The 115,343-nt window shown below is 48.1% G+C and carries 104 protein-coding genes and 1 pseudogene (2 of these 105 running past the window's edge); 91 read left to right on the top strand and 14 right to left on the bottom strand.

The features are described 5' to 3' along the window. Positions 1-785, bottom strand: the start of a protein-coding gene (locus AC1DLI_RS12125) for an alpha-amylase family protein (protein ID WP_477602836.1). It extends 1,297 nt beyond the left edge of the window; only the first 785 of its 2,082 coding nucleotides appear in the window; it begins with the start codon at positions 783-785; the stop codon falls past the left edge of the window. 293 nt (positions 786-1,078) lie between these two features. Between AC1DLI_RS12125 and AC1DLI_RS12120 the strand changes: the two are divergent. Together AC1DLI_RS12120 and AC1DLI_RS12115 are read left to right on the top strand one after the other, a co-directional pair. Next, positions 1,079-1,198, top strand: a pseudogene (locus AC1DLI_RS12120) (VOC family protein); the annotation flags it as partial. Between the two features lie 270 nt (positions 1,199-1,468). Beyond that, positions 1,469-1,774 (top strand): hypothetical protein, encoded by a 306-nt coding sequence (locus AC1DLI_RS12115; protein ID WP_477602834.1) that lies wholly within the window; start codon positions 1,469-1,471, stop codon positions 1,772-1,774. A gap of 326 nt (positions 1,775-2,100) precedes the next feature. Here the strand turns inward: AC1DLI_RS12115 and AC1DLI_RS12110 are convergent, their stop codons facing one another. After that, entirely contained in the window at positions 2,101-2,418 is a 318-nt protein-coding gene (locus tag AC1DLI_RS12110; protein ID WP_477602832.1) for a hypothetical protein, read from the bottom strand. A gap of 406 nt (positions 2,419-2,824) precedes the next feature. Between AC1DLI_RS12110 and AC1DLI_RS12105 the strand changes: the two genes are divergently transcribed. The 30 genes from AC1DLI_RS12105 to AC1DLI_RS11960 all read left to right on the top strand — a co-directional run bounded on the left by AC1DLI_RS12105 (position 2,825) and on the right by AC1DLI_RS11960 (position 42,569). Further along, a complete protein-coding gene (locus tag AC1DLI_RS12105) occupies positions 2,825-3,268 on the top strand; it encodes a prepilin peptidase (RefSeq protein ID WP_477602830.1) in 444 nt (147 codons plus the stop codon). An 88-nt stretch (positions 3,269-3,356) separates the two neighbouring features. Continuing rightward, a complete protein-coding gene (cpaB, locus tag AC1DLI_RS12100; protein ID WP_477602828.1) occupies positions 3,357-4,139 on the top strand; it encodes a Flp pilus assembly protein CpaB in 783 nt (260 codons plus the stop codon). A 4-nt stretch (positions 4,140-4,143) separates the two neighbouring features. After that, positions 4,144-5,355 carry a CpaE/TadZ family protein gene (locus tag AC1DLI_RS12095; RefSeq protein WP_477602826.1) on the top strand — a complete coding sequence of 404 codons (1,212 nt, stop codon included), beginning with the start codon at positions 4,144-4,146 and terminating at the stop codon, positions 5,353-5,355. Continuing rightward, positions 5,321-6,664: a CpaF family protein gene (locus tag AC1DLI_RS12090; RefSeq protein ID WP_477602824.1), complete on the top strand. Its 1,344-nt coding sequence runs from the start codon at positions 5,321-5,323 to the stop codon at positions 6,662-6,664. Before AC1DLI_RS12095 ends, AC1DLI_RS12090 begins: the two co-directional genes overlap by 35 nt. Beyond that, positions 6,657-7,598, top strand: a complete 942-nt coding sequence (locus tag AC1DLI_RS12085) for a type II secretion system F family protein (protein WP_477602822.1) — start codon at positions 6,657-6,659, stop codon at positions 7,596-7,598. Before AC1DLI_RS12090 ends, AC1DLI_RS12085 begins: the two co-directional genes overlap by 8 nt. Before the next feature lie 4 nt (positions 7,599-7,602). Continuing rightward, positions 7,603-8,535, top strand: coding sequence for a type II secretion system F family protein (locus AC1DLI_RS12080; RefSeq protein ID WP_308998721.1), 933 nt, complete (start codon positions 7,603-7,605; stop codon positions 8,533-8,535). 23 nt (positions 8,536-8,558) lie between these two features. Next, positions 8,559-8,780 carry a Flp family type IVb pilin gene (locus tag AC1DLI_RS12075; protein ID WP_477602819.1) on the top strand — a complete coding sequence of 74 codons (222 nt, stop codon included), beginning with the start codon at positions 8,559-8,561 and terminating at the stop codon, positions 8,778-8,780. Further along, positions 8,719-9,207 (top strand): TadE/TadG family type IV pilus assembly protein, encoded by a 489-nt coding sequence (locus AC1DLI_RS12070; protein ID WP_477602817.1) that lies wholly within the window; start codon positions 8,719-8,721, stop codon positions 9,205-9,207. The genes AC1DLI_RS12075 and AC1DLI_RS12070 overlap by 62 nt, the downstream gene beginning before the upstream one ends. Before the next feature lie 18 nt (positions 9,208-9,225). Continuing rightward, a complete protein-coding gene (locus AC1DLI_RS12065) occupies positions 9,226-10,962 on the top strand; it encodes a hypothetical protein (protein WP_477602815.1) in 1,737 nt (578 codons plus the stop codon). Positions 10,963-10,967: 5 nt separating this feature from the next. Beyond that, positions 10,968-11,261, top strand: coding sequence for a hypothetical protein (locus AC1DLI_RS12060; protein WP_477602813.1), 294 nt, complete (start codon positions 10,968-10,970; stop codon positions 11,259-11,261). 31 nt (positions 11,262-11,292) lie between these two features. Continuing rightward, complete coding sequence (locus AC1DLI_RS12055; protein WP_477602811.1) at positions 11,293-12,096, top strand: S-layer homology domain-containing protein; 804 nt, start codon at positions 11,293-11,295, stop codon at positions 12,094-12,096. Between the two features lie 17 nt (positions 12,097-12,113). Next, positions 12,114-12,905: a pilus assembly protein TadG-related protein gene (locus AC1DLI_RS12050; RefSeq protein WP_477602809.1), complete on the top strand. Its 792-nt coding sequence runs from the start codon at positions 12,114-12,116 to the stop codon at positions 12,903-12,905. Between the two features lie 249 nt (positions 12,906-13,154). Next, positions 13,155-14,210 (top strand): Delta(5) desaturase DesA, encoded by a 1,056-nt coding sequence (gene desA / locus AC1DLI_RS12045; protein WP_477602807.1) that lies wholly within the window; start codon positions 13,155-13,157, stop codon positions 14,208-14,210. A 164-nt stretch (positions 14,211-14,374) separates the two neighbouring features. Next, complete coding sequence (locus AC1DLI_RS12040; RefSeq protein WP_477602806.1) at positions 14,375-15,493, top strand: sensor histidine kinase; 1,119 nt, start codon at positions 14,375-14,377, stop codon at positions 15,491-15,493. Positions 15,494-15,521: 28 nt separating this feature from the next. Then, positions 15,522-16,121 (top strand): response regulator, encoded by a 600-nt coding sequence (locus AC1DLI_RS12035; protein ID WP_477602804.1) that lies wholly within the window; start codon positions 15,522-15,524, stop codon positions 16,119-16,121. 170 nt (positions 16,122-16,291) lie between these two features. Next, complete coding sequence (locus AC1DLI_RS12030; protein ID WP_477602802.1) at positions 16,292-17,734, top strand: nicotinate phosphoribosyltransferase; 1,443 nt, start codon at positions 16,292-16,294, stop codon at positions 17,732-17,734. A 233-nt stretch (positions 17,735-17,967) separates the two neighbouring features. After that, on the top strand, positions 17,968-18,993 hold the full coding sequence (locus AC1DLI_RS12025; RefSeq protein WP_477602800.1) for an S-layer homology domain-containing protein: 1,026 nt from the start codon (positions 17,968-17,970) through the stop codon (positions 18,991-18,993). Positions 18,994-19,386: 393 nt separating this feature from the next. Next, a complete protein-coding gene (locus tag AC1DLI_RS12020) occupies positions 19,387-20,352 on the top strand; it encodes a sialidase family protein (RefSeq protein ID WP_477602798.1) in 966 nt (321 codons plus the stop codon). Continuing rightward, positions 20,352-22,106, top strand: a complete 1,755-nt coding sequence (locus AC1DLI_RS12015) for a glycoside hydrolase family 35 protein (protein ID WP_477602796.1) — start codon at positions 20,352-20,354, stop codon at positions 22,104-22,106. The genes AC1DLI_RS12020 and AC1DLI_RS12015 overlap by 1 nt, the downstream gene beginning before the upstream one ends. 28 nt (positions 22,107-22,134) lie before the next feature. Next, complete coding sequence (locus AC1DLI_RS12010; RefSeq protein WP_477602794.1) at positions 22,135-25,275, top strand: beta-galactosidase; 3,141 nt, start codon at positions 22,135-22,137, stop codon at positions 25,273-25,275. Between the two features lie 36 nt (positions 25,276-25,311). Then, complete coding sequence (locus AC1DLI_RS12005; protein ID WP_477602792.1) at positions 25,312-26,556, top strand: alpha-L-fucosidase; 1,245 nt, start codon at positions 25,312-25,314, stop codon at positions 26,554-26,556. A 29-nt stretch (positions 26,557-26,585) separates the two neighbouring features. After that, on the top strand, positions 26,586-27,884 hold the full coding sequence (locus tag AC1DLI_RS12000; protein WP_477602918.1) for a glycoside hydrolase family 125 protein: 1,299 nt from the start codon (positions 26,586-26,588) through the stop codon (positions 27,882-27,884). Positions 27,885-27,921: 37 nt separating this feature from the next. Further along, entirely contained in the window at positions 27,922-28,932 is a 1,011-nt protein-coding gene (locus tag AC1DLI_RS11995) for an asparaginase (RefSeq protein WP_477602790.1), read from the top strand. 356 nt (positions 28,933-29,288) lie between these two features. After that, the gene (locus tag AC1DLI_RS11990; protein ID WP_477602788.1) at positions 29,289-30,713 is read left to right on the top strand and encodes an alpha-L-fucosidase; all 1,425 of its coding nucleotides are present in this window, start codon (positions 29,289-29,291) and stop codon (positions 30,711-30,713) included. 159 nt (positions 30,714-30,872) lie between these two features. Beyond that, positions 30,873-33,086 (top strand): helix-turn-helix domain-containing protein, encoded by a 2,214-nt coding sequence (locus AC1DLI_RS11985; RefSeq protein WP_477602916.1) that lies wholly within the window; start codon positions 30,873-30,875, stop codon positions 33,084-33,086. A 305-nt stretch (positions 33,087-33,391) separates the two neighbouring features. After that, the gene (locus AC1DLI_RS11980) at positions 33,392-34,360 is read left to right on the top strand and encodes an ABC transporter permease (RefSeq protein WP_477602786.1); all 969 of its coding nucleotides are present in this window, start codon (positions 33,392-33,394) and stop codon (positions 34,358-34,360) included. 12 nt (positions 34,361-34,372) lie between these two features. Further along, positions 34,373-35,272 carry a carbohydrate ABC transporter permease gene (locus tag AC1DLI_RS11975; protein ID WP_477602784.1) on the top strand — a complete coding sequence of 300 codons (900 nt, stop codon included), beginning with the start codon at positions 34,373-34,375 and terminating at the stop codon, positions 35,270-35,272. A 109-nt stretch (positions 35,273-35,381) separates the two neighbouring features. After that, a complete protein-coding gene (locus AC1DLI_RS11970) occupies positions 35,382-37,034 on the top strand; it encodes a type 2 periplasmic-binding domain-containing protein (RefSeq protein WP_477602782.1) in 1,653 nt (550 codons plus the stop codon). A gap of 82 nt (positions 37,035-37,116) precedes the next feature. Next, positions 37,117-39,435 (top strand): glycoside hydrolase family 3 N-terminal domain-containing protein, encoded by a 2,319-nt coding sequence (locus AC1DLI_RS11965; protein ID WP_477602780.1) that lies wholly within the window; start codon positions 37,117-37,119, stop codon positions 39,433-39,435. After that, positions 39,423-42,569 (top strand): alpha-mannosidase, encoded by a 3,147-nt coding sequence (locus AC1DLI_RS11960; protein WP_477602778.1) that lies wholly within the window; start codon positions 39,423-39,425, stop codon positions 42,567-42,569. Before AC1DLI_RS11965 ends, AC1DLI_RS11960 begins: the two co-directional genes overlap by 13 nt. Positions 42,570-42,706: 137 nt before the next feature. On the opposite strand, the gene AC1DLI_RS11955 is transcribed toward AC1DLI_RS11960, so the two are convergent. Both AC1DLI_RS11955 and AC1DLI_RS11950 read right to left on the bottom strand, forming a co-directional pair. After that, positions 42,707-43,585 carry a tetratricopeptide repeat protein gene (locus AC1DLI_RS11955; protein WP_477602776.1) on the bottom strand — a complete coding sequence of 293 codons (879 nt, stop codon included), beginning with the start codon at positions 43,583-43,585 and terminating at the stop codon, positions 42,707-42,709. 27 nt (positions 43,586-43,612) lie between these two features. Beyond that, positions 43,613-44,578, bottom strand: coding sequence for an ATP-binding protein (locus AC1DLI_RS11950; RefSeq protein WP_477602774.1), 966 nt, complete (start codon positions 44,576-44,578; stop codon positions 43,613-43,615). Between the two features lie 752 nt (positions 44,579-45,330). On the opposite strand from AC1DLI_RS11950, the gene mutT reads away from it, so the two are divergent. From mutT to AC1DLI_RS11915, 7 genes are all read left to right on the top strand, one after another. Then, the gene (mutT, locus tag AC1DLI_RS11945) at positions 45,331-45,714 is read left to right on the top strand and encodes an 8-oxo-dGTP diphosphatase MutT (protein ID WP_477602772.1); all 384 of its coding nucleotides are present in this window, start codon (positions 45,331-45,333) and stop codon (positions 45,712-45,714) included. Between the two features lie 28 nt (positions 45,715-45,742). Further along, positions 45,743-46,654, top strand: a complete 912-nt coding sequence (locus AC1DLI_RS11940; RefSeq protein WP_477602770.1) for a Gfo/Idh/MocA family protein — start codon at positions 45,743-45,745, stop codon at positions 46,652-46,654. A gap of 14 nt (positions 46,655-46,668) precedes the next feature. Beyond that, positions 46,669-47,463: an alpha/beta hydrolase gene (locus AC1DLI_RS11935; protein WP_477602768.1), complete on the top strand. Its 795-nt coding sequence runs from the start codon at positions 46,669-46,671 to the stop codon at positions 47,461-47,463. Positions 47,464-47,776: 313 nt separating this feature from the next. Next, a complete protein-coding gene (locus AC1DLI_RS11930) occupies positions 47,777-48,145 on the top strand; it encodes a GntR family transcriptional regulator (RefSeq protein ID WP_477602766.1) in 369 nt (122 codons plus the stop codon). Further along, complete coding sequence (locus tag AC1DLI_RS11925) at positions 48,142-49,023, top strand: ATP-binding cassette domain-containing protein (RefSeq protein ID WP_477602764.1); 882 nt, start codon at positions 48,142-48,144, stop codon at positions 49,021-49,023. Before AC1DLI_RS11930 ends, AC1DLI_RS11925 begins: the two co-directional genes overlap by 4 nt. Then, positions 49,020-49,766 (top strand): hypothetical protein, encoded by a 747-nt coding sequence (locus AC1DLI_RS11920; RefSeq protein ID WP_477602762.1) that lies wholly within the window; start codon positions 49,020-49,022, stop codon positions 49,764-49,766. The genes AC1DLI_RS11925 and AC1DLI_RS11920 overlap by 4 nt, the downstream gene beginning before the upstream one ends. A 185-nt stretch (positions 49,767-49,951) precedes the next feature. Then, complete coding sequence (locus tag AC1DLI_RS11915) at positions 49,952-51,847, top strand: ATP-binding protein (RefSeq protein ID WP_477602760.1); 1,896 nt, start codon at positions 49,952-49,954, stop codon at positions 51,845-51,847. Positions 51,848-51,945: 98 nt separating this feature from the next. On the opposite strand, the gene AC1DLI_RS11910 is transcribed toward AC1DLI_RS11915, so the two are convergent. After that, positions 51,946-52,188 (bottom strand): NHLP leader peptide family RiPP precursor, encoded by a 243-nt coding sequence (locus tag AC1DLI_RS11910; protein ID WP_477602758.1) that lies wholly within the window; start codon positions 52,186-52,188, stop codon positions 51,946-51,948. Between the two features lie 339 nt (positions 52,189-52,527). On the opposite strand from AC1DLI_RS11910, the gene AC1DLI_RS11905 reads away from it, so the two are divergent. Continuing rightward, positions 52,528-54,429 carry an ATP-binding protein gene (locus AC1DLI_RS11905; RefSeq protein ID WP_477602756.1) on the top strand — a complete coding sequence of 634 codons (1,902 nt, stop codon included), beginning with the start codon at positions 52,528-52,530 and terminating at the stop codon, positions 54,427-54,429. A 52-nt stretch (positions 54,430-54,481) separates the two neighbouring features. Here AC1DLI_RS11905 and AC1DLI_RS11900 read toward each other — a convergent pair whose 3' ends face one another. Further along, positions 54,482-54,724 carry an NHLP leader peptide family RiPP precursor gene (locus AC1DLI_RS11900; RefSeq protein WP_477602754.1) on the bottom strand — a complete coding sequence of 81 codons (243 nt, stop codon included), beginning with the start codon at positions 54,722-54,724 and terminating at the stop codon, positions 54,482-54,484. A gap of 114 nt (positions 54,725-54,838) precedes the next feature. Continuing rightward, positions 54,839-55,774 (bottom strand): hypothetical protein, encoded by a 936-nt coding sequence (locus AC1DLI_RS11895; RefSeq protein WP_477602752.1) that lies wholly within the window; start codon positions 55,772-55,774, stop codon positions 54,839-54,841. Positions 55,775-56,146: 372 nt separating this feature from the next. On the opposite strand from AC1DLI_RS11895, the gene AC1DLI_RS11890 reads away from it, so the two are divergent. The 13 genes from AC1DLI_RS11890 to trhA all read left to right on the top strand — a co-directional run bounded on the left by AC1DLI_RS11890 (position 56,147) and on the right by trhA (position 69,756). Next, on the top strand, positions 56,147-56,716 hold the full coding sequence (locus AC1DLI_RS11890; protein WP_477602750.1) for a hypothetical protein: 570 nt from the start codon (positions 56,147-56,149) through the stop codon (positions 56,714-56,716). A gap of 81 nt (positions 56,717-56,797) precedes the next feature. Next, positions 56,798-57,880, top strand: coding sequence for a Gfo/Idh/MocA family oxidoreductase (locus AC1DLI_RS11885; RefSeq protein WP_477602748.1), 1,083 nt, complete (start codon positions 56,798-56,800; stop codon positions 57,878-57,880). 101 nt (positions 57,881-57,981) lie between these two features. Beyond that, positions 57,982-58,995 carry a substrate-binding domain-containing protein gene (locus AC1DLI_RS11880; RefSeq protein WP_477602746.1) on the top strand — a complete coding sequence of 338 codons (1,014 nt, stop codon included), beginning with the start codon at positions 57,982-57,984 and terminating at the stop codon, positions 58,993-58,995. Positions 58,996-59,013: 18 nt separating this feature from the next. Continuing rightward, positions 59,014-60,891, top strand: coding sequence for a cache domain-containing sensor histidine kinase (locus AC1DLI_RS11875; protein ID WP_477602744.1), 1,878 nt, complete (start codon positions 59,014-59,016; stop codon positions 60,889-60,891). A 15-nt stretch (positions 60,892-60,906) separates the two neighbouring features. Then, positions 60,907-62,133, top strand: a complete 1,227-nt coding sequence (locus AC1DLI_RS11870) for a response regulator transcription factor (RefSeq protein ID WP_477602742.1) — start codon at positions 60,907-60,909, stop codon at positions 62,131-62,133. Positions 62,134-62,416: 283 nt separating this feature from the next. Further along, a complete protein-coding gene (gene chvE / locus AC1DLI_RS11865) occupies positions 62,417-63,493 on the top strand; it encodes a multiple monosaccharide ABC transporter substrate-binding protein (protein ID WP_477602740.1) in 1,077 nt (358 codons plus the stop codon). Positions 63,494-63,594: 101 nt separating this feature from the next. Continuing rightward, on the top strand, positions 63,595-65,127 hold the full coding sequence (mmsA, locus tag AC1DLI_RS11860) for a multiple monosaccharide ABC transporter ATP-binding protein (protein WP_477602738.1): 1,533 nt from the start codon (positions 63,595-63,597) through the stop codon (positions 65,125-65,127). Between the two features lie 5 nt (positions 65,128-65,132). Further along, a complete protein-coding gene (mmsB, locus tag AC1DLI_RS11855; RefSeq protein ID WP_477602736.1) occupies positions 65,133-66,296 on the top strand; it encodes a multiple monosaccharide ABC transporter permease in 1,164 nt (387 codons plus the stop codon). 192 nt (positions 66,297-66,488) lie between these two features. Further along, positions 66,489-66,818: a LapA family protein gene (locus AC1DLI_RS11850; protein WP_477602734.1), complete on the top strand. Its 330-nt coding sequence runs from the start codon at positions 66,489-66,491 to the stop codon at positions 66,816-66,818. 169 nt (positions 66,819-66,987) lie between these two features. Further along, on the top strand, positions 66,988-67,905 hold the full coding sequence (locus tag AC1DLI_RS11845) for a TRM11 family SAM-dependent methyltransferase (protein WP_477602732.1): 918 nt from the start codon (positions 66,988-66,990) through the stop codon (positions 67,903-67,905). Between the two features lie 31 nt (positions 67,906-67,936). Further along, positions 67,937-68,140: a hypothetical protein gene (locus AC1DLI_RS11840; protein WP_183562303.1), complete on the top strand. Its 204-nt coding sequence runs from the start codon at positions 67,937-67,939 to the stop codon at positions 68,138-68,140. 200 nt (positions 68,141-68,340) lie between these two features. Beyond that, positions 68,341-69,036 (top strand): lipase family protein, encoded by a 696-nt coding sequence (locus tag AC1DLI_RS11835; RefSeq protein WP_477602729.1) that lies wholly within the window; start codon positions 68,341-68,343, stop codon positions 69,034-69,036. A gap of 72 nt (positions 69,037-69,108) precedes the next feature. After that, positions 69,109-69,756: a PAQR family membrane homeostasis protein TrhA gene (gene trhA, locus AC1DLI_RS11830; protein ID WP_477602727.1), complete on the top strand. Its 648-nt coding sequence runs from the start codon at positions 69,109-69,111 to the stop codon at positions 69,754-69,756. A gap of 128 nt (positions 69,757-69,884) precedes the next feature. Here the strand turns inward: trhA and AC1DLI_RS11825 are convergent, their stop codons facing one another. Beyond that, positions 69,885-70,709, bottom strand: coding sequence for a lipase family protein (locus AC1DLI_RS11825; protein WP_477602725.1), 825 nt, complete (start codon positions 70,707-70,709; stop codon positions 69,885-69,887). A 160-nt stretch (positions 70,710-70,869) separates the two neighbouring features. Here AC1DLI_RS11825 and AC1DLI_RS11820 point away from each other — a divergent pair, with 160 nt between their 5' ends. Beyond that, a complete protein-coding gene (locus AC1DLI_RS11820) occupies positions 70,870-71,838 on the top strand; it encodes a Gfo/Idh/MocA family protein (RefSeq protein WP_477602723.1) in 969 nt (322 codons plus the stop codon). 106 nt (positions 71,839-71,944) lie between these two features. Here the strand turns inward: AC1DLI_RS11820 and AC1DLI_RS11815 are convergent, their stop codons facing one another. Next, on the bottom strand, positions 71,945-73,138 hold the full coding sequence (locus AC1DLI_RS11815) for a magnesium transporter CorA family protein (protein ID WP_477602721.1): 1,194 nt from the start codon (positions 73,136-73,138) through the stop codon (positions 71,945-71,947). Positions 73,139-73,359: 221 nt separating this feature from the next. Here AC1DLI_RS11815 and AC1DLI_RS11810 point away from each other — a divergent pair, with 221 nt between their 5' ends. Further along, positions 73,360-73,914, top strand: a complete 555-nt coding sequence (locus AC1DLI_RS11810; RefSeq protein ID WP_477602719.1) for a general stress protein — start codon at positions 73,360-73,362, stop codon at positions 73,912-73,914. 116 nt (positions 73,915-74,030) lie between these two features. Here the strand turns inward: AC1DLI_RS11810 and AC1DLI_RS11805 are convergent, their stop codons facing one another. Then, on the bottom strand, positions 74,031-75,260 hold the full coding sequence (locus AC1DLI_RS11805) for an NAD(P)/FAD-dependent oxidoreductase (protein ID WP_477602718.1): 1,230 nt from the start codon (positions 75,258-75,260) through the stop codon (positions 74,031-74,033). Between the two features lie 91 nt (positions 75,261-75,351). After that, positions 75,352-76,221, bottom strand: a complete 870-nt coding sequence (locus tag AC1DLI_RS11800) for an AraC family transcriptional regulator (RefSeq protein ID WP_477602717.1) — start codon at positions 76,219-76,221, stop codon at positions 75,352-75,354. A 203-nt stretch (positions 76,222-76,424) separates the two neighbouring features. Here AC1DLI_RS11800 and AC1DLI_RS11795 point away from each other — a divergent pair, with 203 nt between their 5' ends. The 4 genes from AC1DLI_RS11795 (at position 76,425) to AC1DLI_RS11780 (ending at position 80,917) form a co-directional block, all read left to right on the top strand. After that, positions 76,425-77,597, top strand: a complete 1,173-nt coding sequence (locus tag AC1DLI_RS11795) for a galactokinase (protein ID WP_477602715.1) — start codon at positions 76,425-76,427, stop codon at positions 77,595-77,597. A 44-nt stretch (positions 77,598-77,641) separates the two neighbouring features. Then, positions 77,642-78,628, top strand: a complete 987-nt coding sequence (gene galE, locus AC1DLI_RS11790; protein WP_477602713.1) for a UDP-glucose 4-epimerase GalE — start codon at positions 77,642-77,644, stop codon at positions 78,626-78,628. A gap of 33 nt (positions 78,629-78,661) precedes the next feature. After that, positions 78,662-80,251, top strand: a complete 1,590-nt coding sequence (locus AC1DLI_RS11785; RefSeq protein WP_477602711.1) for a UDP-glucose--hexose-1-phosphate uridylyltransferase — start codon at positions 78,662-78,664, stop codon at positions 80,249-80,251. A 213-nt stretch (positions 80,252-80,464) separates the two neighbouring features. Continuing rightward, the gene (locus AC1DLI_RS11780) at positions 80,465-80,917 is read left to right on the top strand and encodes a hypothetical protein (RefSeq protein WP_477602709.1); all 453 of its coding nucleotides are present in this window, start codon (positions 80,465-80,467) and stop codon (positions 80,915-80,917) included. 115 nt (positions 80,918-81,032) lie between these two features. Here AC1DLI_RS11780 and AC1DLI_RS11775 read toward each other — a convergent pair whose 3' ends face one another. Next, positions 81,033-81,260, bottom strand: a complete 228-nt coding sequence (locus tag AC1DLI_RS11775) for a DUF1128 domain-containing protein (RefSeq protein WP_477602707.1) — start codon at positions 81,258-81,260, stop codon at positions 81,033-81,035. A 212-nt stretch (positions 81,261-81,472) separates the two neighbouring features. On the opposite strand from AC1DLI_RS11775, the gene yyaC reads away from it, so the two are divergent. The 21 genes from yyaC (at position 81,473) to AC1DLI_RS11670 (ending at position 102,787) form a co-directional block, all read left to right on the top strand. Then, positions 81,473-81,994 (top strand): spore protease YyaC, encoded by a 522-nt coding sequence (gene yyaC / locus AC1DLI_RS11770; protein ID WP_477602914.1) that lies wholly within the window; start codon positions 81,473-81,475, stop codon positions 81,992-81,994. Positions 81,995-82,009: 15 nt separating this feature from the next. After that, entirely contained in the window at positions 82,010-82,870 is an 861-nt protein-coding gene (locus tag AC1DLI_RS11765) for an alpha/beta fold hydrolase (protein WP_477602705.1), read from the top strand. Between the two features lie 23 nt (positions 82,871-82,893). Further along, complete coding sequence (locus AC1DLI_RS11760; RefSeq protein WP_477602703.1) at positions 82,894-83,538, top strand: DUF6483 family protein; 645 nt, start codon at positions 82,894-82,896, stop codon at positions 83,536-83,538. A gap of 76 nt (positions 83,539-83,614) precedes the next feature. Further along, entirely contained in the window at positions 83,615-84,802 is a 1,188-nt protein-coding gene (locus AC1DLI_RS11755) for a class I SAM-dependent methyltransferase (RefSeq protein ID WP_477602701.1), read from the top strand. 114 nt (positions 84,803-84,916) lie between these two features. Continuing rightward, positions 84,917-86,602 carry a histidine kinase N-terminal 7TM domain-containing diguanylate cyclase gene (locus AC1DLI_RS11750; protein WP_477602699.1) on the top strand — a complete coding sequence of 562 codons (1,686 nt, stop codon included), beginning with the start codon at positions 84,917-84,919 and terminating at the stop codon, positions 86,600-86,602. 221 nt (positions 86,603-86,823) lie between these two features. Next, positions 86,824-87,906, top strand: coding sequence for an HD-GYP domain-containing protein (locus AC1DLI_RS11745; protein WP_477602697.1), 1,083 nt, complete (start codon positions 86,824-86,826; stop codon positions 87,904-87,906). Positions 87,907-88,006: 100 nt separating this feature from the next. After that, entirely contained in the window at positions 88,007-88,360 is a 354-nt protein-coding gene (locus tag AC1DLI_RS11740) for a hypothetical protein (protein ID WP_308999581.1), read from the top strand. 151 nt (positions 88,361-88,511) lie between these two features. Continuing rightward, positions 88,512-89,381 carry a YitT family protein gene (locus tag AC1DLI_RS11735; RefSeq protein ID WP_477602695.1) on the top strand — a complete coding sequence of 290 codons (870 nt, stop codon included), beginning with the start codon at positions 88,512-88,514 and terminating at the stop codon, positions 89,379-89,381. Between the two features lie 72 nt (positions 89,382-89,453). Continuing rightward, positions 89,454-90,545 carry a thiamine-phosphate kinase gene (gene thiL / locus AC1DLI_RS11730; RefSeq protein ID WP_477602693.1) on the top strand — a complete coding sequence of 364 codons (1,092 nt, stop codon included), beginning with the start codon at positions 89,454-89,456 and terminating at the stop codon, positions 90,543-90,545. Between the two features lie 18 nt (positions 90,546-90,563). Next, a complete protein-coding gene (tsaE, locus tag AC1DLI_RS11725; protein ID WP_477602691.1) occupies positions 90,564-91,052 on the top strand; it encodes a tRNA (adenosine(37)-N6)-threonylcarbamoyltransferase complex ATPase subunit type 1 TsaE in 489 nt (162 codons plus the stop codon). Further along, the gene (gene tsaB / locus AC1DLI_RS11720; protein ID WP_477602689.1) at positions 91,049-91,861 is read left to right on the top strand and encodes a tRNA (adenosine(37)-N6)-threonylcarbamoyltransferase complex dimerization subunit type 1 TsaB; all 813 of its coding nucleotides are present in this window, start codon (positions 91,049-91,051) and stop codon (positions 91,859-91,861) included. The genes tsaE and tsaB overlap by 4 nt, the downstream gene beginning before the upstream one ends. Continuing rightward, complete coding sequence (gene rimI, locus AC1DLI_RS11715; RefSeq protein WP_477602687.1) at positions 91,858-92,346, top strand: ribosomal protein S18-alanine N-acetyltransferase; 489 nt, start codon at positions 91,858-91,860, stop codon at positions 92,344-92,346. Before tsaB ends, rimI begins: the two co-directional genes overlap by 4 nt. Next, positions 92,343-93,413, top strand: coding sequence for a tRNA (adenosine(37)-N6)-threonylcarbamoyltransferase complex transferase subunit TsaD (gene tsaD, locus AC1DLI_RS11710; protein WP_477602685.1), 1,071 nt, complete (start codon positions 92,343-92,345; stop codon positions 93,411-93,413). The genes rimI and tsaD overlap by 4 nt, the downstream gene beginning before the upstream one ends. A 969-nt stretch (positions 93,414-94,382) precedes the next feature. Continuing rightward, positions 94,383-95,936, top strand: coding sequence for a 2-isopropylmalate synthase (locus tag AC1DLI_RS11705; protein ID WP_477602912.1), 1,554 nt, complete (start codon positions 94,383-94,385; stop codon positions 95,934-95,936). A gap of 114 nt (positions 95,937-96,050) precedes the next feature. Then, the gene (locus AC1DLI_RS11700) at positions 96,051-96,863 is read left to right on the top strand and encodes a class I SAM-dependent methyltransferase (RefSeq protein WP_477602683.1); all 813 of its coding nucleotides are present in this window, start codon (positions 96,051-96,053) and stop codon (positions 96,861-96,863) included. 538 nt (positions 96,864-97,401) lie between these two features. Further along, positions 97,402-98,145, top strand: a complete 744-nt coding sequence (locus tag AC1DLI_RS11695; protein ID WP_477602681.1) for an ABC transporter ATP-binding protein — start codon at positions 97,402-97,404, stop codon at positions 98,143-98,145. 66 nt (positions 98,146-98,211) lie between these two features. After that, positions 98,212-98,439 carry a hypothetical protein gene (locus AC1DLI_RS11690; protein ID WP_477602679.1) on the top strand — a complete coding sequence of 76 codons (228 nt, stop codon included), beginning with the start codon at positions 98,212-98,214 and terminating at the stop codon, positions 98,437-98,439. 48 nt (positions 98,440-98,487) lie between these two features. Next, complete coding sequence (locus tag AC1DLI_RS11685; RefSeq protein WP_477602677.1) at positions 98,488-99,417, top strand: polyprenyl synthetase family protein; 930 nt, start codon at positions 98,488-98,490, stop codon at positions 99,415-99,417. Between the two features lie 141 nt (positions 99,418-99,558). Then, a complete protein-coding gene (locus AC1DLI_RS11680; RefSeq protein ID WP_308999593.1) occupies positions 99,559-99,729 on the top strand; it encodes a competence pheromone ComX in 171 nt (56 codons plus the stop codon). Between the two features lie 33 nt (positions 99,730-99,762). After that, positions 99,763-102,159 carry an ATP-binding protein gene (locus tag AC1DLI_RS11675; RefSeq protein ID WP_477602675.1) on the top strand — a complete coding sequence of 799 codons (2,397 nt, stop codon included), beginning with the start codon at positions 99,763-99,765 and terminating at the stop codon, positions 102,157-102,159. Further along, the gene (locus AC1DLI_RS11670) at positions 102,137-102,787 is read left to right on the top strand and encodes a response regulator (protein WP_308999595.1); all 651 of its coding nucleotides are present in this window, start codon (positions 102,137-102,139) and stop codon (positions 102,785-102,787) included. The genes AC1DLI_RS11675 and AC1DLI_RS11670 overlap by 23 nt, the downstream gene beginning before the upstream one ends. Before the next feature lie 105 nt (positions 102,788-102,892). Here the strand turns inward: AC1DLI_RS11670 and AC1DLI_RS11665 are convergent, their stop codons facing one another. Together AC1DLI_RS11665 and AC1DLI_RS11660 are read right to left on the bottom strand one after the other, a co-directional pair. Then, positions 102,893-103,828: a phosphotransferase family protein gene (locus tag AC1DLI_RS11665; protein WP_477602672.1), complete on the bottom strand. Its 936-nt coding sequence runs from the start codon at positions 103,826-103,828 to the stop codon at positions 102,893-102,895. Positions 103,829-103,863: 35 nt separating this feature from the next. Then, complete coding sequence (locus tag AC1DLI_RS11660) at positions 103,864-105,798, bottom strand: ABC-F family ATP-binding cassette domain-containing protein (RefSeq protein ID WP_477602670.1); 1,935 nt, start codon at positions 105,796-105,798, stop codon at positions 103,864-103,866. A gap of 152 nt (positions 105,799-105,950) precedes the next feature. Here AC1DLI_RS11660 and AC1DLI_RS11655 point away from each other — a divergent pair, with 152 nt between their 5' ends. From AC1DLI_RS11655 to AC1DLI_RS11605, 11 genes are all read left to right on the top strand, one after another. Next, positions 105,951-106,556, top strand: coding sequence for a 5-formyltetrahydrofolate cyclo-ligase (locus AC1DLI_RS11655; protein WP_477602668.1), 606 nt, complete (start codon positions 105,951-105,953; stop codon positions 106,554-106,556). A gap of 76 nt (positions 106,557-106,632) precedes the next feature. After that, complete coding sequence (gene moaC, locus AC1DLI_RS11650; protein ID WP_477602666.1) at positions 106,633-107,112, top strand: cyclic pyranopterin monophosphate synthase MoaC; 480 nt, start codon at positions 106,633-106,635, stop codon at positions 107,110-107,112. 27 nt (positions 107,113-107,139) lie between these two features. Next, positions 107,140-107,634 (top strand): MogA/MoaB family molybdenum cofactor biosynthesis protein, encoded by a 495-nt coding sequence (locus AC1DLI_RS11645; protein ID WP_477602664.1) that lies wholly within the window; start codon positions 107,140-107,142, stop codon positions 107,632-107,634. Continuing rightward, positions 107,631-108,686: a molybdopterin-binding protein gene (locus AC1DLI_RS11640; protein WP_477602662.1), complete on the top strand. Its 1,056-nt coding sequence runs from the start codon at positions 107,631-107,633 to the stop codon at positions 108,684-108,686. The genes AC1DLI_RS11645 and AC1DLI_RS11640 overlap by 4 nt, the downstream gene beginning before the upstream one ends. 55 nt (positions 108,687-108,741) lie before the next feature. Continuing rightward, positions 108,742-108,975, top strand: coding sequence for a twin-arginine translocase TatA/TatE family subunit (locus AC1DLI_RS11635; protein ID WP_477602660.1), 234 nt, complete (start codon positions 108,742-108,744; stop codon positions 108,973-108,975). 61 nt (positions 108,976-109,036) lie between these two features. Next, positions 109,037-109,858 carry a twin-arginine translocase subunit TatC gene (gene tatC / locus AC1DLI_RS11630; protein WP_477602658.1) on the top strand — a complete coding sequence of 274 codons (822 nt, stop codon included), beginning with the start codon at positions 109,037-109,039 and terminating at the stop codon, positions 109,856-109,858. A 233-nt stretch (positions 109,859-110,091) separates the two neighbouring features. After that, complete coding sequence (locus AC1DLI_RS11625; protein WP_477602656.1) at positions 110,092-111,258, top strand: YhgE/Pip domain-containing protein; 1,167 nt, start codon at positions 110,092-110,094, stop codon at positions 111,256-111,258. A gap of 72 nt (positions 111,259-111,330) precedes the next feature. Next, entirely contained in the window at positions 111,331-111,921 is a 591-nt protein-coding gene (locus AC1DLI_RS11620) for a TetR/AcrR family transcriptional regulator (protein WP_477602654.1), read from the top strand. Positions 111,922-112,170: 249 nt separating this feature from the next. Then, a complete protein-coding gene (locus AC1DLI_RS11615; RefSeq protein WP_477602652.1) occupies positions 112,171-114,000 on the top strand; it encodes a heparinase II/III family protein in 1,830 nt (609 codons plus the stop codon). A gap of 33 nt (positions 114,001-114,033) precedes the next feature. After that, complete coding sequence (locus tag AC1DLI_RS11610; RefSeq protein ID WP_477602650.1) at positions 114,034-115,164, top strand: glycoside hydrolase family 88 protein; 1,131 nt, start codon at positions 114,034-114,036, stop codon at positions 115,162-115,164. A 7-nt stretch (positions 115,165-115,171) separates the two neighbouring features. After that, on the top strand, positions 115,172-115,343 hold the 5' end (the start) of the coding sequence (locus AC1DLI_RS11605) for a DUF2264 domain-containing protein (protein ID WP_477602648.1). The gene runs 1,052 nt beyond the window's last position; 172 of the gene's 1,224 nt are visible here — the first part of the coding sequence; the start codon lies at positions 115,172-115,174; its stop codon lies beyond the right edge, outside the window.

Below are 115,343 nucleotides of genomic sequence, written 5' to 3'. Positions count from 1 at the left end.
TTAATGCCTCCATATTGATCATATTTTGTGGGATCTAGCGAAACATTCGCCAAGGCAACGGCCTCATTCGCATATTCCAGCCGCAGCTGCGCTTCGGATGTAACCTTTCCGGGCCAGGTTTCATTCATCCATTGACCGAACTTGTCCGCAAGCAGAGCCTCCTTATTCAATTCAGCTTTCAATCCTTCCTGGATAAGAGCAGGTCTCAGATATTGCCCCTCAACGCCAGTACCTCTATAAATCTCAACTTCCGTCAGCGGAATATGTTGATAGGCTTGGGTACGCCTAATGTTCAGCACGATAAACCTGACCGTCTTGTTTGACATCGGGATGGTTACCGAATGGTTTAAATCGGTTCCCGTTCTTACGTGTCTGGTTGCAATGTAATACCCCGTCGCCGATTCGGGACGGTACTTTACGGTAATGTCCTTAAATCCCCAATATTTGTTGGGTGAATTCAGCACCACGCGGATCTGGTGCAAGGGGTAGTCCTTCAACAGATCAATAACCACATTCACAGTTGAGTGAGAGTTTGCGCTACCCATCCAGCCTGCGTAAGCCGGGGTTCCGTCGAACAAGACGCCGTCCGCCGAGGATATAACCCCAGACTCTTTCCAGTCGGGAGAGTTCCCTGCGTTCGGAACAGGGCTATGAATATAGTTTCCTGTCTTTAGCATAGTGTCTTCACCTCTAACTTTACCGATTGGGACAAAAACGGTTGTAACGATAAATGCCAATAAGAACGTCAAAATACCGCTGCGATTAAACTTGGATTTTTTGTTCATTTTAAGTAGAGCCTCCAGTTAGTGATACTCCCTATATCGTCATCTCGAACGGTTAATATTAGTGTTAAGTTTTTAATTTTTTTACGTGTAACACTGGAAGAGCTGTGAATGAGAAGCCAGCAAACTGAGTTAGCAGAATTGTGGCGGCCGTACCCTCAATCACACGGGCATCACGGAAGCGATAATGACCATCATAATCCGAAGCACAAAAAGAAGAAACACACCGTGTTCGATGTTTTCGATGAACGTTGCTAGAACTGCCGGACGAAAGAACAGTCCAGACACTCGTACACCGTGGAAAGGGATTCATCACGGCTTCCGTTACAGATCCATTTGGTAACGTTCTTGGCATTATGTATAATTCCCACTATTTAGAGATGCTGAATTTCAGAATTCAGGGACGGAAAGAATAATTGAAATAGAAAAATTAGAAAATCACACACCTATAGAATGCCTTAAACAACGGGCACGTTAGTTTTGCCGCGGCAGCTGTTCCTTGTTTTCATTAAGCTAAAGGGCTGTAATGCTCAATGTGCAGTTTCAAAGTTATACTGGTCTTAATTATTTTGAAGCCATAATCATCTGTCCATTCCCCGCTAACGGGCAGGATAACGCAACAAAATGTCTACCCATTCTCGTCTGTGAATTTACTTAGGAATAATTGGGAGTAAGGGGTTGCGATTATGCGAAACTTACTATTTGTGCTTATTGTTATCATGTTTGTATCTGGTTGTACGCAGAGTCTTTCTAAAGATAATGCTACAAAAAATGTTTTGGACAATGTACCTAAATGCGGCGAGAACTTAGAAACAATTAATAAAATTATGGAATCAAATAAAACTGAAGATGGCTTTATTATTAAAATTCAACAAGACTGTGAACCGAAAAATGGAGAAGGACCAGAAATGAGTTCAACTTTTACTTATGCTGTAACTGCCAATGAAATAAAATTAATTGACGAGAATGATTCAACTAACGGGAAACGATAGTTGAATGAACGCAGCGTAAACCAGTCCGTTTCAGGGACTGGTTTTTTTCTATACGATGATCACCCTCTGTCTATAAAACGATCGTTTTTTTGAATTTATAAACATCAATTTAAAATGGAGAACGTTTGTTGAACAACAAAGGAGCAGTTTGCGGCAGCTGCTCCTTTCTTCTAGCCGGTGAAAGTCTCGTTGTTGCTTTGAAAACTCCCCAATTGTCTATTTTTTGTTGGAAAATAATCCCATTAAGTTTGCTATTTCAAATACTTTACCTGTTAAACTCTGATCCTTCAGCTTGTTCGAGCGGGATACAGACGCTTATATTGCATTTAATCCGCCTCAAGTTCACGCGCATCCTTAAACATTAAAATTACCGCTGTTATGAATAAGACTGCGGTTATTACGCAGCATTCCGCGTAAATCATGCCAAGACCGAACCACAGTTCGAGGACTGCGTAGAGTCCCGCCGCTGAGCCTGCAAATATGCCGATGCACGCAAATAGTATCGCGATGAATACGAACATGTGGCCGCCAGTGTTTGGTTTGTACAATGTTTTTTTTTTCGGAATTAGAATTAACGAGATCCGCTCCATAGTCGCCAGAAGCACGCGTGACTTGTTTAGTTTTTTTCTATTATTTGGTAACAAAGTTATCACCCCTAATATCTTGTTATATTCTTTTTCGGAACTTGGACTGGTTAAGTTAAGGCCTATTTGATCAAGTAGTACTAAAAAATTATTACCAACATCACTTATTTATGGTTTGGAGTCGGGATATGGACCTATTTTTCGTGGGGGGAGGATGATGCATCCAGACTATTTCTTGCCGACTGCGTCACTGCTACACTAGAATTTGCGTTTTCTTCCCGAGGTATCTTTTTCTGTTTTTTTTGAGAAATTTCTGGAATGGTGTTTCATATTTTCTCAATGTGTTTAATAGATCAAAGATACTGGTGCGTCCATTTTTGAAAATCCAATTTATGTAAGCAATTAATATCATTTAAATAAAAGGATATTAATTGCTTGCTGTTCGAGTTAGGATGATGTTTGTTCTATGCAAATGGCGTTAATCGTACTGTTAGTCTGTCTATTATTGGTTTGCGTCGTCACTGATTTAAGAAGCCGCAAGATTTATGATGGGGTGACCCTCCCGGGTACAGCGGCCTTTCTTGTTATTCATCTCATAACGAGGGATATTTCCTTGCTTGAGCCGCTCGCGGGGGCAGCCGGGCTGGGAGGGATCGCCTTGCTTGTCGCGGTGGTCAGCAAAGGGCAGTTCGGCGGCGGGGATATAAAGCTTTTTATGATGATCGGCGCAGGCTTAGGCTGGTCGGTCGGGATTTGGGTGTTCATGCTTGCTTTTTTGGCTGCGGCATTTATCGCTTGGCCGATTATTGTGCTGCAGAAGCTGCTGCCGCAAAAACGGAAAGTGAAGGAGCTGCCGATGGCGCCCTTTATCGCTTTCAGCGCTATGCTTATCATGGCTTTGGCTTACTGATGGAGGCCGTCGAACAACTAGAATGACATAAGTATGAAAAGAGAGAAGAGATAAAGCTTATTACTAAGGCCAGGAGTGTTGGGAATTTATGTTTGAGTCAAAAAGACGCGCATTTCTATTATTATTCGTATCCATTGCTTTAGGATTGATCGCTGTTATTCTATTCTCCACGTATATGCAGGAAACGAAGGAAAGCATGGGAGAACTGGTTATGGTTCAGGTCGCGGGAAATGACATTCCTGCGGGCCAGCTCATCACCGAGGACCTGCTGACGGAAGAACAAATTCCCCGCAAGTATATGCTGGATTCCCTTATCCAATCGCCGGCCGAACTTGTCGGTAAGGTATCGATGGTTCCAATCGCCAAAGGAGCGGTTATTACTTCTGTCATGCTTAGAGACAACAGTCTCGTGTCGGGCGAGTACCGCCAAGTTATGCTTCGCGCTCCATTGTCCGTATTCGATGACCAGATCGATGCTTATGACGAGGTAGATATTCTTGTGTCTTACGAGCAGGAGGGCGGCGCCAAGGAAGCTGCGGCGGACCGCAGAACGACGAAGGTACTCCTCAAAGGGGTAACGGTAAGCAGTGTGCATAAGAGCGGCGACGAAACGGTTGCAGTAGGCGTGCTCCTGAAGCTCGCTGACACGAAGAGCTTGATATGGGCACTTAATTATGGCAAAGAGGTACGGCTGCTCAAAACAGGCAATGCGAAAGCCTCGCAAGAGACTCTAATGGCCGAGGAGCCTTTAGCAGCAGAACCGGCACCAAGTCCGAAGCCCAATGTCAAACCTGCGGCAGCTGCAACCGCTAAGCCGGCAGTAAAACCGACGACGCCAGCTTCCGTTACGCCGCCGAAGGGAGGAGAATAAGCCTGTGAACACTGCCAAAATATCGATCATTACGGATGACAGCCGCCTGATGCAGCAGCTCGTCCAGCATGTCAATTTTCTCAACCTGAGCATTGGAGAAACGATTGATAAGCCAAGAGAGGCTTATATGCATCTGCATCCGCTGGAGCCGCGGGTCGTGCTCCTTGCCGAGCCTCTCGAGGAGATGAGCATTCCGCAAATCGTACAGCAATTAAAAAAAGTAAACAGCAGCGCGCCTATTATTTTCATGTCGCGCGAGGGACGTTTCGAGCAAATACGAGAGCTGTACCGCTGCGGGGTAACTGACGTTCTCCGCGTTCCGGATGAGCTTGGGCAGCTCGAGCTGCTGTTGGATAAAACCGTGCGCCAAACTACGGATAACCGGGACCGAAGCAGATCCGCCGGCTCAACGGGCTCAGAAGGAGGCGAGGTTATCGCTCTTTATAGCGCCAAGGGCGGCTCGGGTACGACAACGGCAGGCATTAATTTGGCGCAAGGGCTAGCGATTCAGTCTGGTGCCCGTGTCCTGCTTATCGACTTAAACATGCAATTTGGAGGTTTACAGCAATATCTCGATATCCAATTCGAGAGAAATTTAGGCGATTTGAAGTCCGTGCTAAGGGAGTTGACTTACAGCCAGTTAGATAATGTCCTGTACAAGCTGGCTCCTTCAGATGTTCATCTGCTGCTGTCGCCGGCTCACCCGCAGGAGGCTGAAAACTTTAAAGGCGAGGATATCGAGCTATTATTCGCCGCTTGCCGCGCGCATTTTGATTATATCGTGCTGGATTTACCGAAGGAACTGAATGAAATATCGATATGTGCGCTCGGTCAGGCTGATCGCGTGCTGTATCTGCTGCATTTGGACCGGCCGTCGATTGTGAGGATGAAAGGCGTATTTGATATTTTGGAGCGCTATCATTTGACCCATGAGGAGAAGCTTTCCATTGTGGTGAACAGGCACAGCAAGAAAAATGACGTCACGCTGGAGCATCTGAAGAAAATGACGATGATTCCCGTTGTCGGCGTTTTGTCAGAGGACGTCAAGCGCAACGTACAAACGTCTATGAATCTTGGAAAGCCGCTTTTGACCGAGAAGAAGGTGAAGGGACTAAAAGGCCTTGCGAAGGATTATATGTCTCTGGCTGCAGCATTGCTTAAGCAAGAAGGGGGCGTGAACCGTGTCCATCTTCCATCAGCTAAGCAGTCGTCTTGAGGATTCGCCGAAAGTTGAAAAGACCGCGCAGGATTATATTGACTACTTGTTCAACCATTACAAGGAAAGGCTCCTAAAAGAAACGAATCTGGATCAATTAATTAAGCTTCCCAACTTTCAGAAGCGGCGGACGATCGAGAAGCTGATTACCGACATGCTGGAGCAGGAGAAGGTCATTATTACACAGCTCGACAAAACGAAGCTGCTGGATATGATTCTCAATGATTCGGTTGGCTATGGTCCGCTGGAGCCTCTGCTGCAGGATGAGGATATTACTGAAATCATGGTAAACGGTCCGAATGAAGTGTACATAGAGAAAAAAGGCACCATAACGCTATCGAACATATCGTTCAAAAATCAAGAACATATTCGTCATATTATTGACCGAATCGTAGCGCCGATCGGCAGACGGATCGATGAAAGCTCGCCGCTAGTAGACGGAAGGCTTGAAGACGGCAGCCGGATTAACGCCGCTATTCCTCCGATTGCTCTGTACGGCCCCGTGCTGACCATTCGAAAGTTCAAGAAGGACCCGTACGTTATGCACAACCTGCTAGAATTTCAATCGCTGTCGAAAAAAATGTCTGAGTTTCTTGAGGCGGCGGCGGCCGGAAAGATGAATATTCTGATTTCTGGCGGTACAGGCAGCGGGAAAACGACGCTTTTAAACGTCGTCTCCGCAGCCATTCCCGTCGGGGAACGTGTCATTACGATCGAGGATATGGCTGAGCTTAGACTGGGTCGTAAAAACTGCGTTTCCTTGGAGGCAAGGCCTGCGAATATGGAGGGAAGCGGCGAAATTACGATACGCCATCTCGTGCGCAACGCGCTTAGGATGCGGCCGGACCGCATTATTGTCGGCGAGGTTCGCGGCGGAGAAGCGATGGATATGCTGCAAGCGATGAATACCGGTCACGAAGGCTCGCTGACGACGATTCATGCCAATACGCCTCGCGATGCGATGTCGCGTTTGGAGGCGATGATTCTGATGAGCAATACCTCGATGACGGCCGAGGTCGTGAGGCCGTTTATTTCCGCCGCGATCCAGATCGTCGTTCAAACGCTACGATTATCTGACGGCTCGCGAAAGGTCGTATCCATTGCCGAGGCGGTGGATGAAGCGGGCGAGCTGAAGCTCGTGGATATTTTCCGCTATGTGAGAACAGGCACGAGCGCAAATGGAAAAAGCATAGGACGGTATGAAACAACGGGCTACGTTCCGAATTGTAATGAGAAGCTGAAGGCATACGGGTATGACCTAGGCAATGATTTTTTTGCCGCGGGGCAGGAGGAAGTAACTCATGTCTAACGAGGTTTGGTTATGCATCGTCTTGTTTCTCACCGTAGCGCTCGGCACGCTCGGTATTTATGAGCTAGGCAGCGTGCGCAAACGGATGAATGGCCTTTACCGCAAGCTGGATGAGCTGCATACGGAGGAGGCGAAAGCCTCGCGAGGAACCTATCATCGGCTCTCTCTCCGTTTTAAACAAACGGAGTACGGACGGAGCCTGGAGGACCGTTTGACAGCCTCTAACTTAAAGCGGAGCCCGCTCGATTGGCTGCTCATTATGATCGTTTTGTGGGTCTTGCTTTCCATACTCGTAGAACGGCTGATGGGACTGGGCATGCCTTACAATCTGCTTGCTGCATATTTTGTGACAAATTTGGGCTCGAAGCAATGGCTTAAATCCCGAAGCAATAAGTTCAGCCAGCTAATTAACCGGCAGTTGCCCGAAGTATGCCGCATGCTGTCAAGCTGCATTCGCGCCGGTATGAGCGTACAGCAAGGCATCGATATCGTAGCGAAAGAGCTGAAGCCGCCTGCGGGATTATTGTTTCAAACCATGTCTAGGGAGCTCAAAATGGGTACGACGCTGAATTTGGTGCTGGAGCGCGTGCATGAGCGTTTTTCCAGTAAGGATATTCGCTTGCTGACGCAGACGATTATCGTGCAGCGGCAGGCGGGAGGCAATCTTGGCCAGGCGCTTGACCATTTAGCGAAAACGCTTGAGGAGCGCGAGCGCATGAACAAAGAGATCAGCAATCAGACAGCGGAATCACGTTATATTGCGCTCACGCTGGCGTTAATGCCCGTATTCTTGATCGTCGTATTCAATATGGTGTTTAAAGGATTTATTATGCCCATATTCACTGTACCCGGAATGGTTCTAGTGGCTGTTGTACTGCTGTTGATGACGGCGGGTTTCCTGATGATTCGCAAAGTATCCAATATAAAGGCGTGACGATATGAATGAGTGGACAGAACCGTTGTTGTATGCGGGATTCGCCGTTTGGTGTTTATCTATGCTGTTATTCTGGCGATACCGTCTACATCGCATAGCATTGCTAAAGCGGCTGGGCTTGATCAAGCAGGAGCGGAAAAAGAAAGAAAAATGGACAAACCGTTTCTCCGTACGCGTTTTCGCTTGGTCCAAGCAGCTTGCTCCGCTTGGGCGCCGCTTTCGAATGTTCTCGAACGAGGAGGAGCTGGAGCGGAAAATAGCGCTAGCTGGCTATCCCGGAGGCTTGCAGCTCGATTCCTATTACGGTTTTCGCTTTTTGTGCTTATTCTCCGGGTTGTTCGGAGGCACGATTTTATCCTGGCTCGGCATTGGCGGCGGCGGTACGATTCTTGCACTGTTCGCTGCAGGTCTTGTGTTTCCGCCAATGTGGATTCGCTCGGCTGCTGCGCGGAGACAGGAGCAAATCGCGATTGAGCTTCCTGATTTTATGGATGCCATGAGCGTAACGCTGCAAGCCGGCGTGCCGCTGGATCCTGCGATGAAGCAAATCGTGAAGACGATGGATGGGCCTCTGCAGGAGGAGATGAGCCGATTCCAGCAGGAACTGGATATCGGGGTGCCGAGAGAGCAGGCTTATCTGCGCTTAATGCACCGCAATCAATGCAAGGATCTGGAGACGCTTATCCTGTCCTTGATTCAAGGCAGCAAGCTGGGCGTTCCGATAGCCAATACGTTCAAGCTGCTTGCTGAGGACATGCGCGAATCGCGTATCGGACGAATCAAGGAAAGGGCTGCGAAGGCCGGTCCTAAGGTGACGCTAATTACGACCTTTGTTATCCTGCCGGCTGTCATCCTATGTGTAATCGGACTGCTTGTTCTTAACTTTATGTATAATCCGGAAGGGATTGGCATTTCTTGGGATGCATTCAACATGTAATTATGAGAGGAGGTGAACGGATCATGCTGACGAATTTCGGAATCAAACTATACAGCAAATCAGTTCAAATATGGAATCATACAAAAAATCAGCGCGGCGCGCAAGCCATTGAATATATCGGGGTTGCTGCTCTTGCCGTCGTACTCATTCTCGCGATGATTAAACTGTTTGGAAGCGACGGTGATGGAATTGCGAAAAAATTGGTCGATAAGCTTAAAGACTTTATCGATAAAATCAGTCTTTAACCGAAAAAGAGGCCGAGAAAACCATCTCGGCCGCTTGAGGCGGCTTGCAGGAAACGAGCAGGGCTCCCAAGCGATTGAATTTGTCGGGGTGCTGCCATTATTTTTGTTAATGATACTAATCGTTACCCAATTCGTCTATGCAGGCGTGACCGTCGTCGTTGCTAAGCAAGTCGCAATGGAGGGCGCGCGCGCTGCTATGGTTGAACTTACGTCGGGAGCGAATTACGAGGCTGCGGTTCGCAACGCAGCGGGCAAATATAAGGTGAACAACCTATCTAAGCATGAGTATATTTCTGGGTCGGATACTTTTGTCACTGTCAAGGTTACGCTGGAATCTCCCATCGTGACAGGTGGATTATTCCGATCCTCTGGCATATCGCTTCCCGTCTCGTCAGAGGTGACGGTGCGCAAGGAAGAGTTGAAATAGCCCGCTGACTGAGAGGTTGTGATTACGATTCGAAGAAGCTTGAAACAGCGCTTCTTTCTTGCGTTGACAATCCTAATATGGATAGCTGCAGCTGTTCCATCTGCTTTTGCGGAAGAATCTGATATTGATTCGCAGCTTGATTCCTACACGATTCCGGACAAAAGCGTCCCGGCGGCTCCGATCATTGTCGATACAGCCGTGCCGGATGGCTCCAAAGGCAATCCGCCGACATATGAAGTAGGCGATACCGATCCTAGTACTGGCCAGGGTGGATTGCCTGACTCGTCTGGTGGAAGCGGACAAATTCCAGGCTATGATTCGGGCGGCGGTTCGCAAGGAGGATCCGTTGACGGTAAAGGGGAGGGGACTCCGGAAGTCGGCGGTATAGACGGGGCAAACCCTCAATCCCCCGAGCAGCCAGGCAGCGAGGGAACCGGAACCCATGATGGAACGAATGATCCTCAGGGTCCTCATCTGCCGGGAACAGACGGCGGCAGCAGCTCGCCGGGAGGCTCCGATCCGCAGACGGGTGAGGCTGACGGTACGGGTCAAACCGGAACAGAGAATACCGGAACAGAGAATACAGAGACGTCGAATACCGAGACATCGGATACCGATGAGCAGAGCACAAAGGACTCAGAAAGCAAGCCATGGTATGAGGGCTTCTTTAATCATGTTAAGCAAGCGGCGACGGGTGCATTGGCCGGCGCCATTGGAGCTGCTATCGTCATTGTTGTCGTCGTAGCGGTTGCGGCAGTGCTTGGCGTAACGATTGGCGTACCTTTATTGATTGTGGCGGCAGCCGCGGGAATAATCGCGGGAGCTGTATATGCTTTATATGCAGGAGATTCCTTTAATTTCCTGAAGGGGATCGGGATTGGCGGACTGGCTGCGGTATCGGTTATTTCTATCGGTCAAGCTGGAATAGCCGCGGCTTTCCGCGGCGGTTGGCAGCTCCTTACGAATGTGGGGGTGCGGGGAGCCTTGCGGGCCGCAGGCTCGCGAATAGCCACCTTCGCGCAGGGGGCATTCGGCGCGTTTAGAAGCGGTATTGCCGCATTGGCGCGTACGCCGATCACAACGCTTAAATCGGCGATTGTGTCGAAAACGTTTGGTTTTACGGTTTTGCTTAATATGGGAACGAGCGTATTCAGCAAGCTTGCTTTCGAGGGAGAAATGCCCGGCCTGCAGGAAGGGGCTTTAATGCTCGCGGAAAGTGTAGCCGGGGCGCTTATTTTTGATAAAATTGGAGATATCATCGGCAAGCAGGCGCTGAGCAAGCTGGGCAAACGGCTGTCCTCCTTTGTTGCGAGCGCTTTTGAGTCCATGACGATCAATGTGCTGCTTAAGCGCGAGAAAGCGGATCCGGGGAGCGCATCGCAGGTTGGCTTTTTCAAAGCATTTATCCTGCAGCCGCTGCTGGGATTTCGTTTGAACCGTTGGCGGACGAATGAACAGGTAGGCACTGCGCTGTCCGATCTTGAGGCCAGAGGCATCACGGTAGATTCCTCGAACATTGGCAACAAAAAAATGACCAATGCACAGCTTGACCGGCTTTGGAACAACGGCGCGAACCCCAATTCGGTGCGTCACTGGGGGCAAGACGGGCATCAGGTTACCCAAAATCAATATGACCGGCTGCTGGAGAACCAAGATAAGCTGACACAGATGGAGAACAAGCAAGAAGTCGTCGAGAAGCTGACAGAGAAAGCGATTGAGGAGCCGGTTAAGGATAAATTCGGACTAGGGAAGTGAAAGGGATGCTGAAGCGGATCCGGGAGCTGGAGGATAAGCAGTTGCTTCGCGGCGTGTGGTGGAATACCGGTATTTTTGCAGTTGTATTTCTTATATTATGCTACTTGGCCGGCGATCAGGATTATGTGAGCTTCCAAGCTGCAGTCATTATATTGATTGTCGTTTATATTCCAGGCCTGTTGCTTTTGCTGGTTATGTATATCAAAGCAGATGCTGAAACGCGGAAAGCCTATAACATGCGGATAGGGTTAGTTGCAGCCGCCGGCGTTATTATAACGCTGTGGAGGTATATGAATTAGCGACAGCCGGAGAAAAGGATGTGTATCATCGTTGCATAAAAGAATGGCGTTATTATTTTTATCCATGAGCCTCGCTTCCGTTATGCTTGCAGGCTGCTTTGGGGGGGGTGAGTCCACGGAAGGCGGAGTGCCTTCCAACGGCATTGTTGCCGAATCGCCGTCCCCGGTTCCTTCGCCGGAGAACACACCATTAAGTGAAGAGGAGCAAAGCACGGAGACGCCTGAGGAATCTGCACAGCCAGAGCCTATTCAGGTTAAGGATATCGCAGGGCATACGTCTGAGACGTACATAACGCAGATGCTGCAAAGCGGGAGCATCGAACCGGATGCGGAGGGCAATTTCCGGCCAAACGAGGCCATTACAAGATCGGAATTCATCCATTGGATGTACGGATATGACAACAAAGGAATTAAGCCTTATAAGCCTTCGGAACCGAGCTTCATCGACGTGCCGAAGGAGCATGCCGACTTTGAGCTGATTGAAGGTTTGCACCAAGCCGGGGTCATTACCGGATTCCCGGATGAATCCATGAAACTGGATAAGGAGCTTACCCGCGAAGAGTTGTGCTTACTATGGGCTTGGTATCAAAGCGCGGATAGTGTAATCGACCCGATTATCCCGCTCGCATCCGCGGAGCTTAGCTTGAAGCCTTATGGAGACGGGGATAAAGTAGGCCAAATATTCATCAGGGCTGTCGATCAATATTTGACCAATGAAGATGTTTCCTACACGGCCGTGTTCGGCAAAACGCCGAAGCTGAATCCGCAAGGATCGGTAACAAGGGCGGAAGCGGCACAATGGATCGTGTCGTACAGTGATAAGAACGAACAGTAAGAAGGGTGATGCTTAAAGTGAAGGGAGAATCCTGTCGGAGCGGTATCGTTGCAACCGTGAAGAATGAGCGCGGAAGCATGTCGCTGCTAGCGATAGGCACCTTGGCGCTTGTGATCATCGTCAGCGTTTATCTGTTTTATTTTTTTACTGTTTTTATTGAGAAGCGCCAAGCCCAAAACATCGCCGATGCGGCATCGTTGACTGCCGTTCAGACGATACGCGAGGAATATGAGGAGGCAATGCAGGACAAGGCGGAAAATGAAATTCAAGCCTTTCATCTGGAATACAGTGAGCTGCTTAACCCTGCAGTGCCTGACACAGAGGAAGAAACCCCACTGCCTGAGAGTGGAAGCGAAGATGAAGGCGGCCCATCTGGCTCAGTTATCCCGCCGATACCAGCGCTGAAGCTTGAAGACTTGATCGATAGCCCGGAGCTGCGCCGCCTGATTAAGGATGGAACCTTTGATAGGGAAGAGCATTGGCTGCTTGTCGCTAAGGAGAGCTACTTCGCGGATCAATACACAGCGCGAAAGAATGGCGAGCTTCTATACGATGTCATTAGGCGAGAGGCTGGACAGGTTGAAGCGGCTGCCAGAGAAGCTGTTGCGGCAAACAACGGCAAGGCTGGCGGAAGCTTAACCTTTCCCGTAGAGGGCGAGCCTAAATTCCTTCTTAAAGCGACGCGCACGATGAAGCTGGAAAGCATCGGATTCGAAAAGGATATTATAACCGGCGCCGCAGCAGGCATTTCTTCTAAAGAAGTTCCTATTGACGTAAGCGGCAAGCCTCCTTTTACAATATACTGGTAAGGAAAAAGCTGCTGTTGGAAAAGTCCCGTACTTTTCCGACAGCAGCTTTTTTTCGAATGAAAAATCCCTTGAATTGTAAATATTAGTTGATGAAAGGCGGCAGACGATCGCTATACATGACATTTGTCATGCCAACGTATTGACGTTTATGACTACAAGTCCCTGACACTTTTCTTTACAATAAAGTTAGAATACTGCGATAGACGTTCGAGATACTTTCCAAGCGTCATATTGAGGAGGAAGAATGCGATGACAGAGCCGAAACATGCTCACCTGAAGAAAGAAGTTGCCCCATTTGAGAAAACGGATTTAAAGTCGAGCATCAGACAGCTTATTAACACCTTAGTGCCACTCGTTCTGCTCTGGTTTGCCGCTTACTATAGTCTCTCGATATCGTACTGGCTTACCGCTCCACTGGTGCTGCTTACTTCTGGTTTCGTTATTCGGACATTCATCATCTTCCATGACTGTTGTCATGGCTCATTCTTCAAAAGCAAAAAAGCAAATGATATCATAGGCACCATAACGGGTGTAATCACGCTTGTTCCATATAGACAGTGGAAAAACTCGCATTCGATACATCATGCAACGAGCAGCAACCTCGATAAACGGGGTGTCGGCGATATGTGGATACTTACCGTAGAAGAGTATGCAGCAGCCCCGTTGATGCGCCGTATTGCCTATCGTATGTATCGTCATCCTCTCGTCATGTTCGGGCTTGGCCCAATCGGCGTATTCCTTATTCAATACCGCTTTAATGCTAAAGGCGCAAAGCGTAAGGAACGTATGAATACTTATTTAACGAATGCTTTGATCGTAGGCGTCTATGCTCTTCTAATTTGGGCTATCGGCTGGCAATCGTTTCTGCTTGTGCAAGGTCCTGTATTCTTTGTGTCAGGTTTGCTTGGCATCTGGTTGTTCTACGTTCAGCATCAATTCGAAGAGTCCTACTTTGAAACAGAAGACGAATGGAGCTATGTAAAAGCTGCTGTTGATGGAAGCTCTTATTACAAGCTGCCTAAAGTACTGCAATGGATTACCGGCAACATCGGCTTCCACCATGTTCATCATTTGAGCCCTAAGGTTCCTAACTATAATTTGGAGAAAGCGCATAATGCGACTCCGCCGCTTCAAAAAGCAACAACGATTACGATTGGCGAGAGCCTAGAGTCGCTTCAATTCCGCCTATGGGATGAAACCGACAAAAAATTCGTCAGCTTCAAAGGAATCAAGCATCGTCTCCGCAAGATGCAATCGGCTTCAGACAAGGTGAAAGCATCGCAGCCGAGCTTGAAATTCAAATAGCTGTCTCCATCCAATATACCTCAAATGAAGCCATGCCCTCACAGGCTGGCTTCTCTCATGTACAGCCATAATGAAAATAAATACTTGAATAGATGTATATGATAAAATGGAAATACGCAATGAACCGCATTCTTAACCATGTTTGATAAAAAGGATGGACGACCATGAACAAGTGGTATCAGATTTTTCATAAAAACACAGGTCTCAGCCCTTACGTTTGGGTCGTCTTCTGTATTCTTCCTTTTTACTTTATCTTTCGCTCATCTACGCCCTACGAGGCGGTGTCGGGCATTATCATGATTATCCTGTTTTTTATTTGTTACCGGTTATCCTTTGTATCGAAAGGGTGGCTCGTTTACTTCTGGACGAGTGTGCAAATTGTCATATCGATCGCGATGACTTTGTTGTTCAGCTACGTCTATTTTTCGATTTTTCTCGCTTTTTTCATTGGAAACATTCAGAACCGGGCCGGTTTTTTTACGCTCTATGCGATTCATATCGTCAGTACGTTTATTACCGTCAATTACGGCTTTGCTACGCAAAACACATTGTTTTTCACGCAGTTTCCGTTCATTCTTATAAGTTTGATCGTCGTTATTTTACTTCCCTTCAACACTTACAACAAAATTAAGCAAGGGCAGCTTGAAGGACAGCTTGAGGATGCGAATAAGCGGATTTCAGAGCTGGTTAAGCTGGAGGAAAGACAGCGGATCGCACGGGATTTGCATGATACGCTCGGACAGAAGCTTTCTCTAATCGGTTTGAAAAGCGATCTCGCGGGAAAGCTGATGATTAAAAATCCAGCGCAAGCGCAGGCTGAAATCAACGATGTCCGCCAAACGGCTAGGACGGCACTCAAGGAAGTGCGGGAAATGGTAACACAGATGCGCGGCACGCGAATCGAGGACGAAATGTTCCGGGTGAAGCAGATTCTGAAGGCGGCTGAAATCGATTTCGAGCTCGAAGGTGACTTAAAGCTCGGCACGACGGATCTGTTGACTGAAAATGTGCTCAGCATGTGCTTGAAGGAAGCGGTGACGAATGTGGTGAAGCATAGCGGTGCTTCAAACTGCAAAGTAACGATTCAAACCTCGCGTACGGAGCTGCTGCTCAAGGTGAAGGACAACGGAGTAGGCATTCCTGAGGAAGCAAAAAATTACGGGGGACATGGCCTTCAAGGGATGAAGGAACGTCTTGAATTCGTAAACGGCAGCTTGGAAATTGTAAACAATGACGGAGCAGCGCTGGTTATACGGATACCGAACGTAATCAAACAAATCTAATGCTTAGCGATAGAAGGGATTGAGGGACATGATTAGAATCGTCATTGCCGAGGATCAGCGCATGCTGCTGGGCGCCCTCGCTTCCTTGCTTGATTTGGAAGAGGACATGAAGGTCGTCGGAAGAGCGAGCAATGGAGAAGACGCCATAAGTCTTGTTCATCAGCATAAGCCTGACATATGCATCATGGATATTGAAATGCCGGCGAAGACCGGACTTGATGCTGCCGAGGAGTTGAAGGGTCAAGGCTGCAAGGTCATTATTTTGACGACCTTTGCGAGGTCTGGCTACTTTGAACGAGCACTCAAGGCGGGCGTGAGCGGCTATTTGCTGAAGGATAGCCCAAGCGAGGAGCTGGCAAACTCGATTCGCAGCGTGATAGCTGGACGACGTATCTTTGCTTCTGAGCTCGTTGACGAGGCTTACGGTCAGGAGAATCCGTTAACGGAGCGGGAGAAGGAAGTTCTGGTTCTCGTCGCAGACGGCAAGAATACGAAGGAAATTGCAAGCGAGCTCTTTATTACGACAGGTACGGTACGCAACTATATATCCGTCATTCTTGATAAGCTTGATGTCAGTAACCGCATTGAAGCGATTACCCGTTTTAAGGAGAAGGGCTGGTTTAAATAATATTAAGGGCCTATGGTCCGATATACCGAAGCTTTATGCGCTATTGAGAGGATTCGTTCGCTCTCAACGGCGCTATTTTTGTTTAAATAAGATTAAGGGGCAGACGTTTACCTTGCTAGGAGTGAAAGGAACGGGTATTGGAAAGAGTACTAAGGAAGGGAGTTAATGGGATGAGCTATACGAATTTGACACTTCATACCGATAAATATCAAATCAATATGATGTACGCGCATTGGCTGCAAGGCAGCTTGAATGAGAAGGCGGTTTTTGAGGTGTATTTCCGCAAGCTTCCGTTCGGCAATGGCTTTGCTGTTTTTGCAGGCCTTGAGAGAATTGTTTCTTATATCCGCTCTCTTCATTTCGGCGATGAAGAAATTACATATTTGCGTGCCCAAGAAGAGAATTACAAAGAAGCGTTTTTGGATGAACTGCGAAATATCCGGTTCACTGGCAATCTATATGCTGTAGAGGAAGGGACGCTCGTGTTTGCGAACGAGCCGCTGCTCTGCGTGGAGTCACGCATATTTGAGGCCCAGCTTGTGGAGACAGCGATCCTTAACATGATGAACTATCAGACTTTGATTGCGACGAAAGCGGCGCGAATCAAGCAGGTAGCGCCGGATGACGTGCTGCTGGAGTTCGGAACGAGACGCGCGCAGGAGGCGGATGCTGCGATTTGGGGAGCGAGGGCCTCATATATCGCCGGCTTCCATGCGACATCCAATATGCGTGCCGGCATGCTCTTCGGCATTCCCGCCAAAGGAACGCATGCCCATTCCTGGGTGCAGGGGCATGATTCAGAGGAGGAGGCGTTCCGTCTCTATGCGGAATCGCTGCCCGATCAGGTGACTCTGCTGGTGGATACGTATAATACGCTCAAAAGCGGCGTGCCAAACGCGATAAAGATCGCTGGTTTGCTGGAGCAGCAGGGAAAGAGGATGAATGCGATCCGTCTCGACAGCGGCGATCTAGCGTATCTTTCACAGATGGCGCGGAAAATGTTAGACGAAGCGGGTTATCCCTATGTGCAGATCGTAGCATCCAATGATCTCGATGAGGGCATTATATCGAACCTCAAGTCGCAGGGAGCAAAGATTGACGTATGGGGCGTTGGAACGAAGCTGATCACCGCGGCGGACCAGCCTTCGCTGGGGGGCGTGTACAAGCTTGTCGCGCGCGAGAAAAATGGCAGCTATGAGCCCGTCATCAAAATATCGGCTAATCCGGAGAAGGTATCGACGCCTGGCTTCAAGGAGCTTTACCGCATTATTAATACGGAGACGGGTAAAGCAGAAGCGGATTATATTACGCTGAAGGGTGAACAGCATGTCAATAACAGAGAGCGAATTAAGCTGTTTGACCCCGTACATCCTTATATTCACAAATTTATTGCGCAGTACGAAGCCATTCCGCTGTTAAAGCAGATTTTTTCCGATGGCGAGCTGGTGTACGAACTTCCAAGCTTAGAACAGATCCGCCGCTATCATCTGGGGCAGTTCGAGCTGTTTTGGCCGCAATATCTGCGCAAGCTGAACGCGGAAGCTTATCGGGTCAATTTAAGCGAAGCAACCTGGGAGCTGAAGAGGGAGCTTATTCAGCGTCATCAGTTCTAAGGAACAAATCAAATAAAGCTGTCACTCCAGGCTAAATAAGCCTTGGGGAGACAGCTTTATTTATTTTCATATGCGCTTAGCTTTTTTGCAGATGATCCATGAACCTTTACAAACGCGCACTATCTTGCATTCAGCGCAGGATATAGCGGGAATTTGTCGAAAATGAAGGATTTTCCAACCACGTTGTGGAATTGGTAGCAGGTACATATCACTATACATGTGGAGGTAAATGAATGAACAGAAGAAATAAAGCATTTTTTATGATGATGGCCGTATGTTTGATGGCATTGTCATTCGTAGTGCCGGCTTCGGCTGCAGAAATTTCGAAGGATAAGTATACGTATTCCATTTCGAAGAAATTTGGTGAAGTGTCAGAATCGCTAACGATTGATGATCTCGGGGAGATTTATGAAGATGTCCAGGTTACTTCGACGCTCGTGCCGGAGAAGGCGGTTTTGAGCTACACGGCAAAGGTGAATATGAGCGTAATCGTACTAGGCTACAGCTTGGAGAATGGGATACTCGTTGCGGATCCGGTTCCTTGGACCGTTAACGGAAATAAAGAGCTTGTTAATACGTTATCCGCTAATACGACAGCAACCGTAACCTTTGATTACGGCGTTCCTTATTATGAATTGTTCATCAGGGATGAGGCTACAGGCGATCAAACCAGCTATTTCTTCAAAATTGACAAGGGTGCGGCTTCGGGAGACCAGCCGGATACATGGGCAAAAGCAGAAGTAGATGCAGCTATCGCGGCTGACTTAGTGCCAACTGAACTGCAGGGAAGCTACAAGCAAAAAATAACGCGCGCGGATTTTGCGAAAATCATCATCAGATTGCTTGAGGTTAAAACCGGTCAAACGATTGATGAGATTCTAGTCGAAAATGAAGTCAGCCTCAGCGATAATCCGTTTACGGATACGAACATCAAGGAAGTGATAGCCGCGAATCTGATGGGCATCGTAAACGGCAAAGGAAATGGGATATTTGATCCAAGCGGAAGCATCACAAGGCAAGAGGCTGCCGTGATGCTGGCAAATACGGCAGAGGTGCTGGGCTATGATGTGGCGGCCGATGCATCGGCTTTTACGGATAACAAGACGATCGCGAGCTGGGCAAAACCAAGCGTTGATTTTGTTTTCACGTACGGCGTCATGAATGGCACTGGAAATAATACGTTTAGCCCCAAAGGGACGTACACGCGTCAGCAGGCTTACATGACGATTGTGCGGCTGAGTGATGTGCTTGTTGAATAACAAAGGAATGCTGTAGAAAAGACGTCGTACGGTCTGCAAAGACCGTACGGCGTCTTTTCTTTATATAAGAAAGTATAAATTCAACGTGATACGATGCTTAAATTTCACCGCGAAACAAGCTTTTGCCGCCAATATCCAGGGGGAAGTTCACCTTTTTCTCCCTGTGCGTAACGGATAGAAAATAGAGAAGTTGCTTAGCCTCCTTTATCGTTCTGTTATTGAGGAAGCTGCTGGAAAAAGGAGAAAAGGTTGAATATTTCCCGTTGAGCACAGCGCAAAAACCGATTATGGTCAATGCAATACAACAGCTATATGGTGTTGGAATTCAGTGCGAGCGGATGCGGTCGATATAAAAAACGGCATGAGTCATTACTGCTTGCGAGGAGGTTGCGAATGGCTGCACTTACCGGTACGAAGAGCTATATTTTTGAAAAAAATGATGGTTTCGCAAGCTGCCATGCTTCTACGCTTACTTATTTATCAGGCGGAGCATTGTTGTCGGCATGGTTCGGAGGTACCTGCGAAGGAGATCCGGACGTTGATATATGGATTTCTCGCCGCGATAACGGCATATGGTCGACTCCTGTCAAAGCGGCGGAGGAAGAGGGCTTGCCGCATTGGAATCCGGTCTTATTTACTTCTGGGGACGGAACCGTTTATTTATTTTATAAGGTCGGCCATACGTTTTCGGAATGGTATACGCGAGTGGTGATCTCGGCAGACGAGGGGCAGACGTGGTCTCATCCAAAGGAGCTTGTCCAAGGAGACCGCGGAGGAAGGGGACCCGTAAGGAATAAACCGATAATTTTGCAAAATGGTGCTTGGGCGGCGCCCGCTTCGCTGGAGCAGGCAGCGTGGGAGGCTTTCGTCGATGTATCCCCCGATGCGGGTGAAACGTGGACGAGCAGTAATGTCATACGGGTTGCTAGTGTTACGCGCGAGCCAGGCAAAGGAGTCATCCAGCCGACGCTTTGGGAATCCAAGCCGAATCATGTTCATATGCTGCTGCGCAGCACGGAGGGCTTCATTTATCGCAGCGATTCGGTGGACGGKGGCGAACAGTGGTGTGAGGCCTACGCAACCATGCTGCCTAACAATAATAGCGGAATTGATCTGGTGAAGACAGCGGGCGGCATGCTTGCGCTCGTCCATAATCCGGTCGGGGCAAACTGGGGTCCGAGAACGCCGCTTGTCGTCAGCCTCTCAGCGGATGACGGTTTAACCTGGCAGCAAGCTCTCGTTCTGGAAGAGGGAGAAGGCGAATTCTCTTATCCGGCGATAGTTGAAAATAGCGGTAAGCTGTATGTCACGTATACGTGGAATCGGAAGAAAATTGCCTTCTGGGAGCTGGTTTTGTAATGGGAAATTTCAGCATGAACGGAAAAAACTTTACGTATAATGACAAGCCAGTCCGCATCGTGTCTGGCGCCATCCACTATTTTCGAGTAGTGCCCGAATATTGGGAGGATCGGCTGCTGAAGCTCAAGGCATGCGGATTTAATACGGTCGAGACCTATATCCCTTGGAATTTGCATGAGCCGCGGCAGGGACAGTTTTGCTTTGACGGCCTAGCCGATATGGAGAAGTTTATCGGGATCGCTGCCAGGCTCGAATTGTTCGTCATCATTCGTCCCAGCCCTTACATTTGTGCGGAGTGGGAATTCGGAGGCCTGCCGGCGTGGCTGCTTGCCGATTCAGATATGCAGCTGCGCTGCAGCTATAAGCCGTATTTAGAAAAAGTAGACGCTTATTTCGATGAATTACTGCCGAGGCTGGTTCCTTTTCTTTGCACGAATGGCGGACCGGTCGTCGCTATGCAAATCGAGAATGAATACGGAAGCTATGGCAATGACCGTAACTATTTGGTTTATTTGCAAGCAGCGATGCGGCAGCGGGGAATCGATGTGCTGTTGTTCACCTCGGATGGTCCGACCGATGCCTTGCTGCAAGGCGGCTCCGTTCCGGGCGTTCTGGCAACCGTTAATTTCGGGTCGGGGCCGGATTCTGCCTTTGCTAAGCTGCTCGATTATCAGCAGGGGCATCCGCTCATGTGCATGGAATATTGGAACGGATGGTTCGATCATTGGGGTGAGGAGCATCATACGCGGGATGCCGCGGATGCAGCCGCCGTATTCGACGAGATGCTTCGGGCGGATGCTTCCGTCAACTTTTATTTATTTCACGGCGGGACGAATTTCGGCTTCTATAACGGAGCGAACGCCCAGCTTCGCGATCAGTATGAACCAACGACGACGAGCTATGATTACGATGCGCTGCTCGATGAAGCGGGGCAGCCGACGGATAAATTTTATGCCGTCCGCGAGGTGCTTTCAAAATACATGGAATTAGGCGAGCTGAAGCTTCCCGAGCCTGCTCCGAGAAGAGCGTACGGCAGGGTCGCCATGACCGGGCAGGCGGATTTGTTCGAGTATCTGGATGTGCTGTCTGCGGCCGTTTCGTCGCCGTCGCCGCTGCCGATGGAGAAGGTAGGGCAAAGCTATGGCTTTATTGCGTATACGACCTGGATATCCGGGCCAAGGCCGAAGGAGCAGCTTCATCTTCAGGAGGTGCGGGACCGGGCGCTCATTTACGTGAACGGTGAATTTATTGGAGTCATTGAACGTTCAGCGGAGGAACAAACCGTTTCCTTCGAGGTCCCGGCAGGCGGTGCCGAGCTCCGCATCGTGGTCGAGAATATGGGCAGAATCAATTACGGCCCTTATTTAAAGGATCGCAAAGGCATTACCGAGGGCGTTCGGCTGGGCTTTCAATTTTTGTTCAATTGGCTGATCCACCCGCTTCAGATGGAGGAGCTGTCCATGCTCTCCTACAAGGAGGTTACTGGAACAAAACATCCTTCCTTCTATCGGGCGAGCCTGTGCATCGACAATGATCCCAGAGATACATTCCTTGATATGGGCGGCTGGACGAAGGGAATCGTATTCATAAACGGCTTTAATTTGGGACGCTATTGGAACAAAGGTCCAGCTCAAACGCTGTATGTCCCAGCTCCGTTACTTCAAGCTGGCAATAATGAAATTATCGTCTTTGAGCTGCATGGGACGGAAGAAGCCGCGGTTGCTTTCACGGACATGCCGATGCTGGGCAGCTGACGATTTGAACAACGAGGAGAGTGCGCAGATGAACAAAATCATTGTGTTTTACGATAAGTCGTTTCCATACGAGGGCGCACGTCCGAATAAGCAGCAGCTGGCTGACCTTGCTTCATTCGCTGCGGTAGTTGACGTGAGCGGCTTGACGGATGCGCTGCAAACGGCACAAAGCCTAGTATACCTGCATGGACAATATTTTCCTAAGGAGGCTTGGACTTCCTTGCTTGGCTATTTGAAGCGGGGAGGAGCCTTGCTGCATATGGGCGGAGCGCCCTTTCGCAGTCCCGTTTACCTGGAAGCGGGACATTACCGGGCAGAACCGGAGCAGACGGCTTATCATCAAGAGTTGAATATTCATGAGATGCTGCCTGTGGATGCCGGTCCTATTAGAGAATACGCGGCGAATCCGGACATTCCGCTATTCGCGGATAAACTGTCGCTGTTCTCTGTGCAACCGACGGTAGGCTTTGTGCTTCATGCGACGAAGGCTGACGACCAGCCGGGGCAAGGCGGTTCCAGCGGACCGATGGATGCACATATTTACCCGCTGCTAAAAGGCATTTCCGCTGCCGGCCGAGAGATTGCTGCACCATGCGTACTGATAGAGAATACGAAGGGCGCTTTCGCCGGCGGACGTTGGCTGTTCGTTAACCAAGCGCTGGAGGAACATTTTTGGAATGCTGGCGGCGCGGAGGCTGTCCTGGAGTGGAGCTCGTTTTGCGCGAGGGGCGTAACCGAAATTTGGTTCAAGCCAAACTATGGCAGCTATGAGCCGGGTGATCGTCCAACGTTTTCGCTGCAGCTGCAGGCGCTTGGCCGGAGAGAGGCCGTACAGACGGGAATGGGACAGACCGCTCCAACGTCAGAGTGGAAGTTTCAAATAACGGTGACGAGACAAGCGGCGGGCGGAGCGCACGTGATATGGGAGAGCGAGACAGGGCTTGCGGGCTCGCGCGAGTTAACCCTTTTGCGACTTCCAATGCCTATAGCGATAGAGCCCGGTTATTACGAGGCCATCTGTACGGCTGTCTCTGATGACGGGGAAACGCGTATTTATCGACAAGGCTTTTGGGGGTATGACGAGCATCTGCTGCAGGAGGGGGAACTGCTGACCTGCGATCGTGATTATTTTCGAAAAAACGGCAAACCGCTGCCGATTGTCGGCATGACCTATATGACCTCCGACGTTGCGCGCAAGTTTTTGTTCATGCCGAACGTGTCGACGTGGGATCGGGACATGGCTCAAATGAAACGGGCCGGTATCAATTATATAAGAACCGGGATATGGACGGCATGGCGGCAGGTCATGTTCGTTGACGGGCATCCCTCCGAAGAGGTGCTGCGAGCGATCGACGCCTTTTTGCTGACAGCTAAAAGGCATAGCTTGGAGGTTACGTTTACGTTTTTTGCGTTTACTCCCGAGGCATGGGAAGGCGTCAATCCGTATCTAGACCCAAGAAGCGTCGAAGCGCAGAAAAGATTCGTGGCGGCTATCGTATCGCGTCACGCGAAATCTACCCATGTGCACTGGGATCTGGTGAATGAACCGTCGCTGTTTCACCCGGACAAGACGTTCAGCGGACCACAAACCTGCGCTGACCCTTACGAACAGGAACAGTTTATTGCGTGGCTGCGGCTGCGCCATCAGGACGATATCCGGCTGCTGCAGGAGCGCTGGAATCGAACGCCTGCCGATTTGTCCTCCTTCGATGCTGCGAGGCCGCCACGCAAGGCGGACATTAATTTCAATACGACAGCGATTCATCCGCGCAAGAACGGGCAGTGGCTTGATTATTGCTTGTTTACGATGGAGATGCATAATCAATGGGCGCGGGAGCTTAGCGCAACGATTCGGCATCTGCAGCCGAAGCAGCTTATAACGGTCGGGCAGGATGAGGCGCTTGCCGGCCAGCGTCCATCCCCGTTCTTTTACGAGGAAGCGGTTGATTATACGAATGTGCATTCCTGGTGGCTCATGGATGACCTGGTGTGGGATACGATCTTTACCAAGACGCCGAATAAGCCGAACCTCGTGCAGGAGACGGGCATGATGTATGTGGAAACGGCGGATGGCAAGGCGAAGCGCACTGAGCTGGAGCTCCGAAATATATTGGAGAGAAAATATGCCTATGCATTCGCTACGGGAGCGGCAGGCGCGGTGCAATGGATTTGGAATATTAATTTTTATATGCATAACGTGAACGAATCGAATATTGGCGCGCTTAGAGCGGATGGAACCGAGAAGCCGGAGGCCGACGTCTCTTATGATTTTGGGCAATTTATTGGCGGGATCGGTCATTTATTCGAGGATCGGCGCTTGGAGGAGACCGTTGTCATCTATCCGTATTCCAATGACTTCTCCGCCCGCAGCCTTGCCCTCGCTGCAACGACAAAGCTCACGCGAACGATGGCTTATGAGCTGAAGCAGCCGTTCCGTGCGCTTGGCGAGTATCATCTTGAAGCGCTTGGCGAGCAGCCGCCAAAGCTCATCATTGTCCCGAGCGCGCATAATTTCAGCAGCGAGGCGCTGGGCAAGCTGCTGAACCATGTCAAGGAGCATGGAGGGACGCTTCTGTTTACGGGGCCGATCAGTCTGGATGAGTATTGGCGTCCCACCGAGCGCGCATTTGGATTGGTAGGTGAATCCGCGGTAGCCAACGTGCTGCGCGAAGAAGTATTGGAACTCGACGGACGGCTTATTCCCGTATCCTTCGCCAATAACCGGATTGCGGAAGCGGCCAAAGAAACGATTCCTGTCTCTGAAAGCGCCGCATGCTCCGCGCGGCTGACTTCAAAGAAAATCGGGAAAGGGATGTTTCTTTGGTGCCCGCTGCCGGTCGAATTGAATGACCGTTCCGAGGCTTTGACCGAGGTATATGATTATGCGATCGGCCAGGCCGGAGTAGCCGCAGAGCTTGTATGGCTTAAAGGCGGAGATTTGCCCGGCGTATACGGACGGAAGCTTGCGTTCAGGGAAGGCGCGCTGTTCGTCTTTGTCTCGGAATATGCAGTGAAGGCCGAGGTGGAAGTAACGGATCCCGAATCGGGAATATCCTACGCCTTCGCCTTGGAGCCGGAAAGAACGGTTATGTTCGCGACGGATCGGACAGGACGGCTGCTTAAGGTATATCGGCCGGAAGAGGTAACGATTACGTTTAACGAAAGTTAGGACTAGCTGCAAAAGCAAAGAATGGAGGGAATAACGTTGATTAAGCCATATTTAGCGAGGCCTACACAGCAGCAGCTGGCGTGGCAGGATTTAGAGCTGGGCATGTTTTGCCATTTTGGCCTGAATACGTTTTGCAATCGTGAGTGGGGTGACGGCGATGATAGTCCCGAAGCGTTTAATCCAATTGAGCTGGATGCCAGGCAGTGGGTAAGGACGGCTAAGCAAGCAGGGTTCCGTTATTTCATGCTAACTGCGAAGCATCATGACGGCTTTTGCTTATGGCCGACGAAGACGACCTCCTACTCCGTCAAGTCTAGTCCATGGAGGAACGGGGAAGGCGACGTCGTTCGTGAATGCGCGGAGGCATGCCTTGAAGAAGGGATGAGCTTCGGCATTTATATATCGCCATGGGATCGGCATGATCCGCGTTATTCGGATGAAGCGGCCTATGATGACGTGTATTGCGAACAATTAACGGAGCTGCTCACCGGGTACGGACCGTTAGTTGAAGTATGGTTCGATGGCGCGGGCTCGGAAGGCAGACGATATGATTGGCCGCGGATCATGGGCCTTGTGAAGCAGTATCAGCCTAATGCCATGGTGTTTAATATGGGTGCGCCGACCGTACGCTGGGTAGGCAACGAGGACGGCTTCGCTCCTTATCCGTGCTGGAATACGGCGGAAGCGGCGCGAGTCAGCATGTTCACGAATGATATGACGGCGTGGCTGCCGGAAACGCCGGATTGGGTGCCCGCCGAATGTCCCGTTCCGATTCGGGGCAATCATTGGTTTTGGCATCCGGATGACGAGACGCCTCTCCGTTCCTTGGATGAGCTTATCGATCTATACGAAAGGTCGGTCGGTCACGGCGCGACGCTGCTGCTTAACGCAGCGCCAGACAGCAGGGGCTTGATTCCGGATGCTGAGGTTCAGCGCGTGCTCGAGCTGGGTGATGAAATAAATCGAAGATATGCGAGCCCCCTTGCGGTGAGCAGCGGCAGCGGTTCGATCTCGATTCACTTGGAACGGGAGATGGACATTCAACGAACGGTCATTATGGAGCAAATTGAGCTGGGCGAAAGAGTGCAAAGTTACATCGTAGAAGCAGAGATCAAGGGCGAGTGGACGGTAATCGCTAGAGGCAGTGCGATCGGCCATAAGAAGATCGATCTGCTAACGCTGCCCGTTCGTACCTCGCATATTCGCCTAACGATATTGGAGAGTGCCTTGGAGCCTCACATTCGATCATTTGCCGTCTATAACGATAAATCTAACAAATAACTTATACAGAGGTGACAAAGTTGACCAAGATGAGCGAAATGACTTTGCCGAAGGCGGTTCAGCAATGCCTTAAGCAGGCGGAGAGCGAGCTGGCCCATCATCCGAAGCTGCTGCACATGTTTAAGCAGTGCTTTCCGAATACGCTGGAGACGACAACGAAATTAATGGATGACGGCACAACCTTCGTATTTACCGGCGATATTCCAGCCATGTGGCTGCGGGATTCCAGCGCCCAAGTGAGGCATTATCTCCCGCTTGCCGCGCAGGATGAGGAGCTGCAGCGCGTGATCGAGGGCTTAGTCAAGCGCCAGCTGATGTATATTCAAATTGATCCTTATGCGAATGCCTTCAACGAGGAGGATAATGATAACCGCTATGAGGATGATTTAACGGAGCTTAACCCGTGGGTATGGGAGCGAAAGTATGAAATCGATTCGCTTTGCTATCCGATCCAGCTCAGCTACTTGTATTGGAAGCAGACGGGAATGACAACTTTGTTCGATGAAACGTTTTTGAACACGATGAAGACGATTATTCGCTTATGGCGCACGGAGCAAAGGCATTTTGAGCAGTCCCCCTACCGCTTCGCGCGGACGACGGGACCCAAAACCGATACGCTGCGCAATGATCGGATGGGCATGCCGGTCAATTACACGGGCATGACATGGTCCGGCTTCCGGCCAAGCGACGACGCGTGCACGTTCGGCTATTTGATTCCGGCTAATATGTTTGCATGCGTCGTACTCGGCTACATGGAGGAAATAGCGGAGCATATCTATGCCGATGCGCAAGTAAAGGAAGAAGCGGGTATTTTGAGAGAAGAGATCGATTACGGCATTCGCACGTACGGCATTTACCGGCATCCGGAATTCGGCGAAATGTTTGCTTATGAAACCGACGGCTTCGGCAATTACAACCTGATGGACGATGCGAACGTGCCGAGCCTGCTTTCGATTCCCTATCTCGGTTACGCGGACAAGGATGATCCGATTTATAGCAATACGAGAAAATTTATTTTGAGCAAGCAGAATCCTTATTATTACGAGGGCAGTCAAGCGAAGGGGATCGGCAGTCCGCACACTCCGAAGCATTATATCTGGCATATAAGCCTATCGATGCAGGCTTTAACGTCATCGGATAACGAGGAAATCGCTGAAATTGTCCGGACCTTAACGAGGACAGACGCAGATACCGGTTATATGCATGAAGGCTTCCATGTGAATGACCCGAGCGCGTATACGAGACCTTGGTTTGCTTGGGCGAACAGCCTCTTTGCGGAATTAATCTATCAATTGATTCGTGAGAACCGTTTAAAAGAATTCAGTTAGCCAAGTTTATTTGGAAGGGATAAGGAGGCATGGTTCTATGGAATCTGCCGTTAGGCTGGTCGAGCAGTATCGCGGAGGCAGGCTTGAAAACGTGCATTCCGGCCATATTTGCGGCGTGAATGAAAGAGGCGAGGTTATTTTTAGCGCTGGAGATCCGGAATGGGTTGCCTTCATGCGCTCCTCGGCAAAACCGTTTCAAGCGATTCCCGCGTTTATGCATGGCATCCCGGATACGTATCGTTTTACGGAAAAAGAGAAGACGATCATGATGGCTTCGCATCGCGCGGAAGCTTATCATGTGGAGGCGCTTCAAGCGATGCTGGGCAAGCTGGGCCTAAGCRAAGAGCTGCTGATCTGTTCGCAGACGTATCCGCTCAGCCCGCAGGCCCGCGATGAACTGCTTTGCGAGCAAAAGCCGAAGCGGCGCATTTACCATAATTGCTCGGGTAAGCATCTTGGCATCCTAGCGCTCAGCAAAGGGAAGGGCTATCCGCTGGAGGGGTATGGGGAGCCAGAGCATCCCGCACAAGCCGAGGTGCTCGACATCGTAGCTTATATGTCGGATTATCCGGCAGCGCAAATTCATATCAGCGTCGATGGCTGCGGTTTTCCCGTATATGCTCTGCCGTTAAAGCATATCGCGTCTATGTATTTGAAATTGGCTTGCCCTGATTTAATTAATAGAGCGGACGTCCGAAGCGCTGCCAGCGAGGTATCCCGTCTAATGAACGCCCATCCTGAGATGGTATCCGCACCATGGTTCATCTGCTCTACTTTGCTGAGAGATCCGAATATCGTGGTCAAGGGCGGGGCGAAGGGCATTTATTGCTTCGGTCTGCGAAAGGAGCGAATCGCATTCGCTTTGAAAGTAATGGACGGGTCCGAGGAGCCATGGCCGATCATTATCGCATCGATTTTGGAGCAGATCGGTTATGACAACCAGGACACCATTGCCAGCATGTATGCGCTCGCGCCGACAGCGCTTCGCAATGACAACGGGCGTACGGTCGGTGAAAATAAGGCGGTATTCGAGCTGCTGAAAAAATAGAAAAAACGAAAAAAAGGCTGCGCTTTGTTGTTCAAAGCAAGCCTTTTTTTTATATAAGAAAGTATAAAATTTAACCTTATACTATGCTTATATTTCACTGCGAAACGAGCTTTTGCAGTCAAGGACTGCTTGGAAAAGCCTTATTTCACGGCACTTTTCCGAAAAATGCAATCTTTTCGAAAAAGGTGTACTTTATCGCTGGCATGTTTACAAAGCGTTAACGAAAAATGTGATTTTGATGGAAAGATGGCAATTGCGGGCACTGCGGCCATTGGATTATACATGAAGGAGATTAGTGAAGCAGCCAGTGGCTGGGCAAATGAATTTTGAGGGACATAAGAGGAGGAGCGGTCAAAATGAGCAACGGGCAGACGCAGCAGCATGAGGGCAGTCTTATAGTTGATACTGTAGAGGAAGCAGCAGAGGTAGAAAATGGCGTACACAATTTCAGCGCGGAGGAAGATTGGGTCAAGCCGGATAATCCGCTTATTTTGGAACGGCTGGAATGGTTCAAGGATCAGAAGCTCGGCATTATGATGCACTGGGGACCTTATTCACAGCTCGGTCTCGTGGAATCATGGGCGCTTAGCGACGAAGACGGCGATTGGTCCCGTGACGGCATCGATTGGGGCGTGGACAGCGAGGAGCTGAAGCGGCAATATTTTGGCTTGAACAAAACGTTTAATCCCGTTCGATTGCAGCCGGAGTTATGGGCAGATATTGCGGCAGAGGGCGGCTTCAAATATTTGACTTTTACGACAAAGCATCATGACGGCTTCTGCATGTGGGACACGCATACGACGGACTACCGGAGTACCGGCCCGGAGACGCCGTTCCATACGCATAAGTACGCGGATATTTGCAAAAATGTGTTCGATGCCTTCCGGGATAAGGGACTTGCAATCTCGGCTTACTTCTCCAAGGCCGATTGGCATACGCCTTCCTATTGGACGCCAGGAATGGAGCGCGGAACGCATACTTGGCGCGGCCCCTCGTATGATCCGAAGCAATATCCTTGGCTTTGGGAGAAGTTCGTACAGTTCACGCATGAGCAAATGATGGAGCTGCTGACTAAGTATGGACGCATCGACGTGCTGTGGCTCGATGCCGGCTGGGTGAGAGACGGCGGCAGAGTGCCGCAGGATATTCGCTTGGGTGAATTGGTCGATCGCGCGCGCGAAACGCAGCCGTGGCTGCTGTCGGCGGACAGAACGGTTGGCGGTCCATATGAAAATATCGTAACCCCCGAGCAGACGATCCCGGACGGTCCGATGAATGTGCCGTGGGAAAGCTGTATCACGCTCGGCACCTCCTTCTCCTTCCGCTACGAGGACAAGTACAAATCGCTGCGCAAGGTTGTGAACATTCTGATGGAGGTCGTTGCTAAAGGCGGAAACCTGGCGCTCAATGTCGGTCCGCAGCCGGACGGAAGGCTTCCGGAGGGCGCAATTGCGACGATTAAACAATTAGGCGCATGGATGAAAACATATGGCGAGGCCGTGTATGGAACCAGAATCTGCGCGCCTTACTTTACCGAAGGCTTTGCATTCACCCGCAAAGAAAACACCGTATTCGCCACTTATTTGTATCCTTCCGAGGATACGGCGGTTGCCGAGCATGTCGTGATTCCGTATACCGAGTCCGTGAACAGCGTTGAGCTGGTGGGTACTGATGAAAGCCTGCCGTTTGAACGAACGGAGGCTGGCCTAATCGTTCAACTGCCGCAAGCAGAGTACGGCGGCAAGGCGCCTGTGGCGCATGTGTTCCGGCTGCTTGCCTAAATAACCGGTTACCCATCTACTTGATTGAAAAACTGACGTCCTCCTGCAGACGTCAGTTTTTTGGATATTCAAATTGGAAATAATGTATCTTGTCCTGCTCTTTTGGATGGGGTACGCTTAGAGATAAACAAGGGGAAGGTGATACAAGGATTGAACAAAATGTGGTTTCGCCGTTTGTTGTTATCGTATCTACCGGTCTTTTTTATCGTGACGATGATTTTGTTTGTCGTTTTTTTCCAAACCCTGAATGAACAAAACCGAAGAGAAGCGATAAAAGCCAATGATTTTTTGGCTCAGCAGGTCACTCTCTTTTCGGATAATTCATTAAAGGCAATCGATTATCAGGTCGTGCGGGAAATATTGACGAATCCGGATATCCGTCGTTTTTTTAGCAGAGACAGCGTAGACGTGGCTGCTAACATTCAAGCGCTTAAAGTGATAGATGAATTGAAATTCAATTATCCGATCATAGATTCGATTTATTTTATGCGCTTCAAGGACCGGTTTATTTTTGGTGATGTCCCGAGAAATTTCGAAGATTTTCAAGATAAATCGTTTATCGAGAACTATGCGGAGCAAGCAACCGGAGCAAAGTGGACTGGTGAGCGAAAGTATAATGCATTCTCAAATTCCGAGGTCGATACCGAAAACGTCATTACTTTAGTAAGAACGGCTCCATACAATATGGGCGACAAGCAGGGGTATTTTGTTGTGAACGTCAGCTTAACAAAGCTGCAGGATACGGTTAGCCGGATGTATAACTCGGATGTAAGCTTTGTAAGCATGATCGACAAGGAAGGCCGTAATTTGCTTGGGGAGGAAGTGGATCCGTCCACCACCGGCCCCGTTTTATCGACATACACTTCCCCGTATACGGGCTGGGAAATTAACAGCGGTATTTTGGACAAGAACGGGCTGAAATTCGTACTCACCTTCTACAATGTATGGGTTGTATTCGCGATTGCCGTCGTGGTGTTCGGCATTCTGTGGGTTTTTTACGTGACCAAACGGAACTATCAGCCGATCCAGCAGCTCGTGTCGCTTATGCAGACGTATTCGGCCAAAAGTGAAGGAACAAGTGCCAATTCCGAGAGTGAATTTATTTTTATTCAAAACACGCTTGAAAACTTAATGAGCGAAACGAAGCAATTCCAGCAGCAGTACCGGGAAAAGCTGATTTTACAAAAAAAATATCATTTTCATCAGGTGCTTGAGGGTGCCGTTCAAATAACCGACGAAGCCTGGATTTCCGAGCTTCGCAGCTATGATTTGGACGTGGAGGGGAAAATTTCGACTGTTCACGTTATTGAAATCGATGATTATTTCGCATTTCAAGCGATTTACAATCAACGGGATCAATCGCTGCTGAAATTTACGCTATACAGCGTAATTCACGAGACGGCCAAAAATCTTGGTGTCACGGTATGGGCGGAATGGACGACCGACCGCCGGGTATCCTTCATCCTCTGGCAGTCGCCGGAAGCGGATGCGATGGAGAAAAATGATTATATTATTCAGGAGTGCCGAACTTGGATCGAGCAAAATGTCAGCTTCAATATTACGATCGGGCGCGGAGAGCCGGCGAATACGCTGGAAGAGCTGCGCGTTTCTTACGAAAAGGCGAATTACTGCTTGCAGTATAAAGCCGTACTCGGCAGCAATCGGGTTATTACCTTGGAAGATACCGTAAGACCGCAGACCGAAATCCAAGAGTATTTCAAAACCATTTATTTGCTTTCCCAGTCGCTGCGCCTTGCCGAAAATGATTGGCTGAAGCATTTGAACGTCTTTTTCGATCAAATCCGGGATTCGCTGCTGCCTCGCAAAGAGATCGAAAGCCTGCTGCAGTTTTTCGTTCATCATTTGGAGGGTGAGGTACTCGAATTATCGAAGGAATATCGTAATATTTGGCGGGCCGTTCAGACGGATTTACGAGAACTAGCGATGCGGTGGGATAACCTCGATGATCTGCAGCAGGGCTGCAGCAGCATTTTTGCAATGATGAACGAGAAGATGCAGATGCAGCGGGATTCACACAGCAACAAAGCGCTTATTATTGAAATCAGGACGCATATAGAAGAAAACTTTGCGAACTCCGAGCTGTCGCTCGATTTCTTGAGCACGAAGTTCCAGCTAAACTCTAAATATTTGAGCAAAATGTTCAAGGAGGAGTTCGGGGAGAATTTCGTGGACTTCCTCATTGGCCTCCGCATTGCGAACGCGAAGCAGATGCTCTTGGAAACACAAAAGCCGATGCAGGAAATTAGTAGCGAGGTTGGTTATTATAACTACAATTCCTTCAACCGCGCCTTTAAAAATGTCGTTGGCCTATCCCCGCGGGACTTTCGGAAGCAGCTGGGGGAAAGCAGTTAAATGGTAGAGCTTTATTTATGAAAGAGCCTCGAGAGCGGCGTTCMGCATTCTCGAGGTTTTTTTATTTGCCCGGAAAACCACGTGCTGCTTACGTTTTACGAATGCGGGAATTATGAATGGTTTGTGAAAAATGCATGAATCGGCTTAAATAGAGGCATTTTTCGCTTATTTAGAAAAAGGAGAGGTGCGGGAAACTTACGAATTGATGAAGTTTTCGTAAACGGGCTAGAATCGAGTTGTGGGCTAGGACACAATCGACAACTGCAAGAAGTGCTTCGTTAAATTGCTGCAAAGGAGAGCTGCGAATGAATCATGCACAGGTGAATGCGTTAGAAAATACGGAGCTTCACAATCTAAAATTCAAAAGTAAGCTTACGACGTGGAAAAAAATAAAGAAACATTGGGAATTGTACTTTTTGGTTCTTCTGCCAGTCCTCTATTTAATTATTTTCAAATATGTGCCGATGTTCGGCGTGCAGATCGCCTTTAAAGATTTTAACGTCGTGCAGGGCATCTGGGGCAGCAAATGGGTGGGGCTTAAACATTTCGAAACTTTTTTCACTTCTCCAAACTTTTGGCTGATCATTAAAAATACGCTAGGAATCAGCTTCTATTCGCTTCTTGCAGGCTTTCCGATTCCGATCATGCTCGCTCTTGCTTTAAATGAAGTGCGTACGGGCAAATTTAAGAAATCGGTACAAATGGTTACTTACGCGCCGCATTTTATTTCTACCGTTGTTATGGTTTCGATCGTCATGCTGATGCTTACACCGCATGTCGGTGTCATTGACAGAGTATTTTCTTTCTTAGGCTGGGAAATGACCAACTTCATGGGCGTTCCGGAATTTTTCAAATCGATTTATGTATGGTCGGGGGTTTGGCAGGAAATGGGCTATGCTTCCATTATATATATTGCGGCGCTCGCCAGCGTCGATCCATCGCTGTACGAGGCGGCAAGAGTAGACGGAGCCTCCAGATGGAAAAAAATTATTTATATCGACCTGCCGTCACTGCTGCCTATTACGGTTATCATGCTTATACTCAGTCTCGGAAGCGTGATGGGCGTAGGCTTTGAAAAAATATACCTGATGCAGAACCCGCTAAACTTAAGCTCCTCCGAGGTTATATCCACTTACGTGTATAAAGTGGGGCTCGTCGGCGCAAATTTCAGTTTCTCATCTGCGGTCGGTCTTTTCAACTCCGTCATCAATTTGATTTTGCTGATGGTGGTTAATGCCTTTGCGAAGAAAATTTCTGAAACAAGTTTATGGTAGGGAGGGATGAACATGATCGAAACAAAAAAAATTAAAGAACCCTTTGGCGATCGCATTTTCTTGTTAGGTATTTATATCTTTTTGACTCTGCTAATGTTAGCCGTTATGTATCCGCTCCTCTATATTATTAGTTCATCCTTCAGCTCGCCTAGAGCCGTCGTATCGGGACAAGTATGGCTGCTGCCCGTGGAGTTCAGCCTAAAGGCGTATAAATCGATCTTTAATAGCACGCAGCTTATGTATGGCTATTACAATACCATCATTTACACGGTTTTCGGTACGTTGATCAATTTGGTATTTACGGTGCTGCTTGCTTATCCGTTGGCAGTCAAAAGCTTTTACGGCCGAAATTTTGTCATGATCCTCATGATGATTACGATGTTCTTCAGCGGCGGACTTATTCCTACTTATCTCCTCGTCAAAGATTTGGAAATGCTGGACACACGCTGGGCGATGTGGCTGCCGGGCGCTTTCTCGGTATTCCAGGTCATCGTGGCGCGAACGTTTTTTCAATCTTCAATTCCGCCCGAATTGTCTGAAGCGGCGCAAATTGACGGCTGCAGAGATATAAGGTACCTGGTCAGCATCGTGCTGCCGTTGTCAAAGCCGATTCTCGCGGTAATGACCCTAATGTATGCGGTAGGCCACTGGAACGCGTACTTTGACGCTCTCATTTATTTAAGATCGGAGAGTCTGTTCCCGCTGCAATATGTACTGCGAAACTTGCTTATTCTAAATGCGTCAGATCCGGAAATGCTCGCGAACACCGCCCAGCAGGCGCGGGTGCAGGGTTTCGAGCAGGTGCTAAAATACGCATTGATCGTCGTAGCTTCGGTACCAGTGCTCATTATGTATCCGTTCGTGCAGAAGCATTTCGTGAAAGGCGTCATGATCGGTTCATTGAAAGGTTAAGTGGGTTTTCATCTATAATAAGGAGGTGATGCGGCGAGCTCCAAGTGCGCGGCCAGGTTTGCTAGCACGAAGCGAAGTTTGTTTAACTACCATTTTAGGAGGGGTCCAAATGAAAAAAACATTTTTCAGCATGCTTGCACTCATAATAAGCCTTACATTGGTATTGACAGCTTGTGGAAAAAGCGATGAGGGTAATAATACTTCTACAAACACCGGAGAGAAAAATACAACCGAAGAAGCGGGACCGGTTACGATGACATTTTTTGCTCCTCAAGGTAAAGCACCCTTAGAAGACAACACCTACACGAAGCACGTAGAGGAAAAATTCAATGTCAAAATAAAATGGGATCTCGCTCCTGCGGACGCGCTGACGGATCGCCGTCAATTGCTGCTCGCAAGCGGTGATTATCCGGAAGTATTCCTAGAGGGAAAATTTACGCATACGGATTTGCTGACTTACGGCAAACAAGGCGTGTTCCTGCCGCTGAATGATTTGATCGATAAATATGCTCCGAACATCAAAGCGATGATGGAGAAAAAATCGTATTTTAAAGATGCGATTACGGCAACAGACGGCAACATTTACGCTCTTCCGCGTTTAAATGAATGCTACCACTGCACCTTCTCTCAAAAGTTTTGGATGAATAAAGAGTGGCTCGATAAAGTAGGTTTAGCAGTTCCGACTACGACAGACGAGCTGTATACAGTACTGAAAGCTTTCAAAGAAAAGGATCCGAACGGAAACGGTAAAGCTGACGAAATTCCGCTAACAGGCGCACCAAACAAAAACGTATGGAACGGGAACATCGACGCTTATTTAATGAATTCCTTTATCTATAATGATAATGGCAAATATTTGACATTGAATGACGGCAAAGTAGACTTTGCAGCGAACAAGGAAGGCTGGAAGCAAGGCCTTATTTACATGAACAAGCTGTACAAGGAAGGTCTAATTGACCCGGCTTCCTTTACACAAAACGATCAAGCTATCGGTCAGCTTGGCAATCGCGAGGGTGACGAAATCGTAGGCGCGATTACGACTGCGCTCGTTAGTTACTTGGTCAATCCGTACGACGAAAAGCTAACAAGACATAAGCACTGGGTAATCGTACCGCCGCTCAAAGGACCAGACGGCGTGCAGCTGGCTGGCGCTTCGCAAGGCATTAGTGAATTCCAATTTGCGCTAACGAATAAAGCATCTGAGGCGCAGCAAATCGCTGCGATCAAAATTATGGATTATGCCTTCAGTGAGGAAGGCGCGATTAAGAGCGAATATGGCTCCGAAGAAGGCATTGGCTGGAAAACAGCAGAAGCAGACGAGAAAAATATCGACGGTCAACCTGCGAAATACAGCTTCAAGGGAACTCCGGTAGCTGATCCGGACGTGATCCGTAACGACAGCTGGGTTTTGATGGGGCCGAAGGATTTGACGAAGGAGTTCCGCGACCTGTTTGCTGTAGGACAGGACCCGCTCGCTGCAGACGGCTACGAAACGCGGCTTGCGCAAGCGACTAACGCATTTGCCCCTTATTCGCCAAAAGAAATTTACCCGTCCGGCGTCTTTATTCGTCCGGAGGATACCGATGCCGCTTCGCAATTGACAACATCGATTCAAGACTATGTAACAACTAACATGGCTCAATTCATTATTGGCAGCAAAGACATCCAGAAGGATTGGGATGCTTACGTGAAAGGTTTTGACGGCTTGAACCTTGCTAAATATATTGAGATTTACGGTAACGCGATCAAAAAAGCAGAATAGGAAAGACAAATGCGGGCAGGAAGTATAACCTTTGGGTTTACTTCCTGCTGCTATATTCGGAGCATGATAAGGAGAGACAACCATGAGCTACAAGGATTCGTCGCTGCCAGTCCCGGAACGGGTAGAGCATTTACTGAAGGAAATGACATTAAACGAGAAAATTGGCCAGCTGCTGCAACCGTTTGGCTGGAAAACATATGCGAAGGAAAATGGAAAAGTCACGCTAACGGAGGATTTCCAGGAGCAGGTGAAGAACGGCGGAATTGGTTCGTTATACGGCGTGCTGCGCGCCGACCCGTGGACGGAGGTTACGCTTGAGAACGGACTCTCGCCCGAAGAAGGGGCAAGGGCGATTAATGATATCCAGCGTTATGTGATCGAAAACTCGCGGCTCGGCATACCGATTTTATTTGGGGAGGAATGCTCGCACGGCCATATGGCAATCGGAGCGACTGTCTTCCCTGTCCCATTATCTGTAGGAAGCGCTTGGAACGTCGATTTATACCGCGAGATGTGCCGGGCGATTGCTCTAGAGACGAGAAGCCAAGGCGGAGCAGCTACGTATTCACCGGTGCTCGACGTCGTGCGCGATCCGCGCTGGGGTCGGACGGAGGAATGTTTTGCCGAGGACCCTTATTTGATTGGAGAGCTGGCGGTTGCGGCAGTGGAAGGGCTGCAAGGAGAACGGCTGGATGCGGAGGACAGCGTTATTGCGACGCTTAAACACTTCGTTGCTTATGGCAGCTCCGAGGGCGGACGCAATGCGGGCCCGGTCCATATGGGCATGCGCGAGCTGCATGAATCGGATTTGCTTCCCTTCCGCAAGGGTGTGGAGGCAGGCGCGCTCTCGGTTATGACCGCCTATAACGAAATTGACGGCATTCCCTGCACCTCTAATGCTTATTTATTACAGGACCTGCTCCGTGAGCAGTGGGGCTTTGACGGCTTTGTCATTACGGATTGCGGCGCGATCAACATGCTGGCTTGGGGGCATGACGTAGCCGAGAATGGCGAGCACGCGGCCGTGCTCGCTCTGAAAGCCGGCGTCGATATGGAAATGTCGGGCGAAATGTTCGGCAAGCATCTGGAGGCGGCCGTGCAGCATCAATTGCTCGATGAAAAGGTGCTGGATGATGCGGTTAGACGCGTGTTAAGCATAAAATTCAAACTTGGACTGTTCGAAAATCCGTACGTTAATCCTGAAAGAGCGGCAGAGGTGATTGGCTGCCGAGAGCATGTCCAGCTCGCTAGGCAAATCGCGCAGGAGAGCATCGTGCTGTTAAAAAATACTGACCAGACGCTGCCGTTAAAGAAAGATAAGCGTAAGATAGCCGTAATCGGACCGAATGCTAATCATATGTATAACCAATTAGGCGATTACACCTCACCTCAGCAGCGCAGCCAGATTGTTACGCTGCTGGACGGCATGCGAAATAAGCTGGGCAGCAATGCGGATGAGCAGCTGCTGCATGCGCTTGGCTGCCGGATAAAAGGCGATGCAAGAGAAGGCTTCGAGCATGCAATTGCCTGCGCGGAGCAGGCGGATGTTGTCATTATGGCTATCGGCGGTTCCAGTGCGCGGGATTTTGGCGAAGGCACGATTGATCTTCGGACAGGCGCATCAGTGGTCACCGAGCATGCATGGAGCGATATGGAATGCGGCGAAGGGATCGACCGTGCAGGACTTAGCCTGCTTGGCGTTCAGCTGGAGCTCGTTCAGGAAATTTATAAATTAGGAAAGCCGGTCATCGTCGTCTATATTAACGGCCGCCCGATCGTCGAGCCATGGATTGACGAGCATGCTCACGCGATCGTCGAGGCTTGGTATCCCGGCCAAGAGGGCGGAAACGCGATTGCCGATATTTTATTCGGCGACGTGAATCCTTCCGGCCGTCTTACGGTTTCCGTGCCTAAGCATGTGGGCCAGCTGCCTGTCTATTACAACGGCAAAAGAAGCAGAGGCAAGCGGTACTTGGAGATGGATAACAAGCCGCAGTACCCTTTTGGCTACGGGCTTAGTTATACCGAGTTCCAATATGGCGGCTTGCAGGTTTCACCGCAGCAAATCGGTCCGGACGAAGAAGCCACCGTCCAAATCGAAGTGACAAATGTGGGTCAGGCAGCAGGCTCGGAAGTCGTGCAGCTGTATGTGACGGACAAGGTCAGCTCGGTAACGCGTCCGAATAAGGAGCTGAAGGGCTTCCGCAAGGTGCATATCGCGCCGGGCGAGACAAAGACGGTGACGTTCACGATTACGCGGGAGCATCTGCAGCTAATCGATCAAAGCTTCGAGCCTGTCGTAGAAGACGGCGAGTTTATTATAATGGTGGGAAAAAATGCCGAGGATTTTGTCAGCGGAAGTTTAACGGTAAAGGATGAGGGACAAACATGCATAGAATAAACCGTTTTTTGAAGAAGCTGGCAGGCATGCAGTGGCGGGAGACGATCTCGCTTCCTGAATGGGAAATGAGGAAAGCGCGCTATATCGTGCCGGGCGTTTATGAATATGATTCAGAGGATTTTTTCGTCCAGACGATGGATCCTTTGAACAGCACGCAGGGCGTGACCTATTTTTTGCGGAAGCAGCTTGAAATTCCTTCTGCTTGGCAAGCCGATCCCATCGGCCTAATTGTGGACGGCGGGGGCGAGGGCATGCTGATGGTAAACGGCATTCCGCATCATGGCGTAGACCGCAACCACTCCTTTGTCCCGCTGCACATGGAGGGAGTCGGTTTGAATCCCTTTATCGAAATCGAGCTGTATGACCCGATACCGGAGCCGGCCGATCCTTTAAACGCGCAGGCGACKATCAATCCGCCTATGTCCTATATCCGCATCCAGCTTGTCCGTGTGAATAAACCGCTGCAAAGCTTGATGTACAGCATTAAGGCAGCCTATGAATCGGTATTGCTGCTGCCTGAGCAGGATTTAAAAAGGCTGCGGATCAAGGATGCCTTGTACGAAACGATGGACGAGACCGAGCGCCAAATGAATATCGGGAGCGTAGACGGAGATTGGCTGCACATTTTGGAGGGTCGTCTTGCGAAGCTGGTAAAAGCGTTCGCGCCTGCGCCGGGCGCGAACGGCACGATACATATGGTTGGACAGTCCCATATCGATATCGCGTGGTTATGGCCCGTGCGGGAAACTGTCCGCAAGGTAAGCAGGACCTTCTCCACGATGAATACGCTGATGAAGGAATATCCGGATTTCGTTTATACGCAGAGCCAGCCGCTGCTGTATGCTTTCGCAAAGGAGCATTATCCCGAGCTCTATGCGCAAATCAAGGAAAGAGTAGCCGAAGGCCGCTGGGAGCTGGTTGGCGGTATGTGGGTCGAGCCGGATTTGAACATTCCGAGCGGGGAGTCGCTTGTGCGGCAAATTTTGTACGGACAGCTCTTTTATAAAGAAGAATTCTGCAAAACCTCCAATATCGAATGGCTGCCTGACACGTTTGGCTATTGCGCTTCCCTGCCGCAGCTGCTGAAGCTGGCAGGTGTCGATTATTTTATGACGACCAAATTAAACTGGAATGACACCAATCGCTTTCCATATGATCTATTCCACTGGGTCGGCATCGACGGCACGTCTGTCTTATCCTATTTAAGCCATAGCTTGAACGTGCATACGAAACCGAAGGACATACATGAGCATTGGGAAGCTTACCGGCACAAAGACAAGCTGGATGAGCTGATGATGCTTTACGGTCATGGAGACGGCGGGGGCGGCGTGACTAGAGAAATGGTGGAGCTTGCCCAGCGCTCCGAGATGATGGTCGATTTGCCCAGCAGCCATTTCAGCACGGCAGCCGAGTTTTTCGGAAACGCCTGGGAACAGCGGAAGGATTTGCCGAAGTGGCATGGCGATTTATATTTGGAACTGCACCGCGGCACCTATACGACGCATGCACGCAATAAACGCAGCAACCGGAAAGCGGAGGTCCTGTACCGGGAGGCGGAAATCTGGAGCAGCTTGGCAGGGAGCGCCTTCGAAGCTGGCCAAGCGGAGAAGGTGCAGGCAGCGCTTCATGAAGGCTGGAAGCTCATTTTGCTGAACCAGTTCCATGACATTATTCCGGGTACGGCTATTCCGGAAACATACGTTACTTCTGCCGAAGAGTACGACCAGGTGTTTAAGCTTGGCAATGCGTGCTTGGAGCAATCTCTGACGGCTCTCGCAGAGAGCATACATGCGCAAGGTGAAGGCATTCCATACTTCGTATTCAACAGCTTAGGCTGGGCAAGAGATGAAGTCGTATCGATCGATCTAAAGGAAGAACAAGCGCATTTCGCGGCATTCGATCAGGACGGCAATCAACTGGAAAGCGATATTTTACGCCATGCAGCGGCAGCCGGAAAAGTAACGCTGACTGTAAGCGTGAAGAGCATCCCGGCCTTCGGTTATACGACGCTATGGCTGAGACCGTCACAGCAGGCGGAGACGGAGACGGCGAGAGTTCCGCTGGGGCTGGACCGTTCATGGGAAACGCAGCATTACTTTATCGAATTTAATGAGGCAGGCGAAATGATTCGCTGGTACGATAAGTCCGCAGGGCGCGAATTGATCTTGGCTGGGAAGAAAGCGAATGAATTTCAGCTATTTTTCGATAAGCCGCTATATTGGGACGCATGGGATATCGATCCTAGATTCGATGTGCAGCGCGCAGACTCCGCACGGCTGCTAAGCAAGGAAGTTATCGTTCAAGGGAAAGCGCAGGACGTGCTTTGCTTTAAGTGGCAGCTGGGCCGCTCCGTCATCATTCAGCATATTATTTTTTACCATGATAAGAAGCGCGTCGATTTTAAAACCAGTGTCGATTGGAAGGAAGAGCATAAGCTTCTGAAGGTTGCATTCCCAGTCGACATTGTTGCCAGCAAGGCAACCTATGAAATTCCGTTCGGCGCCTTGGAGAGGCCGACGCATACGAATACGAGCTGGGAGCAGGCGCAATATGAGGTTTGCGGTCATCGCTTTGCGGATTTATCCGAGGGCAATTACGGAGTAAGCTTATTGAATGATTGCAAATACGGCTATGACATTAAAGATAGCACGATCAGGCTTTCTTTATTGCGCGCTCCGAGATGGCCGGATGTAACCGCAGACCAAGGCGAGCATGAATTTACGTATTCCCTATATCCGCACGAGCAGGATTGGCGCAGCGCCCATGTCGCACGATGCGCCATGGAGCTTAATCATCCGGTACGCGTAAAGGAAAGCCAAGCGGGCGCCGCGGCTGAAGCAGATCATCAAAGCCAAGGCAGCATGCTGCCTTCACGGCTGGAGCTGATGCCATTTGAGAGCAGACATGTCATACTGGATACGATCAAGGCGGCCGAGCGGGGCGAAGGAACGATTTTACGTTTATATGAATCTGCAGGAGGACGTGAGCAGGTTACGATGCGGCTGCCGCAGGCCGGGAGCGAAGCGGTAGTCGTTAATTTATTGGAAGAGGAACTCTATAAGCTGGACATTCAGGACGGGTGTGTACAGCTGAGCTTTAAGCCCTTTGAAATCCTTAGTATTCGCTTGCGTTAATGTGAAGCAGGATTTATAACCTGGGCTCTTGTAAATAAGAAACACCGCTCCGCTTCGAACGTTTGTCCGAAGCGCGAGCGGTGTTTTTCAGTTGCAGGGCGTCTGTTCGTTTATGGCTGGGCGATAAGTGTTCATGTTTATCTACGAAAATTCCAGCCGAATAGTTTGACATGCACCAGCAAACGGGTGATCCAGTAGGTGGCGTAATAGAGAATAAGAAAAATGATCACGAGCGGCCGAAATATAATCCAGAGCGTAATCCAGCCGAGAAGAATTTGCCACGGCTTCATTTTTTTCATGAGGTTGCTCGGGAATAGCAGAAACTTGTAAACTTTATACGTTTTCTGCAGCCCCTCCATATATTCTTTGCGAATTTGCTTGTCGTCGGGATCGAGCCGAATTGCGTTTTTCAGCATGAGCAGATAGTCATCATAGTCATTCCGTCTCTCAGCGGCCCAGGCAAGGTACAAATAAACAAGCTCGGATTCTACTTCCAGGCGCAATGCCTTGTTAGCAAGCATTTTTGACTCTGAAAAGTTGCGAATCAGCGCTTCGTTATAGCTTAAATTAGCGAGATACAGGGCATTTTCGGGCGATATTTCAAGCGCCTTCAGCAGTAAGTCCCGAGCCTCCTCGTATTTGCTTGTCTTATTGTAAATATTAGTGAGCAGGAAAAAATAATGAGGCTCATAGGGATCAATCCGCTGTGCCTCGGCTATGGATTCGAGCGCGGCCTTCCACTTCTCCATCGTATAATACGTATTGCATTGAACGAACCATGCCAGCTCATTTTCCGGATCATGCCGAAGCGATTCGCTCACCCAGTGAAGCGCCTGCTCATATTCATCTTGATAGAGAGCAATCCTTCCGAGCAGAGCGTAGGCATAAGGATCCTCTGGCGTATCTTGGATGAGCGACACAGCCGCTTTCCTTGCCTCATTTAATTTTTTCCATTCGATTAGCTTCTGAATTTCCTGGTAGCGTCTACTTTGCAGCTCTTCATCTAATTCATACATGACGGTGGCTTCCTCGCTATAACGTAATTATTTCAATCCGTTTTGCTTCATATAGTCCAGAACGATTTGGTAATCTTGGTTAACGTCGCTGAAAGTAGCGTAGTTCTTGGCAGTTGCGAACCAATCAAGCGTCGTCGCTTTCCGATGCTTGGACGCTTTCTTCAGATCATCCTGCGAGATAGGCTGAATTTCACCGGTTTCGAGCGTTCGCTCCAGCGCGCCTTCAACGGCATCCTTCACGATTTGCTCCAAATCCGCTCCCGAAAAATGCTTCGTTTCCTTCGCTATTTTGCTTAAATCGAGCGGGGAGAGCGGTTTTCCTGCAAGCTTTAGCTGCAAAATCGTTGCGCGCTCCGATTCCTCCGGCGGCGGTACAAAGATCATATGATTAAACCGCCCGGGCCTGCGCAGCGCCGAGTCGAGGTACCAAGGCGTATTCGTTGCGCCAATGACAAACACTTGATCATTAAACGTGCGAAGCCCGTCAAGCTCCATAAGAAGCTGGTTGACGAGTATGCGGTCATGATGCTGACGCATTTGATTACGGCTGCCGCCCATTGCATCGAGCTCATCAATAAAAATAACACAAGGCTTATTCTCACGTGCCTTTTCGAATATATCATGCAAGTTGTTCTCGCTTTGCCCGACGTACATGCCAAGAATCGCTTGCAGCTCGATATGCATGAAGTTCGCATCGATTTCTCCGGCAACTGCCCGGGCGAGAAAGGTTTTACCGCAGCCAGGGGGACCATAAAGCAATAAGCTTCCGCCCGCTTCCTTTCCGTAGGCTGCAAAGAGCTCAGGCTGCTTCAGCGGCAAAATAAAGTTCATGCGGATTTTTTTCTTAACGTCTTCAAGTCCGCCAACATCAGCGAATGTTTCTTCCGGTTTCTCGGATTCTACCAAATCCTTGCCGTTATTATCAAAACGAAGCACTTTCAGCTTGTTACGGCGGCGATCAGCGAGATCGTCGCGGTCATTATGATCGGACATGGTCATCATCCTTATCAATACAAATTTGCTATTAGTGTACCAAATTTCCATCATGGATGGGGTTTTTTATGTAAAGTATGCGAAATGAGAGAGTTTGATTATACCGCTGCTTGCGGTAGAAATAGGGAGTCAAAGGCGAACGCTGTCGCTCCTACAGTTCCAAACCTCTCTATTGTAAATTGGCCGTTCTATAAAAATAGCGGTAAAATAGGGCGTTAATCTTTCTTATTTCGAATGCCCAAACCGAATAACGGTATTTTTAGGCGCTATTTTTCCGGTTTACGTGCATTAGCAAGCTCATAATCAGAATTAGCGCCATTATTTACCTCTAAATAGATTTAATTTTAATTTTCCTTAAATTTAACGCCACATTTTACCGTTATTTCAGGAGACTCGACGAAATTGAGCTTGTTTTCATCCTTCCTCCCCTTAATTAAAGCTGATGGAAGGTGTTAGGGTATCGTTGAAGAGTGACGTTATCCATCATGTCTTTTTCCGCAAGTACCATCTAATCAGTCATCATGTCTCAGCTTCTATAAATCGACTGAATAAGCACCCTCGGTAAACCAATGATCAATTGCTTGTTAAGTTATAATCTGAAATGCGTTATATAGCAGCCCAGTTTGCATGCGTAATTGTACATGTATTTTTGCGAAAATATCTGCTTATAACGTATGATAGAAACCTATTCACAAGGCTTCGCAGCAAGCAAATGGGTGTAAATCAGTGTATAGTGGAGGATGTGTGTTTGAATGATACGAGTAGCGGCAGCCATTATCGAAAATGAGGAAGGGCTATTGCTGATTGCTAGGCGCAAACCTGAAAAATCCCAAGGAGGCCTGTGGGAATTTCCTGGAGGCAAGCTGGAGGAGGGCGAGTCGCCTGAAGCATGTCTTCGCAGAGAGTTAATGGAAGAAATGAGAATTGAAATCGCGATTGGAGCATTTTTCGGACAAAATGATCATTTTTATGGCGCGGTCCATATTCAATTAATTGCTTATCAAGCCAAGCATACCGCAGGAGAGATTAGGCTGGCGGATCATGACCAATACGAATGGGTGCAGGTGAAACAACTGATGAATTATGAGTTCGCACCAGCGGATATCAAGTTTGTACAAATGCTCATGCAAGCTTAATAGATAGAAAGAAACGAGGTGATTGTGCATGAACAAACCGCGTATTGGGATGGTAGGACTCGGAGGCATAGCGCAAAAGGCATATTTGCCGATAATATCGAGGGCAGAGGATTGGACCTTTGTAGGGGCGTATTCTCCCAATGAGGAGAAGCGTTCGGCTATTTGCGCCGCATATAGGGTAGATTCGATTGGAAGCTTGACGGAGCTTGCGGACAGCTGTGAAGCGGTTTTTGTGCACAGCGCAACGGAATCTCATTACGAGGTCGTGTCCATGCTGCTCAAGCGGGGCAAGGATGTTTACGTGGATAAGCCGCTGGCGGCTACTTTGGAGCAGGCAGAACAGATAGCGGAGTTAAGCGTGAGCCTGCGAAGAAAGCTGATGGTAGGCTTCAACCGCCGCTTTGCACCTCTGTACATAGAAGCGAAACAAAGAATGCGGGATACGGCTTGGGTTCGGATGGAGAAGCACCGGACGGATGCGGTGGGCCCGCATGTCGCGGCATTTACGATGCTGGACGATTATCTGCATGTAGTGGATACGGCACGATGGCTGGCGGATGGGGAGATCGGCGCACCGGTCGGTATCGTTAAAGTGAACGAGCGTAATCAGCTGCTGCATACGCAGCATCATTTTGACGCAGCAGCCGGCTTCACGTTATCGACAGCGATGCATAGGCATGCCGGAACGAGTTTGGAGCAGCTTGAGATTGTCAATGCAGGGGAGATCTTACGCGTCAAAAATATGAGCCTGCTTGAAGTGGAACGGAATGATCGGATAGCCAAGACGCTTCCGCCATCGTGGCAGACGATTCTAAAGCAGCGCGGCTTTGAGGATGCCGTTCAACATTTTATGCAGTGTATAATTCATGATAAGAGCCCGGCTGTCGATGCAGAGGAAGCTTTGAAATCGCAACAACTGCTAATGAGTATGCTGAGATAAAGGGAGTGCAAGAGATGAGTCAGAATTCACAGGCTTTGCCAAAACCGAAGTTGGCCCGCAAAATAAAAGTGCTTATTTGGTCGGCAGCCATCCTGCTGGTACTATTATTAACGCTTGCCATCGTCTATCAGATTATGGTGTATCCGCCGTCTTCAGAAGCGAAAGCCGCTATGAAAAGCGATAAGCAGGTCACCGTAAGCATAGGCCAAGCCGGTTACCGCTTTGAGCCGGCCGAAGGCGAAGAGGCGATCGTTCAGCCTAATGTTATCCTTTATCCTGGAGGCTTGGTTGATCCAAAGAGCTATGCTCCTGTGGCCCGCAAGCTGGCTGAGGCTGGCCACCGCGTATATATCGCCAGCATGCCCCTTAATCTAGCTTTTACAGGCCAGAACAAAGCAGATGCTTTCATCGCTGAGCATCCAGAGGATCATTATGTCATAGGCGGGCATTCTCTCGGCGGCGTGTTTGCATCGCGGTATGCCGCGGAACATTTGAATCAAATCGACGGTGTTTTTTACCTTGCGGCCTATGCGGACGAGGCTGGCAGCCTGGCTGACGCCAAGTTTCCCGTTTTGCAAATGACAGCCTCAAACGATGGTGTTCTGAGCTGGGAGGATTGGGGCAAAGGGAAGCGGTTCATGCCTAACCAAACGCAGTACGTCACTATTGACGGCGGTAACCATGGGCAATTCGGATCTTATGGCGTTCAAAAGGGCGATAAGCCCGCTCGAATTACCCCGCAGGAACAGCTGGATCAAGTAAGCGGGGAGCTGCTCGGTTGGATGAATAGAATTCAAGCAGAGCAGTAATGAGCAGAGAAGCCGGCAATCTCGTTATACGATTTGCTGCATAAAGCATGGAAAAGAAGCAGTCTCCGGAGGTCAATGACCTCTCAGAGGCAGCTTCTTTTTTTTGCTATAAATTTCATTCTAATACGATGTGTGTGTTTCACCGCGAAAAGAGCTATTTCCGACAATGGAGGCATCAGCCGTTTACGCCTGGCGGAAACACGATGTCCTGCGGTATCGGACAGGCATTACCCATTTAGGCTTGACATGAGTTACTGTTGGTTATATGGTTAGTTACATAAGTAATGAACCGAATGAGCGAAGAGGTGATGAGATGTTTGACGACCGTAGTCCCATATACCAGCAAATAGCTGACAAAATTAAAGATGACATCGTAAGCGGCGTTCTGCAGGAGGATGAGCAGGTTATGTCTACGAATCAATATGCAGCATTTTACCGCATAAACCCGGCTACGGCAGCGAAAGGCTTTCATTTATTAACGGAGGAAGGCATTTTGTATAAGAAAAGGGGAATTGGCATGTTTGTGAGCGGTGAAGCGAGGCAGTCGCTGCTTGTACAGCGCAGGGAGCGTTTTTTTGAAGAGGTCGTTGATCAGATGCTTGCTGAAGCCGCCAAAATCGGTGTGCCGGTATCGGAAATCATTGGGCGAATCGAGCAGGCAAACGGGAGGGATCCGGAATGACGCTTACGATTGAAGTGAAGGATTTACAGCTGCGCTATGGCTCTTTTGCGGCGATCAAGGATATGTCATTCAAGCTGGAGGGTGGTAAAATATACGGGCTTCTGGGCAGGAACGGCGCAGGGAAAACAAGCTTGTTGTCGGTCCTGGCCTCTTTCCACGAGCAGTCGAATGGCACTGTAACCATTGGCGGTGAGGCGCCCTTCGAAAATGCGCGAATCATGGAGCAGGTATGCTTCATCCAAGAAAGCGGTTATATGGCAGATAGCTCCAATGTCCGCGACGTATTAAAGCTTGCGGCAAGCTGCTGGCCTAACTGGGATTCCGAATATGCGCAGCGCCTCATCAAGCAATATGATCTTCCTATGAAAAAACGCGTGTCCACGCTTTCCCGAGGCATGAAATCAGCCCTTGGCGTAACAATAGGGATGGCTAGCCGCGCTCCGGTCACGATTTTTGACGAGGCCTATCTCGGTATGGATGCACCGTCGCGCTATGCCTTCTACGATGACATCCTGAATGACTATATGGAAACGCCCCGCACGTTTATTTTATCCACGCATTTGATCGAGGAGGTAGGCTCATTGTTCGAAGAAGTGCTTATTTTGGATCAAGGCAATCTTATTATGCATGAGGAAACCGAAGCGGTGCGGGCGCGCGGGGCATCTATTACAGGGGAAAGCGAGGCTGTGGATCGATTTGTGGAAGGCTTGACAGTGCTCGGGGAACAAAAGCTGGGCAAAACAAAATCCGTCACCGTGTTCGGAGAGTTAACGGAAGAGCTTCGTAAGCGAGCGCTTGCGGAGGGACTTGAACTCGGACCCGTATCGCTTCAGGATTTGTTCGTTCATTTGACGAAGAAACGGGGGGATGAGCAATGAGCGGAAAGAGAAAACATCCCGTGCTGAACGTAGCACAGCATTTGATCTACAGCTTCCGCTGGACGGTTATCTTTTATTGGTTGATTTATATTTCGATATATGTCGCTTCAGCTATTTTAACCAAATCAGATGTTAACATTGGTGAAGATATTGATGCACTAGGAGTATGGGAAAGCGCATCTGTTTCGCCCAAAATTTTTCTTATGATCATCGGCATCATGCTGACCCCGCTTTCGTTAGCCAGCTTTGTTTCGAATGGTGTAACGAGGAAGCACTTCATAGGCGGCATGAGCCTTGTCATCACCGTCATATCTGCCCTGTTTGCGCTCAGCATAACGTTAGGCTATGCAATAGAACAATTCATATATGACCAAAATCAGTGGCCGCTGGAGCTGCAAAATCCACATTTATTTACATCTTCTGCGCAGTCAGGCTGGGTCTTTTTCGAATACTTCGTTTTGTTCTTTGCTTATTTTGGCAGCGGATGTCTGATCGGTTCTGGATTTACGCGTTTTCATTGGCGTATGGGCATCATGTTCTCCCTCGCGGCTCTTCTGCCAGCTATGGCGATGGAGGGTGTTTTATCCTCTGATTGGATCGGGAAGCTGCTGCAGTCGATATTAGATGTTGAGCGAAATCCGCTAGCGGTAGTTGTCCTGCTTGCCGTTCTTGTGCTGGCTTTCACGCTGGGCATGAATTATTTCATGCTTCGCCGCGTGGCGATTAAGAAAAGGACCTTTTAAAGGAAATGGGCAGGCTGCCCCCAATGATCACGGTGATCGGCGGGGGCAGTCTTTTTTTTTCGTAACCGAGATGTAATGATTTACTATTTATTTTTATTAGCAGTAATATAATAGAAGGTGCTTTATCGAAGATTGTCGAATTACAGTTCAATAGAATATTTTGTATTTTAAATTAGAGGTGCTGTATGAAAGCTATACATAGATTTTTAACGCTCCTTGTATTGGTGCTGTTCACCGCCTCTTTAGGCTTAGCAACGACTTCACATGCGGAATCGAACACGACAACAATTTCAAATTGGGAAATGATGTGGGAGGAGGGTTTGACTCCTTCAATTGAAGATACGGCTTCTAAGAGGAAGGCCGGACAATGGCAATCCTTCACATTCGAGGACTCGCTACCCATAAAGCCTGTGGATATTCAATCCGCGTGGCTCAGATTCCAACTGCCGGAGTACGATTTGGCGAGGCCTGCTGTCTTAATTACAAAGCTTACGGCAAAAGACGTTATGATCTATATCGGTCAGAAGCTCGTTTATGAATCTCATAGAAATTATCCCTTTAATAAAAATGAGATCCTTCTCTCATTAAGCGAGGCCGAATCGAATGAGATGGTTTATATTTATTTGCAGACGGATTCGGACTGGCTCGGCTTAAAGAAACAGCCGTTGGTTGGCGAGGAGCAAACGCTTAGCAAAGCTTTTATGAAAAAGGAAGTTTATGATGTTATCCTTGGAGCGGTGCTTCTGTTTGTATCTCTAGCATTGCTTCTCTGTTTTATTTTTTTGAATAAGACGTACTTAAACGGCCTAAGCTCCCTTTGCATCGTCATCCTATCAATTAGCCTAATGATCCTCTCGTTAGCTCCTTATGTACATACGATGTATAGCGAGTATGGGCGGGTTATATATTATATGTTCGACATCGGTTCCAATTTATTGATGCCTTCTTTATTCTTCTTTTTCGAGAGCATATTCGGCCAGGGACCATGGCGTATCATTACTCGTTTCAGAAAGCTGCAAGTCGTTGTTTCCGCGGTTAGTATTGTATGGTTATTTCTTTCTTTATCGTCCAGCGAACTCGGAAGCTTGTATACTTCGGTTACGATTGTTACCTTTGGCTTGACGGTCATCTTTGGCAACGGCTTGCTCTTTGTTTTGTTAATTCGGTTTTGCCTGCAAAAAAACAAAGAGGCGCTTATTATTACAACAGGCTTTGGTATCTTCGCCGCAATCGGTATTGCAGAAGTCATATGGTATTTCATTAATGATATGAATTACGAGATGATCTATTGGAAATGGGGCATTTTAAGCTTTATCGTTTCACTTGTGTTTATACTTGCGAGAAGAATTATTCAAAATTACGATCAAGTCGTAAAATATTCAAAACAGCTTGAGGTGTTCAATAATGACCTGCAACGCTCGGAAAAAATGGAAATCATTAGTCAACTGGCCGCTTCGGTAGCCCATGAAGTGCGCAACCCCTTACAGGTGACGAGAGGTTTTCTTCAAATTCTGGGAGAGAGCACCAGAAGCGAGAAAGAGAAGGGTTTCATGGGGCTGGCCATTGAAGAATTAGACCGGGCCTCGGAAATCATTACAGATTTTCTTATGTTTGCGAAGCCACAGCATGAACAGACGACAATTCTAGACGTTGCTGAAGAAATCCAGAAAATCGAGGCGATACTTGTTCCTATGGCGAATATGCAGGGAGGCGTAATCAAGGTCGATTTGGCTTCCGATTTGTACGTTCAAGGGAATTCGTCAAAATTCAAGCAAGCGCTGATCAATATTATTAAAAACAGTATTGAAGCCCTAAATAAAGATGGAATCATCACCATCAGAGCATACATTAAAGATACCGACACTGTGGTGATCTGCGTCAAAGACAACGGTGAAGGAATGAACGAGATTGAATTGAAAAAGCTGGGGGAGCCCTATTATTCCAAGAAAACAAAAGGAACGGGCTTAGGCTTAATGGTGACGTTTCGAATTATTGAGGTTATGAAGGGAACGATCGTATTTACCAGCGAAAAAGGGATTGGAACGGAGTCGCTTATCCAATTCCCATTAGCAAAAAAATAGCGCTGTCTGCCTTCTTAGAAGGCAGGTCAGCGCTTTTTTTAATTCAACGCGAAACGAGTTTTTGCCGCCAAAGGGATGGCGACAGCCGTTTGCGCAGTCTATTGCCAAGCAGCTTCTACGGAATCGCCGGCGCTTTTTACCTCTGTAGGGCTTTGCGGAAGGACTAAATAATATTTATTTGCCGTCTCTTCTACGACTTCCACGTCGATTGAATCCGGTACTTCAATGCCAAAAGCCTCTTTCACCGCTGCTTTAGGATCCGCAATAAGTTGTTTCTTGAATTCTGCATCTTCCCATGCTTTTTGAATGATTTTTTCTTGCAATGTTTGATCTGCGGCCACATTGATCATCCTTCCGAATATGTATGAGTCTAACTTCCTAATTGTACCAGTAATTTTCGACATTATCTATCTAAAATACGATAAAACGACATATAATAGAAACTATTGAACCTTTAATTTAATGAAATAATGTGATAAATGGTCTAAAAGGCCTTGTTTATCCGACGGAGCTTCCTCCCGTTCGACTTATACTAGAATGAGATGTTTATATACACTTAGGATTAATCTGTTTTAAATTATTATTTTTGGTAAAAAAGGAAGGATTAGAAGGATCTGAATCGAATGTTGTCGAAATACAGTAAAGTGTTAGGTTTATATTTTTTTACATAGAGGTGTAATATGAAAGGTTTATATAGATTTTTATTTGCTATTGTGGTTTTGTTATTTTTAACTTCCCATTTTTTAGTGACGCCTTCGTATGCATTATCAGATAAACCGGCTGTCACAATTACGGAATGGGAAATGATGTGGGAAGAGGAGACTGAAAGCACGGTTCAGGATGCAATATCCAGGAAAGACCTAGAATGGATCAAAATTGAGTATGGAAGTAAATATCCCAATGTTCCAGAGGGCATCCATACAGCATGGATAAGATTTAAATTACCGAAGTTAGGATGGTCAGTACCTGTATTGTCAGTAAATAAGCTATATGCTGCAAATGTAAAAATTTTTATCCAAGAAATAAATGTGTTCACTAATATTCGTGATTATTCTTACGATAAGAATCAGTTTCTTTTACCGTTAGATAAGCAAACATCGCTTTCAACTGTTTACATGAAGGTCGATACCTATACGGATCGATTAGGTTTACAGGATCAACTTGTAGTGGGTGAATATCAATATCTTGCAAAAAACCACATGATAAGAGATTTAATTGATGTTATTTTAGGAGCCTCTCTTATATTCATATCCATGTCTATACTGCTGTGTAAGTTATTTCTTAATAAAACGATTGTGAAAGGCTGGGGGTCATTAAGCACAGTCATATTGTCGATCGGATTAATGATTCTCACGTACTCGCCGTTTGTTCACGCTAATTTTTCTCAGTACGGAAAAATTAGTTATTATTTATTTGATATTGCATCTACTCTTGTAATGCCTTCTCTTTTCTTTTTTATCGAAAAAATTTTTGGGAGAGGTCCATTTGGAATCATACTCCGTTTTAGAAATTTACAGATTTTCATTGCGGTTGTATGCATAATATGGTTGCTGATTAGCTTTAAATGGGAAGCTGCTTATGAATGGTACACTTATGCTGCGACTTTTTCTTTTGCTCTTTCGATAATTATTGGAAATCTATTGTTTATTGGTTCTCTTATTATGTTTTGTCGCAAAGGGAACAAAGATGCAATCTTAATGTCAACAGGGCTATCCATATTTGCAGCGGTTAGCGGAGCAGAAATAATATGGTTTTTTACAACGGGGATGATGCATCAAATGTTTTATTGGAAATGGGGAATCTTTGGTTTTCTTGCATCACTAGTTATAATACTAGCTAGACGAATTTCTCAAAATTATGAGCAGGTACTTAGATATTCGAAGCAATTAGAGATTTTCAACAATGAACTGCAACGATCTGAAAAAATGGAAATGATTAGTCAGCTTGCGGCATCCGTAGCTCATGAGGTTCGTAATCCATTGCAGGTAACGCGAGGGTTTCTGCAGCTTCTTGGAGCGAAGACGAATAACGATAAAGATAAGAGTTATATGGTAATTGCAATTGATGAGCTTGATCGAGCTTCAGAAATCATTACTGACTTTTTGACCTTCGCTAAACCCCAAATAGAACATACAACATTGCTGAATATAGGAGAAGAATTACAAAAGATAGAAGGGATTTTAGTTCCTCTAGCAACCATGCAGGGCGGTGTTATTCATTTGAAATATGCTGCTGATCTATACGTGAAAGGCAACTCCTCAAAGTTCAAGCAAGCTTTGATAAATATTATTAAAAATAGCATTGAAGCATTAGGAGAAGATGGAGTTATAGAAATTCAAGCATTCGAGAATAAGAGTGAGAACAAAGTGGTTATTAGTATAAAAGATAATGGGGAAGGTATGAGTGAGTCTGATATAAAGAGATTGGGTGAACCTTATTATTCCAAGAAGACAAAAGGAACTGGGCTCGGGCTGATGGTTACTTATCGTATTATTGAAGTGATGCAAGGGTCAATTGTCTTCAAAAGTATAAAAGGGAACGGTACAGAAGCAATTATATATTTACCTGTCTCTATACAATAATAGAGTCGATGCCTCGCTTAGTGAAGGCATCGACTCTATTTTTATAATTTCTCTATCGCCACATAGGAACGTCTACATGATTTTCATCTTTAACCTCTGCAGGGCTTTGCGGCAGCACCAAGTAAAACTTATTAGCCGATTCTTCTACGACTTCGACTTCAATAGTATCTGGTACATCTACGCCAAAAGCTTCTTTGACCGCTGCTTTCGGATTGGCGATAAGCTGCTTCTTGAACTCAGCGTCTTCCCAAGCCTTTTGAATAACTTGATCTTTCAATGTTTGTTGTGCGGACATAATAGTCATCCTTCCGAATATGTATAAGTTTTCCATACCCAGTCTATCATGTCTATTCGACAAATTCTATATCATTTTTCAATTATTCGACAAATAATAGAACTTTTGTATCTTTTATATAGCTGAATTAAGTAGGAAATAGTTAAAACCGCCCTTGAGCAGCTGTTGCTTGTTTGATTCTATCGTCTCATGTATCTGGTGCAAATTAATGAGTATGAAATTATGGAAGGCCTCTAATTCAGCCGATCCCGCTTCCAAAGCAATCAGCTTAGTCTGGTTATCTGAAGCATGCTGAACATACTTCTTCAAGCATCCTCGAATATATATGGCATTCTCAGCATCCTTTTCAGTTAGCGGGGTATMAGCTGTGCCTCTGTCGGCTGCGATCATCGCCAATAAACCGTTGTAGCTGCCGTCTGCCAGATCTTCCTTCCAATCCGCGTAGTCATCAGCCATCTGCAGTGTCATCAGCACGATATCGATCGCTTGCTCCAGCTTCTCTATAAGCTCCGTACGGCCAGCCAACAGCAGCGCGCCCGTGCTTGCGATTTTAACGGGACCGGCTTTGCCGGCCGTCCGGATGGGATTACGGATAAAATAATCGTCGCGGTGCTCATTCGTTACGCTTTCGGCCCAAGTCGTCACATAACGGTGATAATAGCTCCAAAACAATGAATGCGAAGGAAATAGCTCACGGAATACGCTAAACATCTCAAGCATCAGCAGATTGCCGAGGGCCAGCTGTTCCTTCCAGCCCGAAGAAGGCTGACTGTCCATCACATCATCCTGAATGAAAAAATAAAGCATTCCATATACATTAGCTAATGCGAGCTTCTCGCACTGCGAATCGCTGATTCCGCTGGGCTCTTTCACCCAGTAGGGCAGCAGGCTGCAAATATAATCTTTGCCGCTTTCATGCTTAACGGGGTTGAACTTATCCGCGTAAACTAGACCAATCGTATTCAGCGGCTCGGGAAACAGGGCAATACGGGCTTCCGCCATGCTGTAAACATGCGCCAGCTGTGCTTTATAACGGGTGAACCATTCCATGAAAACGCCTCCGCTGCAAATGGATATACATGATACACTATACTAAATAAAGATTTGTTGCATATAGATAGGTTATGAATGGTGTCAATCTTTTCCTACTATATCATTTGTCCTGCAAGAAAATCTTAACATTTTTTTAAGCAAGAGGGAGAAAAGGGCGAGTTCCTTATTGAGTAAAAAGAGAAAATCCAGTAATATGAAGTTAGGTTATGAAAGTAGAAGAGGTTGGTAGACGGCCCTCTGTCACACTATACTTACAGAACTGGACTAAGGTCGGGGATAGGGCTATTACCTGAGCAGGTTTAGAATTTCGTTCTCCTGCATTAAAGTTAATACCTAGATGAAAGTTCTTTAATGTGGAGGTAGTACGGCATGAATAGAGATAAGGAAATCTATGTGCTCTTAACGAATACGGGGACATTATTTTCGAAGACGATAAGATGGTATACGAAGAATATGCTCAATCATGCGTCGATCGCTTTTGACAGCGATCTGAACGAGGTTTACAGCTTCGGCCGAAAGAATCCTAGCAATCCGTTTTTTGCCGGTTTTGTGAAAGAGGATGTTCGAGGCGAATTTTTTGAGAATTCAACCTGCGCTTTATACAGATGCACAATTAGCGATTGCTCCTATATAAACATTAGAAACCAGATCCACTACATGGAAAAGAACAGCGATCAATACAAGTATAACCTGCTTGGCATGTTCGGCATCATGCTTAACATTGAGATGAAACGGGATTACGCTTATTTTTGCTCACAATTCGTGGCATCCGTTTTTGAGGAAAGCGGCGTGAACCTGGTCAATAAGCCGTCACTGTTTGTTACGCCCGCTGATCTGGAGAACACCTCTATGCTTGAGTTAGTATACCACGGTAAGCTGCACACCTATACAGGCGTCAAAGAGGAAATAAAAGCGACAGGCACATTCCGAACAGCGTAAAAAAGATCTCTCATGGGGAGGTCTTTTTCTTTTTTATATACCCTAGACCAAACATCTTGAAACGCGGAGGCTGAATCTATTATGTCTATTATAAATTTTGGAATCATCGGCGGAGGCTGGCGGGCAGAATTTTACATACGAATCGCGAAAGCGCTGCCTGAACGGTTTCGCATCCATTCTATACTTGTCAGAGACGAGCATAAGGGACGGGAGCTTGAGGCAAAATGGGGCATTCGAACCGTACGCACGCTTCAGCAGTTTGCGGGAGAGGCGAAGCATTTCAGCTTCGCGGTCGTCTCTGTGCCCCGGACGGCTGCCCCGAATATCATCCGTGAATTAACAGAGCTTGGCATCCCTATTCTTGCGGAGACGCCGCCGGCTGTCGATTTGGCTGCCCTGGCAGAGCTATGCGGTTCATTGCCGAGGGATGCGAAGATTCAGGTAGCCGAGCAATATTTGTTTCAACCGATGCATGCGGCCCGGATTCGGATTGCAAAATCAGGAAAGCTTGGAGAGGTGTCGCAGGTACAGGTTTCCGCGGCGCATGATTACCATGGGATCAGCTTAATTAGACAGCTGCTCGGCGTTGGATTCGATGCCGCGACGATAAGCGGGGAGCAGTTTGAATCCAAGCTGATGAAAGGGCCTAGCAGGCAAGGTGATCCGCTCGAGGAGCAAATGGTTCAATCGGTGCAGCGGATTGCTACGTTCCGTTTTGGGGACAAGCTGGCTCTGTACGACTTTACAGGCGATCAGTATTTCTCGTGGATCCGCCGAAGCCGCATGCTCGTGAGAGGCAGTAAAGGCGAGCTGATAAACAACGAAATCAGCTACCTTGAAGATTACGCGACACCTATTTATACAGAGCTCCGCAGAGTGGATACCGGCCATCATGGCAACCTAGAGGGCTATTATCATCGCGGAGTTATTGCGGAGGGGGAGTGGGTTTACAAAAACTCGGTTGCCCCCGCGCGATTAAGCGATGATGAAATAGCGATCGCGACCTGCTTGCTGCATATGGGGGATTATGTGGCGGGAGCTAGACCTTCCTTCTACAGCTTGGCTGATGCTGCTCAGGATCAGTATTTGGCGCTCTTAATGGACCAAGCGATAACAACAGGCCAGTCAGTTAAGACGGAGAAACAAGTCTGGAACCACCTTTAATTGTAAAGTAATAATATATTTGCATGTATGTTAAAATAAACGCAGCTCACGAAAGTGGAGCAGCGTTTATTTTATTTATTTTTGAAAGGGGTTACATCGGCTTGAAGAAAATACTGCTCATTTATGGATTGCTCATCGTAACATTCATGCTGTTCGTCTTTTATAACCAAAACATCGGTTACCGCAATGCCGATCCGAATCCATGGGAGCAGATGGATGAAGGACTGCGCGGCACCATTGACGAGAAATACGTGATGGTTACCTTTCTCTCCGGAATCGAGTATTGGAAAACGGCGATTAAAGGATTTGAGGATGGCGCACAGGCGCTAAACGTGTCGGTCGAGTATCGTGGCGCGACTCAGTATGACGTAAATGAGCAAGTAACCGTCCTTGAGCAGGTCATAGCCAAAAAACCGGCAGGCATCGCACTGTCGGTTATGAATGCGAGTGCGTTGACCGGCTCCATCAATAAAGCAGTCGAAGCCGGCATTCCGGTCGTGCTGTTCGATGCAGGAGCGGACGAGAGCAAGGCGTATTCCTTTCTTGCTACTAACAATTATAATGCAGGGGTTACGGCCGCGCATAAAATGGCCGAGCTCATTGGCAATAAAGGCAAAGTCGCTGTCGTGACGCTGCCTAACCAATTGAATCATCAGGAACGGACGGTAGGGTTCCAAGAAACGATTTTTAAGCAATATCCTGAAATAGAAGTGGTTGCGATTAAAGACGGTAAGGGTGATCAGCTAGTGTCGGGGCAGATGGCGGCTCACGTAATGAAGCAGCATCCAGATATGAAGGGCTTTTTCATGACTGAAGCGAACGGCGGTGTAGGCGTCGGTAAGATGTTTCAGCATAATAACCAAGTGAAGCTGATCAGCTTCGATACGGATAAAGGGACGTTGGATATGGTGAAAGAGGGCACAATCGCTGCAACACTTGCTCAAGGAACGTGGAATATGGGCTACTGGTCTCTGCAGTTTTTATTCCATCTCCATCACAATATGACGGGACAGAGCGCCACTTCAGTCATGGGCGGATCGCCTCTGCCGAAATTTGTGGATACGGGGATAACCGTCGTCACGCAGGACAATGTCGATAGCTTCTATGCGAAATAACGGAGAACGTACGCTGAAATGAGAGGTAGTCACTTGAAACAGCTGAAATTTTTTCAATTAAATAATTTGCCGATACGTTACAAGCTGATTATTATGTTTTTACTTATTTCCATTTTGCCATCTATAGGGCTCGGGCTGCTCATTGATTATACGGTCGAACGAATTATTGGCAAGCAGGTTAATGAAAATACGCTCCAGCTCATTGGGAAAGTGAATAAGTCGCTGGAGTTTTATGTGAGCAATATGCAAAATATGACGTATCTCATTGCGTTTGACCCCGGTGTGCAGCAATTTTTGAAAGGAAATGACAATGGGGGATCTCTGGCGGAACGGGAGAATAACGTCTACAACATGCACAAGTTTTTGCAAGGCTTCACCACGTTATATTCGGAAGTCGCGGGCGTCATGGTGGTCAATAGTAAAGGCGAATACATCAGCAACGAGCTATATGCCCGCAGTTCGCAGCCGTTGACGGAGGAAAGCTGGTTTATGGAGGCGGTAGCGAGCAGGGGGATTTATAAGATTCTCGGCAAGCCCGACCATCGTAATATTACGAGTCATGCTAATTATAAAGAGGACGAAGTGATATCCGTTGTCCGCGCCATTCTTGATCCGAATACGCAGCAGGTTGAGGGCGTCGTGCTTATCGATTTAAAGCTCAGAGTCATTGCGGAAGCTGTGAAGGATGTAAGACTCGGTAAAACGGGTTATTTGCTGGTCATCGATCATGATGGGGGACATATTTATTCGCCCGCAAAACCGATTATTCGCGATATTCCGAAGCAATGGGTGATGGATGGCAGTACGGGTACTTTTTCACAGACGGTGGACGGCGAGAAGCTGCAAATCATCTACCGTAAGTCATCGTTCACCGATTGGACGACAGTCGGCGTGTTTTCATCCAAGGAATCAGCTTTGGAAGTTCAGGAAATCCGCTTCTATGTCATCACTTTCGTATTTTTTCTCTGTTTGCTCAGCATCGCGGCTGCCATTTATTTGGCGCATTCGATGTCTAGGCCGATCAATCAGCTGATGTCATTTATGCAAAAAGCGGAGAACGGCGATCTGACGATCCGGTACTGGGGTGAGCGCGAGGACGAAGTCGGCAAGCTTGGCCGGAGCTTTAATACGATGCTGGCCCAAATGAATAAGCTGCTCAGCTTAACCGAGCTTCAGGGAAGGCAGAAGCGGGAGGCAGAGCTGCGCAGCCTGCAAGCGCATATTAAACCTCATTTTTTGTACAATACGCTGGATACGATCCATTGGATGGCAAGGAAAAAAGGTGCCGACGACGTTGCGGAGGTCGTGCAGTCACTTTCCAAGCTATTCCGTATCGGACTTAGCAAAGGTAATGACATTATTCCGCTTGCGGATGAAATCGAGCATATTCAAAGCTATCTAGTGATTCAGAAGACAAGATACAAGGACAAGCTCAATTATTCGCTGGATATCAGTCCGGATGTGCAGCAGCTGTACGTGATCAAGCTGGTGCTTCAGCCTATTGTGGAAAACGCGATTTATCATGGGATTAAGGAACGGAGGGGCCCGGGTCATATTTCGATAAAAGCTTATATTGACGAAGGCTTGCTTCTATTGTCTATATGCGATGACGGTGTCGGAATGTCACCAGAGAAGCTGGAACATTTGCGAAGACTGCTGGAGAGCACAGTAGCTACTCCGAAACTTTCGGAGCATGATCTTAAAGAGCTTAGGGAGCATCAAGAAATGGTCAATTCCAGGAAGCCGCAGGAGCAGCAAGGTTACGGCGTTCTTAATGTGCAGGCCAGAATACAACTGACGTTTGGTGAACGGTACGGCATGAGCATGGAGAGCGCGGAGGGCAAGGGGACAACTGTAACCATTACGCTTCCGATTTTGCGGGATATTCATGGGTAGAAGGGAGGTGTACAAATGGATGGCTTATTAAGAGTATTAATTGCTGACGATGAGCCAATCATTCGGGAAGGTGTCCGAGGCTCGGTCGATTGGGCAACGCTTGGCATGCGCGTATGCGCGGAGGCGGAGGACGGCGAAGAAGCTTTGGAGCTGGCGCTTCTGCATCAAATTCACGTTGCGCTGGTCGATTTGAATATGCCGATTATGAACGGCATTGCGCTCATGAAGGAGCTGCGGCAGAAGCTGCCGCAATGCCGAATTATTATCATCACGGGACATGATGAGTTCGCTTATGCGCAGGAGGCGATCCGGCTTAGCGTGGATGATTATATTTTGAAGCCGGCTAATGCGGAGCAGCTGAGGGATGTGCTTACTCGGATAAGGCATGACCTGGAGACGGCTCAGAAGCAGGAGGAACATTTACAGCAGGCATCTAAACAAATCGTTAAGAACTTTCCGCTAATACGGGAAAGGTTCTGTCTCGAGTGGATTGAAGGGACGCTGACGAATGACGAAATTGTAGAGCAGCTGCAGTTTTTGCGGCTTCCGGTTCATTCGCCTGCTCTGATCGGCGTAATCCGTTGGCCCGAGCTGAATGCCAGCATGCCGCTGAGAAAGGAAAACGACCGGCAGCTCTTTTTATTTGCGATCGAGAACATTGTGTCAGAAATGCTTGAGGCCTATGAAAAAGTATTATTTCGCGACCATGCCGGCTTAATCGTCATGATCCTGTGGGGAACGGTGCCGGAAGTGCTTATTTCAGATATGCAGCAAGCGGTTCAGGCCTACCTGAAAATATCGGTACATGTGTTTACCCAAACGGTTGAGCAAGGTCTGCAGTCTGTTCCTGCCGTCTACCGGCAATGCAAGTCGGGTATTTATAAAGAGACAGTCATGTCCCCGCTCGTACGCCGGGCACAGGACTATATACGCGAGACGTACATGGATGCGGATATGAGCCTCGAATCATTCGCCAATTTAATGCAGGTATCGCCCGTTTATATGAGCCGGATCATCAAGCAAGAGCTGGGCACCTCATTTGTCAGCCTTGTGACGCAGCTTCGCATGGGCAAAGCGATCCAACTGCTTAATGCGACTGATTTGCCGATCAATGAAATCGCCGAGAAGGTTGGCTACGATACGCAGCATTACTTCAGCACCGCTTTTAAGAAATCGGTAGGCGTATCGCCAAATCAATACCGAAAAGGTGCAGCCTTCCAGGAGGATGAGCCTTTAATTTAGATTAAAACTGAACAATAATGAAGCCCCGTCGGCGCAAATCGCGCTGACGGGTTTTTTAATATATAAGAATTTATATGTTTTCACATATAAATGTGCTTATATATCTCCGCGAAACGACTGCTTTTGCCACAGAGGACTGCGACAGCCGTTTACGCTTGTTTGCTGCAAGAAGGTTTAATTTTTATAAAAAAGGTAGCTTTATTGCAAAGACGATAGCGAGCCCCCGAATGTATATTGATTAGGCAGAATCAAACTTGTTTAGAGACGAAAGGGGACGGCACACATGAGAAAAGGGCTGGCTTTACTTGTTGTAACGGCAATTGTATTCGTACTTTCAGCATGCGGAGCATCAAATAACGGAGGCAGCGGAGATAGCGGATACGTGGGCATTTCGATGCCTACCAAATCATCCGAGCGCTGGGTAGGCGACGGAGCAAACATGGTGAAGGAGTTCAAAGGGCTCGGCTATAAGACAGACCTTCAGTACGCGGAGGATGTTATTGAAAACCAAGTATCCCAAATTGAAAATATGATTACGAAAGGCGTCGATATTCTCGTTATTGCGCCGATAGACGGAGAGTCGCTGAGTGACGTGCTTGGCAAAGCGAATAAAGAAGGCATTGAGGTTATTGCTTATGACCGTTTGATTAAAAAAACGGAGAATGTCAGCTACTATGCCACTTTCGACAACTTTAAAGTAGGCGTGCAGCAGGCTTCCTATATTGAAGAAAAGCTTGGCCTTAAGGATGGTAAGGGGCCGTTCAACATCGAGCTGTTCGCAGGCTCGCCTGACGACAACAACGCTTACTTCTTCTTCGACGGAGCGATGTCCGTTCTGAAGCCATACATCGATAGCGGCAAGCTTGTCGTCCGTAGTAAACAAACGACGATGGATCAAGTCGCAACGCTTAGATGGGACGGAGCGCTTGCTCAATCCCGTATGGATAACTTGCTGAGCGCAAATTACGCAAACGAGAAAGTGCACGCGGTATTGTCGCCATATGACGGCATCAGCATCGGTATTTTGTCCTCCTTGAAAGGGGTTGGCTACGGTTCGGATAGTAATCCGCTTCCGGTAGTAACCGGTCAAGACGCAGAGCTTGCTTCCGTTAAATCGATCATAACTGACGAGCAAACGCAAACGGTATTCAAAGATACACGCGAGCTTGCGAAAAAAGCAGTTGCGATGGCGGACAGCATTTTGAAAGGCACTGAAGTAGAAGTGAATGACACAGAAACGTACGATAACGGCGTGAAGGTAGTCCCTTCGTACCTGCTTGAGCCTGTTTCGGTCGACAAATCGAATTACAAGACAGCACTCGTTGATAGCGGCTATTACACCGAAGACCAACTTAAATAAATCGCAATGATAAGGTGCTCCTACGATTTAGTGATGGTTGCCCAGACTGTCACTAAATCGTTTTTATTAAAATATAAGAGTGTATAGGGCGTGATCATGACATGACGACAGGTATCATCCTTGAAATGAAAAACATAACGAAGACGTTTCCGGGCGTCAAAGCACTGGAAAATGTGAATTTGCAGGTAAAAGAAGGCGAAATTCACGCGCTCATGGGAGAAAACGGCGCAGGCAAGTCAACGCTCATGAAGGTACTCAGCGGTGTATATCCGCATGGCTCGTATACGGGCGATATTTTGTACAAAGGACAAGTATGCGAGTTTAAAAATATTTCGCAGAGCGAGCAGCTCGGCATCGTTATTATTCATCAGGAATTGGCGCTGATCCCTCAGCTTTCGATATCGGAAAATATTTTTTTGGGCAATGAACAGTCCAGAAGAGGCATTATCAATTGGAACGATACGGTCATTAAGACGAAGGAATTGCTGCAAACGGTCGGTTTGAATGAATCGCCGGGTACGCTCATCTCATCGATCGGCGTCGGCAAGCAGCAGCTCGTAGAAATTGCGAAGGCGCTTTCGAAGAAAGTGCAGCTGCTTATTCTCGATGAACCGACCGCTGCGCTCAATGAAGAGGACAGCGAAAATTTATTGAACCTGCTGCTTGCCTTTAAGAAACAGGGCATTTCATCCATCATGATTTCGCATAAGCTGAATGAAATTACGAAGGTTGCCGACTCCATTACCATCCTGCGCGACGGTCAAACGATCGAAACGCTGGATATGGTGAAGGACAACATTTCGGAGGACCGGATTATTAAAGGGATGGTCGGCCGCGATTTAACGCAGCGTTATCCGGCGCGTGAGCCGAATATCGGAGATACGATTTTTGAAGTGAAAGATTGGAACGTTTACCATCCTACGCAGCAGGACCGCAAGGTGATTGACGATGTGAACATGTATATCCGCAAGGGTGAGATCGTTGGAATCGCTGGACTTATGGGAGCCGGCCGAACGGAGCTGGCAATGAGCATATTCGGCAGGTCCTACGGAAAACGAATAAGCGGAGCTGCCTATTTGAAAGGCAAGAAAGTGCAGTTGAATTCAATCAATCAAGCGATTGACCACGGCATTGCTTATGTGACAGAGGATCGCAAGCATTATGGGCTCATTCTTATCGATGACATTAAACGGAACATTACACTGACCAGCCTGCACAAAATATCGCGGAATACGGTCGTGAATGCGAACCAGGAAATCGTCGAAGCGGAGAGGTTCCGCTCGAAGCTTAATATAAAGACGCCAAGCATTTTGCAGAAGACAGGCAATTTAAGCGGTGGCAATCAACAGAAGGTCGTGCTCAGCAAATGGATTTTCGCGGGGCCGGAGGTGCTCATGCTGGATGAACCGACACGAGGCATAGATGTTGGCGCCAAATATGAAATTTATACGATCATTAATCAGCTTGCGTCGGAGGGGAAAGGCGTGCTGATCATTTCATCGGAGCTTCCCGAGCTGCTTGGCATGTGCGATCGCATTTATGTGATGAGCGAGGGCAGGCTGACGGGCGAAGTAAGCGGGCAAGAAGCCTCGCAAGAGCATCTGATGAAATTAATGACGAAGAGCAGGAGGTAAGACAGATGGAAGCATTCAGCAAGTTGTTCAAAAGCAATATTCGCCAATATGGCATGATTATCGCACTCGTCTTAATCATGGTGTTGTTCCAAATCTTAACCGACGGCATACTACTGAAGCCGCTCAACATAACAAATCTGATTTTGCAAAATAGTTATATTCTCGTGCTCGCAATCGGTATGCTTCTTGTCATCATTACAGGCCATATCGATCTGTCAGTAGGTTCGGTTGCTGCGTTCGTCGGTGCGATCTCAGCGATACTAGTTGTAGATATGCAGATACCTTATCCCATTGCTATCATCTTATCGCTTGTATTTGGAGGACTAGTGGGTGCTTGGCAAGGATTCTGGGTCGCCTATATACGTATCCCATCGTTTATCGTAACGCTAGCAGGAATGCTGTTATTCCGAGGCTTGACGATGGTCGTTTTGAATGGGCAGTCGATATCTCCGTTTCCGGAAGGGTTTCAACGAATTAGCTCCGGTTTCATCCCGGATTGGTTCGGAGGCGAAGGCATTCATGTGCTTACGATTGTGATCGGATTGATCTTATCGCTCGTGCTTGTTTTTACGGAATGGCGCAATCGTTTGACGCAGCAGCGTTATCAGTTCAGCGTAGTACCGGGGCCGCTGTTCGCACTGAAACTTGTCGGAATCGTATTGATTATAAACTTGTTCACCTATGTTCTGGCAGCTTATGAAGGTATTCCGAATATTCTTATCGTCTTGTTCATCCTGGTTGTTGTTTACACCTTTGTCATGAATAAGACGGTCATGGGACGTCATATTTATGCGCTTGGCGGCAACGAGAAGGCTGCAAAATTGTCCGGCGTAAAAACGCAGCGGATGACATTCTGGGTGTTCGTCAATATGGGCGTGCTTGCCGCGCTATCGGGATTACTGTTCGCGGCCCGCTTGAATGCGGCAACGCCGAAGGCCGGCGTTAACTTTGAGCTGGATGCCATTGCTGCTGTCTTCATCGGAGGCGCTTCGGCGACTGGCGGCATCGGTACGGTTATCGGCGCGATCATCGGTGGGCTTGTCATGGGGGTTATGAATAACGGGATGTCTCTCGTTGGTCTCGGCATTGATTGGCAGCAGGGAATTAAAGGCTTGGTGCTGCTGCTCGCCGTAGCGTTTGACATTTATAACAAAAATAAAGCTGCATAAAAAAAAGGATGGTGTCCGATTAGTCGGGCACCGTCCTTTTTTTTGTGGAGAATGACAGAAAAAACGATGTGTCCAGCCTCTGTTAAGGCGCATTATCGATAACGATAAATCAAGAAGTAAATAGCTTGGAGCTCATGAATAGGCGAATCGGCGGGGTTTATGGTATGATTTCTGGAAAAGGGAGGGATCGGTGTGAAGGGACAAGGCATTCTCATTTCCGCGTTGGTGTTTGCGCTTCTTATTGCGATATTCGCTGTGATTAACGTCGATTCGGTTCAGGTGAATTTTATATTTATGAAGGCAACGCTTCCGCTGATCCTCGTTATTTTGGCATCAACGCTGCTTGGCGGCTTGACGGTTGGGCTGCTTGGCATGATTCGTCAGATTCGTTTGCAGCGGACAGTGAGAGCATTGGAGAAGCAAGTAGCAGAGCTGTCTACTGAGGCTGAGCTGCTGGGCGTAGCGCCAGCGGTAACTCGCTCGGAGTCGAAGGATGCAGCAGCAATGCCGCAAAGCGAGTAACATTTCACCGCGAAACGAGCTTTTGCCGAAAAGGTGGCGTCAGCCGTTTACACTTGAAATATAAGAAAGTATAAATTATAACGTTATACTATGCTTATATTTCATCGCGAAACGAGCTTTTGCCGCCAAAACGGCGTCAGCCGTTTACACTTGGATAGTGAGGGCATTTATGTTTATTTATACGTACGCGTGTCATGAGGATGAGGCTGCCTTGTGCGGGCTTGAGCTGCAAACCTTGTTCGGCCAGGCGGCAGCCGGGGGAGTAATTCGCAGTCCATATGCCGTATCCGTCCACCGCAGTCCGTTCATTAAACGGCGGATTGAGGTTACGCATCAAGCGGATAGCTTAGAGGAGCTCATCCTACAACTGCCGTCTATTGATCTAAATGACCGAACGTTCAAGGTGTTGTTCACGCAAGGCGATGAGGCGTTCGCCTACGATGAACAGAGGCAGCTCGAGCGGGCTGCCGGAGCGGTCATCCGGGGTAAAGCAGACATGCGCAAAGCAGAACGGCTCTTTGGTTTAACGAAGCTTCAGGGCAGCTGGTTTTTCGGATGGCTTGAGGAGAACAGCGCGGCATGGCTCAAGCATCAGAACAAGCCGCAAAATTATTCAACGGCGCTTCCGACTAGAGCAGCGCGGGCGATCGTTAACCTTGCGGCGGGGCGCTCCCCGGAAGAGCTGCAGCTCATCGATCCCTGCTGCGGAATGGGCACTGTCCTCATTGAAGCTTTGTCAATGGGGATTCGTATTCAGGGTGTGGATATTAATCCGCTTGCCGTTAAGGGAGCGAGGGTCAATCTCGCTCATTTTGGTTATCCTAATCAGGTGAAGCTCGGCGATATGCGGCTCCTTGAGGGGATGTACGATGCTGCAATTGTAGATATGCCATACAATTTATGTTCTGTTTTGCCGGAGAATGAGCAGCTTGTTATGCTGGAAAGCATAAAAAAATGGGCAAAGCGAGCGGTTATCGTGACGACGGAACCGATCGACCGGCAGCTGCGGCAGGCAGGTTGGCGGATAACAAATTACACAACCCTGAGCAAAGCCTCTTTTACCAGATATATAAGTGTAGTAGAATAAGAATATGTAGTGCATGAAGTGAGGTGAACCTATGTCTACAATCGAACAAAACGAATCTGCAGAGCAGCCGAAGAAGCTGACTCAAGCAGAGAAAGCGAAGCAGCTGCTCGCTCAGAAGAAGCAATCGAAAGCTGGAGGAGCTCCAGGCCAAACGCATCTTTCTACCGGGACGCAGGCACTGAAGAGCCAAAACACGAAGAAGGTAAACAATCAGCGTAAAAAAATGGGTGTATAGCTGTTAAAGTCGGTTAGTTAGATGCAGCAATAATCAAAGAAGAGCGCCGGCTAACAAAAGCCAGGCGCTCTTCTTAATTAAATATCATAAATATGCCAGAATGAAATTTGCGGTAAACCCACATAATGAATATAAAGTTAAGGGTTGAAAATCATAAGATTGAGCGACACAAGTTAATGTTTATTTTGGAGGGAATCGTTATGACGGCGACCAAACCATCACGAATGAATATCTATTTGCTTGCCGGTATCGCAACATCCAACAGTATTTTTACCGAATGCAAAATAAAGCTTGAAAAGCTATTTCAATCTGACGGCGTGGAGCCCGACATTCATGTCATTTTCCCCTATGGCGATGCCAGCCGCAGTTTGGTTCGGCAGGTGCTTGAGGTGAAAAGCGATTTGTCTAATCGTTTAACGGCAGGAAGAATCGGCGGGCAGCATGCGCTTGGGAAGATTAAAGAGACATTGACCAATGAACGCATTCTCCTGATTGGACACAGCGGCGGCGGAGCAGCTGCCTATCAAGCAGCGAAAATGCTGTATGAACAAGAAAAGATCGAGGATTTCCGCATCGTGCAGGTCGGATCGCCAAGAACGCCGATTGAGCCTAGGCTTCAGGACCGCGTCAGTTATTTTCATTCAATCGACAGATTGGGTAATCCAAGTGATCCGATTAGCCGGATCGGCACTTGGGGCGGCTGGAGCAGAGATCGCTTTACGATGCCAAGATGGAACCGCATGAAGTATGCGCCTGGTTATGTCGAGGGTATCCCTACGGTAGGAGGCCATGCCGATTATTTTCGCCATACGGAGGACTATGCCGACCAAGAGGCCGTCTGCAATTTGGATAAAACGGTTGACCGTGTGCGCGGCTGGTTGAAAGGATGGGTATGATCCTATACACTAAGAAGAAAGTATGCGGCCCGAAGGAATAGGGCTCATGCTTACGACTTAGGAGGTGAGCCAGTGGCAAATACCCATACGTACTCCAAAAAAGAAGAAATAGCTAACGCTGTCACCCATGGTATCGGAGCTGGTCTTAGCGTAGCCGCGCTTGTGCTGTTGATTGTATTCGCAGCATCGAAGGGGACGGGTCTTCATGTGGTTAGCTTTACGATATATGGAACGGCAATGCTGCTGCTGTATGCAGCTTCTACACTCGTTCACAGCTTCCCGGAGGGAAAAGCGAAGCGGGTATTCGAATCGCTGGATCACTCGTTTATCTATGTATTTATCGCGGGCACGTATACTCCGATTTTGTTCCACATCGTAAAAGGGACGCTCGGCTGGGCATTGTTTGGCATAGTATGGGGAGCCGCTCTCGTCGGAGTTATATTTAAAGCGTTTTTTGCATCGCGTTTTCTCTTCACGTCAACGATCATTTATATTGCTATGGGATGGATTATCGTTTTTGCCTGGAAGCCGTTGAACGAGCATTTGGCATCAGGAGGCATACAGCTGCTTGTTACCGGCGGTTTGTTATATACATTCGGTACGGTGTTTTATGTGTGGCGCGGTTTTCCTTATCACCATGCGGTATGGCATTTGTTTGTACTCGGCGGATCGATTGTCCACTTCTTTGCTATTTTGCTTTACGTGCTGCCGGCAAAATAAGGAATCCGCGTAAACAGCATAGCCCAAATAATTACGTATCCAAAAATAGTGAGGCAAATCTCATTCACCATGAATCCAGTTTCATGGAGGTAGAGATTTACTTCACTATTTTTTTGCGAGGCATGCTTTTAGAGATCAATCGCAGGGCACCAGCCGGGAGGATCTGCGCAAATGGACAAAGCAAATGAGGGATCCTCGTTTGCAAGATCGGCAAAGTAGCTCGATAAAATGTGATTGCCCGCGACGGAGCCCATCCGGAACGAGCGCTTAACTTCGCCTTTTACATGCATGTAGTAATACGTTTGTTTGGTTTTCGGGGATTGGTAAACGAGCGTTGGCAAATGCGGTACGATATCAAATTCATTTTGAAAGCGCCAGTGGGTTGCGATTGTTGCGTTATAGGTCGTCACAAACTTTGGATCGCCGATCCTAGGGGTCCCAAATGTATATACAATGGGGGACGTAAAAGCAGAATTGTTTGCCAGATCAATGGCCGCCAGCGTTGCTAGCGATCCGCCAAGGCTGTGCCCCGTAATGAACAATGGTTTATCGGGAGGAAGCTCCTTTAGAATATCGAGTATGCCGATACGGGCGGACATATAAATGTCGGTAAACCCTTTATGGGTGAGACCCGCGTTTTTGACGGGGCGGTATGCGGTCTGCTGAGCGATGAAATCGGATACCCAATCCACTGCGGAACCGCTGCCGCGAAAAGCAAGCACGGAGGCTCGCTCCGAAGACAGCACAAAACCGAATCTCTCCGCGCTGTTATCATAGGCTTTTGCAGTAAATTCGCCGACTAGGCTGTAGCCCCGCGGTACAAGGAACAAACCGTCCTTGTTGTTGTACTGCATATAGGTTTGCCCGCAAACGGCTGCCAAAAACAGAGCTGTTCGAAGATCCAGCTCCTGTGGTGCTTGTGTGTTTCTCGAGTTTGCTCCCTTTGCTCCCATATCATCCCTCCGCTCATACGGCTCCGGCTGTACCGATGTAGTATTGTATGATGAACTGGGCTAATGGGTACCGATGGATATAAAGTGGATATAAATGGACTTTATGATGGCAATCCAAGTATAATCGGGGAAGAAACCGATTCTGAAAGGGGATTCATTCATGACACTTCAAATAGGTATTGTGGGTACAGGCTGGTTTGGCATGATGCATGCAGAGAAGCTGGCCAAGCTGGACGGTGTGAATGTCGCGGCTTTCGTTGCGACGAATCAACAGAAAGCCGATGCGGCAGCACAGCGTTTTGAGGGCGCACGGGGTTATGATTCGATTCATCATATGCTTGATGACCGAAAGCTTGATGCCGTGTATGTATGTGTACCGCCGTTCGCGCATGGTGAAATCGAGTCAGCCTTACTTGAGAGAAGCATTCCTTTCCTGGTGGAAAAACCGATCGGAGTAGATGAGCAGCTGCCGACTGCCATTTTGAAGGGCATAGAGGAGAAGCAGCTTATCACATCAGTCGGCTATCATTTCCGTTACATGGAGGGGACCGACCGTGCAAGAGAGCTTCTGCGCGAGCGTACGGCTTTAATGGCGCTTGGTTACTGGATGGGCTCTATGCCAGGAGTAAGCTGGTGGCGCAAAATGGAGGGCTCGGGCGGACAGTTCGTCGAGCAGACAACCCATATCGTGGATTTGCTTCGCTATACTGTTGGTGAAGTAACGGAGGTTTATGCGGCATACGGCGACCGTTACATGAGCAGTGTCGAGGAAGGCGTAACCGTTCCTGATGTGGGTACGGTAACCTTAAAACTAGCAGGGGGCGCAGTGGCGACGATTAGCAATACTTGTGCCATTCCGGCGGGCGACCGTGCCGGGTTGCATATTTATACGAATAAGGGCGTACTGGAGCTGGGACATGGCGGATTGATTGATATGGAAGCGGGACGCAAAACAGAATATGCAAACCGAACCAATCCCTATGAGCTGGAAAACGATGCTTTTCTGCATGCGGTGAGAACGGGAGATACGTCGCGTATCCGATCGAGCTATGCGGATGCGGTGCTTACGCATCGAGTTACGATTGCGGCAAACTTATCTGCGCGTTCAGGACAGCCAATCAAGCTGTAGACAACGATTTAAATGAAGAAAAACCGTCTATACAGGTTATTGACCTGCATGGACGGTTTTTTGTTTGCATTCTGATGAGATGGTTTATGGCATGTAAAGAATCGGGTTAGTTTTTTTTTCGGCCTGAACGGGTTTTTGCTTGCGGCGGCGGTGCAGAAGCTGCTGCGGTAGAAGTTCGTTCGGAACGGCTTGCCTTCATCCGATCTGAGCGCTTTCCCCTTGGTGAGGAGCTGTCTGGTGCAATGATTTCCTTTGGCGTACGCCCATTCAGTAAATCGCCGGTCCAGCCTTTCTTCCAAAGCCAAATATACATGAAGAGAGTGATTATGCTAATGACGCCTATCATGGCCGCGAAACTCCATTTATAGTCCTTGAACGGCAGAATTTCGAAGTTGACCCCCCAAATGCTGCCTATGATCGTAGCCGGCAGGAATAGGACGGTAAATATCGTGAGCGTCTTCATGATATCATTGCCGCGGAAGTTAGAGATGGCATCGTCCATGGAGATAAGAGTATCAATTTCAAGCGCGTAATGCTTGAGCAGAGCATCGATTCGCTCAAGTTTATGGGTGATTCGCTGGAAGCTGTCAACATCGGTAAGATCGTTCATGAAAGCTTCTTTTGCGGCGCTGTGCACCTCTCTAATTGGGATAAAGAGATGGCTCCAATGCAGTAATTCATAGCGTCTCTCGAAAATAATATCGATGAGACCAGTGCGGTTCTCTTGGCGCATCGTCGTTTCCAGTTCGCCAAGCCGCGTCTCAAAGCCGTCCAAGCCGGCATGAAAGGTATCCAAAACGATGCTAAGCATAATGAAAAACGCTTCAGGGGCGGTCGCGCAGCTGTCGAGCTTTGAAGTATGCTGAGCGGATTGCACCCTGAGCGGAAGGCGCATATCCTCATGCAGCGTCAGTAATCGGTCCTCGGTCAGCCAAAAATGAAAGGGCTGAACATCTGCTTGATCATCGGATATTTGAAACATGAGGGTGCCGAAGAGCAGCTTCTTCGAATGAGAAGCGTCACCCACCGAAATCATATTTGTCCGTCTGCCGGAACATTCATCAATCCAAGAAGCGCATTCCGGAAAAAGATGCTTTAGCTCATCCGTGTGCTGCTCAGCAGCATCCTGTTCTTTTCTCGTAATGGCTTTAACGGCTCTTTGCTCTTCGCGTGAAGCATTTGTATGTTTTTGTGCATCTTTTCTGCTTGGCAAGGGTTCATTTCTTAGGGGTTGCTGCCTTGCTTGCTGCAGTACATGCCATTCCCATCCTGCGGGATAGCGAAGCATCCGATGGATCATCGCTTTGCCTCCTGCTTGTCCGAATTTCCAATATCTATTCCTTCATCATACCGTGAACTGCATTGATGCACAACCTAATCGTCAGATTAGGCAATACCATCTTAAATTCAAGCTGCCATTCTACAAAATGCGACTTATTCCGTCAAAAACAGGGCATACCAAGATTAGCTTGAAGCATGAACAGCATATGTATTTCTGTTTGTATCCAGGAGGTAAAGTCGATGGCTAGAAAGATTGGTATTTTTGAAACCGAACAGCAAGCAATTACTGCGATAGAACAACTCGAGCAGGCTGGCTTCGTCCAGGGCGAGATAAAAGTGCTTGCCAAGGATTCCGAGCATTCTAGGCGCATAGAAGCGGAGAGCGACGTCCATGTTGATGAGCTCAGAGAGCTTGAATCTACGTCAGACCATGATGGATCAAGCACCTTTGGAATGGCCGCTGCTACCGGTTATGCCGGCGTCGGCACAAACGCCGTTTACGGGATAACGGGTTATGGAGCGGCGCCTTATGCCGTGGGCGGCAATCCTTTTGCGGCTGCCATATTGTTTAATGAGGATGAGCACAGCAGCAGTTTGCATGCGCTCGGACTTGACGATGACGAAGCGCAAGTGTGCAGCAAAGCGCTGCAAAGCGGTTCCTTAATCGTCATCGTTGAAACCGATGAGAGCAAGTCGCTGTTTGATAAGGAAGGCGGTCCTGATTTGTCGCGCCTCGGCGCGGCAGAGGCCGTCTTTCGTGAATGTAACGCCTCAATAATTGCATCCGGTGCATAAGAGTCATTGTTAAGGATGTAAAAAAGAAGTCTCATTTAATACGCGAGTTGTTTCTTGCGGCTAGATGAGGCTTCTTCTTATTTATCTAAGCAAGTCTACATGCATGCAGGCTGCCTCTAGACATTAGTCAGGGATTTACGGTCCAGCTTCACCATATCCATTAAAGGATGTTTATCGCCAATAATCAGATCGCGTACGATATGGGCAGCAATCATACTGTATACGGTTCCGTTGCCCCCGTAGCCTAAGCAGTAATAGACGTTCTTCCAAGCAGGATCGACACCGATAAACGGCAAATTGTCGCATGATTCCCCAAAAGTAGCGCTCCATTCAAATTCAATCGGCGCCTGGAGCTCGGGAAATAGCGTTTTTAGCTGTTCATGCAGCTTTTTGCTTCGTTCTTGCCTTTGCTTTTCACTGTGAAGAGGCTGCTCGATATGCTCATCCAGGCCGCCAACGATGACGCGCCCATCGAGTGTCGTACGCATGTATAAATAAGGGCGTGCGGTTTCCCACACTAAAAAACGCTCATGCCAGCTTTCAAGATCATTCTGGATTCCGGTTACGAGCGCGAAAGAGCGGCTCATTTCCGCTTTGATCAGCTTACCGCGAAGCTCCTCAGGCTCGTAGCCGACCGCGTAAACCACATGTTCGGCTTCGATCTCATAGCCATCCCCGGTGCGAAGGCGGTGAATACCGCTTGGCAGTGTAACATGCGCAACAATATCCGTTTGCTCATAAATCTCAAGTCCGGCATCGGCTGCGGCGTTAGCGACACCGTTTACAAATTGATAGGGATTTACCTCTGCATCGCCATGTGTAATGATAGCGCCAGGCTTCCGGAACGGGAAATGCTTCTCGATATCATCAGGGGACCAATATTCAACGTCAAATCCGGATGCTTTCAGTGCCTCGTACTCTTTTTTTAGATTTGGCAGGTCTTGCTCGGTCGTAGCGTAAAAGAGGCTGCTTCTTCTTCTAAAGCCAACATCGGCTTTTAAAGATTCGGCGGCTTTTTCAATCAAATCAATGGCATCCCTGCATGCCCTATAAAAACTTTGAGCGTCACGCTCTCCGATTTGGTCAATTAAGTCGCATAACATGATATCGTTTGAGAACTGCAGCAAACCGCTATTTGCCAAGGTGCTGCCGCCTGACACCTGTCCCCGTTCTGCCATCAACACGGACAGGCCGCTGTCTATGAATACGGATGCGCAAATGGTGCCAGACATCCCGCCGCCGATAATGGCAACTTGTGTTTTTTTGTTTTCCCGCAGCGGCGTAAATTTCCGCGTACGGTCTAATGTATCCGGCCAATATAAGTTGCCGGTATATAGCTCCTTCATTGGTCATCACTCCCTAAGGTAGTATTACCCGATTTTAGGAATATGAAGCGACGGAAGGCCGATACTAATGCATGCAGGTTAAATGGTAAAATTATTCCTCAAGGCTCCGCATCGCTTCGCGATATGCCGTTGGCGATTGTCCGTGAAAACGGCGGAATTGCTTCGAGAAATAAAGCGCGTCCTGCAGTCCGACAGAGGCGGAGATCTGTTCAATCGTAAGCTCGGGACGTTCGCGCAGCATCTGCCGCGCTTTGTCGATTCGCAGTTGAAGGAGGAATGTTACAGGGGATACGCTGGTCCGCTGCTTGAACAAGCGAGACAAATAGGCCCGGTTATAACCAAGAGATTCTGCCATTTGCGCAATAGAAACCGGATGGGCATACTGCGTGGACAAGTAATGGACAACCTGCCGGAACAGATGGTCGCCCTCTGCCTGCGCGGTGCGCGGCGAGCTTCCGCTTTGTGAAAGCAATAATGTTTTGTATTCGGCCAGCAGCAAGTGCAGATAGCCGGCCGCCTTCATATCCGCCGCGATGCCGCCGCGCCTGAAGGTCTCGAATATTTGACGGAACAAGGCACTGGTGCGCCGTTTATCCGGAGTAAACACAACCTGCTGCCCGGCAGTAAAGCCGGATGCGGAAACGAGCTCGGCCGCTTGCGTTCCATTAAAAGCGACCCAGCGGTACCGCCAAGGCTGGTCGTTGTCCGATTCGTAGCTGATCAGCTGCTCCGGMTCAATCAGGAAAGTGTGGCCGGCACGGAGCTCATGCCTATTGCCGTCGCAAATAAAAAGCCCTTTGCCCTCGAGCACGGTATGCATTAAATAAAAATCATACACCTTTGGGCCAAGCCGGTGGAGGGGCTTGGTCTGGCTCTCGCCGGCAAACAGCACATTCAGCCTCGGATTCTCGCTGCCGTCAATAACCGGATTGGAGGCTACCTTATACATATCCTGCTGCATTTTACATTACACCTGCTTTATATTGAAATGATAATGCGAACAATTGCATAGTTTTCACTATCATAGCATGTCCTCTGACCTACAGAGAAGTCACATTAATCCATATAAAAAGCACTTGCCGCCATTTCGTTTTACAGCGGGTTCCCTTATACTGAAGTTGAAATCAAAACAAACTAATTTGATAAAAAGGAACGTGATAGCAAATGGCAAACATTGACGCGCTAACACAGCAATTCATACAGCAATACGGCGGAGAAGCGGGCGACATCGCCGTATTCCATGCTCCGGGCCGTGTAAACCTGATCGGGGAGCATACAGATTATAACGGAGGTTATGTTTTCCCGGCTGCACTAACCTTCGGTACGACTCTGCTTATCCGCAAGCGACCAGACAACCAGCTTGGACTTGCGACAACGAACTTCCCTTCTTCGAAAAGCTTCTCGCTGGATGCGATTGTTTATGATGAGGCTGACGACTGGATGAACTACCCAAAAGGAATCGTATATGAGCTTCAACAAAGCGGCGTGCAATTCACTAACGGCTACGACTTGCTGTACCATGGCGAGATTCCGAACGGAGCTGGACTTTCCTCCTCTGCTTCCATTGAAGTTGTAACGGCGTTCGCGCTTCAAACGCTGGAAGGCCTAAAGACAGACAAGGTGAAAATCGCTTTGCTTTCGCAAAAATCCGAAAATGAATTTAACGGCGTGCAATGCGGCATCATGGATCAATTTGCCGTAGCAAACGGCAAAAAGGACCATGCGATTCTCTTAATGTGCGATACGCTCGAGTATGATCTTATTCCTTTTGTCTCAGGCAAATATAAGCTTGTCATCGGAAATACGAATAAACGCCGCGGTCTTGTTGATTCAGCATATAACGAGCGTCGTGCGCAATGTGAGCAAGCGGTTCAGGATCTGCAAGGGGCGTTCCCCGAGCTTACTCTGCTCGGACAAATCAGCCTTGAGCAGTTCAATTCCGCTAAGCATTTGATTAAGGATGAGACCGTACAGAAACGTGCTCAGCATGTCGTGGAAGAAATCGACCGCGTTCTGCAATCGATCAAAGCTCTGAAAGCAAATGACCTGGCTCAATTCGGCCAATTGATGAACGGCTCCCATGATTCATTGCGCGATCTATATGAAGTAACAGGCGCAGAACTGGATGCGATGGTTGCGGCGGCTCGTCAAGTGCCAGGCGTGCTTGGCTCCCGTATGACGGGCGCGGGCTTTGGCGGATGCACAGTTTCACTCGTGCATGAAGACAGCTTAGAAGCGTTCCAAGAAGAGGTAGGCCGCAAATACAACGAAGCGACAGGCTTAAAGGCTGACTTCTATGTATGCACCATTGGAAACGGCGTAGAACGTCTCGTATAATCACTTTATTTCAACAGCAACCATTTGGAGAGGGGAAATGAAAGATGGCAGTTTTAGTGACAGGTGGAGCAGGTTATATTGGCTCGCATGCCGTAGCGGCTTTACAGGAGCGCGGTGAAGAAATCGTTATCGTCGACAACCTGCAGCAAGGACATCGCAGCGCATTGCTTGGAGGGAAACTTTACGTGGGCGATCTTCGCGATGCAGCGTTCATGGATACGGTATTTAAAGAGAACGAGATCGATGCGGTCATTCATTTCGCAGCAAACTCGCTAGTGGGCGAGAGCATGAAGGACCCTGGGAAATATTATCATAACAACGTGTTCGGTACGCTGTGCCTGCTTGAGAAGATGAACGAGTATAATGTTCGCAAAATCGTATTTTCGTCCACTGCCGCAACTTACGGCGAGCCGGAAAACGTGCCAATCGATGAGTTTGACCGTACGCTTCCGACCAATGCTTATGGCGAAACGAAGCTGGCTATGGAAAAAATGATGAAATGGTTCGATGTTGCCCATAACATCAAGTTCGTTTCCCTTCGCTACTTCAATGCAGCCGGCGCGCATGAAAGCGGAAAAATCGGCGAAGACCACAGCCCGGAAACGCATTTGATTCCAATCGTGCTCCAAGCAGCGCTTGGTCAGCGTCCGCATATTTCCGTCTTCGGGGAAGATTACGATACGCCGGACGGCACTTGCATCCGCGACTATATCCATGTAAGCGACTTGGCTGACGCGCATGTGCTGGCTGTAGACCGCCTTCGCAGCGGAGCGGACAGTGCCGTTTACAACCTGGGTAACGGAACGGGCTTCTCGGTCAAACAAGTCATCGATATTGCCAGAGCCGTAACCGGAAAAGAAATTCCTGCCGTATTTGAGGCTCGCCGCGCAGGCGACCCGGCTACGCTTGTTGCTTCGTCTGATCGTGCCCGCAAGGAGCTGGGCTGGAATCCGAAACGCGACAAACTCGAGGACATTATAAGAAGCGCTTGGAACTGGCATGAAGCGAATCCAAACGGTTACAACGACTAAGGTTACCCGCTTAACCGAAAGGGGCTACATCAATTGGCAAAAGAACAACACGAGATATCAGCTAACGACGCGCTGATTCTAATCGAAAGATTGCTGCAGTTCGCTGTGCAGCGTAAGCTGCTGGCCGATCAGCTGGATACGCATGCAGCCAGAAATGAGCTGCTTGATTTGTTTGGCTTCACGGAAGCTTTCGAGGGGAATGTAACCGAGGAGCATCTGGAGAGCGCGGTTCCGCTGCTGGAGTGGCTGCTCGATTACGGTTATGCAATCGGATTGATCCCAGACAACTCTACAACATACCGCGACCTGCTTGATGCCCGCATCATGGGTTATTTATTGCCGCGTCCATCCGAAGTGAGCGCTGCATTTCAGCGTTTAACTAAGGAAGAGGGGCTAAAAGCAGCCACCGATGCCTTCTACAATCTGAGCATCGACTCGAACTATATTCGGATGGACCGCATACGCAAAAATTTGTACTGGCCCCATGAGACGGAGTTCGGCAAACTCGAAATCACGATTAACCTTTCGAAGCCTGAGAAAGATCCGAAGGAAATTGCCCTGCTCAAAACGATGCCGCAGGCGAAATATCCGAAATGCTTGTTATGCGTCGAAAATGTAGGATACGCGGGACGTCCGGATCATCCTGCGCGTCAAAACCTGCGTGTATTGCCGCTGACGCTGCAAGAGGAGCAATGGTATTTCCAATATTCTCCTTATGTGTACTACAACGAGCACAGCATTATTTTCAAAGGCGTGCACGAGCCGATGATTATATCCCACTCGTCCTTTGCAAGGCTGCTCGATTTTGTGGAGCAATTTCCGCATTATTTTATCGGCTCTAACGCCGATTTGCCGATCGTTGGCGGCTCGATTCTAAGCCATGACCATTTCCAAGGCGGCCGTCACGTGTTTCCGATGGAGGCTGCCTCCACTGATGTCTTATTTGTTGATCCGAAGCTTCCCGGCGTTCGCTTTGGTATCGTGAATTGGCCGATGTCTGTCGTACGGGTCAATGGCACGTCAAAGGCAGACGTACACAGCGCGGCATGCCGACTGCTCGACGAGTGGCGGGCTTATAGCGATGCTGCGGCAGATGTGCTTGCTTACACCAAGGAAGCGGACGGTAAGCTAACGCCTCACAACACCATCACGCCTATTGCAAGGCTGCGTGATAACGGCGAATATGAGGTCGATTTGGTGCTGCGCAACAACCGTACAAGCGAAGAGCACCCGGACGGCATTTTCCATCCGCATCAGCACTTGCATCATGTTAAGAAAGAAAACATCGGGTTAATCGAAGTCATGGGGCTTGCGGTGCTGCCAGGACGCTTGAAGGATGAGCTAGAGCAAATCGCAGCTTATTTGACAGGCGAGGCAGCAGCTACTTCCGCTGAACTTCAGGCTGATACACATCCGCTTCATAAGCATGCGGACTGGCTCTTGTCGCTTATCGAGCGCTTTGGCACGGCTAATACAGCGGAGCAAGCCAAAACAATCGTGGAGTCTGAAACAGGCGGCAAGTTCTTGGAGGTGCTGAAGGACGCAGGGGTGTACAAGCGTACAGCAGACGGCGCTGCAGCATTCGAGCGGTTCTTAACGACAATAGGGCTTCAAAGAGCATAGTATAAAAGAACCTCCATTTGCGCTGGATGATCAGCGGCGGAATGGAGGTTTTTATATTTTTGTAAGAATGAGCCAAAACGCTTAATAAACATGAAATGTGAAATTATATTAATTTGTAAAGTGACAAAATTTATGGTATTTTTTATATGATAAACAAAGCTATTTGAATAATTATTTTTATAACTCTATAAACTATTTATCGGAGGGGTCATGATGTCCGAAAAAATGCTGCCGCTAGACGATTTTTTGCAGCTGAGCACAGACGAGCAGGTAGAGAAGCTTAAGCGTTGGAAGATGGACTATACGCTTAAAGATATTCGAGAGGCTTGGAATTTTAAACATTCCGCCCAATATTACATGCTGCTGAAGAAGCTGCGCATTTATGAAAGAGTCGTAAATAAATCAGATAAATTTTATCCTGTACAAGAGCAGTTGATCGCCAGGGCCAATGCGGGCGGAGATCGCGGCTGGGCAGGGCAGAATGCTTACTCGGATCGGAAGCTGCCGGCAGATAGCTTTGACTATCACTTGAATACGACGTTAAGCGGGCCTGAACTCGCAGATAAGCTGGAGAGAATCGCACATTTCCTTAAAGGCGAGCATAAAGAAGTATCGATTAAGCTGTCTATAGAAGCTGCGGAAGTGGAAGCCGAAGAACAGGATTAATAGCTGTAAAAGCAAAAAAAGAACCGAGCTCGGCGAAAGTGCCAGGCTCGGTTCTTCTTATGTTGGAAAATGAAAATTATTGTCTGATACTGGAATATTTTGCTTTAAAAAAACATTATTGTAAACGCAGCTTGCCAAGCTCGGACACAAGCGCTTCAACCTCGCTAATGCTAAACTTTTCCTTGGATGCGACGACTTCGTAAAGGTCTCTTATATCCTCATATTTGGCAAGGTCGAAGTTAGATGCCTGCATAGCTGCGGCGGAAGCCATTTTAAGCTTTGTTTTGATAACCTCAATCATAAATTCGACATTTTCTTGGGTTTGCAAGTCTAAATTAGTCATGGAGTGCCTCCTGAATTTTTTGTGAGCCGTAAGCGGCCTCGGGGAAATAAGCGTATTCGGACATGTTGCTTTGCTGCAATTGTAACATGTTTCAAAAGGGAATGACCACAAATTGAACAGTAACTTAAAATTGGATACAATTAATAGTAGAATGACAAAGTAATCAATCACAGGGCAGGTGCAAGGCGACGGAACAGCTAACGAAAAGTGAAATAGATCTATTTCTTGAGGCAGTTGCAAATAAGCATCAAGATCGAAGCCGCATTGCATTTGTTTGTATTGGCAGCGACCGTTCAACCGGCGATTCCTTTGGTCCTCTTGCAGGAAGCCTGCTTAAGGAACGCGGCTGGCCGATTGTCATCGGGACGCTGCAGCAGCCTTGCGATGCGCATGCCGTAGAGCACGCGGCACTTGAGGTACCTAAGGAATGCACGATCATCGCTATAGATGCTTGCCTTGGAAAACCAGGCTCTATTGGACGCTGCCTAGTGTCGGAGGGCCCGCTTCAGCCAGGGAAAGCCATCGGGCGCAGATTGCCGGCAATCGGAGATTACAGTATAGCCGGCGTAGTGAATGCAAATGGCCCAAAGGCCTATTGGATGCTGCAAACGACGTCGCTTTATCAAGTGATGCGTATGGCAAACGAGGTAGTGAATGCAATCGAAGCAGCTTGGGGCAGCTACATAGATGATGCGACATCAGTAAATCCTGAATTACAAATCCCGGTTTTGTAAAGGAGCATACAGTAAATGAGCAACGAAGAATTAGGTAATGTGGAGTCAATCGCGCAGCGCAAGCTATTTTTGAATAACGGAGTAGAACTGGCTTATTATGATTCCCACCCGCATGACGGCGGAGCAGCGGACGGTATTTCCGAGGTTGTGGTTTTGCTTCACGGCTATTGCGGCAGCTCTGCGTATTGGGAGAGCATTGTAGAGGAGCTGGAACAATCGGTACGCATTATTGCGCCTGACGCGCGCGGACATGGCAGAAGCTCTGCGCCGAACGAAGAGGTCTACACGATGGAAATGTATGCAGAGGATATTGCCGAATTGCTGATCAAGCTGCAAATTCACAACGCGGTGCTGCTCGGTCACTCTTTAGGCGGTTATATCACTTTGGCATTCGCAGAGAAATATGCGAAGAAGCTCTCAGGCTTCGGTCTCATTCATTCGACAGCGCTCCCGGACAGCGACGCAGCGAAGGAAAACCGGGATAAGGCCGTTGCGGCATTAGAGCAAAACGGTGTTCAGTCATTCGTAGACGGGCTTATTCCTAAGCTCTTTGCCCCGGCTAACGTAGAAGCTTTGCAAGGCGAGGTCGAACGCGGGAAACGAATCGGCTACGGCACAGCTCTGCAAGGCGCGATCGCCACGGCCAAAGGGATGAAGGCCCGGCCTGACCGCAAGCATATTATCGAGCAGGCAGAGCTGCCCGTGCTGCTGGTAGCAGGCGTCAATGATAAAGTCATTCCGCTGGAGAGTGCTTTTGCGGCAGTGAACGGTTCGACAACAAAGGTAGAACTAGGCAGCTCCGGCCACATGGGAATGGTGGAGCAGCCGAAGGAGCTAATCACAGCAATCGTCAGCTTCGTGAATTCAAAGCAGTAACATGCAGGGAGAGGGGAAGCGATATGTTTCAACGCGATTACTTCATGCGGATGATTGAGCAAATGACGGAAGCCGTCGGCCAAATTTTGAATCTGAGGCGCGAACGAAAGCATGAGGACGCGCTGCTTTTCATAGACGAGCTGCTGGATAAAAAATTCCGTCTGAGCAGCAAGCTCATTCGTTCATTATCGGACGACGATTTGATGAGGATGATGACGACGAACGGTATATTGGAAACCGATCATTTGCAAGCAATCGCTATCTTGATGAAGCATGAGGCTGAGCTGAATGCGGAGCTGGGCAAGGAGGACGAGAGCTTCATTGCCAATCTGAAATCTCTCCATCTCTTTTTGCGGTTATCGCTTGTTGGCGCGGAGCCGACGCTCGCGGAGCCTCGCGTGCAGATCAAGGAGCTGCTGGAGCGGCTCCTGCCATATGAGCTTCCGAGGCAGACCAAGCGGCTTCTTACGGATTGGCATATGGAGGAGGGCCGTTATGATTCCRCCGAGAATCTCATGCATGAGCTGCTCGAGGATAACGGACTTGGCCGGGCAGAGGCAGAGGAGCTTTACAAACGAATGCTGCTGCAGTCGGATGAACGGCTTGAGGCAGGCGGGTTGCCCCGCGAGGAAATCAAGCAGGGCCTAGAAGCTTTATCAAGCAAGTAAATATGACTTTAGACTAAGCGTAGAACGGTAAAACGGTATGCTTAGCTTCAATAAAGGCCTAGGAGTGAAGATGCGCATGACGGAACAATGGCAGCAAGACATCTCAAAATGGATCAGCGGCAAAGAGCTGCTGCAGGCAACGCTAAGCCAGCCTAAGCGGAAGGACGGTACCGTGGCGCCCAAAACAGTCATCCGTCCAATCGAGATGAAGAGCGGACTCTATTATCAATTTGAATATCATTTTGCGAATAAAGTTACGCATGACAATATTGAAGGGACAAAGGCTGCGGAGAGAGTCATTGACCTGCTGCAGGAAAATTACCGGCAAGCTCTTGTGAAAACGCCTGAGGCTGATGTCCAACTGCTCTTTAATAAGAAAGGCAAAGCAGCGGTGCTGAAGAAGCCTCCTACAGGGGATTCGAAAAAAGGAGTCCAGCAGCATAACAGGCAAAAACAGCGGGTGCTCGCGGAAGGCAAAGCTGCGCCGTTCCTTGTCGAGCTGGGCATCATGACGCCTGAGGGCTTGGTCCATGCGAAAAAACAAGATAAATACAGGCAGATCAATCGTTTCCTGGAGATGGTTACGGATGTACTTGCGTACTTGCCGACAGACAGGGAGCTTACGATCGTTGATTTTGGCTGCGGTAAATCGTATTTGACGTTTGCGCTTTACCATTTGCTTGCAGTAGAGCAGCAGCGGAAAATTAATATTATCGGTCTCGATTTAAAAGCGGATGTCATCGCGTTCTGCTCTGAGCTTGCGGAGAAGCTCGGTTACGATAAGCTGCAATTTCTTGTTGGCGACATTGCCGAATATGAGGAGCTGCAAGCAGCTGATATGGTCGTCACCCTGCATGCATGCGATACAGCCACGGATGCTGCCCTTGCTAAGGCGGTCAACTGGGGAGCCTCGGTTATTATGTCAGTTCCGTGCTGTCAGCATGAGCTGTTCAAACAGGTCGATAACGATGTACTCTCGCCGCTTTTGTCGCAAGGCTTGCTGAAGGAGCGTTTTTCTGCGCTGGCAACGGATGCGGCACGCGGGACCCTGCTTGAGGTATTGGGGTACAAGGTGCAAATGCTAGAATTCGTAGATCCGGAGCATACGCCCAAAAATCTGCTTATTCGTGCCGTTCGTTCGGATCAGCAGGGGATTTCTATGAAAAAATGGGAGCAGTACGAGCAATTCCGCCAGTTTCTGAACATCTCGCCCTCTCTTGAGCAAATGCTCGCTGAGCGTTGGCCGAATGCCATCTCTAAATAATGGTTATTAAGACGATTGTTAAACTTTGAGTTTTTTGATGTTAAGTAATTGTCGATATAATTAACATTTGCTACAATGGAAGAAGATGGCTATCAAATGAATGGGTGAACCGTAATGGAATGGATGATCTGGCTAGACTTTAGTATGTTTCTAGTGCTGCTCGGCTTGTTTTTCTACGTGTTTGCCACAAGCACCGTTACGGTCCTGCATCGCATTTACCTTTCTTTACATATCGTTTTTATGAGCTGGACACTCTCTCAATTCGTTTACCAGACAGTTACCGCAACGGCCTTCAAACTATTCTATCTCTCGGTTTCATACATAGGGCTTTCCTTGCTTGGCATTGGTTGGTTTGCTTTTATCCTTTTTCTTACCGGCCAGTCGTATGTGATACGAAAGAGCCGGTTGTTCATTTTAGCCATACCTGCTCTTACATCCGTAGCAGCAGTCGTCATCAACCCAAACGGCATGTTTTTAAGTATCAATGAACGGCTCAGCCCGATGAAGCAGCTTCAGCATGGGCCGTTATATTGGATTATGATTGTCCAGCTGATTCTCTATATGGTAATCTCGTTCACGATCATGTTTTACAAGCTGCGAGGCGAAAATTCGGTTAGGCAGCGTACTTTAATCAAGACAGCAATAACCGGCATGTTCGTGTTGGTTTCGTTTGCTATCGCTGATTTGATTGTCAATGTTGTACTCATTGAGGAAATGAATCGATATGTTCCGCTTATTTCAGTTGGCATGGCGCTTGCGGCTGTCTATCTGGTTCATGCCATCAGAAGGAATAAAGTACTCGACATTATTCAAACGGTCCAAAGGGACGTTATGAATACGATGTCGATGGGCATTATCGTATTGGACGAGAATGATATCATCATAGAAGTGAATAAAGTGATCAAGCCGATCCTGCGGCTGCGCATAGGCGATAAATTTAATCCTGCTCTGCTTGGCCCGCAGTTCAAGGGAGAGGTATCAAGGGAGTTTACGGCTTTTTTCGAGGAGCAGCGTAAGCGGCCTTTGGACAGGCATGAGATCGAAATTGCTATATCTTACGATAAGTACCGGCATATTATCGTTCAATCGGCTCCTATTCTGAATAATAAGAAAACACCGGTAGGAAGGCTGCTTACCTTCCAGGACGTAACCGAGCTCCGGCTGCTCGTAGAAGAGACAAATGACCAGAATGAGCAGCTTCAGGATCGAAACCGCGATCTGCTTATTATGCAGGATGAGCTGTTTCAAGCGAATAAAAAACTGGAGCATATGGCGATAACCGACGGATTGACAGGCTGCTTCAACCGACGGTATTTGCTGCATCAGCTTGAGCAAGAGGTCGTTGCGAATATCCGTTACGGCATTCCCTTTTCTATCTTTTTATTTGATCTGGATCACTTCAAATCCATCAACGATAAGTACGGACATTTGGTTGGCGACGAAGTGCTTTGCGGCACGGTGGATGCAGTGCGGGGCTCGTTACGGTTTACGGATATTTTGGCCCGATACGGCGGAGAAGAATTCACGGTGTATTTGCCGCATACAAACCGGGATCAGGCGGATCAAATTGCCGAGCTGCTGATGGAATCGGTAGAGCAGAACAAAATCAATATGGGGAACGGTGAAATGCCGGTCTCGGTAACGATAAGCATGGGCGTCATCTCCATTGAGCACTTTGAACCATCTGACCTTGCGGACCCCAAAGCCTTTTTACGGGAGCTGCTCGCGCAGGCGGATGCTGCGCTGTACGAAGCGAAATTTAATGGCCGCAACCGGATTGTAAAACGAAAACTAGCCTAGAGGCCCGAACATGATGTTCGGGCTTTTTTTCAAAATATAAGAACGTATAAATTTTAACCTTATACGATGCTTATATTTCACCGCGAAACGAGCTTTTGCCGCCAAGGACGGCGTCAGCCGTTTACGCTTGTGCGGTCTGCATAGTCAGTAGGGGAGAGTTCTGCTAAAATAGATGCTATCGGGTTACAAGCGCTAAACTATCGAAGGCGGGAACTAATCTAATGAGAAAAGTGCAAATTGGAATGGTCAAGCCGGGAGACAGAGTGGCTAAACCCATTTTCCAAGAAAACGGCAACGTACTTCTGGGAGAAGGGGTAGAGCTCAATGATCGTTACATCGATCGATTGCGTAACCTGGGCATTGATTTTCTATTCATAGAGGATGGCTTAACGGAGGATCTTATTCCCGAGGATACGATCAGAGATGAAACACGTAAGCAAGCGGTCGATACCATTTATAAAACGATGAACTCATTCAAAGACCAAAACATATCAAAAGGCCGGACGATCGCACCCGACATGGGCCGGAATTTCCGGGCGGTGTTTGGACAAATCATGCAGGACCTATCTTCAAGACCAAATATGCTTGTTAATTTAACGAGTATTCATGCCATGGACGGTTATTTGTTTCAGCATTCCTTTAATGTAGCTGTGCTTGCTGGCATCATGGGCATAGCAAAAGGCCTTAACCGTAATCAGCTGGAAGAGCTGGGCATTGGCGCGCTTCTCTTCGATATCGGGATGACAAAGGTTCCGCAGAAGCTATTGAATCATACTGGAGCCTTATCGGCAGAGGAACGTACTATTATTCAAGGGCATGCGAAGGACGGCTTCGATATTTTGCGGAAGTATCATGATATATCGATCGTATCCGCGCATTGCGCGCTGCAGCATCATGAGCGCTTTAATGGCTCGGGCTATCCGCGCGGGCTCAAGGAAAGTGAAATTCACTTGTATGGTCAAATCGTCGGCTTAGCGGACACGTTTGATGCGTTAACTTCCCCGCGACCGTACCGGAAGCGTTATACGGCGAGCGAAGCCATCGAGTTTCTGTTTGCCGCCGGAGGTACTTTTTTTGATCATGAGCTTATTAAGCTCTTTTGTCGACATATATCGATTTATCCGGTGGCCACCTCGCTCCTGCTCAGTACCGGGCAGGTCGGTGTCGTATCGGAAAATAACGAGCTTGCCGTTCATCGTCCACGCGTACGCATCATCATGGAGCCCGATGGCACGATGCCGGCCTCGCCCTATGAGATCGAGCTGAAGGACGAGCTGTTTATTACCGTCGTCAAAGAGCTATAAAGCTTTCAGCGGTTAGATTAGGCAGTTCATATAGGAGCCAGACCATACCAAATCTTCGATTCTCGCATATTTTAATATAAATGCGGGAAGGAGTGAAAGTATGGCAAATCGGGTAGTACCCCCTCTATTTAATCCTAAAAACGTGGATAAAATACTACTAAATAAATCAAGTGCCCGCAGAATTCAAAGCGGTCCTACATTTAATCGCTTGACGGTATTGTGGGTTGACGGCAGCGGTGTTCCATTCAATACAACAGGCTTTAACGCAGCTTTGTATAGAGGCAGTACGCTTATTCAAACCGCGGCTTTTGATCGTTTCGGCGTCGTGTTTTTTAGTTTGATAACGACATTAACGACCACGAATTATACCATTCAGGTATATGATAGCTTTGGCAGAGTCTATCGCACCAAATCGATACCGGCGGGCGTAGAAGCGTTCTCGGTTATCGGCTAACCAAAGGAACTCAGAAACCTTCCAAATCGGCTGCTGCATGCTGCCGGAGCGGAAGGTTTCTTTTTGCAATAATAGTAGACTTGCTTTATATCTGGTAGCGTTTAAGGTAAAATGATGAGAAAAAGAGCCAGTAGGGGATGTGAGTTCACTTATGGGATCATTACAGCACCACAAGCTGTCCAAGCTCGAAGTGCTGCGAAGAGTACTATTTATTACGCTCGGCGCTGCGCTCGTCTCGGTTGGATTGGAAATCTTTCTAGTACCAAATCACATTATTGATGGCGGTATTGTCGGTATATCGATCATGGCCTCCCATTTATCCTCATTGCCGCTCGGTCTTTTTCTGTTTTTATTGAATTTGCCTTTTTTGTTTCTCGGGTATAAGCAAATCGGAAAAACCTTCGCGATTTCGACCTTATATGGCGTATCGGTGATGTCGCTCGGAACGTTTTTGCTTCATCCGGTGCCGCCGCTTACGGTTGAGCCCTTTTTGGCCGCTATTTTTGGCGGCGTGATTCTGGGCATTGGAGTCGGTATGGTCATTCGTTTCGGGGGCTCGCTTGACGGTACTGAGATCGTTGCGATCTTGTTTAATAAGAAGCTTCCATTCTCCGTTGGCGAGACGGTAATGTTTTTCAACTTATTTATTCTCGGCAGCGCTGGTTTTGTTTTCGGCTGGGACCGGGCGATGTATTCTCTTATCGCGTATTACATTGCTTTCAGAATGATTGATGTGACCATCGAGGGCTTTGATGAATCCAAGGCGGTTTGGATTATTAGCGACGAAGCGAAAGAGATCGGCGCGGCGATCATGAGCAGGCTGGGACGCGGCGTTACTTATTTGCATGGGGAAGGCGGCTTTACGGGCGGCAGCAAACGCGTTATTTTTTGTGTCATTACGCGCCTGGAAGAAGCAAAGATGAAGTCTATCGTACATGAACTCGATCCCGTGGCGTTTCTCGCTGTCGGCAATATTCACGATGTGAAGGGCGGACGGTTTAAGAAACGGGATATTCACTAATGATGATAGTAGTCCTTATGAACAGATGACGAGGCCGGATCTGCTTGAAGCGAGCGGCAAACTGGGGCTTGGATGAAGGAGAACTGCATTTTGGATGAGTTTGCGAGTATTCATCATTGGACGGCGGCCAGGCAGGAGAGCAAATGGCAGCAGCGGCGCGGCGTTATTACGGGTATAGGCGACGATACCGCTGTCGTAGATCCCGCTTCCGCGGAGGATGGCGTAGCTGTTCCGAAGCGGCTGCTGCTGGCGGTCGACACGATGGTGGAGACCGTCCACTTTAAACAGTCGACGATGCGGGACGAGGATGTCGGCTATAAGGCGCTTGCGGCGAACATTAGCGACATTGCCGCGATGGGGGGCGTGCCCTTGCATGCGCTCGTCTCGGTCAGCGTGCCGGCCGCGTACACGCCGGAGCGGATGCGGAGGCTGTACGATGGGCTGTACGAGTGCGCCGAGCGCTACGGGGTTGCGATTGCAGGCGGCGATACGACGTCGACGCCGGGGCAGTTGGTTGTCGCGGTAACGGTGACGGGAACCGTTGAAGCGGGGCGTGAACTGCTCCGCTCTGGCGCGAAGCCGGGCGATGCGGTGTTTGTGACCGGCGCCGTCGGGATGTCGGCGGCGGGCCTGCACGCGCTGCTGGCGCAGGAGGAGCGTGCAGGTGAGACGCTGTATCCGGCTGATTTCAGCAGTGAGCCGGAGGCGTCGATCGTGCTAGCGCATCAGCGGCCGAGTCCGTCGGTGCGTGCTGGGCGGCTTCTGCTTTCGCGCGGAAGCTGCCGCTCGCTAAACGATGTTAGCGACGGGTTGGCGAGCGAGGCATGGGAAATTGCGGAGGCCTCGGGGCTGCGCCTTGTGCTGAGGGAAGCGCAGTTGCCGAGAAGCGGAACCTTGGCAGCTTATGCGTCAAGGTTGGGCATCGATCCGCTTGATTGGATGCTCTATGGCGGCGAAGATTATGTATTGCTGGGTACGATGGCTTCCGAGGATGCGGAATTCATGCGAGCTGCTTTTCATCAAGAGGGCCTACCATTTTTTATTATCGGGGAAACCGAGGAGGGCGAGCCTGGAGTAGAGCTCATACGCTATAATCAGGTTTATAAGTCCCCATCGGAGAAGAGAGTAAAACTTAAGAAGCGCGGATACAATCATTTTTCGTGATGAACGGGTGAATAGAATATGCAGCAACAGATAAACCAAGCCACATGGCTTACGCAAACGGAGCAAGATACGGTAGCCTTGGCTGAGCAGCTTGCTGCTTGGGTAAAACCGGGCGCAATACTTGCGTTGGACGGCGATTTAGGCGCAGGCAAAACGCGATTTTCGCAAGCCTTTGCCAGAGTGATCGGCGTAAAGGGAATCGTAAATAGCCCGACCTTTACCATTATAAAAGAATATGAAGGGGAACAGCTTCCCTTTTATCATATGGATGTATACAGGCTTTCGCTGGAGGAAGCGGACGAGCTTGGTTTGGACGATTATTTTTATGGTGACGGCGTAACAATCGTAGAGTGGGCAAGCTTGATTAAAGAGCTGCTCCCAGCTGAGCGGCTGGAGCTGTATATCGAGCACCTAGGCGATGAAAAACGGCGCATACAGCTAACAGGTCATGGCGAAATTTACGCAAGCTGGTGCCGTGCAGTAAGCGAGATAGGAGCAGGCAGATGAAAACCGGACAGAGGCAAGAAGGAACCATTTTGGCTTTAGATACGTCAACGGCATCGATGGCTGCCGCAATTGTAAGCGGTCAAGAAGTGCTTGCTGAAATACAAACATTGGCCGAGAGAAATCACTCGGTTCACGTAGTTACGCACATTAAGGAAATGCTGTTGAAAAGCGGGATTACCGATTCAGACATTGAGGCAATCGCTGTAGGAAACGGACCTGGCTCCTATACAGGAATGCGTATTGCGGTGTCCGTAGCCAAGACGCTTGCTTGGGTTTGGAACAAACCTTTAATCGGCGTATCCAGCCTAGAGGCGCTTGCTTATGGCGCTTGGCACCAGCATTCGGAGAAGCAAGCGGAGTTAGATAATACGCTGGATGGCGAACACTGGATACTTCCGATTATGGATGCACGGCGAGGGCAGGTTTACTCCTCCGGTTTTTCGATGAACAATAGGACGGAGTGGAGCCGCTGGCTTGATGATGGCGTGCGTCTTATGAAGGACTTTGTGGATCAGCTGGAGCAGCGATTGGCAGAGCAGAAGGGCAAGGTTCGAAGCATCTCACTAGTGGGGGATTTGTCTCTTCATGAGCAAGAGGCGGCGCGCTTGCAGCAGGTTGGCGAGTCCGCAGGCGCAGCGGTTCGGCTCCAGCCATATATCCAAGAGGGACAGTGGATAGCAAAGCTTGGCCGTATTAGACTTGAAGCAGGTCTGGTAGAGGACCCGCATACTTTTATTCCTAACTACACGCAGCTTACCGAGGCTGAAGTCGTTTGGAAAGCGAAGCAGGCAGGTGAAGCGAAGGTATGAAGGTAGATGTGAATGAGCTCATTTACCGTGCCATGACGATGGCGGATATTCCTGCTATCGTTGATATCGAGCATGAAGCCTTCACGAGTCCTTGGACAGCGGAGGCGTTTACGAATGAGCTTATGAATAACTTATTTGCCCGTTATATGATCATGGAATACGAAGGCCTAATCATAGGCTATGGCGGCATGTGGGTCATTATGGACGAAGCGCATGTGACGAACATCGCGGTAAAAGCTGATTTTCGCGGGCAAGGGCTCGGGAGCTGCTTGCTTGCCGAGCTGCAGCGGACGGCGGTTTTTTTTGGCGCAGTCAAAATGACGCTGGAGGTTCGTCCCTCCAACGAAATTGCCCAGCAGCTGTACCGTAAATACGGTTTTGAGCCAGCAGGAATTCGTCCGCGTTACTACTCGGATAACAATGAAGACGCGCTTATTATGTGGGCAGAGCTTGACCATGAGCGGTTGAAGGCAGGGGAGCAATGAACGTGAGTCAGTCGGGACAGGCAGCTAGTACGCAGTCGATGAATGATATTATTTTGGCGATAGAAACAAGCTGCGACGAGACATCGGCAGCCGTTATTCGCGGCGGCAAACATATTTTATCAAATGTGGTATCCAGTCAAATTGAAATTCATGAGCGCTACGGAGGCGTCGTGCCGGAAATTGCTTCGCGCAAGCATGTGGAGTCGATCACGTTGATTATCGAGCAGGCTGTCAAGGAATCCGGGCTCACGCTAAAAGACATGTCGGCCATTGCAGTCACGCAGGGTCCGGGTCTTGTAGGCGCTCTGCTCGTTGGGATTGTGGCTGCAAAGAGCATATCGATGGCGCTGGATATTCCATTAATCGGCACGCATCATATCGCAGGACATATTTATGCTAACGAGCTTGTGCATGACATTGTATATCCATGTATGGCACTCGTAGTTTCTGGCGGTCATACGGAACTCGTGCTTATGGAGAGCGAAGGCGATTTTCAAGTCGTCGGGCGCACAAGAGACGACGCAGTAGGTGAAGCGTATGACAAGGTAGCGCGCGCTCTGCGTTTGCCCTACCCAGGAGGGCCGCATATTGACAAGCTGGCTGTCGAAGCGGAGGAAACGATTACTCTTCCGCGTGCTTGGCTGGAGCCTGACAGCTATGATTTCAGCTTTAGCGGTTTGAAATCTGCCGTGCTTGCCGTTATTAACCAGACAAGAATGAAGGGTCTGGAACTTAACGAAGCAGCCCTTGCACGCGGCTTTCAAGAGTCGGTTACAGAGGTGCTTGTTACCAAGGCGCTGCGCGCAGTTCGTCAATACGGCGCGAAGCAGCTGCTTTTGTGCGGCGGAGTGGCGGCTAACAGGGGCTTAAGAGCAGCTTTAACGGCGAAATGCGAGTCTGAACGTGTGCCGCTCCTTATCCCGCCGAATACGCTCTGCACGGATAATGCGGCGATGATTGGTGCGGCAGCTTATCTAAAACTTAAACGGTCTGAATTTACCGATCTCGATATGAAGGCCGATCCAGGCTTTTCGCTGGAGAGCTGGTCTGTTAGCAAAAACAGTTAAAAAAGATTTAGAATTGGAATTGACAGACTATTTCTAAGAGCATATAATAAGCAACAATACTTCAAAACAAACTTCAATCTCATACGTTACAAACGCAAAGAACAGGAACAGTAAAGCTTGTCCGGGAATGTTGGCAGCGCCGTTATGAATGAGCTTCATTCATGTACTGCTGCGACACAGAGAGCTGCGGGTTGGTGCAACGCAGTCGAAGGATGCTTGAAGCTCACCTGGGAGCGGAACAGTGGAAACGATGGCGGCATTTTTATAAATGCTGATCAGCCATGCAGGTACATTGTTACGGTTAACCTCCGTAATYGGGTGCATGTGAGTCAACATCCGGAGTTGGCCATATGCTTAAGTTGGGCGTCCCTGCTCGTTTGCGAGCGTATGGGAGTCAACAAGGGTGGTACCGCGCGGGTCTTTATAGCCTGTCGTCTCTTGATTCAAGAGACGACAGGCTTTTCTTGTTGTCTATGAAGCGAAGTATATGGCCTTTAGTCGAATGTGAAGTAAACCATATAGAGTAGAAACGCAAGGAACAGGAGCAGTAGAACAATAAGCTGGCAAAACGGCATTCGTTAAACTCATGCAGAGCAGTGAGGAATCGAGTCCGTACAGAGAGCTGCGGTGTGGTGCGACGCAGTCGAAGCTGAGTTTGAATCTCGCCTGGGAGCGGAACGGTGGAAAAGGGCTGCGTTACGGTTGTGACAGCCAATATCTACACCGTTACGGTTAGCCGCCGTCATCGGGCATTTAAGCGGGCATGGATTCCTGCGAGGTAAGCAAAGAACCTTTTATAAAAGGGCAGCTTTGTCGAACTTCTGCGGTAAGATTCTGTCAATTAGAGTGGTACCACGGCAGCGAAAGCTCGTCGTCTCTTACAAGGAGACGGCGAGCTTTTTTTTGTACCCAAAAAAGGACATATCAATCTCAATCAAACCTTAGGAGGAAATAACAATGGCGAACGAAATGAAAAAAATACAAATATTCGATACGACTTTACGGGACGGTGAGCAATCACCAGGGGCTTCGATTGATTCGGAACGCAAAATCATCATTGCACGGCAGCTTGGAAAATTAGGAATTGATGTTATCGAGCCTGGTTTTCCTGTATCAAGTCCGGGCGAATTTGCTGCCGTACAGCAAATTTCCCGTGAGCTGCAGCATGTAGAAATCGCCGGTTTTGCCAGAGCAGTGAAGGTAGATATTGACGCTGCAGTAAAAGCGACACAAGATGCCGCTCGCAGACGTCTTCACCTGTTTATTTCGTCGTCAGACATTCATCTGAATCACCAGCTGCGCAAATCGCGCGATGAGGTGGTGAAAATTGCCCGCGATATGGTCGCTTACGGCAAGCAATTCGTAGATGAGATCGAGTTCTCGGCAATGGATTCGACACGATCCGGCCGCGATTTTGTTATTCAGCTGGTTGAAGCGGTTATTGCGGAGGGGGCGACGATCATAAACCTTCCGGATACGCTGGGGTACGCGATGCCAGAGGAAATGAGGGAGCTGTTCCAAGCCGTTCGCAAGGAGGCGAGAGGCGGAGACACGGTACGATACAGCGCACATTGCCATAATGATCTGGGCCTTGCCGTAGCAAACAGCATTGCAGCCATCCATGGGGGTGCTACGCAAATTGAAGTTACCGTAAACGGAATTGGCGAGCGCGCGGGCAACTGCTCCTTAGAAGAGCTGGTCATGGCCATTGAAACGCGCAAGGATGCGGTTCAAGCTGAAACAAACATTCAAATCGGCGAAATTTACGAAACCTCGCGTATCGTTAGCCGCGCGATGAACTTCCCGATTGCTTATAATAAACCCATTGTTGGACGGAATGCATTCCAGCATGAATCAGGAATCCATCAGGACGGCTTGCTGAAAAACCGCAATACGTATGAAATCATGGATCCTGAAGCGATGGGTATATCGCGGAACATGATTATTTTAGGAAAACATTCCGGTCGCCATGCCATTAAACACCGTCTCTCAGAATACGGCATCGACATGACGGAAGATCAGCTTCAGAATGTGTATGACAAGTTCAAGGAGAAAGCCGATGCTCAAAAGATCGTTACGGACGATGAACTGATCCGTATCGCGGGAGAGCTTACCCAAACCCAGCCGGATCCATACGTACTGGTAGATCTTCATGTACACGCCGGCACACAGCGGTCGCGCACGGCAACGGTAACGATTCGTGAAAATGAGTTCGGAGCAGAGCAGTCTTACATCGCAATGGGAGCAGGCCCGATTGAAGCGGTTATCCACGCGATTCAACAAGCTATTCCAATAGCTGCCGAATTTGAGGATCTGGAGCTTCATTCGTTATCCACAGGCGAGGATGCTCATGGCGAAGCGGTTGTCAGCATTGTGCACCAGCAGCAGCGCTTCCGCGGGACTTCAATTCATAATGACATCGTGCTGGCAGCTGCACAGGCTTATGTATCAGCATGCAATCAAGCGGTTATGACAACAGGCAGCAGAGTAGTCGAAACAAAAACAAGCCGAGCGGCAAATTGATCTTCATGGAGAGCTAAGTCTTGTTATCCCTTAGTAGAAAATGTTTCTTCGTTCTCTACTATGGGATAATCAGCATTATTTTTGGAGTTAGCCTTATTAAAGGAGGCAGATGAAATGAATCATATCGTTCAATATTATAATCAATTTGATGAATGGGGGCGTCTCGATAGAGCGCCCCTTGAGTTTATCGTGAATTGGCATTTTATAAGCCGGTTTGTGCCTAAGGGCGGACATGTTTTGGATAACGGGGCTGGTCCCGGCAAATACGCCATGGAGCTTGCCCGGGGTGGGAATACCGTGACACTGACCGATTTGACGCCGAGGATGGTACAAATCGCACGCGAAAAAGCAGAGGAGCAGGCATTACTAGAACGCTTTAAAGGTTTTCATGCAGCGGATGCCAGGAGCTTGAGCATGTTTTCCGACGAGACGTTCGATGCTTCGCTTATGATGGGGCCGCTCTATCATTTGCAGCTGCAAAGCGACAGGGAACAGGCTGTTAAAGAGCTGCACCGGGTGACGCGAAAGGACGGTTATGTGTTTGTGTCTTTTATGACAAGAATTAGGCATTTGCTTAATGCGCTGGCCGATCCGCAAAGCTGGAGACCTACCGACAATATGACTCAGATTCGGGCTTTCTTGGAAACAGGCGTATTTAATCATTCAGATGAAGGAAGGTTTACGGGCGCTTATTCTTTTCATATAGATGATATTAAGCCTTTAATGGAAGCAAACGGGTTTGAAACCGTCAAGCTAATCGGTTCCTCGAGTATTGCCGGAGCTTTGACAAAGGAACAATTTAATTATTGGAAGGCAGCTGGGGATAACGAATATCGTTCGCTTATGCAATTGATATATGATTCTGCAGAAAATGTCCATTTGTTAGGTTCATCGTCACATTTGTTGTATATAGGGATTAGAAAATAAAGCTAAACATTTGCCAATATTAGTGTTGTGCACAAAGTTATCCACAAACACCCCCCATTTTGTGCATAACATGCTGAAATACGCGAAAACACTGGATTTACGAAAGGTTAACACTGTGAACTAATGGGGGATAAAATTTATGCCATTAAACTGTGGATAATGTGAATAAAGTGGATAAATGAAATGAACGTGAGAAATTGTACCTATGAATCGACGAAATCCGCGGAATTCCTACTATAATACTAGAGCACTACTGACAGAATTAACTAACAATTTATACAGAACTGTTGATATCTTTGTGGATAACTGTGAATAGTTTTTTGGGGGTATTTGAAGACAGAATGAATCGATGCCCATTCTTTTGTTTTGCGCTTTCATTGCGGTCACGCAAAAAAATTGCGTGAATTACTAGACAGGTTTTCGGTGAAAAAGTTAGCCGCATGCGTTATCGTAAAACTATGACGCATACCAAAACATAAATCTCACCTTAAAGCTAGTAGCTTAAGAATGCTTAAGTGTGAATGGAGGTAACCAAGGAATGGATAAGCAAACGATCATTCAGGTAAGCTCGGTCAGCAAGTATTATGGTGCGAATAGGGCAGTAGACCAAGTATCCTTCAAAGTGAACGAAGGTGAAATATTCGGTATTATCGGTACTCATGGTGCTGGAAAGACGACACTACTAGAAATGCTAATGGGTATTCGCATGCCGGACCGAGGCAGCATTCGCATATACGGACATGATGTGGTTCTCGAAGCAGAACGGTTGAAGGAAGATATCGGTATTCATCTGCAGAGCACGACTTTAGTAGATAAAATGAATGTTCGTGAAGCAATGGAGATGTTTCAGGGCTTTTATAAACGGAAAAACAATTTGGATCACATAATTGAACAATTCGGACTTAGCCCCTATTCGGATAAATTAGTAAAACGGTTATCTGGCGGTTGGAGACAACGGACGGCGCTCGCTATTGCACTCGTAAACGATCCGAAAATCATATTTTTGGATGAACCGACGACGGGACTCGATCCGCAGGCCAAGAGTGATTATTGGGCGCTGCTGCAGCTGCTTAAACAGCAGGGGAAAACTATTATTGTCGCTTCTCATGATATGGAAGAAATTCAGCGCAATTGCAATCGGGTTTCCGTCATGCGCAAGGGTGAATTCGTAACATGCGATAACCCGTCTACGTTAATTGCTCAGCTGCCGGGTGGCGGAATGACGATGGAAGCCGTTTATATGCATCACGCAGTTGAAATGGATGGGAGTGTAAGCGTATAAGGATAAACGGAGAATAACATCGACTTTTCATTGTATAGGCATACCTCAAGGAGGGCTTTTTAGTCAATGGATCATCGCGATCGCATCGAAAGTCCGTCAGTCGAGCGCAGAAAACTATTAGAAAAACGGATGGAGATGATTGCAAGTTTAATGAATCAAATGAATGAGGAGGAAAGTCAGAAGAAAGAAACGCAAAAGGAAAAAAAGCGCAAACGCATCTACGACTGCCACGGCATAAAGACACTACATTGGTTGGGACAATTAGTAACTATATTTCAGCGTATGTTCTCTTAATGAATTCATAGTATAATGATAGGATCTTGATTTGGCGGAGGATCGCTTGTGAAAGATTGTATTCCACTCATTGGACAACAAATGCAGAAGCAGGTTCAGCGTTTTTTTACAGCTGAGCCTCTTCTTCGTTTTGCAGAAGCATTTATTGAGGACAAGCTGGCTGAATCGCTTCGGTTTGGACAGCTGACATTGCTGCACTATGATATGTTTGGCGGTCAAGGGGAAGATCCCTACAAAGCAGCCGCAGCAGTGGAGCTATTTATACTGGCATCGGATATATTAGACGATTTACAGGATCAGGATGCACCGCATAAGCCTTGGATGCAAGCGCCTCTACCTGTAGCGCTTCATGTTGCGACAGCGCTCCTTACCTTGTCGCAGCAAGCAATGCTTCAAAGCACTTCGAATGCAGAGAAGCGAATTGCACTTTTAGATATGATGAATGAGCAGTTGATGAAGTCGGCAAACGGCCAGATGTTAGATATTTTGAATGAAATGAATGACGAGCAAGCCTATTTAGAAGTCATAAAGCAAAAATCCGCGGCATTGCTTCAATTCGCTTGCATGACAGGCGTTATGTTGGCGGGACGCCCTTGGCATCCTATCGTTGCAGAATATTCGATTGATATCGGCCTAGCTGCCCAGATTCAAAATGATTTGCGAGATTTACTGAGATGGGATGATAAAAGCGACTTTTTGCAAAAAAAGCGGACGTTGCTTACACTATATTTAATAGAAGGCGATGCGGAAGAGGACCTTTGGATCAGGGAGTATTTTCAAGGAAGCCGAACGGTTGATGACGTTGCCATGAACCATGAGATTTTTCTCGAAGCATGCGAAAGAACAGGAACTATATTATACGGGTCTGTAATGAGCCGAATGCACTACAACAGGTTTGAAGAATTACTAGACGATATACAGGAAATTAGTCCTTGGAAATCGACATTTTTGCATATAATAAACCCTAAAACTACATAATAACTAACAAAGATATCAAATCACGCAAAAGTCATTTCGGTAAATACGAATCACTTTTGCGTTTCATGTCGATTCATTTCCTGTTATATTATATTAGTATACTAGTTTTCTAAATATTAGTAGAGAAGCGGAGGAGTTAAAATGTTAAAAGAAACAATTCGTCAGTTGGTAAGCAGCACTGGAAAAATGTCTATGGCTATGGGTGGTCAACTGCAAATTGCAGGTGTTTCAGCAGCTGAACAAAAAGCTCTTCTTGGCGAACTTAAAGAAAAAAATGAAAAAAACAGCGGCTACGCTTATATGTGGAGCTAAACTTTTAACTATGCTTGAAGGGAAGAGGACAACATGAAACCTACACTATTGAATCGCATTATTGTAATCCTCTTCCTTGCAGTATTTTTATCATCGTTATTGTATCTGACTTCAGTTATAGTCCGGGTACCATCGATAGGTGCGGTACTGATTAAGGATTCTAGTGATCGTTATATCGTGAAATCAATAGAACCGGCGGGACAGGCAGAGGTAAAAGGAATTCAGGTAGGCGACCAAATACTCGAGGTAAACGGAAAACCCGTAAAGGAATTCCGCAACGTGGAGAAATATAACTCAATCGAGTACGCCGATAATGTTCTTATCTTACATAAAGACAATGTTCAGCAAGCGATAGCTTTTCCAAAAGGCTGGACAGGTGATCATTCACTCTGGGAACTATTGATTCAGTTGTACATCCCAGGTATATCACTTGTTATTTTTTGTGCCTTCTCAGGTTTTCTGTATGTAAAGCGCAGGAATGACAAGGCCGTTATTATGCTTATTCTATTTTTTATTTCAATTGGAATCAGCTATTATAGCTCAGCTGCGTCCTATCGCAGCGATCCTGTAGGAATTACTATAATATATCTCTTATTGCCTGTTATATCTTTGTTATTCATGGGCTTTATGAATATTTATTTACAAAGATTTGATGTTCAGTTTATTAGCAGGAAGCTATTGCAGACACTGTTTGGTGTTGCAGGAGTAGTAGGCGTCGCAAGCCTGCTCTATATTTGGACGGATTTGTTTCCTATTCAATTTTATAGCTATATCGAGATGGCCTTTAGCGGCATTGTGCTTTTAGGCAATTTACTATGCGTTTATAAGCTTATTCGTAAGTTTATCAAACACCGGAATACGAAATTACATTCCTTGTTTACCATTACTTTGATTTCGCATCTGGTAGCATTTACTCCATTCGCAACACTCAATTTGCTCCCGCAAATATTTGGGGAAAGCCAAATATTACCGGCAGCTTTTACTGCGCTTTTCTTATTCGTTCTGCCAATCGTTTATTTCTATCTCTCAACCTCAAATCAATTATTCGATATTGATTTTATATTGACTAGATTTAAATACTATACGGCGCTTGCTTTCATTCCAGCTGTTATTGTAGCTGCACTTGTGGCGTTTGTACTACTAGGAGAGAACAATCCGTCATGGACCGCATGGTTTGGCGTGTTTTTTGTCATCTACATCGGAATGACGTTGTTTTTATATGCGAAGGAACAGATTGATCAGCGATTCAGGCCAAAGCTTTTTAAGGCAATGTACAGCTATCAGGATAGTTTGGATCGTTTTTCGCGTAAGATTGCCAGGGTTATGAAGCAAAGCGATTTGGAAGCCGTTCTAAAACAAGAGATTTCTGATCTTTTGCCAGTCAATCGAATTACCTTTTTGCTAGTGGAGCAAGCAGAGAATACCGTATATCCGATGGGCGAGCACCCGGAGGAGCTTATTACAGCGGAATTTTTGTTAGGAACGGTAAATTCCTTGCAGGTAGGCGAACTGATAGAGCTTCCTTATGGGCTTGGGCTTGTAATCGGTAGACAGCGTTCAAGGTATCATATTCTGTGGATTGGGATGAAGACCAATCACACCCGCTTCAACTCGGACGAGCTTCGATGGCTGAAGACGATGTCGAACTACTCCAGTATTGTTTTCGAAAACTTATATTTAATCGAAGGATTAATCGAGGATTTGGAATCAGAGGTACGCAAGGAACATTCAACCTCGCCTTGGGTTCTTCGCCTTCTATTCTGCTTGTCTGAGAACGAGAGAAGAAAGCTTGCTGCGGATTTGCATGACTCAGCGCTTCAGGACCAACTGCTTTGGTACAGGAAGCTGGAAGCCATTATGATGGACTATCCGATATCGAATAGTCTAGGCCGTGAGCTTGAGGATATAAAAGAAGGGCTTCTCGATGTCATCCATCAAATACGAGAAACCTGCAATGAGCTGCGTCCGCCTCTCTTGAAAGAGATGGGGGTAGTTGAGGCTGTGGAATCCATTATTGAGCATACTCAAATGCGTGTAAACTTCGCGGTCGATTTCCGTGCCAAATCGTTTAACCGCCCGCTTAATGAAGAGCAAATAACGGCGATTTATCGTATTGTGCAGGAGTTGCTGCGCAATGCGGATAAACACTCGCAAGCTAAACTAGTTATCCTTGAGCTTGAGCTGCGAAAAGGAACTATATATTTCCGATACCAAGATGATGGTGTCGGTATGGATGTCAATCAAATGATTGTTTCTTTTGAGCACATGGGCTTGTCAGGAATTAAAGAGCGGGTGACAGGACTTGAAGGAGATATATCGTTTTATTCTCAAAGCGGTAACGGCCTGGAGGTTGTTATATTATTGCCAGAGATTATGACAACCGGTAGATCGGAGAGGGGTATATCGCGTGATTCGTATCTTATTAGTTGATGATCATCCTTCCGTTGGGGAAGGAACGAAAACAATGATCGAGCAAGATAGCGAAATGTCGGTATCGGTTGTTTTATCTGCAATCGAAGCGCTGGATATCGTGCAAATTGAGCATTTTGATCTCATATTATGTGATTTAAATATGCCTGGCATTAGCGGATTGGAATTGACGAAGCGACTAATACAACAGGATCCCGAACGCAAGGTTATTATATACTCCGGCTACGAAATCGGTTCGCATTTTAATTTGCTTATCGAATCGGGTGTATCCGGCTTTATATCCAAGACCGTATCAAGAGAACAGCTCCATAATGCAATAAGATGCGCTATGAGAGGGGAAACGGTGATCCCTATTACCCTGCTAAAGCAGCTGAGGCGGCATGAAGTGACCATAGGTCGCACGGAAGTAACGATTGAGGATGTATCCATCAACGAGAAGGAACAAACGATCTTACATGAGGTGGCTACCGGTATTAGCAACAAAGAGCTGGCAGCCATGCTTCACGTAAGCCAAAGAAATGTGGAATATCAGCTTTCGCGAATTTTCGATAAGCTTAATGTGCGCTCTCGTTCCGAAGCGATCAAAGAGGCACAGCGATTAGGCTTAATAAGTTTAGAGCAATATTAGAATGCATGCATTCGTTTCTTTATCCAGCTAAGTATTAAAGGGATTAATAGTAAACGGCAGATTAGGGCTTTGGCCTTAATCTGCCGTTTCGTATGCGGGCTATTGTTAATGGCCCGAAGCTTTATCCAATAAGCTATGCATGTAGGCATCAAGTCGTTCGATCATCATAGCATCAGTTAACCCGGTTACTCCAAATGCAGGCCAGCCCGGATACACGGATGGCGGCCCAAAAAGGACATCGATTAAAGACAAGAGATCCCAGTAGGGCTCATATTGAAAGCGTGAACCTGCATGCTTCTCATAAGCGTTCAGAAAAGCATCCGCAGTATTAATGCCATAAAGCTGAGCTAAATTTAATCGACAATGGCCGATGTCAATTCCAGCAGGCCCTTGGCACGCATTCACCCAATCGACAACGCCGCTTATTTGGTTATGCTGCCATAATACATTAGTAGGATGATAATCACGGTGTATAAAGCATGGTTTCGCATGGGGGCGAGGTCCTTTTACTAGGGCAATCACTTTGCTCCAATCCCCCTTAAAGCTAGACCAACAGGGAGCTTCCAAGGTAGGAACATCATTGTAGGTAAAGTAGCTCCAAGGATAATCCTTCGTCTCAGTCGTATGGATTTGAGCGAGCGTTTTCGCCAAGCCATCTATCCACAAATCCATATCCGGAGGCTGCAGGTCTACAGTACCCTCAAGCTGAGTCATTAGAACAGCAGGTATTCCGCAATCCATACCTGTTTCGTCAAAAGCTAGGATTTGCGGAGTTGGCACGCCCGTCTTTGCTGCCCATCGGAGGTTTTCTGCTTCATGAAGCGCCAAATCAGGCTCTTGGCGAAGCCATTCAGCATTGTCGAATTGACGTAAAACGACTTTTGATTCGACGCCTTGAACATCAAGGGTAATACTGTGAACGATGGAGGACATTCCGCCATGCAGGCGAGCAATAGATTGAACGGAAGCAAGCGGGTGAATTGCTGCAGCCACCCACTTGAGAAGGCGATCTGGAAGTATTTGATTTGAAATGACAGTCATATTTTACCGTCCTTTCCCAAATTAATCAGCTCTTCTTACATGTACTGCTCCCATTCCTCATAAGCGGCAGCTAAAGAGGCTTTGCGCGATTCGATGGCTGCTTGAATTTCTTGGATGCGGATATAATCATTAAAAATGCCGGGATCAGCCAGCTGTTCCTCTAATTCGGTAACTTGCTGCTCTAATGATGCGATATCTTGTTCCAATTGCTCAAGTTTGCGCTGTCTAGTCCGTTCTTCCCTTTTGGCTTGTTTGTCGGCCTCATACGAATTCGTCGGTATATTGTCGGTTACACTGGCAGATTTCGAGCCGGAAGCTTGTTTTGACAGCGCTTCGAGCCTTGCTTCCTCGATTTCATTTTTTTTCTCTATCATTTCGTCATAATTTCCTAGGAAATGATCGGTTCCTGACGGTTTGAGTTCGACAATTCGTTCAGCCATCTTGTTTAGGAAGTACCGGTCATGTGAAATGAAGAGCAAGGTTCCTTCATAATCAAGCAAGGCTGCTTCAAGTACTTCCTTGCTGAAGAGATCGAGATGGTTGGTAGGCTCATCCAAAATCAACACATTCGCCTGAGCCAGCATAAGCTTGGCCAAAGAAACGCGAGCCTTCTCACCGCCGCTAAGCGAAGAGACCCGCTTCAGTACATCTTCGCCGCTGAATAAGAAGTTACCGAGAACAGTGCGTATACGAGCTTCTTCCATATGGGAGTATTGGCCCCATACTTCTTCAAGGACGGTATTTTGACCGTTAAGTCTAGTCTGTTCTTGATCGTAATAACCGACCTTTACATGGGTTCCGAATCTGACGGTACCTGTAGTAGGCTCGTTTTGACCGACAATAACCTTAAGCAGCGTCGATTTTCCAATACCGTTAGGACCGATTAAGGCAACGGTCTCGCCGCGGGTAAGCTGGAAGGACACATTCCGAAAAATCGGCGTATCTTTCTTGGCGAAAGTGACGGAAACATCATTAACTGCGAGTACGTCTTTTCCTGTCGGACGTTCGATTTCGAAGGTGAAATGCGCTTTCTTCAAATCGCCTTGAGGCTTGTCCAGACGGTCCATTTTGTCGAGTGCTTTGCGTCTGCTTTGTGCACGCTTGGTTGTCGAAGCGCGAACGATATTGCGTTGGACGAATTGTTCCATACGCGAAATTTCATCCTGCTGCTTCTCAAATTGCCGCATATTGATTTCATATTCCGCGGCTTTAAGCTCCATATAGCGGCTGTAATTGCCGGTATAACGCTTCGCAGTGTGCCGCTCAATTTCAATAATGGTTTGGGCGAGCGCATCGAGAAAGTAACGGTCATGAGAAACGACCAGGATGGCACCCGAATATCCGCGCAAATAAGACTCTAGCCAGGTTAATGTCTCAATATCGAGATAGTTGGTAGGCTCGTCCAGCATCAGCAAATCAGGAGCTTGAAGCAGGATGCGGGCAAGTGCCAGGCGCGTCTTCTGGCCTCCGCTAAGTGTCGAGATTAACGTGTCGGAAGGGAAACTTCCGAAGCCCATCCCGTGAAGGACGCTGTTAATGCGGGTATTGATTTCGAATCCGCCCTGTTCCCGGTACCAATCCGAGCGCTTGGCGTAACGATCAAGCGTATCCGCATAACGTTTCTCGTCCTCATGAAGAGCCGGGTCTGCAATTTTGACCTCAAGGTCGCGAAGCTCCTGCTCCGCTTCAATTAGATGTGAGAATACGGCACGCATTTCTGCTTCAATGGTCCGATTGGATTGCAGGCCGCTGTTCTGGGCGAGATATCCGATTTTTGTTTCTTTTGCTTTGTGAACGGCACCTGAATCCGCGGACATTTCACCTGCGATTATTTTGAGCAGCGTTGATTTCCCGGCACCGTTAACGCCAACGAGACCGATACGTTCCCGCTCCTGCACCTGCATAGAAATATTGGATAATACGACATTTACGCCGTAGCTTTTTGTAATGTTAGAAACCTGCAGCAGCATTTTGAAACCTCCAACAAAAAATTGTAAAGAACGAATGCTTTTACTACTTAATAGTGTACCATAAACGAGCGCTGGCATTGGCGAAAGTTGCATAACAGTGGTAAACTACTTTTAATGAAAGAAAATGATTGGGACTAGAATAGGTGAGTGTTTTGGTTGAACCAAATCAACTGGGCGATAAAGCTTACATACGTAATCAAATGACGATTAAACGCAACAGCTTGTCTTCGGAGCAGCGGAAATTATGGTCAGAAGCTGCTTGTGCGAAAGCGGAAGAATTACTCGAGAGCCGAAATGCCGATGCATTTATGGTTTACGTAGCTTTCCGAAGCGAGCTTGATTTATCACAACTCATTGAATGGGGCTGGCGCAAAGGACGGGATGTCCTTGCACCGCGATGCTTAGCTACAGACCGGTCAATGACGCTGCATTATTTGCGGAGTTGGGACGACCTGATGCCTGGTGCTTATGGCATCATGGAACCGAATCCCGATAAAACGCCAAGACTGGATGATTATGCTCCTTCCGTTATTTTTGTTCCAGGTATCGCTTTTAATGAGCATGGTGGCCGTCTTGGCTACGGCGGCGGTTATTATGACCGTTTTGCGGAAGCCTACCAAGGAAAAAACGGTCAGGCAGTGAATACGTTATGGATCGGAATGTCGTTTGAGGATCAGCTTACAGCAGAGATTCCGCATGAGCAGCATGACTTGAAAATGGATGGCTTGATTACTGAGCGCGGCATCTACTTGCTTTAACGAGAGGTATGAACGCGATACGTGCTTGAGGCGTTAGAAGGCAAAGTTTTCGATTACGTTAGAAGGAGCGATAGAGGTGGAGTTGACACATTTTAACGAGCAAGGTCGAGCAAGGATGGTGGACATCTCCGATAAGGAAGTCACTTCACGTACGGCAGTCGCTCAAACCAAGGTAACAATGAACCAAGAAACGTTAACGCAAATCAAGGCGGGTAAAATCGGTAAAGGCGATGTGCTTGCAGTTGCCCAAGTGGCAGCAGTCATGGCCGCCAAAAAAACATCAGATTGGATTCCAATGTGCCACCCACTTCCTCTCACAGGCATAAATGTGGTATTCAGCGATAATGGGACGGATGAGCTTTACATCGAAGGAACAGTGAAGACGACCGGGAAAACCGGCGTTGAAATGGAAGCTCTGACAGCCGTCTCAGCCGCAGCGTTAACGGTATACGACATGTGCAAGGCGCTGCAAAAGGATATGATCATCGGGCCTACTCAGCTCGTTTCCAAAACGGGCGGTAAAAGCGGCGATTATCAGATTTCGTCAAACCCATGAGCGAACAAGGGATGGGAGGAATGGTAAATGCGGTGGAAGGTAGCAATTTTAACGGCAAGCGATAAAGGCTCACGCGGAGAACGCGAAGATACGAGTGCTCAGGTTATTCGTGAGCTGGTGGAGGAAGAGCTGGGCGGCGAAATCATCGATTATCGCATCGTTCCGGATGAGCAGGATGAAATTATGGCAGCTCTTATCGAAATGACGGAGTATTTCCACGCTGATCTAGTACTTACGACAGGCGGGACGGGTCTTGCGCTCCGTGATGTTACACCTGAAGCAACGCTAAAGGTCATTGATCGTGCGGTCCCGGGTCTGGCAGAGGCTATGCGAATGGGAGCTCTCCAAAAGACAAGAAGAGCGATGCTCTCAAGAGGCGTATGCGGAATAAGAGGCAGCTCGCTCATTATCAACCTGCCAGGCAGTCCTAAAGGGGTACATGAGAGTTTAATGGCCATCATGGATCAATTGCCGCATGCACTGAACATTTTATCCGGACAACTGGGGGATCATAGCGTATGAGTCAGAAAAGGCAGCATTCAGAGGACGAAGTCCAGCAGCATGGATCGACCATTCTTAAAGAGGTGTCGGTATATGATGCAATCGGATTGCGCTTGGCTCATGATTTGACACGTATTATTCCCGGACAATTTAAAGGCCGTTTATTCAAAAGAGGGCATATCGTGACAGAAGCGGATATTCCTAACCTTCTTGATATCGGCAAAGAGCATATATATATTATGGAGCTGGGCGAAAGTGAGCTTCATGAGGATGATGCGGCCATTCGTATGGCCGAAGCATTATATGGGGATCAGCTCATGCTGTCGGAGCCTCATGAGGGAAAAGTAAGCATCAAATCGAAGCTGCTTGGCCTTGCTGAGGTTGATAAGGGAATGGTTGATGCCATTAATGAGCTGGGCGAAATAGCGCTGGCTACAATCAAGTCGAAGTCGGTCGTTAAGCCAGGACAGCCGCTTGCCGCAACGAGAGCGATTCCGCTTGTCGTACCGAAATCGAAGGTGGAGACGGTAGAGAGGCTTGCTGCGGAATATCGCAAGGCAAATGGCGGCGCAGCTCCGCTGCGTGTCCGCCCTTTTCGTAAATTTCGCGTAGGGTTGCTAACGACTGGCGGAGAAGTATTTAATGGCAGAATAGAGGATAAATTTGGCCCGGCCGTTAGAGGCAAGCTGGAGGAACTTGGTTCAGAGGTTGCAGAGCAGCGTTTTTCTCCCGACGATCGACAAACAATTGTCAAGGAAATACACTATTTGCTCGAACAACGGTATGATATGATACTAGTAACAGGCGGAATGTCGGTTGACCCCGATGATCGCACGCCAGGCGCAATTAAAGCCGCAGGAGCGGATATCGTAAGCTATGGTACGCCAATGCTTCCAGGTTCAATGCTGCTTATCGGTTATATCAATGGCGTGCCGATTATGGGACTGCCGGGATGCGTCATGTATGATCCTTATACATCCTTCGACGTGCTTCTGCCGCGGGTTTTAGCGGGCGATACCATAGTACGGGAAGATATTGTCAGTATGGGATACGGCGGTTTAAACAACTGTTAGTTTTTGCTGCTTACGAAGTAAGCTTACTGCGTAAAGCTTTAAGGAGGTATACAACATGTCAGGAATAGGTGCAACGGGTATTATACTGCTCGTTCTGGTTGCTTTGCTTCTGTTTGGACCGAATAAGCTGCCAGAGCTTGGACGTGCTTTTGGACGGACGCTGCGTGAATTCAAATCCGGAGCGAGAGAGATGATGGATGACGAGGACCGTAAGGACAAGRATTCGAGCCGCGTTGAAGTGAGTCGTTCGGAAAATAATGATAAAGACAATAAGCGGCTTCCGGACTAATCGGGCCCGCTTTTTTCTTGAACAAAAAGGCTGTTAATGCTTGGCGAAGGAGGTAGTACGGGTGGGATCGGATGCAAATAATAAAACGGAGCAGACATCGCGTAAAGCGCTTCTTCAACAAGAAGGGCTCATGCCGCTTCTAGAGCATCTTGGAGAACTGCGCAAGCGCATAGTCTATGTGCTCATTATACTGACGATAGGCTTAGTAGTCGGAATAATACTGGCACAGCCTACTTATAATTTTCTAATGAGCCAGAAGCCGGCAAATACGATTTCATTACATACGTTTTCGCTTTGGGACGGTATCGGCATGTATATGAAATTCGCTTTTGTTATCGCCTTGATTATTGCGCTTCCTATGATTGCTTATCAGCTCTGGGCATTCGTAAAGCCGGCCCTGCGCAAAAACGAGCAGCGATCCACGCTTAAATATGTGCCATTCGCGCTAATTATGTTTTTAATTGGCCTGGCGTTTTCGTATTATGTCGTGTTTCCGCTCGCGTTCAACTTCACAAGGACGGTCTCGCAGCATTTAAATCTCGAGGAAACCTATGGTATCGCGCAATACTTCACGTTTATGTTTAATTTGCTTATTCCGATATCACTTCTTTTCGAGCTGCCGCTTGTCATCATGTTTTTGACGGCGATTCGATTGGTGAATCCAAAAAGGCTTCGCAAAATGCGCAGGCTGGCATACTTCGTTATGGTACTTATCGGGGTAATGATTACGCCGCCAGATTTCATATCGGATATCTTAGTGGCCATTCCCTTAATTATTTTATACGAAGTCAGCGTGTTTCTATCGGGTACTGTCCATAAAAAACAATTGGCAGCGGATGCGAAATGGGAAGCGGAATACGGAGAGTCATGGAATAACGCTTAACGGGAAGAAGAGGGAAATCCTCTTCTTCCTTTTTTGTTTTATAAACGATTATAGGAATATGCTTTCGCTAATAAATCTGCTTATATATTACCGTATCACCGTGAAACGATTGTTTTTGCCGCAGAGCACGGTGACAGCCGTTTATGCTGGTTGACAAAATATAATATTCAGCATAAGATTTAAACAGTTGTTTTAAACAAGTGTTTAAAAAGAGAAAACGGGAGTGGTTCAATATGAAAAATGCATTGCAGGCTTTTATGAAACGTCCAACCACTTGGGTTGGTATTATTACAGCGATCATGTTCCAGGTTATTTTCTCTGTCATATGGATGACAGGCTATAACGGCGTCACGGATCGAATCGACAAGCTGCATATCGCGGTTGTCAATGAAGACCAGCAAATGGGAGCGCAGATTGCAAGCGGCCTTGTTCAAAATTTGCCCTTTAGCATGAATCAAATCAATAACATTGACGAGGCTAAACAGCAGCTCGACGAACGCGAGCTTCAAATGATCGTCTGGATACCGGCGGACTTCTCTCAGAATGCCGCAGCTGCAGACGGTACGGCATCCATTCAATATTTCATCAACGAATCCAATCCTGCGCTAATTAAAAGCATTATGAGCGGCGCGGCTGCGCAAATAACGGCAGAAGTGAATAAGCAAGCGGTAACCGGCGGCATTCAAACGGTCCTCGGCAATATGAAGCTTCCAGCGGAGCAAGCCGGAGCAGCCGCACAGGGACTGTCAGAGCGCGTCACTTCGGAAATCCAGTCAACTAATGTTATTCAAGGCATGAACAATCAAATGGTTCCCATGATGCTGGTGCTGGCTTCTTATGTTGGGGCCATGATCATGGGAATGAATTTTGAGCAATCTGCCATGGCAATAAGTGCGACAGTAAGCAGATGGAAACGTTTTGCAGCAAGAAGCATTCTTAATGCAGCGGCAGGCGTAGTCGTATCTTTGGTAGGCTCTTCTCTGCTCGCAGCGTTTGGCGGACAAATGACCCAGGGCTTCCTTCATATTTGGTTATTCCAGCTGCTGTTCGTACTGACATTTATATTCGTATCACAAATGTTTATTTATTTGTTTGGCATGAGCGGAATGCTGTTTAACATTATGTTATTGTCAGCACAGCTTGTTACCTCCGGCGCGATCGTGCCTCGTGAATTATTATCGGATTTTTACGTGAAGTTAGGAGATATTCTTCCGGCTACGTATGCGGTAGAAGGCTCGATGAACATTTTGTTCGGCGGTCCAGCTGCAACGGCTGACGCGCTGACCCTGAGCATCATCGCGATTGCCGCTATTGCAGTTAGCGCACTGGCTGTAGCTGTAAAACGGCAGGCCGTGCGCCAGCAGCAGCCTGCCGCAGTCATTGCCAGTCATAACCGATAAAACCAAACTCGATCTTGCTGTTTGGTCGCGAATGGTTCAAAATATAAGAAATTGCTTCTATGGAGGACCGTCATGATAACAGGAGATGCGGATATCAAAATCAGAATATTGTTAGCAGCCAAAAAGCTGTTTGCCCAGCACGGCTTCGAGAAAACGACCGTTCGGCAAATATGCGAGGAGGCAGGAGCTAACGTCGCGCTCGTGTCGTATCATTTTGGCGGGAAAGAAAATATGTTCGGCGCGTTGTTCGAGCATTTTTTCCCCAATGATCAAATTGCAAGGGTAGACCCATCGCTAAGCCCTATAGAGGGCGTGAAGCTTGTTATTCGCGAGGTAACGAGATATCGATACAACGACCCTCAGCTCATTAATATTATTCAGCAGGAAATTATAATGAACACGGATCGTATTAAAAAAATTCGCAAGCATGTCATGCCCATGTGGAAACTGCTTCGTCACTGGCTTAAAGAGGGCGAGGAGCAAGGCGTATTTCATTTTCGCTCGCTCGATACGACCTTGATGTCCGTTGTAGGCACGCTGCTCTTTCATCGACATACCGAGTATTGGACCATATTGCTCGAAGAAGAGCATCCATTGCTGGAAAATATGATCGAAGATTTGACAGCGTTCATTTTGGGCGGCGTACATTTCAAAGAACAATAGCAGGGAGCCATCCATAATACCGTACGCGAGAAATCGTTGTGCGGTATTTTTAATTCATAAAAGTACTAATTTTTCACTATGAAGTGCAATAGAAAAATAATATAGTATAGCTAAATTGTCCACGAAGGGTGGTAATGATTGAAGAAAGAATATGGAATATGAGGCATAGGGGTCAAAACATTTTCGGGAGAAATGCCCGTCGTATACAGAAACCAGCAATGCGCGGATAGAATGGGAGCGTAATAAATTATGAAAAGCAAGCTGTTAAAGGATATTTTGGAGCACAGCAGAAAGCGCGGTCTGGCTCTGCTCACTTTGGACAGCGCGGTTGAAGGATTGGCAGCAAGTTTGCTTGCTTCTGAAGCGAATCGGTCACTCCTTGACGAGATCAAGGCGGAGGCCGACCGGTTTGTGCAGATGCCCGATCCTGAGCTTACCTATGCTCTCTTTCGTATCTATGGCGATTCGGGAGAGCGACTAGCTTATGAGCGGGTTTATTTTGAAAGGCGTAAAAGGTTGAATGCGTTTGTTATTATGGCTTTGATTGAGCCGGACCGACAGGACTATGAATCAGCGGCTCTTAATATGATTTGGTCTATTTGCAATGAGTATACATGGTGTTTGCCGGCTCATTTTAATGAAGATGCAGAGAAACCGGATATTGATTTGTTTGCTGCGGAGACGGGCTTTACGCTTAGCGAGGTGCTGCTCCTCTTGGGTGACCGATTGCCTGCTTTGCTGCGCAAACGAATCGAAGGAGAAATCGAGCAGCGGCTGTTTCGTCCTTTTTTGGAACAAGGTCCTTACGGCTGGGAGACAGCTGAGCACAATTGGTCTGCAGTATGCGCAGGTTCGATTGGTGCTGCGGCCCTCCATCTCATCGAGGATACGGGACGGCTGTCCGAGCTTCTGGAGCGGGTACTCCAATCACTCGATTGTTACTTAAGCGGGTTTGGCGAAGACGGCGCTTGCGCGGAAGGATATTTGTACTGGCAGTACGGTTTCGGCTATTACGTTTATTTTGCTAAGCTGTTACAAGTGGCGACCGACGGCCGCATCGACTTATTTGCTTCACGCAAGGTGAAGGAAATCGCGCTGTTTCAGCAAAAGTGCTTCACCGGAGGCGGCACAATCGTTAATTTCTCCGACTCGACTAACGAAAGCGGTATTTTTATGGGGCTTAGCTGCTGTCTTCATAACGAGTATAATGAGGTGATCGTGCCGGATGGATGCCTGAGAGCAAAGTATTCAGCCGATCACTGCGGTCGCTGGGCGCCTGCGCTTCGCAACCTGATATGGGTGAAGGATGAATGGATGCAAGCATCGGCTGACAAAACGGTGTGGCCTGCTGAGTCGTATTATTTGTCCGATGTTCAGTGGCTGTTATCCAGGCATGTAAGCGAAAATGGCGGCAGCTATAGCTTCGCGGCAAAGGGCGGGCATAATGAGGAGCCGCATAACCATAATGATGTAGGCCACTTTATCCTTCATGCGGATGGACAAGCCTATTTGGCGGATTTGGGCAGCGGGATGTATACAGCGCAATATTTTGGCCCGGAGCGTTATTCCATTTGGTGTAACGGCTCACAAGGACACTCGGTACCCGTTATTAATGGACTTCATCAGCAAAATGGCACCTCATTCCGGGCAACGGTTTTGGAAGCGTCTACAGATGAAAAGGCTGATCAATTGATGCTTGCGATCAGCGGAGCTTACGGGCAATCCCAGCTCGAGCGTTTGGAACGTCATTTTCGCTGGGAAAAAGAAAGGCTGCCGCGCTTAAAGCTGACCGACTTGCTTTTGTTTGCGGACAGCAGTGAGGCGGCGGAGCAGCATGTGACGGAGCGCTTCATTACGTTTCTTGCTCCTGAGCTGGTGACGGAAGGACATATCATACTATCCGGAAAACGCCAACTTAGCATTACATATGATCATCTAGTATGGCGACCGATGGTGACGGCAAGAAGTGATCTGGATCATTTCGGAAACGAGCGCTTTTGGTATACGCTTGATTTTGAGGCTTCGGCGTCTGCGGGCATGCCTTTGACAGCGTCATTTATTTTTCAATTTGAATCTTAACTTAATTAATTGATGCGGGGAGAGGGAATGGACATGGAGAAGAGCAATTGGACAAATGAAGCATGGGGAAAGGTGCATGAGAAGGTAACGAGAACGAGCAATCGAATCGGCGCAAGATTTCCTCATGCCAGCGTGGATGGTGCATATGTGCTCGAAGCGCCGCATTGGTGGACAGCCGGCTTTTGGCCGGGCCTGCTTTGGTTGTTGTACCGCGACTCGGAATCGAAGGATGAACACTACAAAGACATTGCCGAAGCATGCGAGCAGCAATTGGATGAGGTGCTGACCGGATTTGATCGGTTGGATCATGATATCGGCTTTATGTGGTCGCTTACGAGCGTAGCCCGTTATAAGCTGCTAGGTGAAGAGCAATCGCGCAAACGTGCGCTGCTGGCTGCGAGTGTGCTCAGCGGACGTTTCAATGTAAAAGGAAATTATATAAGAGCATGGAATCCATGGGGCGAGGGTGATCGCAACGAGGGCTGGGCCATAATCGATTGTATGATGAACCTGCCGCTGCTCTACTGGGCGAGCGAGACGACGAACGATCCTAGGTTTAAGCACTTGGCGATGGAGCACGCGGATACGGTGTTGGAGCATTTTATCCGTACAGATGGCTCGGTCAACCATATTGTCGTCTTCCACCCGCAAACCGGCGAGTTTGAAAGCGTTAACGGCGGACAAGGCTATGCGCCGAACTCGGCTTGGTCGCGCGGGGCATCATGGGCTATTTACGGCATGGCGCTAAGCTACCGTTATACGGGAGAGCTTAGGTATTTAGAAGCAGCCAAGCGGGTTGCCCATTTCTTCCTAGCTAATTTACCCGAGGATTCGGTTCCTCATTGGGATTTCCGGCTGCCTTCCGGCGTCGAGCGTTACCGCGATACATCAGCAGGCGCTTGTGCAGCTTGCGGCTTGCTTGAAATTGCGGGAGCGGTTCCAAGTGAAGAGTCAGAGCTGTATCACGCAGCGGGGGAGCGAATCCTGCGCTCAATGTACGAGAACTACGGAGCTTGGGATAATGAAGCAGAAGAGGGCTTGATATTGCATGGCACAAGCCATTATCCGGAGCGGAGAAACATTGATGTGCCGCTCATTTACGGCGATTATTTCTTCGTAGAAGGTTTGGCGCGACTAAGAGGAAATTCGGCAACGTTCTGGTAGGAGGGAGATGGATATGATGAGCAGACAACAGATCAGCAGCCCGCTTTCTGACCGTCAATATTGGCTCGACCAGCTGCTTGCCATTAGCGGTCCTGTCCTGACGGCACTCGCGGAGCGCCGCCTTAAAGAGAGCATGCCGATTGAATTCGCGGAGGTTTCCGGTGAAACCGAAGAGGAAA

It is taken from the genome of Paenibacillus sp. 01T443, assembly GCF_056398325.1.
The sequence above is the reverse complement of the archived record's forward strand: the minus strand, read 5'-3'. Positions and strand labels throughout refer to the sequence as shown.

Excerpts from the sequence above, each read along its gene's own strand:
- AC1DLI_RS12115 (WP_477602834.1), top strand. The coding sequence starts at position 1,469 with ATGCGAAACTTACTATTTGTGCTTATTGTTATCATGTTTGTATCTGGT.
- AC1DLI_RS12105 (WP_477602830.1), top strand. The coding sequence starts at position 2,825 with ATGCAAATGGCGTTAATCGTACTGTTAGTCTGTCTATTATTGGTTTGC.
- cpaB (WP_477602828.1), top strand. The coding sequence starts at position 3,357 with ATGTTTGAGTCAAAAAGACGCGCATTTCTATTATTATTCGTATCCATT.
- AC1DLI_RS12085 (WP_477602822.1), top strand. The coding sequence starts at position 6,657 with ATGTCTAACGAGGTTTGGTTATGCATCGTCTTGTTTCTCACCGTAGCG.
- AC1DLI_RS12080 (WP_308998721.1), top strand. The coding sequence starts at position 7,603 with ATGAATGAGTGGACAGAACCGTTGTTGTATGCGGGATTCGCCGTTTGG.
- AC1DLI_RS12075 (WP_477602819.1), top strand. The coding sequence starts at position 8,559 with ATGCTGACGAATTTCGGAATCAAACTATACAGCAAATCAGTTCAAATA.
- AC1DLI_RS12070 (WP_477602817.1), top strand. The coding sequence starts at position 8,719 with ATGGAATTGCGAAAAAATTGGTCGATAAGCTTAAAGACTTTATCGATA.
- AC1DLI_RS12060 (WP_477602813.1), top strand. The coding sequence starts at position 10,968 with ATGCTGAAGCGGATCCGGGAGCTGGAGGATAAGCAGTTGCTTCGCGGC.
- desA (WP_477602807.1), top strand. The coding sequence starts at position 13,155 with ATGACAGAGCCGAAACATGCTCACCTGAAGAAAGAAGTTGCCCCATTT.
- AC1DLI_RS12040 (WP_477602806.1), top strand. The coding sequence starts at position 14,375 with ATGAACAAGTGGTATCAGATTTTTCATAAAAACACAGGTCTCAGCCCT.
- AC1DLI_RS12035 (WP_477602804.1), top strand. The coding sequence starts at position 15,522 with ATGATTAGAATCGTCATTGCCGAGGATCAGCGCATGCTGCTGGGCGCC.
- AC1DLI_RS12030 (WP_477602802.1), top strand. The coding sequence starts at position 16,292 with ATGAGCTATACGAATTTGACACTTCATACCGATAAATATCAAATCAAT.
- AC1DLI_RS12025 (WP_477602800.1), top strand. The coding sequence starts at position 17,968 with ATGAACAGAAGAAATAAAGCATTTTTTATGATGATGGCCGTATGTTTG.
- AC1DLI_RS12015 (WP_477602796.1), top strand. The coding sequence starts at position 20,352 with ATGGGAAATTTCAGCATGAACGGAAAAAACTTTACGTATAATGACAAG.
- AC1DLI_RS12010 (WP_477602794.1), top strand. The coding sequence starts at position 22,135 with ATGAACAAAATCATTGTGTTTTACGATAAGTCGTTTCCATACGAGGGC.
- AC1DLI_RS12000 (WP_477602918.1), top strand. The coding sequence starts at position 26,586 with ATGAGCGAAATGACTTTGCCGAAGGCGGTTCAGCAATGCCTTAAGCAG.
- AC1DLI_RS11990 (WP_477602788.1), top strand. The coding sequence starts at position 29,289 with ATGAGCAACGGGCAGACGCAGCAGCATGAGGGCAGTCTTATAGTTGAT.
- AC1DLI_RS11985 (WP_477602916.1), top strand. The coding sequence starts at position 30,873 with ATGTGGTTTCGCCGTTTGTTGTTATCGTATCTACCGGTCTTTTTTATC.
- AC1DLI_RS11980 (WP_477602786.1), top strand. The coding sequence starts at position 33,392 with ATGAATCATGCACAGGTGAATGCGTTAGAAAATACGGAGCTTCACAAT.
- AC1DLI_RS11975 (WP_477602784.1), top strand. The coding sequence starts at position 34,373 with ATGATCGAAACAAAAAAAATTAAAGAACCCTTTGGCGATCGCATTTTC.
- AC1DLI_RS11970 (WP_477602782.1), top strand. The coding sequence starts at position 35,382 with ATGAAAAAAACATTTTTCAGCATGCTTGCACTCATAATAAGCCTTACA.
- AC1DLI_RS11965 (WP_477602780.1), top strand. The coding sequence starts at position 37,117 with ATGAGCTACAAGGATTCGTCGCTGCCAGTCCCGGAACGGGTAGAGCAT.
- AC1DLI_RS11955 (WP_477602776.1), bottom strand. The coding sequence starts at position 43,585 with ATGTATGAATTAGATGAAGAGCTGCAAAGTAGACGCTACCAGGAAATT.
- AC1DLI_RS11950 (WP_477602774.1), bottom strand. The coding sequence starts at position 44,578 with ATGTCCGATCATAATGACCGCGACGATCTCGCTGATCGCCGCCGTAAC.
- mutT (WP_477602772.1), top strand. The coding sequence starts at position 45,331 with ATGATACGAGTAGCGGCAGCCATTATCGAAAATGAGGAAGGGCTATTG.
- AC1DLI_RS11940 (WP_477602770.1), top strand. The coding sequence starts at position 45,743 with ATGAACAAACCGCGTATTGGGATGGTAGGACTCGGAGGCATAGCGCAA.
- AC1DLI_RS11935 (WP_477602768.1), top strand. The coding sequence starts at position 46,669 with ATGAGTCAGAATTCACAGGCTTTGCCAAAACCGAAGTTGGCCCGCAAA.
- AC1DLI_RS11930 (WP_477602766.1), top strand. The coding sequence starts at position 47,777 with ATGTTTGACGACCGTAGTCCCATATACCAGCAAATAGCTGACAAAATT.
- AC1DLI_RS11925 (WP_477602764.1), top strand. The coding sequence starts at position 48,142 with ATGACGCTTACGATTGAAGTGAAGGATTTACAGCTGCGCTATGGCTCT.
- AC1DLI_RS11920 (WP_477602762.1), top strand. The coding sequence starts at position 49,020 with ATGAGCGGAAAGAGAAAACATCCCGTGCTGAACGTAGCACAGCATTTG.
- AC1DLI_RS11915 (WP_477602760.1), top strand. The coding sequence starts at position 49,952 with ATGAAAGCTATACATAGATTTTTAACGCTCCTTGTATTGGTGCTGTTC.
- AC1DLI_RS11905 (WP_477602756.1), top strand. The coding sequence starts at position 52,528 with ATGAAAGGTTTATATAGATTTTTATTTGCTATTGTGGTTTTGTTATTT.
- AC1DLI_RS11900 (WP_477602754.1), bottom strand. The coding sequence starts at position 54,724 with ATGTCCGCACAACAAACATTGAAAGATCAAGTTATTCAAAAGGCTTGG.
- AC1DLI_RS11890 (WP_477602750.1), top strand. The coding sequence starts at position 56,147 with ATGAATAGAGATAAGGAAATCTATGTGCTCTTAACGAATACGGGGACA.
- AC1DLI_RS11885 (WP_477602748.1), top strand. The coding sequence starts at position 56,798 with ATGTCTATTATAAATTTTGGAATCATCGGCGGAGGCTGGCGGGCAGAA.
- AC1DLI_RS11875 (WP_477602744.1), top strand. The coding sequence starts at position 59,014 with ATGAGAGGTAGTCACTTGAAACAGCTGAAATTTTTTCAATTAAATAAT.
- AC1DLI_RS11870 (WP_477602742.1), top strand. The coding sequence starts at position 60,907 with ATGGATGGCTTATTAAGAGTATTAATTGCTGACGATGAGCCAATCATT.
- chvE (WP_477602740.1), top strand. The coding sequence starts at position 62,417 with ATGAGAAAAGGGCTGGCTTTACTTGTTGTAACGGCAATTGTATTCGTA.
- mmsA (WP_477602738.1), top strand. The coding sequence starts at position 63,595 with ATGACGACAGGTATCATCCTTGAAATGAAAAACATAACGAAGACGTTT.
- mmsB (WP_477602736.1), top strand. The coding sequence starts at position 65,133 with ATGGAAGCATTCAGCAAGTTGTTCAAAAGCAATATTCGCCAATATGGC.
- AC1DLI_RS11845 (WP_477602732.1), top strand. The coding sequence starts at position 66,988 with ATGTTTATTTATACGTACGCGTGTCATGAGGATGAGGCTGCCTTGTGC.
- AC1DLI_RS11840 (WP_183562303.1), top strand. The coding sequence starts at position 67,937 with ATGTCTACAATCGAACAAAACGAATCTGCAGAGCAGCCGAAGAAGCTG.
- AC1DLI_RS11835 (WP_477602729.1), top strand. The coding sequence starts at position 68,341 with ATGACGGCGACCAAACCATCACGAATGAATATCTATTTGCTTGCCGGT.
- AC1DLI_RS11825 (WP_477602725.1), bottom strand. The coding sequence starts at position 70,709 with ATGGGAGCAAAGGGAGCAAACTCGAGAAACACACAAGCACCACAGGAG.
- AC1DLI_RS11820 (WP_477602723.1), top strand. The coding sequence starts at position 70,870 with ATGACACTTCAAATAGGTATTGTGGGTACAGGCTGGTTTGGCATGATG.
- AC1DLI_RS11815 (WP_477602721.1), bottom strand. The coding sequence starts at position 73,138 with ATGATCCATCGGATGCTTCGCTATCCCGCAGGATGGGAATGGCATGTA.
- AC1DLI_RS11810 (WP_477602719.1), top strand. The coding sequence starts at position 73,360 with ATGGCTAGAAAGATTGGTATTTTTGAAACCGAACAGCAAGCAATTACT.
- AC1DLI_RS11805 (WP_477602718.1), bottom strand. The coding sequence starts at position 75,260 with ATGAAGGAGCTATATACCGGCAACTTATATTGGCCGGATACATTAGAC.
- AC1DLI_RS11795 (WP_477602715.1), top strand. The coding sequence starts at position 76,425 with ATGGCAAACATTGACGCGCTAACACAGCAATTCATACAGCAATACGGC.
- galE (WP_477602713.1), top strand. The coding sequence starts at position 77,642 with ATGGCAGTTTTAGTGACAGGTGGAGCAGGTTATATTGGCTCGCATGCC.
- AC1DLI_RS11780 (WP_477602709.1), top strand. The coding sequence starts at position 80,465 with ATGTCCGAAAAAATGCTGCCGCTAGACGATTTTTTGCAGCTGAGCACA.
- AC1DLI_RS11775 (WP_477602707.1), bottom strand. The coding sequence starts at position 81,260 with ATGACTAATTTAGACTTGCAAACCCAAGAAAATGTCGAATTTATGATT.
- AC1DLI_RS11765 (WP_477602705.1), top strand. The coding sequence starts at position 82,010 with ATGAGCAACGAAGAATTAGGTAATGTGGAGTCAATCGCGCAGCGCAAG.
- AC1DLI_RS11755 (WP_477602701.1), top strand. The coding sequence starts at position 83,615 with ATGACGGAACAATGGCAGCAAGACATCTCAAAATGGATCAGCGGCAAA.
- AC1DLI_RS11750 (WP_477602699.1), top strand. The coding sequence starts at position 84,917 with ATGGAATGGATGATCTGGCTAGACTTTAGTATGTTTCTAGTGCTGCTC.
- AC1DLI_RS11745 (WP_477602697.1), top strand. The coding sequence starts at position 86,824 with ATGAGAAAAGTGCAAATTGGAATGGTCAAGCCGGGAGACAGAGTGGCT.
- AC1DLI_RS11740 (WP_308999581.1), top strand. The coding sequence starts at position 88,007 with ATGGCAAATCGGGTAGTACCCCCTCTATTTAATCCTAAAAACGTGGAT.
- AC1DLI_RS11735 (WP_477602695.1), top strand. The coding sequence starts at position 88,512 with ATGGGATCATTACAGCACCACAAGCTGTCCAAGCTCGAAGTGCTGCGA.
- thiL (WP_477602693.1), top strand. The coding sequence starts at position 89,454 with ATGAAGGAGAACTGCATTTTGGATGAGTTTGCGAGTATTCATCATTGG.
- tsaE (WP_477602691.1), top strand. The coding sequence starts at position 90,564 with ATGCAGCAACAGATAAACCAAGCCACATGGCTTACGCAAACGGAGCAA.
- tsaB (WP_477602689.1), top strand. The coding sequence starts at position 91,049 with ATGAAAACCGGACAGAGGCAAGAAGGAACCATTTTGGCTTTAGATACG.
- rimI (WP_477602687.1), top strand. The coding sequence starts at position 91,858 with ATGAAGGTAGATGTGAATGAGCTCATTTACCGTGCCATGACGATGGCG.
- tsaD (WP_477602685.1), top strand. The coding sequence starts at position 92,343 with ATGAACGTGAGTCAGTCGGGACAGGCAGCTAGTACGCAGTCGATGAAT.
- AC1DLI_RS11705 (WP_477602912.1), top strand. The coding sequence starts at position 94,383 with ATGAAAAAAATACAAATATTCGATACGACTTTACGGGACGGTGAGCAA.
- AC1DLI_RS11700 (WP_477602683.1), top strand. The coding sequence starts at position 96,051 with ATGAATCATATCGTTCAATATTATAATCAATTTGATGAATGGGGGCGT.
- AC1DLI_RS11695 (WP_477602681.1), top strand. The coding sequence starts at position 97,402 with ATGGATAAGCAAACGATCATTCAGGTAAGCTCGGTCAGCAAGTATTAT.
- AC1DLI_RS11690 (WP_477602679.1), top strand. The coding sequence starts at position 98,212 with ATGGATCATCGCGATCGCATCGAAAGTCCGTCAGTCGAGCGCAGAAAA.
- AC1DLI_RS11680 (WP_308999593.1), top strand. The coding sequence starts at position 99,559 with ATGTTAAAAGAAACAATTCGTCAGTTGGTAAGCAGCACTGGAAAAATG.
- AC1DLI_RS11675 (WP_477602675.1), top strand. The coding sequence starts at position 99,763 with ATGAAACCTACACTATTGAATCGCATTATTGTAATCCTCTTCCTTGCA.
- AC1DLI_RS11665 (WP_477602672.1), bottom strand. The coding sequence starts at position 103,828 with ATGACTGTCATTTCAAATCAAATACTTCCAGATCGCCTTCTCAAGTGG.
- AC1DLI_RS11660 (WP_477602670.1), bottom strand. The coding sequence starts at position 105,798 with ATGCTGCTGCAGGTTTCTAACATTACAAAAAGCTACGGCGTAAATGTC.
- AC1DLI_RS11645 (WP_477602664.1), top strand. The coding sequence starts at position 107,140 with ATGCGGTGGAAGGTAGCAATTTTAACGGCAAGCGATAAAGGCTCACGC.
- AC1DLI_RS11640 (WP_477602662.1), top strand. The coding sequence starts at position 107,631 with ATGAGTCAGAAAAGGCAGCATTCAGAGGACGAAGTCCAGCAGCATGGA.
- AC1DLI_RS11625 (WP_477602656.1), top strand. The coding sequence starts at position 110,092 with ATGAAAAATGCATTGCAGGCTTTTATGAAACGTCCAACCACTTGGGTT.
- AC1DLI_RS11620 (WP_477602654.1), top strand. The coding sequence starts at position 111,331 with ATGATAACAGGAGATGCGGATATCAAAATCAGAATATTGTTAGCAGCC.
- AC1DLI_RS11615 (WP_477602652.1), top strand. The coding sequence starts at position 112,171 with ATGAAAAGCAAGCTGTTAAAGGATATTTTGGAGCACAGCAGAAAGCGC.
- AC1DLI_RS11610 (WP_477602650.1), top strand. The coding sequence starts at position 114,034 with ATGGAGAAGAGCAATTGGACAAATGAAGCATGGGGAAAGGTGCATGAG.